We start from the raw sequence: 115,343 nt of genomic DNA, 5'->3' as shown, positions 1-115,343 counted from the left end.
GTATAAGGTCTGTGCAGGTCAACCTTATAGCTTTTTGCTGGAATCGGTAGAAGGTGGGGAAAAACTGGGACGTTATAGTTTATTGGGTTGTGACCCGCTGTGGATTTTAGAAGCACGGGGAAATCAAACTACCCAAACACACCGCGATGGTTCCCACGAAGTTTTTACAGGTGATCCTTTTACAGTTTTAGCTGATTGTTTAGCACCTTATCACCCAGTAAAATTACCACAATTACCTTCAGGAATTGGTGGTTTATTTGGGTTTTGGGGTTATGAATTAATTAACTGGATTGAACCTCGTGTACCTATTCATCCCCAAGATGAGCGTAATATCCCTGATGGATTGTGGATGCAGGTAGACCAACTATTGATTTTTGACCAAGTAAAGCGGAAAATTTGGGCGATCGCCTACGCTGATTTACGAGATAATGAAAACTTAGAAATTGCATATCAAAAAGCGTGCGATCGCATTCAGGAAATGGTAAGTAAATTATCCTTACCTTTATCACCAGAAAATACTAAATTACCTTGGACATCTCCCCAAAATAAACCCAAAGCTGGAATAGAAGAATATACTAGCAACTTTACCCGTCCCGATTTTTGCGCCAGCGTTGAAAAAGCCAAAGAATATATTAAAGCTGGTGATATTTTCCAAGTCGTAATTTCTCAAAGATTATCAACAGAATATAAAGGCGATCCTTTTGCTTTATATCGTTCCCTACGCCAAATCAACCCCTCACCTTACATGGCGTTTTTTAACTTTCAAGACTGGCAAATAATTGGTTCTAGTCCTGAAGTCATGGTTAAAGCAGAACGAGACGAAGAAGGGGGAATAATTGCCACAGTAAGACCAATTGCCGGAACTAGACCAAGGGGAAAAACTACTAAAGAAGATGAAGCTTATGCAACGGATTTATTACAAGATCCTAAAGAAGTTGCAGAACATATCATGTTAGTAGATTTAGGACGCAACGATTTAGGCAGAGTATGTAAAAACGGCACAGTTAAAGTTGATGAATTAATGGTAATTGAACGTTACTCTCATGTGATGCACATTGTTAGTAACGTAGTTGGTAAATTAGCAGATGATAAGACCGCATGGGATTTATTAAAAGCTTCTTTTCCCGCCGGTACTGTCAGTGGTGCGCCAAAAATTCGTGCAATGGAAATTATTAATGAATTAGAACCAACCCGCAGAGGAGTATATTCTGGGGTGTATGGATATTATGACTTTGAAGGACAATTAAATACTGCGATCGCTATTAGAACAATGGTATTAAATAATAATATTGTTACCGTTCAAGCTGGTGCAGGTTTAGTAGCAGATTCCGAACCAGAAAAAGAATACGAAGAAACCCTCAATAAAGCCAGAGGATTATTAGAAGCAATTCGTTGTTTGCGATGAATTTTACTTGCTACTAAAGGGTAAAATAAAAATTAAGATGGGAGCTAAACTGATGATACCAGCTATTAGTAGACCTTCAACATTACTGGGTAAAATTAAAGTTGAAAAAGTAGATAAATTCAACTTATTTAAATTTAGTGATGAACTCCAGAACCGAATGGAAGAACTTTTAGATAGAAAAAAAGCTGACTTGCTGACTTCAGAGGAAGTCATAGAACTGGAAGCTATTGGAGAGTTAGACAGAATTTTTACTCACATCAATGCGATTTTAGTAGCTCAAGTATGACTATTGATGATAGTACCAGGGAATTAGTGCGTAAACGGGCAAAATATTTGTGTGAGTATTGTCATTCTCCTGAGCGCATTTCTACAACTCGATTCACCCTAGATCATGTAATACCTAAATCTTTAGGTGGTGCTGATGATATTAATAATTTAGCTTTAGCTTGTCGTCGGTGCAATGAACGCCGCTATAACTTTTTAGCAGGAATTGACCCAGAAACACAAGCCATTACTCCTTTATTTAATCCTCGTCAACAAAAATGGTCGGATCATTTTATTTGGAGTGCTGACGGTAAGACTCTTTTAGGAACAACTCCCACAGGTAGAGCTACTTGTAAGCGACTTGATCTTAATGATGAGCGATATACAGAAGATGATTCTATTCGCAGTGCGCGAGGTTTTTGGGTAAAAGCTGGTTTACATCCACCTAATGAAGATCCGCTTCAGGTGTTAGTGTCGTAGAGACGTTTTTTATGTGAAGCAATTAGAAGTTTGCGGTAAATAAATTAATACTCCAGATCCCCGACTTCTTAAAGAAGTCGGGGATCTAAATCCTTACATATAAGCTTTCATCCAATGTAAAAACAAACCTAAACCCCAACCTAAAAGGGGAAAAATCGCCCAAAAATATCCAGGACTTGTGAACAGATTCAACAAAATCAAAAACCCATTAACAGCAATAAAAGTAAATAAATGTGCTAAGAACTCTTTGTGTTTTTGATTATTAGACATCTGATCTTTTTTCACTTCTACTTGTTTTTTTAACCATTCCTGTTCCGCAGCTTGTAGAGATTCTGAAGAAACACCTAATTCTGATGCGATTTCTATTATTTGTTCTCTTGTATATTCTCCTTGTTGCTTACGTCTAAAAGCCACTTCGAGAATTTGTTGCATTTCTTCTGAATTGTAAGTCATTATCAATACCTAAAATGGTATAAAATACTTGTGAGAATTACTTTTGAAGCGGTAGAAATACAACCATGAAAAATATATTGTTAACCACATTGTATAGCTGAAAAGATAATAGATGTAGTATTTAAAAAGACAAATTTAGTCAGAAATTTATATCCCTATTTCTTAAAGAATTCAGAAATCTTGTTTTATAAACTCCATCCTAAACCAACCTATGCTCCTTGTTAGTTTTCCCTATTGCTTACCTTTTCCAATATTAAGTTTTATTATGCCTTTACAATATTTGTTATACTAAGGGAAAATACAAGATAAAAAATACAAGATAAATATTTTTTTATTCATAACACAGTAAGCGATATGAACACAACACCTTCTAAAAGCGAAACTGATGAAATACTTAAGTGGTTAAACCGCAACCGCCAAATGTTATTAGATTTATATAAAAATCAATATGTTGCTTATAATGCTAACGGGATAATTGCACACAGCGAGAACTTACGCGAAGTTTTAGAATTAGCTAAAGCTGCAAAACAGACGTTTTTAATTTATTTAGTTCCTCATCACACAGCTTCTATAGAGATTTTACCAATTCGTTTCCGCACCGTTGCCCGTCATGATTGGCAACCAAATTATAGCGTTAAATTAAAGCACGGAAATATAGAATTTTCTACAACAATGTTAGTAGATTCCGGTGCTGAATTGAGTTTAATTTCATTAAAAGTAGGTCAAGATTTAGGTTATGCTTTAGCTGATGCAGAATCTATTTTATTAGCAGAAACCATAGGAGGCAAAGTTGAGTATGTTTTACGTAATGTAGAAATGACAATTGATGGACATAATTTTATTGCTTCTGTAGCATGGTTACAAACTAATACGGGTGGAGAACAATTATTATTAGGTCGAGAAGTTGTATTTGATAAGTTTAATATTGAATTTAGACAAGCTGAGGAGAAAATTATTTTTACATGGCGTGAAGATTTGCATTCATAATCATTGTCTGAATCAGGATATCCAGGATTTAAGGATTTACAGGATAATGATAAATTAAACATAGTTGATCCTCTTCTGACCATTGAATCACTATACTGTAGTAATAAATTATTCTTCACCTTCCTTATTTTCTGGTTTTTCTTGTTCTTCTAGTTTTTGTTGTATGATGTCTATAACTTTCTGTTTTAATACTTTATACTTTTCTAGATTTCTAAAAACTTGGTAAACTATTTTATTTGGATACTCAATATTAATTGCTTCTACGGTTTTTGCAAAGACTTGATCTATTATGGATTGTAATTCATCGTTAGAATATTTTTCAAATTCATTTTGAAATAAAAACAAATTCTGCATACCTACAAAGTGAAATACCATGTGAAGAATAAATCTATTTCCAAAAGTACAATTTGCTTTTAACTCATCGTTATTTATACTAATATGTGAGAGTTTATTGTCTACCATCCTGCTTATCTGAACCATTCTCCAAATTTTCTGTACTGAAACATTTGGATTAAAAATTTCTGTATAAGGAGGTTTACTAACATCCTCCCATAACTTACCAAGCTTATCTTTGGCTATATGTGCATAACGTATCTCTTCTAAGCCACAAGCTAGTGCTATGGTAGCCTCATCTAACGTGCAGTTTTTATCATCTGATGGGTATTTATGTTCATCTCTTTTATAGTGATAACTGATTCCCTCTAATGCAAATTCTTTTTTTAATTTTTCGTGTAAATTATCCAATGAAATAAAATCACGATTTTCAACTTTATTTTGAGTATTGGTTGATTTAGTGACTTTAAGCGCAAAATCTGGAGGACAGTTTTCTAAAGAAATTAACTTTAAAAAAACTTTTGCTTCTTTAACTTTTTCTGGATTACTTGCATAAGTAGTTCCTATCGTTCCTACAGTCTGAGCGCCATTAATAATGGATATTCCTTCACAATAAAAATCTCCAACAGATTTATCAGAATAGCCACCTTTAGCTGTTTTTTGAATTCGACGACATAAAACAGTAACTCCATTATTTAAATATAAAAATATTTCTGGATTATTTAAAAGAGTAGCTTGAATGCCATCATTTACGTCAGTTAAGCCAACAAAACTTCGGATATTATTTGAAAATAAACTTTCCTTATATTGAATCCATAATGCCGCTAATTCTTCAGCATTAATCTGTCCATACCACGTTTGATATGGCTCTTCATTTAAACCCCAATTTGTTAATCTTATTTCCTGATTAATAGATTTATCGAAACTTTTTGATAAAGCATTATGCGCTTCTGATAAAGAAAATATTTCTAAGAAAAATAATTCACCACTTGTATTTTCTTCATCTATCAATTCTGATAATAAATTTTGATTATGCTGTCCTAGCTTTGAACCAGAATAAGCAAGACATATTTTTATTTTAACAGTATAATTATTAAGACATTTCTCTATTTGAACTTGCTTATCTTTTATTTTTTGATTAAATTTGTTGAATTTAAACCCTATAACATCTTTTACTCCTTGTATAAACTTACTTACTTCACCTGTTTCAGGTTCTCCATTTCCAGACTCAATCCATTTTGATTGCACTAACCAAAGAATATTTTCTTGTTCCTCATAATAAATTGCATCAATTCCATTATCACGATAACCATCGACAATTGCTTTTGCCGCTTCTTCTTCCGTAGCAGAAGCAAGACTTACTAAAGTATAAGCAGCATAACTTCTTGATAAACAAGCTTTTTTCCGTTCTTCTTCAGATTTTTTAACATAATCTGACATATCAATTAAGTCTGTTAATTTTTCACTCAGTTTATTTTTAATATGCGTTAATTGAAGCTTTGCCATTTTTCTATTCCTATATTTTGATTAATTTGCTTTAGTCTTATGATTTTGCAAGAAACACCCACAAAAAAAGCGGGCTAACCGCTAATGCTTGGTTAACCCGTTCAGCTTTGGGAACGCGCAGAGAAATTCTTATTGCAATACCAACTTAACGTTAGCGTTTTGCAAGCCGCGCTGTTTTACTTCAGCCAAAGTCTTGTTAACGGCGTATTTTTGGTTAATAGAGTTGATCAACTCGGTTTGGTTGTGCTTCTTAGCAACGCCCCACAGGTCAGCGATAAGGTCAAAAGAACCATCGCTATTGCGAGACCAACCTAAATCGTACTCGCCTTCCAATACAGCAACGATGTCGGAACGTACACGCTGACCGTTATAACCACGAACATCAGCTTCAGTCTTTACGCTAATACCCAGGTCGCGCAAAGAAGATTTGAGGATTTCGGCATCGGTGATTTTGGTACGCAGAGTGCTAAAGTGAGACATTTGGGTTTCCTCCAATGAGAAGATTGATGAGAAAAACGACAACGGTTTCTTTTTCAGCCAAGCCGCATTAATTGGGAAGCGGCTTTTTCGTAACCTGTTAGCTTTGTAGCTAACCTTTCCCCCCTGACATTGCAGGAGAAAGCTTTTAGAACTCCATCCGCTGATATTCAGCGACAGAGGAAGCTGCTGGTCTAGCACGCTGTCTGGCCCAGTCTCTTAAAGCTGTGACCTGTTCTTGCATCGTTCGTGACAGCGGCAAAGTTGCCTTAAGTGCAGCAATAATATCTAATTGGGTGAACTCCCGATCTTGGGCGAAAGCTTCATACATCGCCGCCACTATCGCTTGTTCAATTTCTGCCCCAGAAAAACCGTCTGACATCTTTGCTAGTTGTTCTAGATCAAATCTAGCAATATCTTCCCGCCGTTTGGTCAGATGAATGTTGAAGATATCCTGACGTTCTTCAGGTGTAGGCAAATCCACAAAGAAAATTTCATCAAAGCGACCTTTTCTCAAAAACTCCCCAGGTAAGCGTTCTACCCGGTTAGCAGTCGCCATTACAAATACTGGAGATTTCTTTTCTTGCATCCAGGTCAAGAAAGAACCGAAAATTCTACTTGATGTCCCCCCATCGGAATCACCAGAACCGGAACTACCCGCAAATGATTTATCCAACTCGTCGATAAACAGAATCGTTGGGGAAATTGATTCTGCTGTTTTCAGGGCGTTCCGCAGATTTGCTTCACTCCGACCCACCATTGAGCCGTCGTATACCCGCCCCATATCTAACCGTAAGATTGGTAAACCCCACAGACGGGAAGTAGTTTTGGCAATCAGTGACTTACCGCAACCAGGAACACCCAGAATTAGCATCCCTTTGGGTTGAGGCAAACCATACTCTCTCGCTCTTTCTGTAAAGGCGTTAGAGCGTTGTTTAAGCCACCTTTTCAACTCTTCCAAACCGCCCACAGCTTCAATAGTTTCATCTTCTTCGATGTACTCTAAGATACCGTTACGGCGAATGAGTTGTTTCTTTTCAGATAAAACTATATCTACTTCATCTTCCGTCAATCGCCCCGTTGTTACCTGAGCCTTACGATATACTTTCTCAGCTTCATCTTTAGTTAGACCTAAAGCTGCTCTGAGAAGTTTTTCTCGTGCTTCAGTTGTCAACCTGCGACCACGATGCTGATCTTGATGCTGAGTTAAAACTTTATTTAACTCTGACATATCCGGCAGTTGGAAGTCGATAACAACAACTTCTTTTTCCAGTTCTATGGGTACTTGCTGCATGGGAGACATCAATATGATGTTCTTTTGCATTCCCTTAAAACTAGCGATCGCATCCCGAAGCGATCTAGTTGTTGCTGGAGCATCAATAAAAGGATGTAAATCTTTAAGAATAAATATACCGGGTTCTTTCTGCCGAATGATCCACTCAATCGCCGCCTCTGGCGAAACAGTATTGTGTTGAGTCACATTCCGGGGTTGACCATACTCGACAATGCCGTGAGTTACCGTCCAAACGTAAACTCGACGTTGAGGCTTTAACAATTGAGCGATTGTGTAGATTGCTTGCTCTGCCCGTTCTTCCTCGGAGGTCACAAGGTAGATTAAAGGGTATTGAGCTTGAATTAGGATATTGAGCTCTTCTTTCATACTATCGACCTACTTGAGACCATATAGAGAAATTACAATCATCGCCGTCGGTTAAGACTACCGAAACTATGAATTTATCCATTCATAATTCCTAACTAGCAAGGAACCAATTCTTCCTCACCCTTGGGATGGGTTTCATCTTCTTCCATCTCGCCAATCGACAGATGTTCCTGACCAATTAGTCCTGGCTGATTACCCAAAGCCACTAATTCCCCATTACGCAAAACTAGTGAACTTTCACAAGTGGGACAGGAATAAACCCTGTGTGTTTTGCCGTAAGAAGACTCTTCAACTTCTTCTACTAATTCTGAGTTGGTCAGGTAGAAATTGAGCGCCCGTTCTGCAAGGTCAGACATCGGTTCTGAGTCTACTGCGGAACGAATCTTTAGCCTTCTGTGTAATTCCGGCGATAAATACAATGTTACCTTTTGCTTAGTTTGCATATGACTATTTAACGGTCTTACCCGGGTATGTAATTAACGTTATCGGCTCTTTGATTTCTTGTCAAGCCAGTAAGACGGTTTAACAGCAATTTTGTAACATTTCTTCATATAAAGCCGGAAGAAAGGGAGGCAGGGGAGAATAAATTCTCAAATTCCTAACCCTACACCCCATTCCCTATTTCTTATAAATAGTGATTTATATTACAATATCTCTAGTTGATAAAACGGTGTTAAGAAAGAGTCGAACTCTCTGAAAATATGAGAATTAAAGCTGTTCAGACTCTAGCGAAAGTCAATTGGGGTAAAGGGTGTAATTATGTCTACTACTGCTATCAAAACCTGTAAATCGAGGCGAGTCATGGGTGTGCTAGTCTCCAGTATTGGCACAGCTATAATTTGTGCGGGTTGCAGTGCTAATGGTTTCCAGTCATCCGCACAGAAATGGGAGACTTACTACAATCCCCGTTATGGATTTGAGTTTCCCTATCCCAGCAACTGGACTTCTCTAGCACCACCAGACAACACAGATGGAGTAACCTTGGTTTCACAAAAAAATCAAAATACAGAAATCCGAGCTTGGGCTGGTAAAGAGTTACCAGAGTTACAAAATCCAGAAACGATAAAACAGATAGACCATAACTTTGAAACTGCTCAAGGAATCTCTGGGGTACTGATCGTAGAAGCTGGTCAACAAATCAGTTCTATGAAACTGACCATCACTCACAAACAAGTCAAATATCACTGGCAAGGACAAACCAGCAGTAAAGAATTTAAAGATCACTACCGATTGTTTTACTACATAGCCAAGCAGTACAAGATTAGGTAACTGGGAGCAGGGGACTGGGGACTGGGTAAAAACTAAATTCTTAACTTTTGCCTTTTGCTTTTTGGCTTTTGCCTTGTACCTATTCCCTATTCCCAGAATTAATGAGCGAGAAGGGACACAAACCTGGTAGATTTAGCTATCAGCGAGTAAAAACTGGTAAAGATGAAAGTCCTGGTTATTGGTGGCGATGGGTATTGCGGTTGGGCAACTGCACTTTACCTTTCTAATCGAGGTTATGAAGTTGGAATTTTAGACAGTTTGGTGCGTCGGCACTGGGATAATGAACTCGGTGTTGAGACTCTAACCCCAATTGCACCAATTCAGAAACGTCTCCAGCGATGGCAAGATTTGACTGGTAAATCTATCGACCTATTTATCGGCGATATTACCAATTACAGTTTTCTGCACAAAGCCTTGCACCAATTTCAACCAAATGCCATAGTGCATTTTGGTGAACAACGTTCAGCGCCATTTTCAATGATTGACCGCGAACACGCGGTTCTCACTCAGGTAAATAATGTAGTTGGTACATTGAACCTACTCTACATCATGCGGGAAGATTTCCCAGATTGTCATTTAGTCAAGTTGGGAACAATGGGTGAGTATGGGACACCCAATATTGATATTGAAGAAGGCTACATCACCATTGAACACAACGGCCGTAAGGATACTCTGCCCTATCCCAAACAGCCGGGTTCAATGTATCACTTAAGCAAAGTTCACGACAGCCATAATATTCACTTTGCTTGCCGAATTTGGGGTTTACGGGCAACTGATTTAAATCAAGGTATCGTTTATGGCGTTCTTACCGAAGAAACGGGAATGGACGAACTGTTGATCAATCGCCTTGATTATGATGGTGTGTTTGGTACTGCACTTAACCGTTTCTGTATTCAAGCTGCTGTAGGACATCCCCTCACCGTCTACGGTAAAGGTGGACAAACTCGTGGCTTTTTGGATATTCGGGATACAGTGCGATGTATTGAACTAGCGATCGCCAACCCTGCCCAGCCTGGAGAATTCCGCGTATTTAACCAATTTACCGAATTATTCAGTGTTGGCGACTTAGCATTGATGGTGAAAAAAGCGGGTAACGCAATGGGATTGAATATAGACATCAATCACATAGACAACCCCAGAGTGGAAAAAGAAGAACATTACTTCAACGCCAAAAACACCAAATTGCTAGATTTGGGTTTACAACCTCACCTCCTTTCGGATTCTCTACTTGATTCGCTATTAAACTTTGCTGTCAAGTATCAGCAGCGGGTTGATAATAACCAAATTTTACCTAAAGTGTCTTGGCACAGAAAGTAGGTGACAGGTGATAGGTGACAGGTGACAGGTAACAGGTGACAGATTATTCTCCCCTGCTCCCCTGCTCCCCTGCTCCCCTGCTCCCCTGCTCCCCTGCTCCCCTGCTCCCCTACTCCCCTGCTCCCCTGCTCCCCTGCTCCCCCTGCCTCCTGATTTCCAGTTATTTATGAGAATTGCCCTATTTACTGAAACTTTTTTACCCAAGGTTGATGGGATTGTCACCCGTCTACGTCACACTGTTGATCATCTGCAAAGGGATGGAAATCAAGTATTAGTATTTGCCCCAGAAGGTGGAATCACGGAACATAAAGGAGCGAAAGTTTACGGTGTTACTGGTTTTCCTCTGCCTCTATATCCAGAGTTGAAATTAGCACTTCCTCGTCCTGCCATTGGTCACGCTTTAGAAGAATTTAAGCCGGATATTATTCATGTGGTTAATCCCGCAGTTTTGGGATTATCAGGCATTTTTTATAGTAAAGTCTTAAAAGTTCCCTTGGTGGCTTCTTACCATACCCATCTACCTCAATATCTGCAACACTACGGCTTGGGAATGTTAGAAGGTTTACTTTGGGAATTACTTAAAGGCGCTCATAATCAAGCTGAGTTAAATTTGTGTACCTCGACAGCAATGATAGAGGAACTGTCAGGACATGGGATTGAAAGATTAGATTTGTGGCAACGGGGGGTAGATACAGAATTATTTCATCCTGATCTAGCTAGTGCGGAAATGCGATCGCGCTTATCCCAAAATTATCCAGAAAGCCCCTTACTACTTTATGTTGGTCGTCTTTCAGCTGAAAAAGAAATTGAGCGCATCAAACCGATTTTAGAGGCTATTCCTGATGCGCGTTTAGCCTTGGTTGGAGATGGACCAAATCGCCAAAATCTAGAAAAACACTTTGCTGGGACAAACACCCATTTTGTTGGTTATCTAATGGGTAAAGAGTTGGGTTCTGCCTTTGCTAGTGCTGATACCTTTATTTTTCCCTCTCGCACAGAAACACTGGGATTAGTGCTACTAGAAGCTATGGCCGCTGGGTGTCCAGTAGTCGCAGCCCGTTCTGGTGGGATTCCTGATATTGTTACAGATGGTGTAAATGGTTATCTTTTTGACCCTAAAGGGGATATTCAAGAAGCTATTGATGTTACTATAAAGTTGTTAAAACACAGACGTGAAATAACTATTATCCGTGAGAATGCCCGTAAGGAAGCAGAAAGATGGGGATGGAGTGCTGCTACACGACAGTTGCAAGATTACTATCAAAAAATAGTGTTAAAAAATTAAAAAGGGAATAGGGACTGGGGAGATTTATTAAGTCAAAAGTCAAAACTATAAAATTAATAAGTAATGACTATGACTAATGACTAATGACTAATGACTAATGACGATTTTAAATTTTTAAATTTTAATTATTTATGACACTTCCTAACGCTGGTAGCGTCTTGGCTACATTAACTGAACTAACTCAAGTTAATCGCACCCAGTCCCTACTCTGTCGCGTTCAAGAGCTTTCTGTTAACGAGTTTGTTTGCTTACTAGACTTTATTACGGCTGAGTTTCAGCAATTTCTCAGAGCTATTGATCTGATTAATAATGAAGCTCTAGAAGGTATGTTGGAGAAAGTGCTAGAAGCCATTACCCTGAAAATTGGTCAAATTCTCCAAGCCGAACATACAGCTATTTTTTTAGTTGACTATGATAAAGCTCAACTATGGTCAAAAGTTCCTCAAGATAATAATCAAAAATTCTTAGAAATCCGCACTCCATTAAATGTGGGTATTCCTGGTCATGTAGCTAGTACAGGTAAGTATCTTAATATCCCTGAAACCGCTACTCATCCTCTTTTTAGTCCAGAGTTGGAAAAACAAATGGGCTATAAAATTCACAATCTTTTATGTATGCCGGTTGTGAGTAGTAAAAAGCAAACTGTAGCGGTTGTACAACTGGCAAATAAAGCAGGAAATATTCCTTTTGATCAAGATGATGAAGAGTCTTTTCTAGACTTTGCTGCTTCGATTGGGATTATCTTGGAAAGTTGCCAATCTTTCTATGTAGCGGCTAGAAATCAACGAGGTGCAACAGCTTTGTTACGTGCGACCCAGACTTTAGGACAAAGTTTGGATTTGGAAGCAACTTTGCAAATAGTCATGGAACAAGCCCGGATTTTGATGCAAGCAGACCGCAGCACGCTGTTTTTGTATCGCAAGGAGATGGGGGAACTATGGACGAAAGTAGCAACAGCTAACGACAAAAACTTGATAGAAATCCGTATTCCGTCTAACCGTGGTATTGCTGGTTATGTAGCCTCTACAGGTCAAGCACTAAATATCCCCGATGCTTACCAAGACCCCCGCTTCGACCCGACTACAGATAATAAAACTGGGTATGTAACTCGCAATATTTTATGTTTACCAGTATTTAATTCGGCTAATGAGTTAATCGGTGTCACCCAATTAATTAATAAAGAACAAGGCAGTTTTACGGCTTCAGATGAAGAGTTTATGCGGGCTTTTAATATCCAAGCTGGGATAGCTTTGGAAAACGCCCGTTTATTTGAAAATGTTTTGTTAGAAAGACAGTATCAAAAAGATATCCTTCAGAGTTTATCTGATGCTGTGATTTCTACAGATATGCAAGGTCAAATAGTTACTATTAATGATGCGGCACTAGAGTTACTGGGTTGTCCTTTGAAGGAAGCTAACAGAATACCAAATAAGCTGTTATGGCAGGAAAATTTGCTGGGGCGTAAAGTGTGGGAGGTTGTACCCATTGAAACTCTGCAAATGCGTTTGGAAGATAGTTTAAAATATGCTGCTAAACATTATGTCCCAGAACAAAATCTGATGGTGGGCTTATATCAATTGGATAGTGATAAAACTGATCCTTCAGGATTGCATTCAGGATTGAAAAATCAGCAGTTAATTTTGGCGATGCGCGATCGCACTAATCCAGATATTTTTATTCCTTGGAATCAACCGCTCACTGCTCAATCTGAGTTCCTTAGTGCTGATGTGGTGAAAGAATTAGAACGTAGCATCAATCTTACCATCAATCCCTTAACTAACCCAGAAGGGGGAGTCAGGGGTGGTTTAGTGGTGTTGGAAGATATCAGCCGGGAAAAACGCCTTAAAAGCACCATGTACCGCTATCTGACACCTCATGTAGCCGAGCAGGTGATGGCTTTGGGAGACGATAGCTTGATGGTGGGTGAACGCAAGGAAGTCACTATTTTATTTTCTGATATTCGAGGTTATACAACTCTCACGGAAAACTTGGGAGCAGCTGAGGTGGTATCGCTGCTAAATCAATATTTTGAAACAATGGTGGAGTCAGTTTTTCACTATGAAGGAACTTTAGATAAGTTTATTGGTGATGCTTTAATGGCGGTTTTTGGTGCGCCTCTACCATTGACAGAGAATCATGCTTGGCGAGCAGTACAATCAGCTTTGGATATGCGTCGACGCTTGGAAGAATTTAATCAACGGCGGATTGTTCAGGCTCAACCCCAAATACATTTTGGCATTGGTATTAGTTCCGGGGAAGTGGTTTCGGGAAATATTGGTTCTCGGAAACGAATGGATTATACAGTGATTGGCGATGGGGTGAATTTGAGTTCTCGCTTGGAAGGGGTGACAAAAGAATATGGTTGTGACATTATTATCAGCGAATTTACTTATAATTTGTGCAGCGATCTCGTTTGGGTGCGTCAGCTAGATAAAATTCGTGTTAAGGGTAAACACCAAGCCGTAGAAATCTATGAGTTAATTGGCGATCGCTCTACTCCCCTAGATGCCAGCACACAAGATTTTTTATACCATTACGAGGCGGGACGTACTGCATACATATCACGAAATTTCACCCAAGCGATCGCCAGCTTTGAAATTGCCAAACGCATTTTACCCACAGACCAAACCGTAGCTATCCACTTAGAACGTGCTTATAATTACCAAAAAACTCCTCCGCCAAATTCCTGGGATGGTGTTTGGACAATGGCAACAAAGTAGTAATTGGCAGGCCGGAGGCCGGAGGTAGGACACAAGAGGCAAAAGGACGAAAGCAAGAGTAAGAATTTATTCTTCTCACCTACACCCCTACTTCTGGGTCTCCAGTCCCTACTCTAACCTTCAGACTCAGACTCATTGCTTTGAAAGGGTTCTTCACCTATCCTGAGTTGTTTTTTCGAGCGTTTTAATTGCTTCCACAGCGCCTTGATTTGTTCGTAAGCTTCATCTGGTGGAAGTTTACCACCAGTTTCTAAGTTGCAAATATAACTTACTCGCTGGGCAAATTCCTGTAAATTTGCATTGAAAACCAAGTTCTCAGGCTGTACATGACCGTAGTAGCGGCCACGAGGATAGAGAAAATCATCTTTGCTCACCATTTTTTTCTCCATATATTTGATTCTCCTCCTGATTTTCTTGTTTACAGCAGAACCACTAGCCACTCTTATCTCTATTTGATTAAGTCAGGAGAACGCTTCAGATTAAACCGTGATTATGGCAAAGTATTGGAGCGAGTGGTCAATTTAAAGTTTGACAAAATAATAAATTTGTAAGTTATTAAGCAGCTGATTGTCAAAAAAGTTTATACTAAAGCGACCAAAGCTATTCACGAGCGATTACCCGTTATATATCTTTACATATCTTTTGTAAAGATTTATCGCAATCTCCTGGATGAAGGTTTTACCACTTCTCGCATTTTTTTAATTTTAATTATTTCATCTTATTCCTTAATTTACAAAAAATTCCTTAATTTACAAAAAATGGATTTTAATTAGCTACAACTACAAAAAATCCGGCGATAAAGTATCAATGTATACGTCCGTAATTTATTCTTATTATAAAATTTTCTTTACCAAAAATTACCAAAGTTAACTAAAATCGTAAAATTTTTATGCAGAGTTTACCAGTTTCACTGCCAAGGCAGGGGAATAGGGGGGTAGGGAAAAAGAGTTAGGTAGGTCAGAGGACAATATTTGTCGGGTAAGGGGAAAAAGTTCAAGAGGCAGGAGATAGGAGGCAGGAGGCAGGAGGAACCCACGTTTTAGTGGGATTGAAGCAAGGACGCTATGCGTCTTGATACAATTCCTCTTTTAAACTGGGCTTGAGACCCAGAACTAAAGTTTTAATTCATACTTCTTCCCTCCTGTCTCCTGCCTTCTTTGTAAGGAGGAAGAGAAAGAAAAAACCTTAACCTTAAATGGACAAAGCCACAGGGCTTGCTTGTGGTGAATAAATCCAACCTTCTGCCTTGCCCGATAGCGCAGCGTGGCGTTAGCCATAGGGCTGATAAAATGGTTAAGCTGGAAAGCACCGCCCTGCAACTGTATCTACCACCATGTCTGTTAATACAAAGTTATACGAAGGCAAAGCGAAAATCATCTACACCACAGACGAACCTCAAGTCTTGCTGGCTGATTTTAAAGATGATGCAACTGCATTTAATGCTCAAAAGCGCGGCAGCATCCAGGGAAAAGGCAGCATAAACTGTACCATTTCCAGTAAGTTGTTTGAACATTTGGCAGCGCATGGCATCAAGACTCATTTTATTGATTGTCCAACGCCCAACCAAATGCGAGTCAGAGCAGTTAAAATTTTGCCATTAGAAGTAGTTGTCAGAAATATTGCTGCTGGTAGTCTTTGTCAACAAACAGGATTACCACTAGGTACAATTCTGCAACAGCCTTTGGTAGAGTTTTATTACAAAGACGATCAATTGGGAGATCCTCTACTAACACGCGAACGATTACTGCTGCTGAAACTAGCCACAGAGGAACAAGTTGACAGTATTACCCATCTGGCATTGCAAATCAACAACTTTCTTAAAGACTTTTGGCAACAGTGCGGTATTACCCTAGTAGACTTTAAACTCGAATTTGGTTTGGACTCACAACAGCAGCTGTTGTTGGCAGATGAAATTAGCCCTGATACCTGTCGTTTATGGGATATAGCAGAAAACGATCCTAACCGTCGGGTAATGGACAAAGATCGCTTTCGTCGGGATTTAGGCAATGTAGAGAACGCTTACCAGGAGGTTTTACAAAGGGTATTGCAAGTAGTAGAAAGCAAGAATTAACTGCGTGTACATAGTCCTTTGTCTTATATGACTGATGACTAATGACTAATGACTTAATTATGTGTGGTAGTGAAGAGGAATATGAGTAAAAAGCATTTATCTCCTGTATTTCTGGCAGTTGTGGCGATCGCTGTCCCTTTGGACAACTCACTAAGTGCGACTGCACAAACTCCTGATAACACCCAGCAAGTAACAGAGGTAGCCACAGTAGAATCAAACCATCTGCTACCACAGGAAACTGGTAACAATGGTGTTAGTAAAAATCAAGAGACTCCTGTCGCTGCAACAGCAGTGGTTTTAGAACCGCAATCTGACTCATCTACACCTGCTGTCAAAGTCTCAACAGCTAACTCAGCATCAATAGCGACACCAGAAATAATCATACCAACAGCGACGGCACCATCAACAACTGCACAACTTCTGAGAACAGCACTATCTGGCAACTCAGAACCGAGAGCAAAAGCAGAAGTAATCATCCCAACGGCGACGACACCATCAACAACTGCACAAGTCCTGAGAACAGCACTATCTGGCAACTCAGAACCGAGAGCAAAAGCAGAAGTAATCATCCCAACGGCGACGACACCATCAACAACTGCACAAGCACTAGAACCAGAAGCAACTCCTGAGACTAATTCTAGTCAGGAAAATGCCAATCCACCTACTGCACAACCAGTTTCCCCTAATAATGCAGAAACAGCCGAACCTCGTGTTCTGGTGTCAGAAGTAGCCGTGACATCGCCAACGGGTCCAATCTCACCAGAACTAGAAAACCAGGTTTACCAAGCGATTCGTACCCAACCAGGACAAACAACAACCCGTTCCCAATTGCAAGAAGATATTAATGCTATCTTTGCCACAGGGTTTTTCTCGAACGTGCGAGCCGTGCCAGAAGATACACCTTTGGGTGTGCGAGTGAGTTTCGTTGTTGATCCTAATCCCGTCCTGAGTAAAGTAGAAATAGAAGCTAATCCGGGTACTGGTGTTGCTTCTGTATTACCCGCTAACACTGTAGATAAAATCTTTAGTGAACAGTATGGTAAAATCTTAAATTTGCGAGCATTACAAGAAGGTATTAAGCAGTTAACTAAAGAGTATCAAGACAAAGGTTATGTACTGGCTAACCTAATTGGAGCGCCGAAAGTCTCAGAAAACGGAGTTGTTACCCTACAAGTAGCAGAAGGAGTAGTAGAAAATATCAAAGTCCGCTTCCGCAATAAAGAAGGACAGGAAGTAGACGATAAAGGCAACCCAATTCGGGGACGGACAAAAGATTATATTATTCAGCGGGAATTGGAATTAAAGCCCGGACAGGTATTCAACCGCAATATAGTACAAAAAGACCTACAACGGGTATTTGGTCTAGGATTGTTTGAAGATGTGAATGTCTCACTCGACCCTGGTACAGACCCCAGTAAAGTTGATGTCGTGGTGAATGTGGCCGAACGCAGCAGCGGTTCGATAGCTGCCGGGGCGGGGATTAGTTCCGCTAGTGGGTTATTTGGTACGATCAGCTATCAGCAGCAAAACCTGGGGGGTAGAAACCAAAAACTTGCGTCAGAAATCCAGATAGGTGAAAGAGAACTGCTGTTTGATCTGCGGTTTACAGATCCTTGGATTGCGGGTGATCCTTACCGGACTTCTTATACAGCTAATATTTTCCGTCGTCGCTCAATTTCCTTGATTTTTGAGGGGAAAGATGACACTATAGAAACCTTTGACCCCGGTAATATCACTAATAGAGATGAGCAGGATCGCCCCCGTGTTACCCGTTTAGGTGGTGGTGTTTCTTTTACTCGTCCTCTTTCCCCTAATCCCTATCAAAAACCAGATTGGGTTGCTTCAGCGGGCTTGCAGTATCAACGAGTGTCTAGCCGTGATGCTGATGGTGATCTGAGAAAAGAAGGAGCAATATTTAATGATAATGGTGTTCAAATTAGCCCTGCTATTCCCCTAACTGAATCGGGTACAGGTGAAGACGATTTGCTATTATTGCAGTTGGGCGCACAACGCGATCGCCGTAATAATCCCTTACAACCAACTAATGGTTCTTACTTTCGCGTCGGAGTTGATCAATCTGTACCCGTGGGACAAGGTAACATTTTACTGACCAGGTTAAGGGGTAACTACAGCCAATATTTACCGGTGAAATTTCTTGGCTTTGGCAAAGGCGCACAAACTCTAGCATTTAACCTCCAAGGAGGTACAATCCTGGGTGACTTACCCCCCTACGAAGCTTTTACCCTTGGTGGTAGCAACTCTGTCCGGGGTTACGATGAAGGCAGATTAGCAACTGGACGTAGTTATGTGCAGGCATCTGTTGAGTATCGCTTCCCTGTGTTCTCTGTAGTCAGTGGCGCACTATTTTTTGATTATGGTAGCGACTTGGGAAGCAGTACCAAAGCAGCGGAAATTTTGAATAAAAATGGTACTGGCTATGGCTATGGTCTAGGTGTACGTGTACAGTCACCGTTAGGACCAATCCGCATAGACTATGGCTTAAGTGATGATGGTGATAGCCGCATCAATTTTGGCATCGGGGAAAGGTTTTAATAGGTGACTGGAGGCAAAAGGTGATTTTTCCCAGTCCCCAATCCCCATGACTCAATAGGTTGCTAATTTTCCCGTTTGCCTTAATACTATTCCCCATACAGGGATAAACCAGGGTGTCTACTAACATAGAGCAGATGAGTAATACTAACCGAAATATATCGGCTTTTAGCCTATGCACCAACACACGTTAGCTGCGGAAATTACACAAACGGGTGTGGGGCTGCATAGCGGTGTAAGTACCAGTGTGCGGATATTACCCGCAGAACCGGGAAGCAATCGTTATTTTGTACGGGTGGATTTGTCAAATTCGCCTGTTATTCCCGCCGGAATTGCAGTAGTTAATCAGACAGTTCTCTCTACTCAGTTGGGTACAGATGAGGTCTATGTCCGCACGGTAGAGCATTTGTTGGCAGCTTTGGCCGCTATGGGTGTAGATAATGCCCGGATTGAAATCGACGGACCAGAAGTACCGCTGTTGGATGGTTCGGCTCAGGCCTGGACTGATAGCATTGCTGCGGTGGGCTTGGTATCACAACCAGCTGATGATGAACAAAAGCCTATAGTTATTCAAGAACCGATTTGCGTAAATCAAGCTGATGCTTTTGTTTGCGCCTTACCATCCTCAGAAACTCGTTTTAGCTATGGAATTGATTTTGAGTTACCTGCGATTGGTAATCAATGGCATAGTTGGTCATTATCTCGTAATCTAGAAAATACCTTTGTTACAGAAGTTGCTCCGGCTCGTACCTTTGGGTTATTGCACCAGATTGAATATCTGCAAAAATCAGGATTAATCAAAGGTGGTAGCTTGGATAATGCCCTAGTTTGTGGCCCTGATGGTTGGCTAAATCCACCGTTAAGATTTGCAAATGAGCCAGTACGTCATAAAATCTTGGATTTAGTGGGAGATTTGAGCTTGCTGGGCAAATTTCCTGTCGCGCACTTCTTGGCTTACAAAGCTAGTCATAATCTGCACATTCAATTGGCACAGAAAATTTTAGAATTATTTTAGAATTTGATTCTGTCGCATAGTTTTCACTCTAGTCACTAATTTAAGCAGGAATTAGTAACTAGGAATTACAAATTACGAATTACGAATTACGAACTACCCATGTCAATTCTCACCCAAGCTAATTCTACTGACGTGACTACAACTGAAGGAGATCATAAGGATACCAATACACCGGAAGTGAAAAAAACCTTGACGGTGGAAGAGATTCAGCAACTCTTACCTCACCGCTATCCGTTTCTACTGGTAGATAAAATTATTGACTATGTACCAGGAAAATTGGCTGTCGGGGTCAAAAATGTCACCTTTAATGAACCTCAATTTCAAGGACATTTTCCCGGACGTTCACTGATGCCTGGTGTACTTATTGTGGAAGCAATGGCACAAGTGGGAGGGGTGGTCATGACGCAAATGTCTGATAGCCCTGGAGGACTGTTTGTTTTTGCTGGTATTGATAAAGTCCGTTTTCGCCGTCAAGTAGTACCCGGTGATCAGCTAATTATGACAGTGGAACTGTTATGGGTTAAACAGCGTCGTTTCGGTAAAATGCAAGGTCGAGCCGAAGTTGACGGACAACTAGCTGCTGAAGGGGAACTTATGTTTTCTTTGGTTAGCTAAAATTTGGCTTTGTTGATTTGGGCATAGCCGTGAAATGCCCTCAGTCAATCATAAGCAAGGATAACAGTAATAACAAAAAACCTCAAGCGTATTTACTGATTTCTAGACTTTCGTCATCCTCACACATAGCTTATTTTGCCCGACACTTTTTTTCACTGAACTCAGTTCTGGAGAGTCACCCTTGAAGACACTTATTCATCCAACTGCTGTAATACATCCTAATTCGGAACTCCACTCAACGGTGCAAGTCGGTGCTTATGCTGTGATTGGAGCGAATGTCAAAGTCGGACCAGAAACTATTATTGGCGCTCATGCGGTGCTAGAAGGTCCTTGTGAAATTGGGGCGCGAAATCATATTTTTCCTGGTGCTGTGATTGGTATGGAACCCCAAGACCTCAAGTATGTGGGAGAACCTACTTGGGTGAAAATTGGGGACAATAATGCGATTCGTGAGTATGTGACTATTAACCGTGCCACTGGCCGGGGTGAAGCGACAGTGATTGGTAATGGTAATCTACTGATGGCTTATGTTCACGTTGGTCATAACTGCGTGATTGAGGATTCGGTGGTAATTGCTAATTCTGTGGCTTTAGCAGGTCATGTCCACATTGAGTCGCGTGCTAGATTAAGTGGGGTTTTGGGTGTCCATCAATTTGTGCATATCGGTGGTATGTCGATGGTGGGCGGTATGACCCGCATTGACCGGGATGTGCCTCCTTATATGTTGGTTGAGGGCAATCCTTCACGAGTGCGATCGCTCAATTTGGTGGGTCTAAAACGCTCAGGAATGCCAGCAGAAGACTTCCAACTTCTCAAAAAGGCTTTCCGCACTCTCTACCGTTCCAATTTACTGTTTAAAGATGCTTTGGCAGAGTTGGAAATGTTAGGAGATACGGAACAATTGGAACATCTGCGCCGTTTCTTGCTGCTCTCGCAAATGCCAGGAAGACGTGGTTTAATTCCCGGTAAGGGGAGAAAACACGCAAGTGATGATTGACGCTTTGCGAACGTCAGTCGCTTATGGAGGAAACCACGCCACTTGCTCTACTTGGGGAGACTCCAAGACCGCAGTGGCTCCCCAAGATGGCGATGACTGAAAACTGACAACTGACAACTAACAACTGAAAACTGACAAATGCGGATATTTATCAGCACTGGCGAGGTTTCTGGAGATTTGCAGGGGGCGCTGTTAATTGCGGCACTTCAGCGTCAAGCTGTGGCTACAGGGTATAAATTAGAGATTGTAGCTTTGGGTGGTGATCAGATGGCCGCCGCAGGGGCGAGAATTTTGGGCGATACTAGCGGTATCGGCTCAATGGGTATAATTGAGGCTTTACCGTATTTTATACCCACTATCCAGGTACAACGGCGAGCGATCGCTTATCTGAAGCAAAATCCTCCTGACTTGGTGGTGCTGATTGACTACATGACTCCTAATATCGGGATTGGTAGTTATATGTCTGAGCATTTTCCCGATGTACCTGTGATATATTATATTGCTCCCCAAGAGTGGGTGTGGTCAACAAGTTTTGAGAGAACAAAAAGAATAGTTAGCTTTACAGATAAGCTATTGGCAATTTTCCCTGAAGAAGCTCGTTATTATCAGGCCAAAGGGGCTAAAGTTAATTGGGTTGGTCATCCTTTAGTTGATAGAATGGCCAATGCACCGAGTCGGGAAACTGCACGGGAGATGTTGGGAATTAAAGAGGAAGAAATTGCGATCGCTCTTTTACCTGCTTCCCGTGGTCAAGAGTTAAAATATTTATTACCAGTAATTTTTCAAGCTGCTCAAAATATCCAATCTAAATTACCAGAAGTACATTTTTGGATTCCTTTATCTTTGGAAAAATTTAGAGATAAAATTGAAAAAGGCATTCAAGATTATCGTTTACAAGCAACCATAGTATCAGGTCAACAGCAGGAAATTTTTGCAGCATCTGATTTTGCTATTACAAAATCTGGAACTGTCAATTTAGAATTAGCTTTGTTAAATGTTCCGCAAGTAGTTGTTTATCGTCTTAGTCCTTTTACTGCTTGGGTAGCGCGTAAGATTCTGAAAGGTTCAATTCCCTTTGCTTCTCCTGTAAATTTAGTTGTGATGCGGGAAATTGTGCCAGAATTTTTGCAGGAAAAAGCTACATCTGAGAATATTACTCAAGCCGCAATGGAATTATTATTAAATCCTGAAAAGAAACAGCAAACTTTAGTAGATTATCAGCAAATGCGGCAATGTTTGGGAGAATTGGGAGTGTGCGATCGCGCTGCAAAGGAAATTTTGGAAATGAAAATTAGGTGACAGGGAAGATGGGAAGATAAATAATCCTATTCCCTAACCTCACAGATTTAATCACTATTAAAACATACTTAATATGACTCGGTTTATACATGACCAATTTGCTAAACAATATCTGACTGAACTATTAACACCTTATGGACAAGTAGAAACCAGTAAAGATATTACAGCAGAAGTCAGACAGATTGATGTATTATTTATCCCATCACCCCAAGCAGCAGCAAATCTAGAAACACTTGGACTGCTGGGAAGAATGGCAAAAAATTATGCTATATTTGAACCATTCCGCAATGCCGTCAGCAAAAGTGAAATTCGTAGTTGTATGGGTAAATTATTTGATATCCATGCAGACCTAGAGCGTCAATCTAACCGTAATAATACCACCATCAATGAAGCAGCATTACCCCGTTTGTGGATTTTTTCTCCCACAGCATCAACGGAACTTCTAGCAAGTTTCAATACTACTGTAGATGAAAAAAACTGGGGTAAAGGGATTTATTTTTTGGCAGAGAGCTTAAAAACTGTAATTATTGCTATTCATCAATTACCCAGTACACCAGAAACCCTGTTTCTCAGGATATTAGGTAAAGGGAAAGTACAAAGACAAGCAGTGGAAGAATTAGAAGCACTAGCTAACAACAGTCCGTTTCTTTCAGATATCATAAAATTAGTAAATGACCTGATTGCTGTTTTATCCGCACGTCAACGTCAACAACAAGATATTGATAAAGATGATCAGGAGTTGATTATGAAATTATCGGAAATTTATCAACAACAATTAGAAGAACTGAAAAAACTAGGACTTGAAGAAGGACGACAAGAAGGACTTGAAGAAGGACGACAAGAAGGACGACAAGAAGGACTTCAGGAAGGAGAAAAGCTAGGAATTGACAGAGGTGTAGAAAGAGAAAGACGCGCTATGATTGAAAGTATCATGCAAGTGCGTTTTGGTGAAGTTGATTCACAATTAGCAACAATTATAGACAAAATAATTGTAATGACCAGAGAAGAATTTACTCCCTTGCTTCTGCAATTATCTCGTGAAGAGTTATTGGCTAGATTTGCACAATAATTATTTTATGGAAAGATGGGAAAATTAGAGATAACTATCCTCTAATATCATCCAAATAAGCATAGGAGTTAATAGGGGTTTAGTAATAATTAAACCCTGCTTATTTTTTTGAATTTTTCGATTTAAGTAAAAATTATTTTTGTGTAGTCAAAAAAGATTTATTCGCTGTAAAAACTAAGCTATATTTCCATCAAATAAGTCAGGTTTATATATACTAATAATAACTAAATCTATGAAACAAGCACGGCCAATTGCAGTTGATTTATTTGCAGGTGCAGGAGGGATGACACTTGGTTTTGAACAAGCTGGTTTTGATGTCCTAGCTTCTGTAGAATTAGACCCTATTCATTGTGCAGTTCATCAATTTAACTTTCCTTTCTGGCAAGTATTATGTAAAAGTGTAGAAGATACGACAGGTTTAGAAATTAGAAATAGTTCAAAAATAGGTAATCAAGAAATTGATGTTGTTTTTGGTGGTCCACCATGTCAAGGTTTTTCTTTAATTGGTAAACGTTCTTTTGATGACCCTAGAAATTCTTTAGTTTTTCATTTTATTAGGTTAGTTATAGAATTACAGCCTAAGTTTTTTATGATGGAAAATGTCAAAGGAATGACTGTAGGTAAACACAAAGAATTTATTGCGGAAATAATTGATAAATTTGAGAACAACGGTTATAAAGTCAATCATAATTATCAAGTTTTAAATGCTGCTAATTATGGAGTTCCCCAAAATCGCGAAAGATTATTTTTACTTGGTTGTCGTCAAGATTTAGAATTACCAAATTATCCAGATGCTATCACCTATCCAGCTAAATCAAATACTAAATTCAATAAAAATGCAGAACTACCATCAACACCTACAGTTTTAGAAGCATTGCAAGATTTACCAGAAATAGAAAATTATCCAGAATTATATCAACAAGATTGGGTAGTAGCTGATTTTGATAAACCTAGTGATTACGGTATGAAAATGCGTAATCTGTGCGTAGAGGAAACCAATCTTTCATATCCGCGTAAATTTGATCATAGTATTTTAACATCTAGTTTAAGAACAAAACATAGTCCTGAATCTATCAAAAGATTTGAGTTAACACCTCATGGTAAAAATGAACTAATAAGCCGTTTTTATAAACTTGCTCCTGACGGTTTATGTAATACACTCAGAGCAGGTACAGCTAGTAATAAAGGTGCTTTTACTTCTCCTCGTCCCATACATCCTTCTGTTCCCAGATGTATTACTGTACGTGAAGCTGCGCGTTTACATTCTTATCCTGACTGGTTTAGATTTCATCCTACAAAATGGCATGGTTTTAGACAAATTGGTAATTCTGTTCCTCCACTTTTAGCGCAAGCTGTAGCAGCAGAAATTATTAAGGTTTTAAATGTGGAAATTGCTCAAACTGCAATTATTCAAAATCTAGGGGATGAGAAATTATTAATTTTGAATATGTCAAAAGCTGTGAAACATTTTAATGTGAGTGCAAATATGATTGAACCAAGGGTAAGGAAGAATCGCACTACTGACTCATGAATTATGACCTATGTTAAGATATAAGATTAACAGTGACGAGTTAAAAAAAGCAATATTTTTATCACAATTGAAAGATGCAAATTCAACAAACTCATGCTTGGCCATCGACAGTTGAAGAAGCCATAACTATTCAAGAAACACTGCGAAATCAAGTTATTACCACAGATCAACTCAACACACCAATTCAATATGTTGCTGGTGTAGATATGGGTTTTCTCGAAGATGGTAAAATGAGTCGTGCAGCAGTAGCAGTGCTGAGTTTTCCTGATTTACAAGTTGTAGAAACCAGTCTTGCGTACCGTCCTACATCGTTTCCTTATATACCTGGCTTTTTATCTTTTCGGGAAATACCCGCTATTCTTGATGCCTTAGAAAAGATTAAAACTATACCTGATATAATATTGTGTGATGGTCAAGGAATTGCCCATCCTCGAAGATTAGGGATAGCTTGCCATTTAGGTGTTCTAGTAGATATACCAACAATAGGTGTTGCGAAATCTTTACTTATTGGCAAACATGAAGAATTACCAGAAACCAAAGGTAGTTTGCAACCATTAATACATAAAAATGAAACCGTTGGCGCAGTTTTACGGAGTCGTACCGGAGTGAAGCCTTTATATATCTCCAGTGGTCATCGCATCAGCTTACCAACAGCAATTGACTATGTATTACGCTGCACGCCAAAATATCGCTTACCAGAAACTACGCGCATTGCTGATAAACTCGCATCTGACAGATAAAGTCTAGATTTTGGAGATAATATTATTTGTGGAGATTTAATTTTCAAGACTTGCTAAATAGTTACCAATCATGTTAGGAATTCCACAGAATAAAGTTGAATTAATTAAATATTAAAGTTATCTAAGAACAATGAACGCACTAATTTTACAGTGGCACGAAGCAGGTCAAAATAAAACGCAACAAATTTATGAAAAACAACACAGCAAAAATCCTGGTACTTGCCGCATTGGTCGTGATCCACTGCGGTGCGATATTGTTTTAACTCATCCGACAGTATCTGGGTTACACATTGAAATATTTTTTGATTATCAGCAGCAACGTTTTTATATTAGAAATTTACGTGAACCAAACCCCCCGCAAATAGATGGTAAACCACTAGTCAAAGGAGAAATGCCTTTAATTGAAGGAAGCATTATTTATCTAGGACAACAACAACTCCAAGTTACTGCTATTTCTATTGATAGTATTCCCGCTACAATCATAGTTCAACCACCAGCACAAGCCGTACATCATCACCATAAACAGTCACTTCCGACACAACCAAATTTGGTGTATGGTTTAGAGTGTCCCAAATGTCATAAAATTTCCCCACCAGAAAACCTGCAAATAGGTTGTCCTTGGTGTGGTACATCTCTAGCAGCATCTGTCAGCGTGCTATTAGCACCGAGTCATTAAATTCAAAACTCTTGCCTTTTGCCTTTTGCCTCTTGCCTTCTGCCAATGACTCATGACAACTGACAAATGACTAACTTACAAATTCAATTAAGTTGGGAAGAACCAGCTACCGGAGAACGACGAGAACCTAAGTTAAATGTCCCTATTGCTTTTGGTCGAGAATTTGCGAAGTTACCAGCAGAAATTAGGGGTCAGCGTGTTTCTCGGATACTGCTAAATAGTAATGAAGTTTCTCGCTATCATGCCCTGATTGACTGGGAACAAGATTGGGAACAAAATAATTTTGTGGTCATTGACCAAAACAGTGTTAATGGGATGTTTGTGAATGGTCAACGCCAAACACGCTGTCAATTAGCTAATGGGGATACTTTGCAAATTGGTCCTTATATAATAACTGTGCAGTTTGGTCTTAATACTAATACCCCAACTCCTAATCATCCTTCCACAATTCAATTTAATCCAAATACTAATCTTCCAGATCCTAATTTATCTCCAGTCCGTTCTGTTACACCTGTAGCCAGTAATTTTCCACCCCCAGTATTTCAGGATAACAAAGTTGATTTACAAGCTATTCATGCTACGGGTTTACCTGTTGATGAATGTGATTATCTAGCAGTTGGGGCTGGTTTGGGTAGTTTTATATGGGTTGATTTATTAAGACTTAGCGGTGTTAAAGCTGAAAAAATTATTGCTGTGGGACTAGAAGCAGAACCTTATGCACGTTATAAACGTCTGTGTCTAAATTCCCAAATTCCTTTACATGAAAGATTGCGTTCTAATTCGGATTCTTGTCCTGATAATATTTGGGGCTGGCCTAGTTATGCTTTAAGAGAATCTTGGCATGATTTAACTAAGGGTAAAATAAATTCAGCATTTAAATATTTATGGCAAGTTTTTAGTGAACCAACTTTTGCAGAAACTTATACTCCTCGTGCTGGTAATGTTTTTGATTCTATAGATAGGGAAACTAAGCGTATTGGTTGGAATCAAATTTATCGTTATGGACGTGTGAGGTCTATTCGCAAAACGGAAGATGGTAGATATTGTGTTGCTTATTCTCGGAGTCCGGGAAATTATGCTTTTTTAGTTTGTCGTTATTTACATTTAGCTACGGGATATCCAGCTATTCAGTTTCTACCAGATTTACAAGCTTATCGGGAAAAATATCAAGATTTTAAATCTGTGGTCAATGCCTATGAAGATCATGTTCATGTATATGAACAGTTAGAAAAGCAAGGTGGTACTGTTTTAATTCGGGGACGGGGTATTGTAGCTTCTCGTATTGTTCAGCGCATTTATGAAGCGAGAAAACAAAATCGTAATATTACAGTTTTACATTTAATGCGATCGCCCAAACCCCACGGCAACAAATTTCAAAAAGCACAGCGTAGCGTCAAAAATCACTACGAGTTTCAACCCTTTAACTGGCCTAAAGCCTGTTGGGGCGGTGAACTACGAGTAATGTTAGAAAAAGCTACCCCGGAAGAACGTCAGGGTTTATTAGCCGACTGGGGTGGAACTACTACCGCAGACCGTGGAGACTGGCAACGTATCACTGAAGAAGGTATTAAAGAAGGCTGGTATCAAATCACTTTTGGTCAGGTCGTCGGTGTAGAACGGGATGCCCAAAACCGCACTATTACCCATATCCAAGAAAAAGGTTTTGGGGAAATGAAACTAACTGCCGATTTTATTATTGATGCTACTGGACTTGATGCCAAAGTAAATGCTAATCCCTTACTAGAAGATTTGGTAACACATTACAATTTGCCTTTAAATCATTTAGGGCGGTTAGTAGTAGCAAACAATTTTGAATTAGTTGAAATGCGTAACACTAAAGGTCAAATGTATGCATCTGGGGCAATAACTTTAGGTGGTCCCTATGCAGCAGTTGATAGTTTTTTGGGTTTGCAATACGCGGCGTTAGTTGCTGTTGATGGGCTATATACTGCCCGTGCGCCTGGAATTGGAAGTTTAAATAATTTTACTTCTTTGAATCAGTGGATTAAATGGGTTTTCAATCAGTCACCTTAGTAGGGAATAGGCAAAAGGCAAAAGGTAAAAGGTAAAAGGCAAAAGGCAAGAGTTATTAATTTTGAATTTATTTTTCCTCAATAGGACTTACGCAAGATTGAACTCAAAACCTGATTCTTGCGTAGGGGTAATACCCTTCGGGAAGCAAGCTACATGAATTACCCCTACTTCCGTTCAGTTGTGCGTAAGTCCTGCTCAATTACCAATTACCAATTACCAATCTACTCTGCGGCTAATCGTAAAGCAGGATAGGGGAAAAGACTTTGAAATCCTGCAAGACGGTCTTTTAATGCCTCTGAAGAATTGTTCCAAAGAGTTTCATAATAAAAGAAAACTACACCTAATCCTCGCTGTTGTGCTGCTCGTACTTGAGATTTAATTTGTCGCATTGATACCGGGCTAGTTCTTAACCCTGCCATAATTCCCACTCCAGTCGGAATTTTTTGTTGTACTTCTTGCATTTCTGGACGGGAAATTTTAGCGGTAAAACTTCCTAGATTATTCCGATAAACTTGTACAATTAGTTCATCTACTATGTTGAGCCTTACCCAACTTAGCCAGTCTTGTAGTTGCAGCTTGTAAGCAAAATCGTAGTAATTTGGCGAAACTGAAAAAATTGCTTTTGGTTTTATTTGCTTAATTCTTTGGTTAAGTCTGACCATGAAATCTGTGATTTTATTTGCTCTCCAGCTTACCCATTCTGGGTCTTGAGAATCTGCTGGGGGATTTTTTTTGGTTTCTTGACGGTATAAGGCAACTGTATATTTATCGTATCCAAATTCATGAGGTAAGCTCATGTGATCGTCAAACTGGATGCCATCAATATCATAGTTGTTAGCAAGTTCAACAAGCAGATCAGTAATAAACTGTTGTACTTCTGGATGGAAAGGATTTAACCATGAAACTTCACCAGCAGCACTAATGGAAGTTTCGCTACCGTTGCGCTTTTGGGTGAACCATTCCGGTTTATTTAATGCCAGTTCCGAACTTGGAGGAGCCATAAAACCAAATTCAAACCAAGGAACTACAAGTAAATTTTGACGATGGGCTTGATTAATTACGTCGGCAAGAATATCATGTCCATCTGAACCACGAAACACAAATGGTTGAATATCTAGACGTTTGGCTATGTTGCTGGGATACATTACATAACCAGAATTCCACACGACAGGATAAATAGTATTGAAGTTGAGTTTTCGCATTTTGGTAACAGCATCGTTAACCTTGGCACGATCTTTGAAGATGTTAAGATCATTATTGGTTATCCACACACCGCGAATTTCTTGACGTGGGATTTGAGCGTTAACGGGTGTAAAGGTATTTGTTAATAAGACTGTGACAAAGGAAATTAAAAACAAGAAGAGAAACAGCTTTTTAAATAATTTCTGATGCCAATTCATTGTTTGTCTATGTTGCGAACCTAAAAACAAGAAATTTAATTTCATCCTTTTGAATGATGTATTATGTAACCATTTATGCTGCCGCATCATCTTCTACCAGTTATATTGTTTAAGGGCGTTAGGAATTGTGAATAGGTAGTTGTTCATGGAATGCGATGCATTGTATTTTTCTGAAAAACTAATCTCCTCTGATAGAGTCTAATTATAATTGTTGACGTAGCTATATAAAAGTAGTGCCTGGTTTGAATATCTTTTCTATCTTTTCTGTTTGAGAGGATGTTTGAAAAGTCTAATTTGGGCGATTAGAAATCACATCTACACAGACAAAACCTGCCTACGCAGGTTTGAAAGCCTTAATTTTTCGTTAGTGGACTTTGCTTGTGTAGTAGCAAATTATATTCGCTGAGAACTTTTAAGACAACCTCTGAGGTCAATACTGTTCGGTTAAGGATTTTAGTAGGTTGGGTTGAACAAAGTGAAACCCAACAAACCCTTGTAAATGTTGGGTTTCGTTCCTCAACCCAACCTACATAATTTCATTGTCTTGAGCTTAACCGACAAGTATTGCCTCTGAGGTGATGTCAAAGAAATTGCGATCAGGTTTTTGGAGAAAAATAATTCAAAATTCAAAAACTTCAGCCCCCAGGAAAACGGGTTTGTTGAATTTTTGTTGAATTTTGGCTTTAGTTACAGAAAGTCTTGACTTACAGCAAAAAAAGCTAAAAAATATACCATAGAATAGTGTAACAGTGTATAGAATATTGTAAAGATATAAATTACACTGCTGTTTAAGATGCAAACTGTGAAGCCTTCCTCCTCAATGTTGTCTGTAACGCCAAAAGTATGCCAGCCTTTAAAAATTGTCGCCCTGGGAGATAGTTTAGTATATGGTTACGGCGACCCAGAAAAAGGCGGTTGGGTGGAACAACTGCGGCGGTGGTGGATGTTACCGGATAGTGTAGGTCATGTGCTTTATAATTTGGGTGTAAGGGGCGATCGCACTCAGCAAGTTTCCCAACGGTTAGAAGTAGAATTTCGTCACCGGGGAGAAATCAGAAACCGTGTCCCTGACCTCATTATCCTCTCTGTTGGCGTTAACGACTCACCCCGGTTAGGTCGTCCTAATGGCAAAAATTATACAGATTTTGCCGAATTTGAAACAGCGATCGCTACATTATTAGACCAAGCACAACAATTATGTCCCGTCCTCTTTGTCGGTATGGTTCCCGTCGATGAAACCAAAATGCCCTTCCTAGATTGTTTATATTACAATCATGCCGATCAATATCGCTACAAAGAAGCTACTCGTCAAGCTTGTAACCAACGACAAATTCCTTATTTAGATATATTTGATCAATGGATGTCACATAGTGAAACTTGGAGAAGTGAACGCATCACCGCAGATGGACTTCACCCCAATACACTCGGTTATCAAGACTTGTTAGAAGCTGTCCTCAATTGGTCTGAACTAGCTAAATATCATTGTCAAGTAGATTATCAACTTCAACTATAGTGTGTAAGAATTCACGAGTAGAGACGTTCCGCAGGAACGTTTCTACAGGAGTCAGATAAATAATTCTTGTTACCTATTCCCTAGTTACAATTTTGTATTTTTAATTTTTATGACTCCAACTTTATTTGGTCGTTGGCAAACCCGATTATTACTATTAGCAACTGTTGGTGTATTAGTATCCATCCCTTTCTCTACAGGGTTAATAGGTTCTGGTGCTAATAGCGTTTATTTCTGGATACTTGCTTATGTTGCTATTTTTGGTTTAGGTTGGGATGTTGTTTATAACTATCTGCAAAAATCTCGTTGGGATAGAGACTGGCCAGCAGTCTATCAACTTATTGCTGGTATTTGGGAAATGGTATTTGTTTTTTGTGGAGTGAAGATTTTTGGTTTTTTACCTATACCTTTACCAAAAAATGAACTACCAATAGGGGCGTTTTTTTTACATTATTTTCTAGTTTGGTTGGCGGTTTTTATCAGTTCTCAAAGTTTCATGAGAATTATTTTTCCCCGGTGGCGTTTTCGCGGTGGACAGTGGTTATAAAAGGCAGAGATTTTTTTCTCACGTAAAGACACTCCAGACGCAAAGAGAATACATGAATCAATTATTTAAAGTCCCTTTTTTTTAAGAGAATATTTGTCAATTTCAATATCTTATTACTAATTCTCTATATTCCTGCCTTCCCAAAGCTTGAATTTCCTCTTGCAAATGTTGCCAGTCTACTTCTAGAACTAACTTTTCTTCCAAAGCTTTAGCTTGTTGTTGTGTCCAAGCATAGAAGTCTTGAACATACAAAGAAAATTTATCCATATTCAGATAATTTCATTTTCATTGTCAAAAATATTTTAATTATATAACTTACCGACAACTTAACAAAGAAACATCAGATATTTTGTGTTTATTCTGTTCTTGAGTATACATCAATAGACAATTAGCAACATATTCTGCTAATATAACAGGAACAGCGTTACCAATCATCTGTTCTAGATCTGTTTTTGAACCTGAAAAAACAAAATCTTCAGGAAAAGTTTGAATATAACTTCTTTCAATAGTAGTTAAGGGACGTAAATCTGGCGTTACTGGTGCAACATCTCCCGGATGTTGTTGATAATTTTTAGGGATAGGTCTATTTACACCTCTGATAGTAGGACTAGGTTCATTAATACTAAAAATACCCCTTCTTTGATAACTTCTAGGATGTCTATAATAATATTCAATCCCTAAACTATTTCCTAAATAATCTCGAATGGTTGTCGGTTTTTTAGCTAAATTTGCCTCTAAATAAGGTTGTAAATTATCATCTTTACCACCCAGTTCTCCTATACAGAAAAATCTTTTTCTCTTTTGTGGTACACCACATAAACTAGCATCTAACACTTTTTCACTTAAACCATAACCAGCAAATTTCAGAATTTGCCTAAATTCTTGATATTTATTGGATTTTCTAAATAAATCGACATTTTCAATTACAAACCATTGACTACCAACATTAGCTACTATTTCGGCAAATGTAATACTTAAATTTCCTCTACCTAAATCTTCATTACGCTTACCAGCACTAGAAAAATCTTGGCATGGTGGTCCACCAATAATTACATCTGGTAAGAATTGTTTAAATATTGAATAATTTGCAGAATGATTATTTATTTGACTAATATCATATTCAATAATTTGATGATTAAAGTTTTTTTGATAAACATTTATTGCTGGTTTCCAGTTCTCAAATGCAGCAACAATTTCAAATCCACAGTTTTGAAACCCTAATGATAAACCACCACACCCAGAAAATAAATCTATAACTTTTAGCATAAATTATTGTAGTTGCATATTCATTATATTTCCTATAATATATCATCAAAAATTTCAGGATTACTCAAGATTATGGCATCAAATCTTCGCTCAGGACTTAAAAAGTTTTGTCCTCCTCCTAAAATTATATTTTTGATTTCTTGTTTTGTAATTCGGGGTTGAATCAAATTATCACAAGTCATATATAGACGAGTATTTGAGCCACTTAAAGCAAAAGCTTTATCATTCTTGGTATTATAGGTTAATGTATCAATAACTAATTTATGATTTATTTTACCAACAAGAGCAAATTCGTATAACATCTTTGCCAACCATACAACAGAACGCATAGGTCTTTGTATAGTTTCTTCTGATTTAGCTAATCTTTTAGTAATATCAACAAAAAGTCTTGTAAATCCGAAGTTACTCCAAACAAAAATATCTAAGCAATTTTGATAAAGCTTGGAAGTTTTACCTAATGTTTTCCATACTGGTTGCATGACTAATGGAGATTGAATTTCAAGATTTTCACTTAATAAAGTATCTAAACAATCTACAATTTGAGGTATAAAAGGTAATACCTGACGTATATTTGACCAATCTTCAATTTGACTACATACAGGTTGAAGATAATTTAGTAGCTTATCTCTCGAATTTTCAAACTCATGAGCAATACTGAGAGCAAGATATATGATAGTATCTGGTCTGGTAACAATTTCACAACCATATTGATTATCTGGTAAACGATAAGTTGAGTTGTCAGGTAATGCTGTTAACTTGATTTCTATACTTCGTAAACAGGCATCATTTCTATTAATATCGTGAGTTACTAAATCAACTCGTGGCAGTTTGCCTGTAACTATTTTTCTATAGGGTACATAATCACTTTCAAAGGAGAAAAATAAATTAGGAGAAAGAGGGGCAATACCAAATATTTGATTAACATCTATTTCTTGATGCTGAATTTTTAAGTTTTTATCCAGGATTAAATAATTTAGCTTCATTCCTTTATGATACATATAACAAGCTAATGATGCAGGAAAGGAATTATTAAATTGATTTTTACCCCAGCTTTCTCTTTGAGAAAAATCTCGATTAGAATAAAGTAGTCCGAATAATCCCACCTGTATTTGATCAAAATTCATAATATTGAAATATGCTAAAATATGAATTATTTATCCAGAGTAATACTATATCATAAGTAATATTTTGATTTAGTTAACAATACTTATTGTACACTTACTATCTAAAAATTGCGTCTTTGCATGAGATATAAAAAATTTGTTTATTTATTTTTCTTACTTTGCGCGAAACCTTAACATGAGAAAACCGCCTATTGATATTAAAATTAACAGCAAAATAAGCGGTTTTTCAGGTTATTTAAGAATGAGTATTAGTTGTTAGCAGCAGCTAACTCTGCTAAACGCTCTTGTTGGTCTTGAGATATACAAGATTGGACTAAAGTTTCTAAATCGCCTTCCAAGACAGGGTTAAGGGTAAAATTTTGACCTAAACGGTGGTCAGTCACCCGGCTATCTTTATAATTGTAGGTGCGAATTTTTTCAGAACGGGAACCTGTACCTACTTGCGATCGCCTCATAGAAGTGACAGCTTCTTGTTGTTCCCGTAGCTTCATTTCATAGAGTTTCGCCCGCAAAATTTGCATCGCCCGTTCTTTGTTTTGTAACTGGCTGCGTTCTTCTGTACAGAAAATTCTGATTCCTGTTGGTTTGTGGAACAAGTCAGCGGCTGTTTCTACCTTGTTAACGTTTTGTCCACCAGCACCACCAGAACGGGCTGTACTCATTTCAATATCTTTCGGGTCAATATGAATTTCTACTTCATCCACTTCCGGCATAATTGCGATAGTGGCTGTAGAAGTGTGAACTCTTCCCCCAGCTTCCGTGGCGGGGACGCGCTGCACACGATGTACACCAGCTTCAAACTTCAGCTTACTGTAAACGCTGTCGCCTTGAATTTCTAAAATCACTTCTTTGAAGCCGCCCATATCACCGAGAGACTCGCTGACTAGCTTCACTCTCCAGCCTTGAGTATCAGCATAGCGGGAATACATCCGCAGCAAATCTCCAGCCCAAATACTAGCTTCATCGCCACCAGTCCCAGCGCGAATTTCCAACATGATGTTTTTATCATCATTGGGGTCACGGGGTAGCAGTAACACCTTCAAACGACTTTCCAGGTATTCCAGCTTTTCTACTAATTCATTGACTTCCAAAGCTGCCATTTCTTGCAACTCTGGATCACTATTTGCTTCTTTGAGTACCTGACGCGCCCCTATTAATTCTTCCTGGGCTGTTTTCCAAGTTTCGTAGGTATTAACTACTTCTTCCAAAGAAGAACGAGACTTGGCAATTTTTTGATACTCATCAGGGTTTTTAGTCGTATCAGGATCACCCAGACGACGAGTTAATTCATGAAAGGTTTGTTCAACAGATTTAAGTTTCTCCAGCAGGTATGATTCAGCCATGACGCGTGCGATTGCTCCTAAAAAATAACAAGTGTGGCTACTGCATTAAATGACAAGCGACCCTACATCAATGCAGGGTCGTCGTTAAAAGCTACAGCCAACCAGCTACTTTTTGTCTTTGCTGCTTTGCTCGCTAGACATACCATATTTACGGAGGAAGCGTTCAACTCTACCCTCAGCGTCAATAATTTTCTGAGTGCCTGTGTAAAATGGGTGGTTTCCAGACCAAACATCTACGTGTAATTCGGGTTTGGTAGAACCAATAGTCATCACAACTTGACCGTTGCAGTAGACTTTTGCCTCTGGATACCACTGGGGATGAATATCAGATTTAGCCATTGTTCCTTTTGTGGTGTTTTTCTATCAGAATTATAACTAGGATTGGGGACTAGGGACTGGGGAGTGGGGACTGGGGAAAATTTAGAATACCTTCTGCCTCCTGCCTCCTGCCTCCTGCCTCCTGCCTTACCGTTTGGAGTATTGAGGAGCTTTCCGGGCTTTGTGTAAACCGTATTTTTTGCGTTCTTTAGCTCGTGGGTCACGAGTTAGATAGCCTTCGGTTTTCAAAGGTGAGCGATTATCTGGGTCTAGCTGACATAAAGCACGAGCAACTCCCAAACGAATAGAATCTGCTTGTCCTGTCAAGCCACCACCTTCGGCTTTCACCAAAATGTCGTATTCGCTTTCTAGTCCCAAAGTCTCTAAGGGTGCTTTGATAGCTCCTAAGTAGTTGGCATTGAATTGGAAGTATAATTCTCCATCTTTGCCGTTGACTACAAATTTACCTTCGCCTGGAACTAGGCGTACCCGTGCTACTGCTGATTTACGACGGCCAGTACCCCAGTAAACGGCGCGACCGCTGTTAGCTTCTGCTACTTGCATTAGTTTTCTCCAGGAATTGTATTAATAATGAGTTCTTTTGGTTGTTGCGCTGCGTGGGGATGGGTAGGTCCAGCGTAGACTTTCAATTTTGTGAATAATTGCTTACCCAAGCTATTTTTAGGCAACATACCTTTAACGGCGTGTTCTAAAATCCTTTCTGGTAGGCGCTGTTGCAGTTTGGCAAAAGTTTCTGTCTTCATCCCACCAGGACGACCGGAATGGCGACGGTAAAGTTTTTGGGTACGTTTTTTACCTGTAACTGCTACTTTTTCGGCGTTAATGACAACAACGAAATCACCTGTGTCTAAGTGGGGAGTATATTCGACTTTTCTTTTGCCTCTTAGAACCATAGCAATTTCGCTGGCTAGTCGGCCGAGACGTTTATCGGTGGCATCTACTATGTACCACTCGCGCTCAAGGGATGCTTGAGGAGGAAGGTAAGTTTTACTACTCATTGTTATTTGTCCTTTGTTTTTTGTTGTTGGTCCGTTGCTGGTTGTCAGTTGTCAGTCGTTAGTTGTCAGTGGTTATTCTCCACTGTTACCTGTTCCCTGTCACCTGTCACCTTTCCATCATGACCAAACACTAAATATGGTAGGGTGTCATACCAAATTTCCGAGGGAAAAGGAAAATCTGGATACCCTACTCTTAACAAGCATAAGCCTTGGGGTGGTGCGGCATATTTCACTTTTTCCCGGCGTTGTTCTTTCCAAATGTCGGTGAAATCATCGAGCGATCGCTGTCCAGAACCTACTTCTACCAGCATCCCTACCAACAGCCGCACCATGCCATACAAAAATCCATTTGCCTGAATTTCAATATGGATAAAGGAACCGCTACGACGACACTCTACTGCTTGTACTTCTACCCAGGAATGCGATCGTGCTGATCCTGCACGATGAAAAGCCGCTAAATGATGTTTTCCCAGCAGAGGTTTAAGGGCAGCTTGAATTAAGGATTCATCCAAGGGAGCATAATAATAATGCCAACTGAAGGAGTTCACAAACAAGTTTGGTAGAGCTTCAGTATAGATTGTGTACCGATACCGTCGGAACATTGCACTAAAGCGAGCGTGCCAACGGTCGTTTACACCCGCCGAAGCTCTGATTAATATATCCGGGGGTAGGTAACTGTTCAGAACTGTTGCCCACTTGTGCGCGGGAATTAAACCTGTGGCATCAAAATGGGCTACTTGAGCAGATGCGTGAACTCCGGCATCGGTTCGCCCTGCGCCGTGGAGTGTCACATGATACCCCAGAACAGTAGCTATAGCTGTTTCTATCTCTTCTTGGACGGTTCGCTGCGCCTTTTGCCGTTGCCAGCCATGAAAACTAGTGCCTAGATACTGAATGACCAAGGCTACTCGGTAAGTTGGTGTCGGCTGGCGGCTTTCTAACATACTGGTTTTGTCAGTGGTCAGTGGTCAGTGAGCAGTTTTGATTCTTCACTGTTCCCTGTTCCCTGTTCCCTGTTCCCTTAAACTAATTCAATAATCGCCATTTCCGCATTATCACCACGACGGGGAATGGTATGCAGAATGCGAGTATAACCCCCTTGACGGTTAGCATACCGAGTGGGTGCTTGCTCAAATAAGGCATGAACTAGGGTTTTGTCGTAGATGTAGCCCAGTGCTTCCCGACGTGCTGCTAAAGAACCATCTTTAGCTAGGGTGATCATCTTCTCTGCTTCACTCCGCAGGACTTTAGCGCGGATTAAAGTAGTGGTAATCCGACCATGACGGATTAGCTCGGTGGTCAGCGATCGCAACAGAGCGCGACGCTGGTCAGCTGGTTTACCAAGTTTTTTGACTCGACAACGGTGACGCATAATAATGCACTATGACTTATTAGGGACTGAAATTAACTTTGTTTAGAACCTCTTTCCTGCGGTAAAGTAATGCCTAAGCGACGCTGTAAAGCTTCCACTACCTCTTCCGCTGACTTTTGACCAAAGTTTTTGATTTCTAGGAGGTCTTCTTGGGTATAATCCAACAAATCTGCCACAGAGTTAACTTGCGCTCGTTTGAGACAGTTATATGCCCGGACAGAAAGTTGCAATTCTTCAATGGGAATCTGAGCAGTTGGATCGTCTGGAATATCTGAACCAGTATCCGTTGGTTCCAGGGAGATATCTTTCAACGGGTTGAATAAATCTACCAAAATTCCCGCAGAGGAAGATAGTGCTTCTTGAGGGGAAAGACTGCCGTTAGTCCAAACTTCTAACAGCAGTCGATCTTTGAGGGTTCCATCCCCACGGGCTTCTTCAACGCTATAGTTGACTTTTCGCACCGGCATAAACACCGAGTCAATTTGCAGAAAGTCCAAAGATGTGGCTTCTTCCCTTCCGCGCTCTACAGTGCGATAACCTTTACCTCTCTCGATCCGAAATTCCATTTCCAGTTTGCCACCTTCGGCGATGGTAGCTACATACTGCGTTGGATCGATCACTTCTACTTCACTTGGCAAATCAAAATGTGCCGCTGTGATTGTTGCAGGACCATTAACTAGTAACCGACCAATTTGGGGTTGAGAGGAATAGCTTTTGAGGATAACTTCCTTCATTCGCATGAGAATTTCCAGCACATCTTCCCGCACGCCAGGAACTGTGGCAAACTCATGACTAACCCCAGCTATACGCACTGCTGTAACTGCTGTTCCCTCTAGATTGGAAAGCAAAACCCGCCGTAACGCGTTGCCTACAGTTGTTCCTTGACCACGTTCTAGCGGTTCGAGAACAAATTTACTGTAATGGCTCCGACTTTCCTCTGTATTAGACTCTACACATTCAATTTGAAACTGCGCCACGGAGTAGCCTCCCTTTTAAGGTGCTGCTAGCAGGCATTGATTTGCCTCTCGAATTCACTTTATGCTCTGATCTATGGCTGTGGTTGATCAAACTGCCAACATCTAAGGGCGTTAAAGTTTGATTTTCCAATTCAACCCGCAGGCACTGAAAATATTTTGGATTGTCGAAAGTTTAGCAGCCCTCCCTATAGGAAGAGCTGATGTGCTTCCTAGTCACCGCATGGATCTGAAGAGAACAAGTATTAACTTTGCTTAAGCAGTTAATACTCTATAAGCCCCAGATAGCCTTGTAGGTGATTTGCTTTAACATTAACTTCCCGCCTGATCGTGCTTAACAGTTGACAGTTAAACTCGACGGCGCTTGGGTGGACGGCAGCCATTGTGAGGAATCGGGGTAATATCCCGAATCAGCGTAATTTCCAGTCCTGCTCCTTGCAGCGCCCGGATAGCAGTTTCTCTACCTGCTCCAGGTCCGCTGACCATGACTTCAATTTGACGCATCCCTTGATCGATGGCTCGGCGGCCTGCACTTTCAGCAGCGGTTTGTGCTGCGAAGGGTGTTCCCTTTTTTGCCCCCTTAAATCCACTAGAACCAGCACTTGCCCAGGAGATGACATCTCCATTTTGGTCGGTAATGGTGACAATGCTATTGTTGAAAGTAGACTGAATGTAGGCCATGCCGTTGGGTACGTTCCGTTTCTGCTTCTTGCTCCCGGATTTTTTAGTTGGTTGTCTTGCCATGTTTGTTTAGTGAATTTAAGGTAAAACTTGCTTGGATGAGCAAGCCAAGAAAAATTATTTGCCAGGGGCTTTCTTCTTCCCAGCCACTGTCTGTCTTCTTCCGCGTCTGGTTCTGGCGTTGGTGCGGGTTCTTTGTCCTCTCACAGGTAAACCCATGCGATGACGACGACCTCGATAACAGCCAATATCAACTAGGCGTTTGATGTTCATCGCCTCTAAGCGCCGTAAGTCTCCTTCAACTTGATAGTTGCTTTCTATTTCGGCTCTCAGGGCTGCTACATCAGCATCACTTAAGTCTTTAACGCGGGTGTCTGGGTTCACACCGCTGGCTGCTAGGATTTCCTGCGACCTTGATAACCCAATTCCGTAAATGTAAGTCAGACCAATCTCTACGCGCTTATCGCGGGGAAGGTCTACTCCCGAAATCCGTGCCACAATGAATATCTCCCTCTTTTGTTCGTATTCGCAGTTGCCAAAACGTAATTAAGCAGGTCCTTTGGTTTTGATGGTGATTTGGGAATGCACCAGACTCTGGTAGTTCAGAGTTTTATCCTTGACGTTGCTTGTGTTTTGGGTTTTCACAAATCACCATGACGCGACCACGGCGTTTGATCACGCTGCACTTTTCACAGATTTTTTTGACTGAGGCTCTGACTTTCATGCCTTTTCTACTTGACTCCAAATGGTAAATTATAGCATTTCTAGAGAAATTATTTCAGTTAAGTAAATGGGTAAATCCCAAAAAAGCTGATTTATGGTAAGATTCTCTACATTATTTTTACTTTTTCCGTAGTCGATAGGTGATTCTGCCTTTTGTCAGGTCGTAGGGAGTTAACTCCACTTTGACGCGATCGCCAGGTAAAATTTTGATGTAATTACGGCGAATTTTGCCGGAAATGTGTGCTAAGACATTAAAACCGTTGTCCAAATCAACACGAAACATTGCATTAGGCAATGACTCGGTGACAGTCCCTTCCATTTCAATCAAATCTTGTTTAGACAAGTTTTTTCCTCAACTCAACAATTTTTTGTTCCGTTGCCACAGATGCAATCGGTAAGACAACACAACTTGCGAAATATATCAACAGTTTATTAATATATCTTAGCTAAAAGGGACTGGGGACGGGGGATGGGGAAAAGGCACTTATGCAAAAGTAAAGATAAATATTCCCTTTTGTTTGCCTGATCTTTTCTGCTCTCCTATGTTTCCCCGGACTGTCCCTTTAAGCAGCTATGACGTTTTTTAATTCGGTGGTGACTTCTTCTGGGGACTGATTACCGTTAACAGTCAAAAGTTTGTGGCGATCGCTGTAATAGTCAATCAAGGGTGCAGTTTCATCGCGGTATACTTCTAAACGACGACGAATCACTTCTTCGCTATCGTCTTTGCGTCCACGTCCCAGCAACCGAGAGATAACTATTTCATCTGGTGCATCTAAGTTGACTGCCTTTTCGCCACTCTGCCCTGTTTCTGCCAGTAATTCTGCCAAAAATACCGCCTGGGTTACTTTGCGGGGAAAGCCATCAAGAATCCAACCGTTTTCAGTATCTGGTTGAAAAAGGCGTTCCTTAACCAAATCTTCCACAAGTTGATCAGGAACTAACTCACCCTGATCCATATAGCTTTGGGCTTTGATACCCAAAGAAGTTTGGTCTTGAATGGCTTGCCGTAAAATGTCACCAGTAGAAATATGGGGAATATTCAAAAAATCAGCCAAAATTTTGGACTGAGTTCCTTTACCAGCACCTGGTGGTCCCAAGAAGATTAATCGCGTCACTATTGTTTCACCATTCCTTCATAGCGTTGAGAGATAACGTAGGTTTGAATTTGTCTTGCCGTATCAATTGCCACGCCCACTAAAATCAACAAAGAGGTAGCACCCAAACCTCTAAAAGTAGGGACATTTAAGGTACTTTCTATAGCTGTAGGGATAATTGCCACTAAACCTAAGAAAAGTGAGCCTAAAAAAGTCAGTCGGTTGCTAACACGCTCAATATACTCACTGGTAGCCTTACCGGGGCGAATACCGGGAATACTCGAACCCATTTTCTTCAAGTTTTGTGCCACATCTACTGGGTTAAGAATCAAGGAAGAATAGAAGTAGCTAAAGAAGATAATGGAAACCATGTATACCAAAGCATAAACCCAAGAACCAGAACCGCTAGGACTCAGATAGGTGTTAACGATATTTGCCAAATCAGCATTTTTTGTGAAGTTGGCAATTAGCAGTGGCAAACTGAGGATAGCCGCAGCAAAAATGATCGGCATCACACCACCTTGATTCAAACGTAAAGGCAAAAAGCTACGCTGTTCTGCTAATACTCTACGTCCTACTTGACGACGGGCGGAAATAATCGGGATGCGGCGCATTCCTTCCTGTACAAACACAATTCCTACAATTGTCATGAGGAAAACTAGTAACAGGACAATCACACGACCAACAACTTCTCTACCACCCACTTGTACCAAGTCAATGGTATTGCCTAAAGATTTTGGTAAAGAAGCCACAATATTGACAAAAATCAACAAAGATGCGCCATTACCAATACCCCGTTCTGTGATCAGTTCTGATGCCCACATCACGAACATTGAACCAGCAGTAAGAGCGATCGCCGTTTCCGCTACAAACAAAGGGCCTGGATTCAAAGCAAATTGTTGCAGGAATAATGCCGAAAAAGCTACACTTTGAACAATCGCCCAAACTACAGTTACATAGCGGGTAATTTGCGATATTTTCCGCCGACCTGCTTCCCCTTCATTTTTCTGTAAATTTTCTAAAGATGGAATAGCAGCAGTCAGCAATTGGATGATAATGGACGCATTAATAAAGGGCAAAATCCCCAAGGCGAATACGCCCAAAGTAGAGAGTCCCCGTCCCGAAAATATATCCAATAATCCGAAGATGGAATTATTGCCGGATATAGCTTCTGCAAATCTCTCGCGATTAATTCCTGGTACTGGTAAAAAGATGCCCAGGCGAACCAAAATTAAAATACCGACCGTAACAAGCAGCCTACCTCTCAGTCCAGCTGCTTGCGCCATCTGCATAAAAGTTTCTTGAGCCGTTGGGGCTTTGTCTCGACTGATCATAGAGTGCTACCTTTATAGTGAACCAGGCGCTGGAAGCGAGTTGACTAGCTGGGGATGCTCCGTCCTGGCTCAGTCTAAGACGTGACAACTCCCGCCAGCTGCCTCAATTTTGCTGCGAGCTTGGCCTGTGAAAGCTGCCGCTTGTACATTGAGCGGAACGCCCAATTCTCCATTGCCTAATATTTTCAATGGACCTTTAACAGATGTAACAATACCGGACTCTTTCAAAGAAGCTAAAGTTACTTCTGAATTAGCGGCTAGAGAGGCCAACTTCTCTACATTTATCGTAGTGTAAATTTTACGATTAACGACAGGAAAGCCTTTGAGCTTGGGTATACGGCGGTACAATGGCTGTTGACCCCCCTCAAATCCTGGTCTAGTGCTGCTACCAGAGCGGGATTTTTGACCCCGCATACCTAAACCTGCACTAGCGCCTTGTCCGGCAGAAATACCTCTACCTACACGCTTACGGCGTTTTTTTGAGCCTTTTTGGGGCTTAACATCGTTGAGTCTCATTTTGATTTGGGATTTTAGATTTGGGATTGATAATCTCGTTTTGCTTGTGGATTTTAGATAAAAAATCCAATATCAAAGCTTTACTAAATATAGAGATTCTCGATGGCAATGCCCCGATCTTCAGCGACTTCAGCAAATGTCCGCAGTGTAGATAGAGCATTAACGGCGGCTCTAGCATTATTCAGAGGATTATTAGAGCCGAGTTGTTTAGCGAGAACGTTACGTACTCCTGCCAACTCTAAGACAGTCCGAACTGCACCACCAGCGATTACCCCTGTACCTGGTGCTGCTGGGCGCATCATTACCTTAGCTCCTCCACCGATACCATCGATGGGATGGGGGATGGAGTTAGATTTGGTAATAGGAATATCAATCAGATGTTTTTTACCATCTGCGACACCTTTTTTGACTGCACCAATTACATCAGAGGCTTTGCCTACTCCCACACCAACTTGGCCGCGCTCGTTTCCAACGACTACAATTGCCCGGAAGCTGAGTTTTTTACCACCTTTGACGACTTTACTAACACGACGGATTTGAATCACCCTTTCTTGCCAGTTAGTTTCTTCTTTTTTTGCTTTGTTTGCTTTACGACGACCCGTTGCCATAATCAATGCTCTCTCAACGTCAGTTGTCAGTTGTCAGTTGTCAGTTGTCAGTTATCAGTTATCAGTTATTACTGTTCCCTGTTCCCTGACAGATGACTTTAGAAATCTAAACCAGCTTCGCGTGCTGCTTCAGCTAGTGCTTTGATGCGACCATGATAGAGGTTGCCACCGCGATCAAAAACGACTTTGGTGATGCCTTTTTCTAAGGAGCGCACTGCTATCAACTTACCAACTTGCGCTGAAGCATCACAGTTAGCTCCAGAAGCTAAATTAGACTTCAACTCTGGTTCTACGGTTGATGCAGCCACGATGGTTTGATGCTGTGTATCATCAATCAATTGAGCATAAATATGCTCATTGGAGCGAAATACAGCTAGGCGTGGGCGTTCTGGGGAACCGCTAACTTTACCACGCACGCGCCGATGGCGACGCTGTTTTGATTCTCTACGAGTAAGTTTCATGTTTACTTCTTACCACCCTTACCAGTCTTACCAGCTTTGCGTCTGACCACTTCACCGGCATAGCGAATGCCTTTACCTTTGTAGGGTTCTGGTGGACGAACGGCACGAATTTTAGCTGCTGTGTTACCTACTATTTCCTTGTCATAACCACTAACGATGACGTTAGTGTTATTTTCTACAGCAAACTGAATTCCCTCTGGTGGCTCAATTTGTACCTGATGGCTATAACCGATATTCAACACTAGGTTACGGCCTTGAACTTGGGCGCGATAACCGACCCCTTGAATTTCCAACCGCCGTTGAAAACCTTGGGAAACTCCTTCGACCATGTTGGCAACCAAGGTACGGCTTAAACCGTGCATTTGCCTTGAGGTACGGGTTTCATCCCGACGTGTCACCAAAAGTGTTTCGCCTTCTTGAGCAACCATGACATGAGCAGGTAGTTCACGAGAAAGTTCTCCTTTTGGACCTTTCACCACTACCTTTGTGCCATCAATCGCCACTTGTACTTTGGCGGGAACAGTAATTGGACGTTTACCAATACGAGACATGACTTAATTTTGTCCTTTGTCCTTTGTCAATTGTCATCTGTTAGTTGTCAGTTGTCAGTTGTCAGTTTTAGGTGGAACTGAACTATTGACGTTCGCGAATGCGTGCCGGAGGCATTTGACGACTACCAAACGTAGCAAAGCACTTCACCACCCAGGTTTTGACGACGCGCTTCGCGGTCAGTCATAATCCCACTGGATGTGGAAATAACGGCGATACCGATACCACCTAGTACTCTGGGTAATTCTTTTCTGTTGGAGTAAACGCGCAAACCTGGTTTACTCACGCGCTTCAAGGCTGTAATTAGGGGTTGACGATTCTTACCTTTGTATTTCAAGGAAATTACTAGGTTAAGCTTTATCCCTTCTCCAGATTCCGCAATTTCAGCAATAAAGCCTTCTTGCTGTAGTACTTTAGCAATACTACGAGTCATTTTTGTGGCTGGCACTAGTGTAGTTTGATGCCTTGCCAGGTTAGCATTGCGGATGCGCGTCAGCATATCTGCAATTGTGTCGTTAGCCGCCATCGTTCCCTCTTTAGATGAACTTATTGATCGCGAAAGGGCATTCCCATTTCTTTTAGTAAGGCACGTCCTTCTTCGTCGTTTTTCGCTGTGGTGATGATAGAAATATCTAGACCACGGATTTGATCGATGCTATCGTACTCGACTTCTGGAAAAATCAGCTGTTCTCGTACACCCAGAGTATAGTTACCCCGTCCGTCAAAGCTTTTGGGGCTAATACCGCGAAAGTCGCGGATTCTAGGTAATGATAGGCTAATCAGTCGGTCGAGAAAGGCATACATCCGTTCGCCTCTGAGAGTCACCATGATGCCCACAGGCATACCTTGACGAATTTTGAAGCCAGCGATCGCCTTTTTTGCCCTTGTCACTACTGGTTTTTGACCAGTGATCACTGCAATCTCGTTTAAAGATGCTTCTAATGCTTTAGCATTTTGAGCAGCTTCTCCCAAACCCCGGTTAATAGTTATTTTCACCACCTTCGGTACTTGATGAACGTTGGTGTATTGAAACTGTTGGGTTAGTTTGGGGACAATTGTCTCTTGGTATAAATTTTTGAGTCTTGTTGTCGCCATAGTTATTTGTCCTTATTATCCCTGGGCTTGGTCAGGGAAAGTTTTTTGTCAGTTGTCAGTTGTTCTTAACAAATGAGCAATGACCGATGAATGACTATTTATCGAGGATTTCACCTGTTTTCTTGAGCATTCTCACTTTCTTACCTTCGGCGGTGAAAGTGTAGCAGACTCGACTAGCGACGTTTTGCTTGGTGGAATAAAGCATAACGTTAGAGCTATGAATGGGATACTCCTGGGTGACTATCTGCCCAGATTCCCCTTCTTGCTGAGGTTTAACGTGCTTTGTTTTGATATTCACACCTTTGATCAGGACTTTGCTGAGTTGGGGTAGTGCTTTAATTACTTCCCCAACTTTACCCTTATCTTTACCAGCTATCACTTGTACAGTGTCGCCAGTTTTGACGTGCATTTTATGAAAAACTTTCGGTTGTGGCTTTGCCATTACAGCACCTCCGGCGCGAGAGAAACTATTTTGGTAAAGTTTTTATCGCGTAATTCCCGTGCCACTGGTCCGAAAACCCGTGTACCTCTAGGATTACCATCTTTGTTGATGATGACTGCGGCATTATCATCAAAACGAATGCTCATGCCACTGTCACGATTTATACTTTTTCTGGTGCGGACAATTACTGCTTCCACGACATCAGACTTTTTCACAGCCATGTTGGGTGAGGACTCTTTAACAACAGCGATAATTTTATCGCCCACGCCACCGTAGCGGCGGTTGCCTGCACCTAATACGCGGATACACATGAGTTTTTTGGCACCGCTATTATCTGCGACATTCAGATAAGTTTGGGGTTGAATCACAACTTAGTCTCCCGGATAGAGTTGTTAATTTGATAACAACTATTTATGTTGTAGCTTTAGCGTTGAGGATTTCTGTAACTTGCCAACGCTTAGTTTTGCTCAGGGGTCGAGTTTCCTGAATACGCACGCGATCGCCCACTTTGCAGTGATTATCTTCATCGTGAGCCTTATAGCGCCGGGTTCGAACTACGATTTTGCCGTACTTGGGGTGAGGAGCGCGGTTTTCCACAGCAACTACCACTGTTTTTTGCATTTTATCGCTCACTACCAAGCCAACTCGTTCCTTGACTGCCATAATCTCCTACTTTTATTCCTTAGTCGATTGACTTGCAGCCCGTTGGCGTTCTCCCTCTACTGTCAGCAGTTGGGCGAGGCGATGGCGGGCGTGTCTGAACTGGTGGGGTTTTTCTAGCTGTCTAGTGGCTTTTTGCAAGCGCAACTGAAATAGTTGTCTTTTGACAGCGACTATTTCCTCAGACAGTTTTTCGTCACTTAATTCTCTAGCTTCTGAAATCTTGGGAAGAGGCATAACCTACTCCTGCTCCTGTGGTTGAGAGCGCACAATAAACTTGGTTTTGATTGGCAGTTTATAAGCTGCTAATCGCATAGCTTCACGGGCTACTTCTTCGGAAACACCAGCGATTTCAAATAAAATCCGTCCTGGTTTGACGACAGCTACCCAAAATTCTGGATTACCTTTACCGGAACCCATCCGGGTCTCTGCGGGACGCATAGTTACAGGTTTATCAGGGAAAATCCTGATCCAGATTTGACCACCCCGGCGAATATAACGAGTCATTGCTCGACGGGAAGCCTCTATTTGCCGGGACGTAATCCACGATGGTTCTTGTGCCTGGAGGGCAAAATCCCCAAAGTTGAGGGTGCTACCACGGGTTGCCAGACCTTCCATGCGTCCGCGTTGTTGTTTGCGGAATTTTGTTCTTCTAGGGCTTAACATGATTTGCTATTTGTCAGTTGTCAGTTGTCAGTTGTCAGTTGTCAGTTGTCAGTTTTTCCCACTAACTCATGATCGCTGACTCATGACTATGCTTCATTGGAGCGGTCTTCAAATTGCTGGCGACGGCGTTGTTGTTGACGGCGGCGGGGTTCGCGATCCCTTGTTGTTGGTTGGGCTGGAGTTTCTTCCTGTCCAGGAATAATTTCTCCCTTAAATACCCAAACCTTGATGCCCAAAATGCCGTAAACTGTTTGCGCTGTGCAGCAAGAATAGTCAATATCAGCCCGCAGGGTATGTAAAGGTACTCTGCCTTCACGTGTCCACTCTGTCCGGGCAATTTCCGCACCGTTGAGCCGACCACCAACTTGAACCTTAATCCCTTGAACTCCTGCTCTTTGGGCGCGTTGAATAGCTTGGCGAACTACACGACGGAAGGAAACACGGCGTTCTAGTTGTTGAGCAATGTATTCTGCAATCAAGTAGGCATCAGCATCAACTCGTTGAACTTCAACTACGTTAATGCGAATTTGGCGGTTGCTGCCCAGCATTTCTTGGAGTCCGGTACGCAGTGATTCTATACCTTGTCCACCCCGACCTACTACCACACCTGGTCTAGCTGTCCTTACCTCTAGGTCGATTTGGTCAGCTTTGCGCTCAATACGTATTTCGGAAATCCCGGCGTTGTTTTGAGCGGATCTACCCAGTTTTTGTTCTATGTATTGACGGAGTTTGTGGTCTTCCTGTAGCAGTTCTGGATAACGATCAGGAACCGCAAACCAACGGGATTGATGCTCTTGTGTAATACCCAGACGAAAACCGACTGGATGAATTTTCTGTCCCACAAATGCTTCCTCTAAAATTTCTTACTGTACGCAATTACTTGTGTCTGTATTTTGCTTATTTAGCAGCAGTAGCACCTGCACCGACAGCGACAGTGATGTGACACGTCGGCTTGCGAATTTGGTAAGCTCGTCCCTGCGCTCTGGGCTGAAACCGTTTCAGGACTGGACCTTGGTCAGCATAAGCCTGAGTAATGACTAGTTCCGCCCGTTCTAGTCCTGCATTATGTTCAGCATTAGCTGCTGCACTTCTTAACACCTTTAATACTGGATCACAAGCTCGGTAGGGCATGAATTCCAGGATGATGAGTGCTTCTCGATATGACCGTCCCCGGATTTGGTCAAGTACACGACGCACTTTATAGGGAGAAATGCGGATGTAACGAGCGATCGCTTTAACTTCTGTAGTATCAGTTGCCATAATTTTCTCCATTTTGGTCATTTGTCATTGGTCATTTCTTCTTAGCTAATGACTAATGACTAATGACTATCTCCCCGATTTTTTGTCACTTTTACCATGACCTCTGTAGGTGCGGGTTGGGGCAAATTCACCCAACTTATGTCCTACCATCTGTTCATTTACAAACACTGGAACGTGTTGTTTTCCATTGTGAACAGCTATGGTATGACCTACCATCATCGGTAAAATTGTCGAGGCTCTTGACCAAGTTTTGATGACTTGCTTCTCGTTTTTAGCGTTCAGTTTTTCGAGCTTGCTGAGTAAGTGATCAGCAACGAAAGGACCTTTTTTTAGAGAACGACCCATAGTTCAATTTTTGATTTTTGATTTTTGATTTTTGATTTAGAATTTCGGATTATTAGGTTTCCCCAATTTTGGATGCCTACAAGTAGACCCGATCTAAAATCCAAAATTGAAAATCTAAAATTCTAAGACTGACGACCACCACGTCCACGTTTAGAAGACTTACGACGGCGACGTACAATTAATTTAGTGCTTGCTTTCTTGCGCTTGCGGGTTTTAGCACCTAAAGTTGGTTTACCCCAAGGTGTCACAGGTCCCGATCTACCGATGGGCGCTCTACCTTCACCACCACCATGTGGGTGATCAACAGGGTTCATGACGCTACCTCTGACCTTAGGACGACGACCCTTCCAGCGATTCCGTCCGGCTTTACCAGCACTCAGGTTTCTCGCGTCAGTGTTGCCTACTTGTCCAATGGTGGCGTAACATTCACGGCGAATCATGCGAACTTCACCAGAAGGTAACTTAAGAGTTACGTAATTACCTTCTTTAGCCACAACTTGGGCTGTCGCTCCAGCAGCACGGACAATTTGACCGCCTTTACCTGGAGTCATTTCCACGTTATGAACATTAGTACCCAAAGGAATCTTAGACAGAGGTAAGGCGTTACCATCTTCAAAAGGAGCTTCAACGCCAGCAATAATTGTTGCGCCTACTTTCAAGCCATTGGGATGTAAAATATAGCGTTTTTCGCCATCTTCATATACAACCAGGGCGATTCGCGCATTCCGGTTAGGATCGTATTCAATTGCTGTAACTGTAGCTGCAATATCCCGCTTATCTCTCTTAAAGTCGATAATCCGGTAAAGTTGCTTGTGTCCGCCTCCCCGACGACGGCTGGTTATCCGCCCTTGATTGTTCCGACCTTTGGGACGATGTACTGATTCAGTCAGTGATTTTTCTGGCTCAGTTTTAGTGATTTCCGCAAAGTCGGAGATTGTAACTTGGCGAGTACTGGGGGTATAAGGGCGATAAGAACGAGTACCCATAAGTAATTTTGAATTTCGGATTTTCGATTGGAGATTGAGAATTTTAGTGATTTTGATTGGCGATTTTTAATTGTTTCTTGGCAACTATTTACCAGCCCAATATAAAATCATCACTTCTAAAATCTAAAATTCTTAAACATCTGGGAAGAGAACTTGTCTGATTTTTTCTGCGTCCCCAGTTGCTATGGTTACAACAGCCCGCTTGTATTGGGGTTTAAAGCCGATAAACTTACCGACTCGGCGCTTTTTGCGTGGTGGTAAGGAGGTATTGACTTTTACAACCTTGACTTGAAACAAGTCTTCAATTGCTGCTCTAATTTCTGGTTTCGTCGATTTTGGAGTTACTTCAAATGTGTATTTGTTTTGCTCCATCATGATTGTCGCCTTTTCGGTAAGAATTGGACGACGTACTAAATCGGCAAGGTTACGGGGGTCAAAGTTAGGCACTGTAGACCTCCTGAATTTTTTCTAAAGCTGCTGATGTCACAACGATTTTGTCAGCGTGCAGCAAATCGTAAACATTTAATTGGTCAGCTGCAATTACCTTTAAATTCTCGATATTGCGGGCTGACAAAATTACGTTTTCTGCCATTTCAGCCAAAATTAACAAGGATTTATGTTCTGGTGCTGCTCCCCAACGGGCTAATGCTGCTACCATTTCCTTGGTTTTGGGGCGTTGTAGTTCGTTGCTAAATTCTTCTACAACAATCAAATCTTCGGTGCGACTAACAAAGGCTGTCCGCAATGCCAAGCGTCGTTCTTTACGGTTTAGCTTGATGTTAAAATCTCTGGGTTTTGGTCCAAAGATCACACCACCACCACGCCATAGGGGTGAACGAATAGAACCGGCACGAGCGCGACCTGTACCTTTTTGTCTCCAAGGCTTGCGACCTCCACCACGTACTTCAGAACGGGTTTTGGTGCTGACTGTACCTTGGCGAGAATTGGTCATTTGTCTGACGAGGGCGCGGTGTACTATATGCGCCGCTGTTTGTTCTTTGGCAACTCGCAACTCAAAGCTGGTCTGGCCAACTTGGTCTCCTTGCCAATTCTTAACTACACTCTCAACCATTTTTGTGTCCTTTGTCAGTGGTCAGTTGTCAGTTGACGCTGACAGCTAAACAACTAAAACTATTTATTACCAACTTTATTTGTAGGTACAACATTCACTAAAGCTCCTGGTTTACCAGGAATAGCGCCTTTAATGAGAATTAAGTTGCGTTCTGCATCTACTCGCACTACGATTAGTTTGCGAATTGTGACACGAGTACCACCCAAGCGCCCTGCCATCCGTTTACCGGGATAAACACGACCAGGAGTTGTACCAGCACCGATAGAACCGGGCGCTCTGTGGTTTTTGGAACCATGTGACATGGGACCGCGACCGAAGTTATTACGCTTTTGGTTCCCCGCAAAACCGCGACCGATACTTGTACCGATCACATCTACAATTTGACCTTCACTAAAAATATCTGCTTTAAGTTCTTGACCTAAAGCATAATCACCAGAGGCATCAGTGCGATACTCATTCAAGTGCCGCAATGCTGGGGCCGATGATTTAGCTAGGTGTCCTAGTAGTGGTCTATTTAATGCCTTGGGCTTCACTTCGCCATAACCAACTTGGATGGCAGAGTAACCGTCGGTCTGTTTTGTCTTAACTTGTGTAACAGTGCATGGCCCGGCTTGAATTACGGTGACAGGAATAGCTCTTCCTGCATCGTCAAATATTTGGGTCATGCCCAGCTTGGTGCCGAGAATACCTACAGACACAGTAACTGGTTCTCCTTTCTATTTGCTGACCGTGGAATCGGACTAGGACAAGCTTTGTCAGCGTCGTTTTCGGGGGGAATCTTCTCCCCAATTTGGACTGGCGTTAGACAGTGCAAATTCTTTATGACGCAACAAACTGTTTCCCTACTGTTTGGTGAATCTGTTTATTTTTCACTCACTTATCCACCAAAACAGTAATAATTACCTTCTTCATCGGAAGGCATTACTTCTGGAATCAATGCAAGACGTTATTGCTTTGCGCTTTGTGCAGCAATGCTTTCGTCCAAGCGATTGCTCTGGCACTCTCCGGTTGTAGTAGGACTTAAGTGGCTATTTTCCACTCAGTATCCGTTTCCTGAAAATTGCTATTCAGGCTCTACTTCTCTAAATACCTTAAACTACTGTTTGAGGATTTGCCTTTTTTTAGGGGCTGCGGGAGTGAACACGGACTGAAGCTTTTATTTGGCTGTGGGTTGATAGCCATGAGCTTCTGAGTTTGACCTGAAAGCTTTTTTAGTTTAGCAGTCTCTTGTGCATTTCCACCAGATTATCCCTGGGGAATTATCTAAGTCATCAAATTTTGATGCTCGTCCTGGCTGAGAGTGCTAAATAAGATAGCTACCTAATTTTACTGTTTGGTCACAATCTAATAATATAAATCATTGATTGATTTTTGTCTAGTAATTGGCGGGGCAGATTTTGCTTGGGGGATGAATACACGTGGGAAAAGAGAAAGTCCCCTGCGCTCAATGCCCATAATGCTAAAATTCTGTGACTTAATCTAACTTAATCTACCATCAAAAGGTGAATAATAGAAATATCTAAGTGGGATAAGACGAAAATTTATGGCACTAATTACCACTGGCAACGGTTTAATCCGGGATTTGGAGAAATTTGGCGCTCTGGGTGTATATGTTCCTTTGGAGGGAGGCTATGAAGGTCGGTATCGCCGTCGATTACGGGCTGCTGGCTATATTAACCTCCACATTACGGCCAGGGGACTAGGAGATGTTGCTGCCTATCTGACGAGAGTTCATGGAGTTAGACCTCCTCATCTGGGTAAAAAAAGCACTGGTAGCGGTGCAGCAGTGGGTGAGGTGTATTATCTACCACCAATGATCAGTTCTCATCTGGAACAGTTACCACCTAAGTCTAAGGGTCTATTGCTATGGATTATTGAGGGACATATTCTTTCTGATCAGGAAGTGGAATATTTGGCTAATTTGCCGAAGTTGGAACCACGGGTAAAAGTGGTGATTGAACGGGGTGGCGATCGCTATTTCCGCTGGACTCCGCTGGAAAAAACACTGTTAGCTAGTTAGTTACTAGTCAGTTGTCAGTTGTCAGTTGTTTTTTGACTGACTGCTGACTCTGATTATGGCAGCTTTAAAAGCTGATAGTGTAGATTAAATCAAATTCTCGATAGATAGCCAGACGGCAAGAGTGGGGAGGGTTTTCTAGCAGTTCGTAATCTAAACCACCTGTAATTTGTGTTACTGGTCGCTTCAATGGTTTCTCGAACTGATACCACTCACGGTTACTCCATTCAAAGATAGTTGCATCCAGGGAATTTTGTAATTCTGAAGCTAAAAGCAAGAGTTCTAATTTATCTTTGATGCTACCAGCGATATAGCATCTGAGGGAAACTGACTGAGTAATCAGAGGTCTGGGTTCGTTTGCTGCTATGGTGTTGCATTCTCCCAGTTCAATATCATAAGGCTCTAAACGCAGATTTTCTAGTTGCTGCCAGGAGTTGGCTATCTCATTGAGGCGGTTATCTAGATACGGTAGCAGTCCTAGTTTGGCATCAGTTAACAGTTGACGAATATTAGAAGGCTGGGTCATTACTGAATTTCTTCTCCACTATGCAGTCAGATTATCGTTTTGTTGACTAGGTGAGAGAGAAACTTTGGAAAACTTTGTTTATTTGCACTTGCTGTTGAATGCGTTTGTTTTTGTTTCGCGCAGAGGCGCAAAGGTGCAATGGAGCAAAGAGGAAGAGAAGAATAAGGGCGCACTTTCCCGGTAGACATCTGTGAAAAAGACTCTGTTCGTAAGTTAGCGATCGCACCTTCAGAGTGTTCATTTAATAAAGTAAGCGTTTATTTGGGTTTTTTAGAGTATTTACTTAGTATTAAATTATTTAGCGGGCAAGATGCCCACCTCACAAGAGTTATGGGAATTAGATTGAAAATAAGGGACAATTTTCCTTAATAATCGTCATACTGAAGTAGGGAGAGAATAGATAACTCCCTCTCAAGTTGGCATGAAGGTGAACAAGCAAAAATGAGACGTAAATCTACTGGTAGATCAGCTGCTACTACTCCTAAACCCTCTGTTTTCCAATCCCCTTTATTTAACTTCACTACTATTGCAATTTTGGGAGGGGTGTTGATTTTGGGAATTGGGATTGGTATTGCGTTTAGTTCTACAAGCACATTAAGCCCATCCAATGTGGCTTCCCGTGAATTCATTGATACCAAAGCACCAAACCCTGAAATTTGCGTGCAGTATGGAGCCAGCGCGATGGTCATGGATGCCAGACTGTTTGTAACTCTTAACCCCTTTAATGTCTATGTTGCCCAGCCTAATATTCGTCCTGGATGTGTGATCCGTCAAAATAACTGGGCAATTTTAGAAAACAAAAAACTTGTGACATCAGATCAGGTGAGGGAATGTAAAAATCGCCTTAATACTTTTGGCTTTACAGGTAATTTAGACAGTGAAAAGCCAGATATTAGGTGTATATATCAGAATGAATCTGCTCAAAACTTCTTCTTATCTCAACCGGGAGCAGTTGCACCAAATCAGGATACAGAAAGATTCTAAAAACCTTATAATTCAGGAGTCAGAAGTCAGGAGGCAAGAGGTAGAAGGGAGAAGAAAGATACATCTTCCCTATTTTCTATTTTGACTGTTGACTTTTGACTTTTTATTTAATAGTGGGTAGTGGTTGACCAAATTCAATTATAGGAATACTAAGAATTTCATCTGTAGAATTTTGGGAATTAGGAACATTGGGTAAAGAATTAGGTACTGTAATGATATTGGCATTCTCTGAAGAATTGGGAGAATTAGCTGGGATAATCATCAAGTTGGATAATGGAGCAGGGTTTTGAGAATTAAGAGGCGGTGCAATTACAAAAGGTTGTTGGTTTATGGGTAAATTGGTGGCTGGTGGTGGGAGAGTCATCAAAGGGGCTGGGGATGCCTGATTGATTGAAGAAGTGCTATTATGGGAGAATATAGGGCTTAAAACCCAGCGAGTTGGGTTTTTTGGGGAAATGGGTTGAAGTTTTACCTGGTTGGCATCGACAAAAGTTCCTGGTTTTAAATCGATGACAATGCGGGTGATGTTAGGGCTAAATTGGGAAACGCGAATTTTCTGGATTGTTCCAGAATAGTTTTTTTGGGTGTCTACATTGCCTAATTGGGTATTAGGTAAATCTACAACTAGACGCGGGGGTTGCTCAAGGTAGAAATACTCAGGTTTTGTAACTGCGGAAAGGGTAATTTCTAGTTGCTGCGATTTAGGGTTGAACTGCCATTTATTTAGTGTTGCTAATTTGGCAATTGCAAGACTAACGCAAGTATTGATAGCAATTGCGGAACATAAAGTAAATAAGCTGACTATTAAAAGATTTAAAAGGTAAAATTTCCTGGTTCTAAGTTGATTTTTCATGTTTTAATGGCTTTCTGATTTGGTAGTAGCTTTGGGTTCTGTTTGGGGTAAAGCGGTGAATTCTAAAGTGGTGGGAATGTTGTTGATTTTTAGTTGACCGGGAATATTATCGTTATTCAGTTGTGACATTTGAATTGTGATGGGTTGAATTTGACTATTTTGGACAGAGGGAGTTTGACAGAAAATTGAACTGTCAATTTTTCCCGATAATTCTAGTTGTTGATTTTTCAAAATACCTGTGAGAGGAAGCTGGGTTTTTGTATCTGTATTTGCGTTGACTGTTAATAAAGAGGCATTGAGGTAAATACCAGACTGTTGAATATTCAAAACTAGTGAGTTGACTTTTTCACAGTTTGGCAAGTTTTTAGCTAGGGTGAGATGATAACGGTTGTGAATGAGACTGGTAGCGCGAAGATGATTTTCACCATAAGCGGTGACAGTTTTGAATAAGATGAGAACTGATGTGATCGCTACTCCAGAAATTGCTAAAGATTTGAAGTTGAAGTTGTTCATGATTGGTAATTACGAATTATGAATTACATCAAAATCAGGTTGAGTGAGGTAGACAGCGGGCAAGATGCCCGCACCACAAGACTTTTATAATTCATATCCGTACCTCATTTACCTGCAATCTGCTGTATTTCTTGGTGGTTAACTTCTGGTAGCAGGGAACTGAGATGAGAGGTAACTTGACTGTAGCGACGAGTTATCAGTAGTGAAGAACGGCATTGAATAGCTAGTTCATCTGTGTATCGTCCTAGAGTTTGTCTTTCAATACCCCAAGCGCGACTAGTACCAGCAATGGTTAAATCAACATTTTCTGAGGCTGCAACTACGGCTTGCATGGGTTCTGGGTCGGCAATGTGTTTAATTTCTATGCGATCGCGCACACTAACTGGTAATTGCTCGATCATCCTATGCAGTTCATAACTCAATTCATCTTGGGCGTGATTTCCTGCTAAGACTTGTAAAATCTGCAACATACAAGTATCACGGTTGATGAGCAGTCGCAGGGCGAGGATCAGAGCTAAATCATCATGGATATTTGCGGAGTAGGGAACTAGCAAACTTTCTAAACGTTCCCCACCTCTATCTACAAATACAGCCACATCTACTGGTGCGGTGGTGAGAATTTGCCCGACTCTTCCACCTAAGCGATTATTACTAAAGGCTGGACGATGCCATCCAACGAGAATTAAATCTGGTTGTTCGATTCGGGCAATTTGGGCTGTTTCTCTAGCGACATTACTTGATATACGAACGACAGGATGTATATAAGAGCGAATGATTGGCGGTTCTAAGGTATCAATTAATTCTTCTAGTTGCTGGCGACGCTCGGCAATTAAGCGATTCGCTTCTGTTGGGGTACTTTCAAAACCGTAGTTTTCTTCTAATTCAATTAAGCTGAGAGGATTGATAACAGCAGGTTGTCGGTAGTTGAGAGCTATAGCTACTGCTAACTGTACTAAACCTTTTTGAGTGCTGGGGTTAGCTACGGGGACTAAAATGCGGTAGGAGGTAACGAAAGATTCCATACTTTCTCTCACCTCTGTATATGTATCTGTTTCCTGCTCTGGTTCTGGTTCTACTGTATCTAACTTGATTAACCGTTTCGGATATGTCCATTCTAGTAATGGTGATGTCATAAATGTTGTCACCAAGGCCATAACTACCAGCATCGTAAATAGCAAAGGTGAAATTACACCCAACTCTAAACCAATATTCAAAACAATTAATTCTGTTAAACCACGAGTATTCATTAACCAACCGAGGGCTGATGCTTCGCGTTTGTTGATGCCGCTGAGGCGGGCTGCTACATAAGTACCAAAATACTTACCTGCGATCGCTACTCCTAAAACTAATGCACACAGTAGCCATAATTCAGGACGGTTGAGTAAACCAATTTGCGTCCTTAAACCACTGTAGGCAAAAAACACAGGGAGCAGAAAAATTAAGACAAAATCTTCAGTTTTTACAGCTAATTCTCTAACTAATTCTGCATTTTTGGGCATGACTGCACCTAATAAAAATGCGCCAAAAATTAGGTGAATGCCAATAAATTCAGTAATGAGAGCAGAAGCAACAACTCCCATATAAATCAAGGCCAGAACAAATTGGCTTAACCGTCCAGCGCGGCGATAATGGGTCATGAGGCGTTTGAGAAACCAACGCCCAACGGTGAACATAAAACCAATGTAGATGAGGCTTTCAAAAATGGTGAGGATAGCTTTTTGATCGATGCTACCATTACGAGCAACTGCGATCGCTACTGCTAAAATGCACCATGCTGTCACATCATCAACGGCGGCGCAAGTTAAAGCTAATGTCCCTAAACGTGTTCCCTGTAAATTATTCTCAGTGATAATTCGTGCCAATACAGGAAAGGCTGTAATTGACATGGCCGCACCCAAAAATAAGGTAAAGGCTGTAAAGGAGACACTCGCATTGGAAACTAGGGGATAAAGCAGCAAAGATAAAATTGATGCCAGAGAAAAAGGAACAATAATGCTGATATTTGAAGTCAGAATTGCTGCTTGTAAGTTACCGCTGAGATATTTCGGATTTAGCTCCAAACCAATCAAAAACATGAAAAATATTAGTCCTACCTGAGATAAAAGATTCAGGAAAGGAACAGCTTCTGGTGGAAACAGGGTAGCTGCTGCATGGGGAGCAATTAGACCAAATAATGATGGTCCCAACATGATACCAGCTACAATCTCACCAATTACGAGTGGTTGCTTAATTGATTTAAATGCCAATCCTACTAGCCGTGACATTCCAATAACAATCAACACCTCAACCAGGACTAGAATAACTGTGTGCATAGTTTCCTCTCAACAGGCTATCCGGGTTCCCTAAGATAATTCTTTAAAGGATGGCAAAATGTCAACCTGGTTAGACACAATACAGGTGTATTCTATTCATTTCCAATGTTAATTATTGTTAATTAACAAAAAATATTCCGATTATCATTAAGTTACGTAAGTGGCAAAATGACTACCAGCACAACTAAGAAAAGGCGGAGGAGTATTAAATATAGCATCCTAAATCATTTATGAACAAAAATATCACTAACTTATTAAAGAATTTGGCAGTATTTTGTTAACCACAGTATCAATAAATAGAATATCAAAATATTAATCTCAAAATAGCTCAAAGCTTAGGTTTATTGTCAGAATTCAGGAGTTAAGGAGTATGGTTTACGCCACGCTATGCCTACGGCACACTACGTGTTCGCCGTCAGGCGTGCCGTAGGCATACCCTACCAAGAGTTCAGTAGTCAGAAGAATTGTAAAATCAGGAATTAACAGATTCGAGATTTTATAAAAAAATCAAGCATGATGATCAAAGTCTTATGTATTCTCTATCCTGAATCTTTACAGTTTATTTATGTTTATTAAAGTGAAAAATTTAAATTTATAATTTAATTTATAGTTAACCCTTTTTGAGATTTTATAGATTTTACTCAAACATACAAAATCCAAGTATAAGTAAGTTGGAGTTAAAAAATCAAATTATATGACGAAATGTAAATCTAACAAATACCTTACAAATAGGACATTTCCCGTTTTTACAAAACTAAACATAGAGAGGTTTTATCGTGCCGACTTACTTACCTATCGCCAACTATGAGGAATTTGGTTTGATTCCTGATAACTGGCGGGATGTAGCCATAATTACTCGTGTAACTAATACTTGTTGATGGGTGGGGGAAAAGAAAAACCTTGAACCTAACCCAATTGAAAATTCAGACTGCAAAACCCCCATGAAGATCTCCCCATGCCCTAAAACCTTCTTTTATGTAAATTTGTAGTTAAATTTTGTTAAGATTAGAGACGGCTTTAGCTTTTCCTCCCCAAATACCTATCCCCTACCTGAGACAGACTTCATGTTGCGACTAGAACATATCAGTAAAATTTATCCTACAGGCGAAGTTCTTAAAGATATCAACTGGGAAGTGAAACCAGGCGATCGCATCGGCTTAGTCGGCGTTAACGGTGCTGGAAAGTCCACCCAACTGAAAATCATCTCTGGGGAAATGGAACCCACTTCAGGGCAAATTATCCGCCCTAGTAGCCTGCACATAGCCTACCTTAACCAAGAGTTTGAAGTAGATCCGACACGCACAGTTAATGAAGAATTTTGGACAGTATTTAAGGAAGCAAACGAAGTACAGTTAGCTTTGGCGCAGGTGCATCGAGATATGGAAACTGCTACGCCAGAGGAACTAGATGAACTGATCCATCAGATGGATCGCTGGCAACGCAAATTTGAAGCTTTGGATGGTTACAGTTTAGACACTCGCATTGGTAAAATTTTACCGGAAATGGGGTTTCAGGTGGAGGATGGCGATCGCTTAGTTAGTGCTTTCTCTGGTGGTTGGCAAATGCGGATGAGTTTAGGTAAAATTCTCCTACAAAAGCCAGACTTGTTACTGCTGGATGAACCGACAAACCACTTAGACTTAGAAACCATCGAGTGGTTAGAAAATTACCTCAAAGGTTTAATCACTCCAATGGTCATAGTTTCCCATGACCGGGAATTTCTAGACAGACTCTGCACACAAATCGTAGAAACTGAACGTGGCGTTTCTAGTACATACCTTGGTAATTATTCATCCTACCTGCAACAAAAAGCGGAAAATCAATCAGCACAACTTAACGCCTTTGAACGCCAGCAGAAAGAATTAGAAAAGCAACAGGCGTTTGTAGATAAATTCCGTGCTAGTGCAACGCGTAGTACCCAAGCGAAAAGCAGAGAGAAGCAATTAGATAAAATTGAAAGAATCGAAGCACCAATTGCAGGAGTAAGAACACTGCATTTTCGTTTTCCTCCCGCACCTCGCAGTGGACGGGAAGTGGTGGAAATCAAAGAATTAACTCATGTTTATGGTGATAAAATTCTCTTTCTCGGTGCAAATCTGCTGATTGAAAGAGGGGATAGAATTGCATTTCTTGGTCCCAATGGTGCGGGTAAATCTACACTGTTAAAAATGATTATGGGTGCAGAACCACCCACAGAAGGTACTGTTAAGCTGGGTGATCATAACGTTATCCCTGGTTACTTTGAACAGAACCAAGCAGAAGCTTTGGACTTAAACAAAACCGTCATGGAAACAATTCATGATGAAGTTCCCGACTGGACAAACGAAGAAGTCCGCACATTGTTGGGAAGATTTTTATTTACTGGTGACACAGTATTTAAAAAAGTTGGGGCGTTAAGCGGTGGAGAAAAAGCTCGTTTAGCATTAGCGAAAATGCTTTTACGTCCTGCGAATTTACTCATTCTGGATGAGCCTACCAATCACTTAGATATTCCTGCTAAGGAAATGATGGAAGAAGCCTTGCAAAACTATGATGGTACAGCGATTGTAGTTTCCCATGACCGTTATTTTATCTCCCAGATAGCTAATAAAATCGTCGAAATTCGTGATGGTGAATTCCGAGTTTATTTGGGAGATTATCATTACTATCTCAACAAGATTGAGGAAGAAAAAGAGCAAGCTAAGTTAGCAGCTATAGAAGCAGAAAAAGCCGCGAAGAAAGCCGCTAAAGCTGCTAAATCTGGGGCTAAGAGAAAATAAAATACTGAGTTTCGATAACTCATATAGAAGTTCAGATCCCTAATTTCTTGAAAAAGTTAGGGATTTGTTCCGGCTATAGTTATAGAATTTTTATCTGATACTGAAGGTGGAGAATATTCTGTTAAACGAACATATCCACCAGGAACAGGTTATATTAATAAATTAAACTGTCCAAACCTTTTTGACGGACTAAGTGTAGTAATTTAAGAGCCGCGCCTGTAGGTCGTTTTTGCCCAATTTCCCATTTTTGAACAGTTGATAAACTGATGTTTAAAATAGCAGCAAACACAGATTGGCTTACATTAAATGATTCACGAAGTTGCTTAATTTGTTGAGGTTCTAGCGGTTCAATTGGAGGTAAACACAAGCTATCAAATTCGCGTAACGTAACTTGACTCATTACACCAGACTTGTATAGTCCTATAGCAAGCTAAACAAGTTCAAAATAGTGCTGGGTTCAAATCCGATGTTAGAGGATGTTTTAAAAGTTTTGAATGTATAAATAAACCCCTCTCCAAACCTCTCCCCGACGCGGGGAGAGGCTTTGAAACCCCCATTCCCTCGTAGGGAAGGGGGAAAGGGGGGTTAGGTTACTGAAGATTATTGGTTTCATCTAATACTTTTCAAACAACCTCTTATGCAAATCACTAAAGGCGTTGTGCAAGGGGCTGTTGCAGCCGCATCTGTAGAATTAATATTTTCAATTTTGGAAAATTCACTATTATATTTAGAGGGAAAAATTACTAAAGATGAGTTGATTAAAAAAGTTGCTTCTGATACTGCTCAAGCGGGGCTGGCTGTTGGCACAAATACAGTTGTATTGTTAACAATTAGTATGATTTATCCTCCTATTGCTGCTGTCTTAAGTGCGGTGGCTATACTTTTAACTGCTGCTGGTGTGGGTTTTATGAGTAAACGGGCTTGGGAAATCTGGCTTCGTTGGGTTAATGGTGGAAATGTATCATCAATTTCTGTAGAGTAAAAAAATAATTCTTAAAAATAATTACATTAGCATACTAATTTTATCTAAAGTGTGAACATCCTCAAATTCTAGACTTCCTAATCTTGGCTAATGATATTCAAACTATTAATGAATATTAATAATAATTCTCAATTTCTCTACCCTGACTCTTGCCTCCTGACTTCTAACAGCTATAACTCCTGCAAATACTATCTTCGTCAACTTCTTTCTTCAACTAGCGGTTAGTAATGATATCATTCGGATATTACAAAAAGTAAAGGGCAATTTTACTATGACCAAAGCACCTGTTGCTCCTGTGGTGCTAGTCATTTTAGATGGATGGGGCTACTGTGAGGATAAGCGAGGAAATGCGATCGCTGCTGCTAAAACACCAATCATGGATAGTTTATGGGCAGCCTATCCCCACACCCTCATTCGCACATCAGGAAAAGCCGTAGGGTTGCCAGAAGGTCAAATGGGCAACTCGGAAGTTGGTCATTTGAACATTGGCGCTGGGCGTGTGGTTCCCCAAGAACTGGTACGCATCTCTGATGCGGTTGAAGACGGTTCTCTAGCCGCTAACCCAGCACTTGTCAAAATTTGCCAGGAAGTTCGCTCATCTAATGGCAAGTTACATTTAGTAGGTCTTTGTTCTGATGGAGGAGTGCATTCGCATATTACCCATCTATTTGGACTGCTTGACATAGCCAAAGAACAGCGAATTTCACAAGTATGTATCCATGCCATTATGGATGGGCGTGATACTCCTCCCAGTGATGGCGCTAAATACATCCAAAGATTGCAAGACTACATAGACCAGGTGAACATAGGTCAGATAGTCACTGTGAGCGGTCGTTATTATGCGATGGATCGCGATCACCGTTGGGATCGAGTCCAACGTGCCTACAATGTGATGACTCAAGATGGCGCTGGTAATGGATTAACGGCATTAGAGGTCTTGCAAACATCCTACTCTGAAGGCGTAACCGACGAGTTTATTCTTCCCGTCAGAATTGCTCCTGGCGCAGTTGCACCTGGAGATGGGGTGATATTTTTCAATTTCCGCCCCGACCGCGCCAGACAATTAACTCAAGCTTTTGTTAGTCCTGTTTTTCAGGGTTTTGAAAGACAGCAAATTACACCGCTGTCATTTGTGACATTTACTCAATATGACCCAGATTTATCTGTGTCTGTTGCTTTTACACCACAGAACTTGACGAATATTCTGGGTGAAGTGATTGCTAATCATGGTCTCAAACAATTTCGGACTGCGGAAACCGAAAAATATGCTCACGTCACTTATTTCTTTAATGGGGGACTAGAAGAACCTTGTGATGGTGAAGACCGGGAACTAGTCAGTAGTCCGATGGTGGCCACCTATGACAAAGAACCAGCAATGTCAGCAAAAGCGGTAACGGATGTAGCGATCGCTGGAATTGAAAAGGGCATTTACTCCCTCGTGGTCATGAACTATGCTAACCCTGATATGGTAGGGCATACGGGACAAATAGAAGCTACAGTCACAGCAATTGAAACGGTGGATCGCTGTTTGGGTCGTCTGATAGATAGTATTGGCAAAGCTGGAGGGACAGCAATTATTACTGCTGACCACGGTAATGCTGAGTATATGCTAGACGATAACGGTAATCCTTGGACGGCGCATACTACTAACCCCGTTCCCCTCATCTTGGTAGAAGGCGAAAAAGTCAAAATACCTGGATATGGTACAGATGTGGATCTGCGAAATGATGGCAAGTTAGCGGATATTGCTCCGACTATTCTGGATATTTTACAGCTGCCCCAGCCTCCAGAAATGACAGGGCGATCGCTCCTGAAAGCAGCAGAATATGACTTGAAACCTACGCGCACTCCTGCACAAGTAGGGTTGTAAAACATATTCCAGTTAACAGTTAACTTTTCACAGTTAACTGTTTTCTAGAGGGAATAGGGAATAGGGAACAGGGAACAGGAAGATAAATAACCCAATGACCAATCACCAGAAGAACCAGCAAACAAATTTTTAATAGGGCGTGTTACGTTTAAATTATATCCAGTTTCATGTTTAGGAATTTTTAATTGCGTATGACAGTTACTAGCATCGTACAAGGAATTTGGGCTTTCTCTGCTTTAGGTTTAATTGTCCTAGTTTTACTACATAGCCCTAAAGGTGATGGTATCGGTGCGATCGGTGGACAAGCCCAACTATTTAGCAGCACCAAAAGCGCAGAAGACACTCTAAATCGTGTGACTTGGGCGCTAGTAGCAATTTTTCTCGGTTTAACAGTGGTTTTAAGTGCTAATTGGTTGCCTAAATAAGTAAAAATGGGTAAACTCACCCAAAATCTGATATACAAAGCCCGAAATAAATTATTTTGGCGGAGATTACTAGCAGTTCTGACTTTATTCATAAGTACAGGACTGTTAGCTATTTTTACTAACTTTCCCGTCAATGGTGTTGTCAGGCAACAGGGAATAGGGAACAGGGAACAGGAAAGAAACTTTCAATTATCGACTCCTCTCTTTAACTCCCAAAAACCTCATCCTTTACCATCTAGCTTGGAAAATTGGCAAGATAAAAGCAATAGTGGCGATTATTTTGACCAAATTCAACCTACTAAAGTTGGTTATTTAATTTGGTCAAGTTTTCCAGTGAAAGTGAAGATAGAAACACCCACAGGAATAAATGAAAAACAAGCGCAACTATGGGTTAATAAAGTTTTACAATCTGTGCAGGAATGGAATGTTTATTTACCTTTACAGGTAGTAGAACAGTCGGAAGTTGCTGATATTACAATTTTCTGCAAAGCACCACCTTTACAAATTGAACCTGGTAGTAAAATTCCTCGTGCGCGTTCTGCATTAACAACCTACGAGTTATACAATCAAAATCATAAAAACAATATCTTATCTCACCGTTTTACTATTCTGTTAAGTCCTAGTCAAACAGGGGGATATTTGCAAGCAGCAGCACGTCATGAACTCGGTCACGCTTTAGGAATTTGGGGTCATAGTTCATTACAAACTGACGCACTTTATTTTTCTCAAGTTCGTAAACCTGCATCTATTTCTGTACGAGATGTGAATACCTTAAAGAAGGTTTATGAACAGTCTACGAGTTTGGGATGGACAGTGGTGGAAAATTAAGGCAACCAGTTTTTATCTAAAACTTGAACTAAGGTATAAGGACATAATTCAGGTAAAGTGGTGAGATTTGTTTTAGTTTTGACATAATCTAAAGCATTGCTATAAATTAAGCTAAAATTCTCATCCAGATGATTGCGTAAATTAGCAGTTAAATCTTCATTTATTTGATTACGAAAACTAATAATAAAGTAATATCAATTTTCATTGAGCTTGCACAGAATTGAAAATCTTAAAATTCAGATATAGCAATAGTTTGAACCTGTCTTAATTATGTGCATCTTCAAAGTAAAATGATATAACTATATTATAGCGCAAACAACAATATCCCTAATTTTTGGAATAAGTCGGGATATGATAGCGTATTTGCGCTGTGTTCTGCATCTGGAAGGGAAAACAAAAAAAATATCAAATCGTGACCAAAAAAAATTAACATAATCTTAATAGGTCAAACATAGCGATAAATAGTGATAAATTTATGGGTTACTACATCTCCCCTCGGTTTCTTGATAAACTTGCTGTTCACATCACCAAAAACTTTTTAAATATTCCTGGTATCCGAGTTCCCTTAATTCTAGGTATTCATGGACGCAAAGGAGAGGGAAAATCCTTTCAATGTGAGTTAGCCTTTGAAAAAATGGGTATAGAGGCAACGCTGATATCTGGAGGAGAATTAGAAAGTCCAGATGCAGGAGACCCTGCGCGGTTAATTCGTCTGCGCTATCGAGAAACAGCAGAATTAGTTAAAGTACGCGGTAAAATGTGCGTCTTGATGATTAATGATTTAGATGCAGGTGCAGGACGCTTTGATGAAGGAACTCAATATACAGTTAATACCCAATTGGTAAATGCCACATTGATGAATATTGCTGATAATCCTACAGATGTGCAATTACCAGGAAGTTATGACTCAAATCCTATTCGTCGTGTACCAATAATTGTTACAGGTAATGATTTTTCTACTCTTTACGCACCATTAATTAGAGATGGAAGAATGGAAAAATTTTACTGGGACCCCAACCGCGATGATAAGGTAGGAATTGTGGGGGGAATTTTTGCTGAAGATGGACTTTCACAACGGGAAATTGAACAGTTCCTAGATACTTTTGCTCATCAATCGGTTGACTTTTTTAGTGCTGTGCGTTCCCGCATTTATGATGAACAAATCCGCGAATTTATTCATAAAGTAGGGTTTGAAAAAATCTCTATGCGGGTGGTAAATAGTGCAGAAGCACCACCAGAGTTTAAAAAGCCTGATTTCAGTTTATCCCATTTAATTGAAGCTGGTCATTTGATGGTAGGTGAGCAAAAGCGGGTGGAAACTTCTCATTTGGTTGACGAATATAATAGACTAAATCGAGGTAAAGGTTATCAATCTAAACCTACTGTTACAGAAACACCTGTTAGTCAACCTACAATTAATCAAACCACAAATAACAGTCATTTAACATTGGAGACACAAGCACAAGTTCGTCAGATTTTATCGCAAGGTTACATAATTAGCTTAGAACACGTTGATGAACGGCGTTTTCGGACAGGTTCATGGCAAAGTTGCGGTAATTTACCTATAGATGGTGAGTCTGATGCGATATCGACTTTGGAATTTTGTTTAGGTGAATATAGTGGTGAGTATGTGCGTTTAGTAGGAGTTGATCCGAAAGCAAAACGCCGTGTGGTGGAAACTATTATTCAGCGTCCAAATGGGAAATAAAAACAGATAAAAAGTAGGTTGGGTTAAGCGATAATGCAACCCAACAAATGTTTATTGTCTGAATCAGGATATCCAGGATTTAAGGATTTTCAGGATGTGATTTTTAAATTAAACTTGATACTTGTTGGCTTTCCTTGCATCAACCTAACCGATATTATTTAAGTTCTGGCATTTTCTTTCTCATACACTGAACTATCTCTAAATTACCACACTGAATAATATCTTTCACTTTCTGGGCATAAGCACTAGGTTTAATATCAAAAAACTTACCTACCTGCCCAAGCAACCCTTTATGATTAAATATTTTTAACACCTCATTATAATTTTGTTCAGAAATTACCGCTTCTGCATATTGTATATTTTCCTCATAAATTTTTCTAACATCTACTGTATTTTTCAAATTTTCTACACTCTTTTCCAGTTTCTCAAAAGATTGAGACTTACCATTAAAACTATTCAGAATAAGGTTTATGCGGTAAGAAGTAGCTTCTAAAGCATAGGTTTCTTTCAATCTATTAAATTCATTCATTACCCAATTTTTAACTTTACTAACTACATCCTCTGGCGAAGTTATACAAAGTTGTTCAGCAACGGCAAATAACACTTCTTCAATCAGAAATATATTTTCAACCTCCGCAAATTCAGGTGCATAAACTCTATGCTTTGCATAAGCTTTGATATGTTCTTCACTCTTATAATCTCTATCAATAATTCCGAATGACTGAACATTGTGTAAACTATTTAAAGAGTTAAAAGTTTTTACTGCTTCGATAACTTTTTCACATGAAGACAATGGCTTTATTGTGAAATCAGGGTATATATATTTATAAAGTTGTAAGTCGTGAGATGAGTTTTCTCCTTCTATAAAGAGAACAGGACTTCTACTACCAATCACTTCTAAATAAACGGATTCTGGAAAATCTTCTGTTTCTGGAACTTCATACCAATCAAATTGATTTCCATCAAAGCTATTCAGACAGATTTTTTTGCTCCCAAATCTTGTAGATGCAAATTCTAGATCATGTGTGAGATATATAAAAATACAATCTTTTCTCTCTTTTTCCACTGAGTCCCATAGCTTTCTTTGGATCGATTTATGTAAATGTATTTCCGGTTCATCAATTATAATAATTCCATTTTCAGGAGCAGTAAGACATTGACCTATCAAATAGAAAATAACTCTCTCTCCATCACTCATTTCTGAGGCATGGTAACTACTATAATCTTCTTTAATTTTTGCTTCTATACAACTACTTTTAATTATCAATTCACGATGAGGAAGCAAATATTCCCAAATATTTTTTACTTTATCTAGTTTTGTAACTGGTGGTTCAATTCTTTCAAAATGCTTATTCAATGTTTCTTTGAATTTAAGTATTGCTTCATAGTTATCTGAAAATAAATAGTTCAAAAGTTCGGGAAAATCATTTAATAAGAAAGTAGCAGGTTTAGAATCCCAACGTTCTTGTTTTTTAAGATCACGTAAAAATTCTTTCTTAGTTATATGGCTCAATTCTTGATTCTTTATATTGTCAAACCTAAATGTTAATTTTCTATAATCTATATCCTGATTTCTTATACCCAAGCGCAAATTATATTCTGCTGACTCTAATGATTTTGGACTAATATTTCTTGGTATTGATAAAGATTTTTGTGCTGATATACGGTGGATTTTATCCACATCTTCAGACTCAAACTCAAGCCATGTACCTAATCGAGTTTTACCACTACCATTTGCACCAACTACAACAATCACTTGTTCTGTTTCTAAAATATTGGTATTTTGTTGAGTATTTTTAGATTCAGGTAATTTTATTTGTTTAATCATGGGTTTAATAGAAACTTGAAGTTCAACAGTATCTTGTACAAATTTAGATATGCCAGAAGCACTAGCATTATTATTATCTTCATCAACTCCTTGAGATAAAGCTGTACGAGCATTTTCCCATAAAGATTGCAGTCTTGAAAAAAACAAGTTTGTATTCTCTGGCTTCATAAAAGTTTTATTACCCCAAAAAAGTTTACTAAATCAACATTATAGTACATAAATATTTACTAACGTAAATTCTCAATGCAAAAATTTTGAAAAAGTTGCCTAATTCACATTTTTTAAAACAAAGTGCAAGAACCACATTTTTTTTGCTTTTTAGCGTCACCCTAACTTAAATTTATGTTAATATCAAAAAATTCCAACTTGATGCCATATCAATTTTATGATCATTGCACAAGAATTAGAGTCTCAACAAAACATTTCCCAAGATGTGATTTTTCCCCCTGGTGATTTATATAGTGATGAACCTCCCTTGGAAACAGAACTGCATCTAGAGCAAATTATCCTCTTAATTAAATGTCTCAAATGGTTGTGGAAAGGTAGAAATGATTTCTATGCTGCTGGAAATCTGACTATTTACTATAGTCCCAATCAGAAAAAATCAGAATATTTCCGGGGTCCAGATTTTTTTGTTGTCTCAGGAACTGAACGCAAAACGCGTAAAAGTTGGGTAGTTTGGGAAGAAGATGGTAAATATCCTAATCTCATTTTAGAAATTCTCTCACCAACTACAGCAAATACAGATAGAGAATTTAAAAAAGAACTTTATCAAAATACTTTCCGTACACCGGATTATTTTTGGTTCGATCCTTATACATTAGAATTTGCAGGTTTTCATTTATTAGATGGAGAATATCAACCTCTAACAGCAAATGAAAAAGGACATCTTTGGAGTCATCAGTTAGGTTTATATTTAGGAATTCATGATGGTTTATTGCGGTATTTTACAGCAGAAGGAAATTTAGTTCCTACCCCTGAAGAAAGCGCGGAACAAGAAGCTCACAAAGCAGCACGTTTAGCTGCAAAATTGAGAGAATTAAATATTGATCCTGAGACAATTTAAAATGTACAGGACTTACGCAAAACAGAACGGAAGTAGGGGTAATTCATGTAGCTTGCTTCCCGAAGGGTATTACCCCTACGCAAGAATCAGGTTTTGAGTTCAATCTTGCGTAAGTCCTAATGTAGTGATGTAGGTTGGGTTAAGCGATAGTGTAACCCAACACAAATTTTAATAATTATGTTTAATACAGCAGATTGCAGATCAATGAGGCTTCCGTGAGCGTCAGCCGATAGCTTGCGTGGCGTAGCCATACGGTACAGAATCTAAATTCAAACCTATACACAAAGCCAGTTTTACTCCTGACTCCTGACTCCTGCTGTAATGTTGGGTTTCCTTGCATCAACCCAACCTACACCTATATTTTCTGTACTAACCACCCCAACTGAGTGTTAAAGGGCGCTGTGCTACAACCTTAGTATAAAGTTCTTCCAGCCGAGTAATATTATCATTTATAGTATAGCGTTCTAAGACCCGCTTTCTCGCTTTTTGTCCCAGCAATATTGTTAATTCTGGATGATCTTGGAACAGAGGCAAAAGGGTTTTGAGTTGCGATCGCACCGACCTGGTACTAATAACTACACCAGCGCCTTTTTCCAATACTTCCCCATCTGCACCGACATCAGTAGCTAAACAAGCCAAACCACAGGACATTGCTTCTAACAAAGACAGAGAAAGACCTTCTACTAAAGAAGGTAAAATAAATACATCTGCACCCCGTAAAATTTCTATGCGGCGTTCTTCACTGGCCACAAACCCTAGCCAGATAATCCCATATTCAGACCCATAAAATGGTTCTAAAGATGCTCTCAACGGACCATCACCAACTATCAGTAGCTTGCTATTAACATCCATATCTGACTGTTTCCAAGCCCGTAATAGAGATTCTACATTTTTTTCGGGAGCAATACGGCCTTGGTAAACAAACAAACGTTCTGCATTAAATTCTTTTTTGATATCAGAAACACCAGGAGAGTATTTAACAATATCAACACCGTTAGGAATAACAGCTATTTTTTCTTCCCTGACTCCCATTTTTGCTAATAATTCTCTTTGAATTTGGGAAAAGACAATTACCCGATCATAGTGATCTAAAAAAGGTGCGTATAACTGATAAGCCAAAAGTTGCGTACCAGAGATTAATTTTGCCCCTTTACCAGCAAAGGGAGTGTGGAAAGTCGCAATTAGGGGTAAATTTAATTCTTGACAAATTTCTGGTAAAACGAAATCCAGAGTTGATAGAGTCAAAGAAGCATGAACTATATCCGGTTTAATTTCCCGCAGCGATTCGGTTAAAACCTTAGTTGCTTTGAAAGTGGGAATAGTGTAAACCTGGGATTTATAAATAAAAGGTAAGGAAACTTCTTTAAAATTAGGCCAATTATTTGGTTCAGATTCCTCCTGAGCAAAGTGGAGAAAACTTACATCATGTCCCCTGTCTAATAATCCGTTTGTAATTTCTCGACTGTAGGTAACATTACCGCAAAATGGTGATTTTTTTCCAATCCAGGCTATACGCATTATTTAATTAACTGTGAAGAAAATCAGGTTTAAATTATTTGGTTTTTATAGTTAGCTGTTTTTATCCTGTTATACTTGCTGATTTTTGCTCATCATCCATAATTACCATATCCTCATCAAAGAGCCTAGTTATAACCCAAGCAAACTAGTAAATTTATGGCTTTATTTATGTTGCTTGTAAGTTGTTAATTAACTAAGTTAATCACAACTTAATCAAGTGTTTGCTTTATCGCCAGCAAGTATTCCCTGAATTTTGGCTGGCTTAAGTTTAGCACGAAAACCACTGGTTTTATTAACTTTTTGATGATTTTCAACCTGATAACTAGGCACGGGAATTATACCAGGTGAATATACCTCCCAAAAAGACCATAACAGCCAAGGACAAAAACACTGACTGTAAGCCAATAAAGGTTTCAGCTACACCTGCTAATGCCAGGGGTAGGGAAAGGGCGATATTAATCACATTATTTTGCAACCCAAACACTTTGCCGCGCATTTCTGGGGGTGTTTCGGTTTGGATAGCAGTTTGCATGGGGATACCCACCAAAGCGCCAAAGACACCTAATAAGGTTAAAAACAGCAGTACTGCCCATAGCTGGGTTGTGAAGATTGAAAGACCGACTAAAGATACTGCCATGCCCAGACAACCCCACAGACTAAGTTGCCTATAGGAAAAGCGTTGACCAAATTGACCGAGAATTGTCGCTCCACCTGCGATACCAACACCACCGGATGCAAGTAAAAAGCCAAATTGGGAAGCTTTCAAATTAGGGATAATTTCTGCCATGCGAACCGCGAGAACAGTTAAAGCAGCAAAGACAGAAAATAGGATAATTAGTTGTAACAGAGCATTGCGGACGCGATGATTTTCTTTGAGGTAAAGCAAACCGTCGCGCAGGTCAGAAAAAACGTGAGGAAATTCTGTTTCTGGGGGGTGTGGTTTTTCGTTAGTTTGGAGTAGGAATAAAATAATGCCGGCGATCGCATAACTACCTCCTACCAAAATTTCTTTACCCAGTCCCCCACTACCACCAAATTTTGCCCATATTGCATCTGCTAATACTAAAACTGGTTCTCCAACAGCAAAACCGACAATCACCGAGGCCATCATCGTAGTTGTGTACAGGGAATTAGCAGAAAGTAAATGTTTTTCTTCCACCACCAAAGGAATAGTCGCTTGTTCCGCTGGTGCAAAAAACTGTGTCAGTGTGGAAACCAAAAAAGTCACAGCCAAAATCATCAAAAAACCCACCGGCAAAACTCCCACAGGTTGCCAATCATGGGTTAACCAAAGTAAGAAAGGAATAGTCAAAACCAGAATACCGCGCCAGAGATTCGATGCCACCAGCACAACTTTTTTTGACCAGCGGTCTACAAAAACACCAGCAACAGAACCAAAAAGCACAGCCGGAATGGTAAAAATCATCATTAACGCCGACACCCAACCACTAATGCTTTGATCGCTCTGTTGAAACTCGCTGTTAATCAAAGCAATCATTAGCACAAGATATACTTTATCAGCCAGTTGACAAAAAACCTGACCAGCCCAAAGAGCTAGGAAATTCGGGTTTTTTAATACCGGAAAAAACCCTTGTTTTTCTACATCGCTGGATACATTTTCTCCACCTGAACCAGAGCCATTTAATGGAAACGTTTCTGTTGAAGGTGCTACTGGCAAAATATTTTGAGTGTTATGAGCTTTGCCATTTAGTTCTGTAGTTTTTACTGGGCTGCCAGAGGTTGCTTGTGATGGTTGAGGAATATCTGTTGCGGAAATTTTTTCCCTTATCCCTTTTTTATCATCAGAACCATCTTGGAGAGACATTTCTTGATGATTAATTTGAGCGGGCTTCAGATGGGAAACAGAATTTAAATGATTCTGTGTTTTAGTTTCTGATACCCTATTCTTGTTTTTAGTTTGGCTAGGTGATAAAGGCTGGTTTTTTCTATCCAAATCAGACGATTGCATCATGGTTGGGGGCAAAATAAGAATCAATCAACGTGGCAGAGCGAATCGGGCGACCAAGGTGGTACTGAGCGTACTGGCGCAAAATCTGCTCAACAGATAACCAGCCATAATCTGAGGCTGCATCTATTTGCATTATCTCTGGTTGGGACAAATGTTGGAGCATATCTAGTTCTTTTGCACCCAGACGACTGGAAATTTTTGGTATGTCTTGGTGATGGACAACTGTTTGATAGCGAAGATTGGGGACTGGGGACTGGGAACTGGGGACTGGGGAATTTTCTTCCTTTCTTCGTTTTTCCCTTTCTTTTATTAACTGTTCCCATGCTTGTAAGCAAATTGTTCCCCCAGCAGGAATGCTAAATCCTACTTGCCAGTTGGGGTTTTTCAAGTCTGGAGTTAGCGGACGCTCGGTTAGGCAACAAAATTGGACTTGAGGCGCTAGTCCTCCTAAAGCTAAGAGGTGAAAGACTCCATGTGCCAAATGTGCGACAACATCCAATCCCTGACTTTTAGGTAAGGCTTCTAGGCGCTGGAGATGTTCATTGATTACCTCATAAAGTTCTTCTTGGGGATGTTCGCTTAAAGCTTGACACAGGACTATTTCGGCTAAATATTGACTAGCAGCTAATTTTCCCAAATCTTTAGTTAGACCTGGGTAAGTTTTTATAGTTTCAGCTTGAGTAATTCTATCGAGGGTTGGTGTAGATGGCTGTGAGGATCTGCCTTGGGAAATGAGTAATTCATTAACTACGAACATCCCACTTCTACCACCCAAGCTGGAGTTATGTTTACGCGCCCCAGGAGCGATCGCCCGAATCAAACCGAATTCCTGAGTTAAAATTGTTACTATCTTGTCTGACTCTCCCAATGGTTGGGTTTTAAGATTAATGCCAGTTGCTTTGTAAGTTCTACTCATTAGTTATTCGTCATTAGTTATTAGTCATCAGTTATTTAGTCAATGGTCAGTGACAAAACAACTGACACAAAACAAATGACAAATGACTATTCAGGTTTTTCCGGGTTATTGCGTTGACGGAGCAATTCTATGCCGCGAGATGTTCCTAACCTAGTAGCACCAGCCATGATTAAATCTAAGGCTTCATTGTGGGTGCGTATCCCTCCTGATGCTTTAATTCCCACCCTTTCCCGTGCAATTTCCTTTAATAAGGACACATCCGCTACAGTAGCGCCACCATTCCAACCTGTGCTGGTTTTTAAGAATGCTGCACCTGCATCCATAGCTAGTTCCGCAGCTATTCTTTTCTCTGGGTCTGTCAGTAGGCTAGTTTCTAAAATCACCTTGACACATTGCCCAGCTACTTCACAAATTGTAGCAATTTCCCGGTGAACTTCCTCTGTTTTTCCAGCTTTTAACCACCCGACGTTAATCATCACATCTAACTCTGAAGCGCCATTTTCCAACGCTTCTTGAGCTTCATAAAACTTAACGGTTGAGGTCGTGCCACCAGTGGGAAAACCAATAACAGTACAGACTTTGGGGTTTTTGTTGTGGAGGAGTTCAACCGCTTGCTTGACATAACAGGGATGCACACAAACCGTTGCAAAATTAAACCTGTATGCTTCATCACACCATTTTTCAACCTGCTCTGGAGTAGTAGTTGGTAACAGCAGAGAGTGATCTATAAATGGCGCAATATCAATGTTTGGATAGTCTGCTGCCATCGTTTATTATACCAGTGATAGATTATTAATCTTTATGAAAAAGTAAGACGTTTCTTATATATTAAATCATATATGGGAGAATTTATAGATCCCCGACTTCTTCAAGAAGTCGGGGATCTAGTCTTTTGTTAGTCTTTTGTTGGTATCAAAAAAATCGAGTATAATTTGAGCTAATGCTTTTGCGGCTAAGTAGGGAACACCATTACCCACCGTTTTAAACATATGCGTAAGTGTCATATTTTCTGGAAGTGAAAAATTAGCGGGTAAAGATTGAATAGCTAAAGCTTCTGCGACAGAAATACGTCGAATTTTGTAGGGATGTAAATGTACTTCGTTATTTCCATAACAAGCGGTAGGAGAATAACGCCATCTGTGAAGACGTTTAAATGATTTTTTGGAATCATCTCCTTCATCAATAGTAGCAAATTTAATGATACCTGATCTGGGTTGAAAATAATGTTTTGCGTTGGGATGGTTTAGCACATCATTTTTTCTAAACCAATATTCAACAGTTAATTCTTGAGGAATGTTATCAGGACAAAGAATTATAGAATCTTCTTTAAATGTTTCGCATTTATTCCAAGGATAAGCAAATACTTTATTTTGAGGATGTTTAATATATTTTTCCCAAGGAAAGGTAAATTCATCTTTTATTCCTATATCTTTGAGGAAATTATTTCTAAAGCCAATTAAAATAATTCTATCTCTATCTTGAGGTACACCATATTCAATAGAATTAATTAACCGTTCCGTTAAAATATAACCTATTTGTTGTAGTTTAATTTTTAAAGATTCATAAAATAAACGATGTTTTTTAGTTCTCCATAAACCCTTCACATTTTCAAATAAAAAGAAATCAGGTAAGTTTTGACAAATCAATTCAATATAAGAAGCTGATAATTTACCATTATCGCCTAAATGTCCTTTGTTTTTGCCACCGATAGAAAAATCAGGACAAGGTGGACCACCAATAAAGCCAATTATATTATTTGATTTACGGGAATCTTTGACTAATTCATTTAGTCGTTGTGCTGGTGTCCCTGCTATTAATTTGCTTACGTCTGCGTCTTCTCCTTGATGATATCCATATTCAGGAGATGGGAGTTTGAGAAGTTCCCGTGAATAGCGATATGCGGACATGAATGGGGGGAAGATTTCGTTAACGTAAGCGATTTTATAGCCTGTGGTTTCAAAGCCTAAGTCAAGAAAACCTGAACCGGAGAAGAAGGAGAAGATGGAAATAGTGTCATTCATTAATAACCTAGTCTACTAATTATTCAGAAAAATCAGTTAATCCATATTGCAGTGATTCAAAACGTTTAATTATTTTATCAAAAGCTTCATCCCAGTCATCTGAATTTTTAGGAACGAATGGCGGAATATAGTTATTTTGGCGATTTAGAATTAGCGTTATAATTTCGTTAATCTTGTTAAGAGTTTCAGGTTTGAATTTATTTTTAATATTTCTGCCTATAAAAATAATAGCCGCTTCATCTACTTCAAATCTTCCTTCTATGATTTTGTCGATAAATTCATCATAAACACGCTGTGCATCCTCTTCATTAGCCGACTTTAGCAATACTGTTATGATATCTTCTAAATCTTTATTTTCTCTTCTCTCATTCCAAGCTAATATTTTCAAAGCGATAAAAGCATCAATATCAGCTACCCGAATTTCTACATTGTCAATTATTATAATCTCTGTATTTACAAAAGCTTCTTCTAATCCTAAAATGCTCATTTGATTACCATCAGGCCAGTTAATTTCCTGTTTTGGTTTACCGATATCCCCAAAAGGAATAATATCAACTTCTAGTTGAGTTTCGATATGTATAAATTTGTGAGGAATTCTGGTTGTTTTAAATAGAGGATTTTCTCCAGTCGTCATTGTGGTTATTAGTAGATAATATCTATCCCAATTATCCAATTTTACCGCCACATCCCAATCATTTGTGGCTCGTCCTTGAACTTTATATTGACTATCAAAGATTAACAGTCTTGCTTGAGCGCCTATCAAAAGCATAGGAACTTCTAATGAATCAATGATAGATTTAAAATCTCTGAGAAATTTTTTAGTTTCTGAGTCAAGTTGGGGATGTGATTTGCTCATATTATACGGTTTCGGCTATTTTTTGTCTGATGAGAATATATTTTTCATAGAGACGTTTAGCTGTTTCTTTTAGTCTTTCATCTGGATATAAACACAATTCTGCATGAATAAGTAACGGGTCTGCTACAGGTTCAGATGAGTCATATTTAGGTTGATTGTTATTCCCAAATTGCTTAAAAATGATAATATTACCCTTGGGATCTGGTTTGAGACGGAACATAGTTGTTATCACACGATAATTATATTCTTCAGGAATATGAATAGTCATGCTGATAGGTTTTAAATAACCTGTGAGAATTGCAGCGCCTAATTCTCCTCCAATTATAATTTCTTGATTTTGGGCTATTTCTAGTATTTGTTTCGATATATCGTTAAAATCTATATTTATATTTTCTCTATGGCTAAATGTCCCTATTAAAAGTTCTGGACGCAAATTTTCTATATACCCCATTTCCCATCTTTCTAAAAGTTTTGTGTAATTTTCAATTCTATATCTTCCATTTCGTTGACGCTGCAAATAATTCAGTTGATACAAAGTTTCGAGACTGCGTTTTACAGTTTGAAAGTCAACACCTGCAACGTTTGATAGTTTTACAGTCTGAGAGTCAACACCTGCAACGTGTGATATTACTTCAAAATTAGGATATTGTAAAATAATTGGATCTTGAAGTATAGCATAAGCAACTTTTAGGGTGCTGGTAGTAATTTTATGAGCAGATAGTGATTTTTTGTTTTGTGTTGAACTACCTCTAACTAAAATATATAGTGATGAATTGTTAAGGTAAATATTACCTGTAGTGTCAATAAATTCAATATTGTTTTCTAGCAAAAAATCCACAACTGCATCAGAAAGTGTGTCTGTAATTAGCAATGTTCTCTGATCATTATTAAGTTTTTGCTTCAAATGATTGATATAATTAATGTTTGAATCAACAGTGTTTAAAGTAATGGGAGCTTTAATTTCGACAATATATTTGACCTGGCTGTGAGGCGTATAAATAGTTAATAATCCATCTGCAAGAGTATTTTCTAAAAAAGGTTCTATAGTTGTTGTTGTCTCTATCTGGGGTAATTCTTCCAGCTTTTGTATACATTTTTGTAGCCAAGGATGCTTAGGTTGCATAGGACATTTAAAATATTGTTTAATTAGAGTATTTAATAATCTGAATCCTACAGCAATTTGAAAAAATGTTTAACTTACAACGAATATTTACTGGATTTGTCTTAAAATCGCTATATATAATATACCAAATTACTCATTTATTTGTCGAGATTAAATATTGTTTCCGCAAACGCGCAGCACTGACAAAATCTCAGGAAATTCTCGATTGGGTTAAAACTCAAAATATACCTTTAGACACCAGCGAAGCCTTGAAATTACCTGATCATTTACTTGGTATTACTCATGATGACTTAGTTCAAGTCCTCCATACATCAGAGGATAGATATTATATAGCAATCATGATAAATTATAGCTCAGGTATAACAGGTACGACACACAAAGTTAAAGGTATATTTGTTTGTGATGCACCTTTAGCACCCAGATATTTGACCAAAATTCCTAATGTTTGTCACCGGATAAATATATTAGGAGAATATCAAAAACCTTACAAAGTCGCCTGGGCTTTTACAAATCTTGAAGTTGAAAAACAATACAATGATTGTTTATTTGCAGTTTATCGTCAGTTAAACTAATTATTTTATAACTTTCTGAATAGATGCGCGAATTTATCCAAAAATATATTATTACTTGATAGGTATCTCTAAAGATAACCTATCGAGTATTGTCTTCATTAATTGCCTTCTTCAGCAAGTGCTTCTAAATGAAAAGCAAGGTTATTGAGTGCAAACTGAATTTCTGTACTGTGAGGAATACTTCTCCATTTGGGGGTTGTTGCATGGTCTAATGCGGTTGTATCTATATATCGCGCAAAAACGATCAATTTTTCTGAATCTGTTACCGCTGTAGCTAAATTGTCCAAAAATTCTTGAGGTGTCATGAGTGTGCAAATAGTGTAAACATCTGAGAAAATTAGAGATGTTATGATAATAACTGCTACAATTTTATTAATATGTTCAAAATTGCCTTAATTTTGTCAAATTTAAAAATAAAACCCGCTTTTTATTTAGGAATTACTCCAGTGAAAGCGGGTTGCAAATTTATGATTTGGTGCAAAACTATCCAACAACTCCAACTGGTTTTGCTTCCGGTAACAACCGTTTCACACCTTGCTTAACAAAAGCTTCCAAAACAGCCAATTTTTGATTTTGCTGGAATACTGTTTGTAGAACTTGGCGTAATTTTTCCAGGTTCAAACCATTTCCTGTTTCTAATGCTATTTCTTGCTGTTCAAAATACTCAACTAAACTTAAACCAGCAAGTCTGGTTAAATAAGCAGCACTCACTCCTTCCACCATTCCCCCAGCAACGAAGGTGACAGCGTTAGTTTTGAGAATACCAGTAACAGCCCGTGTAGATAATTCTACTAAACCTAATTTCAACATTAAGCTTCCCATTGTTCCGGCTACTTGTTGTGCCTGTTCTAAGGAAATTTTTTGTTGATAAATATTACCTAAATCCATTACCATTTGGGCATTAATGGCCGCAGTTGCTAAAATATCCAAAGCGGGAATTGGGTTAGCAAAAGCAGCAGCAGCAGCTATCCACTGATTTTGTTCTATGATGGGTGTAGAGCGATCGCGCCTGATGCTATTTAAACAATTTTTCGCTTCAGCTTTGAGTAACAGCACTTTTCGCATCGTTGTTGTACAAACTAGCTGCTGTCCTTGCTGTGCTAAAACTTCTTCTAACTGCTGTGTCAACTGTTGAACATCTGGTTTTGGTTGTTCCATCCATTCTTGCACAGTACCATCAGGTTCATGTTTTCTCACTTTCACCGGTAAGGGAGAAGCTGAAGTTGCGACTACATTACCTGAGATTCGCTGTTTTAAAGATTGTAAAATTGTCCCACGTTCATCTAGTTGATACTGGTCTTGTTTGTTGAAAACCAGCAATGTTGATTGTTTTTCTGCTTTTAGTTGTTGCAAAACTTGAAATTCTGAATCTGTCAAATCTCCATTGGTAAGAAATAAGACAAAATCAAATTTTTGCAGTTCTGATAATGCGACTGCATCAGAATTTTCACTCAGTCCTGCAAATAAAGGTGCTGTTTCTGTATATTGTAGAGACGTTGTAGATAAAGTTTCTACATTCTTGAGAATTTGAATAACCGTACTTTTACCTACCGATTTTCCACCAGTAACAGCAACTTGAATTTCTCGTCTATCTAACTCTAAGGTTAACTTAGCAAGTTGTTCTCGTAGGGTTGTTAAGTTTGGATGGTTGACTGCTTCTTGTGCCAGTTGGTTAATGACAACCTCAGTTTTATTTATTGCACTTTCTACAGATGCCCTATCTACAACTATATTATCTAGCTGTTCACCCCATTGGGGGCGATTTTTCTGCAATAACCAGAAACCCCCACCAACAGCTAAAGCACTCAACAGGGCAAACTCTCCTACCTGTACTATTGAATCATGCCAGCTGTCTAACATCCACAGGGAGAAGGACAAACCTAGTCCTCCCACCAATATTGGTTTATGTAACTTCACAATTTTCAGTCTCCGCGCTTGTGATGGCTTCATCTTCAGAATAGATCAAAACCTGCTTGTTTGAGTTAGACAAATGAACAGATTTAACTATAAAATACAATCATAGACTGGATAAATAAATATTCACTTGTTTATAGTTTGAGGTTAATACAGATGACACAGGAATTAATCGACCTCAGAAATAGCATTGTAGAAGGACGTTATACAGATGCTTTGGCAATTGTGGATGAACTAGAGGGAATGAGTAAAAAGGCTATTTTGCGACAGATTAAATCTTTTTTAAAGATTCTGCTCATACATTTAATTAAGAATCAAATAGAACAGCGATTAACAAATTCTTGGGCTGCTTCTATTCGTTATGCAATTTTAGAGATTCAAGATGTGAATCTCAAAGATAATAAAAAATTTTATTACGTCAATCAAGATGAATGGCAAATTTACCTAGAAGATGAAATGACACCAGCAATAGCAGATGCAAGTTTAGAGGTTTTGAATGGTAAATTAAAACGAAAAGAAATTTCGCAGATGTTAAATAAACCCCAATTAATATTAAATGTATCTGAATTATTAACGATGACCTATAACTATACAAATAGAGAATTGCCAGATGTTATAGATGATTATCTTACTCAATTACCAGGGGGTGAAGATTGGAGTAATAGCTAGAATTGTTGCCTAATTCCAAATTAGTAAAATCTGTAATTTTATCAACAATCAAATTAGCAATTGTCACTATATTTTGACCTTTATTGTTAACAAACATCACAAAATTGTGCTAAATTAGAACAGGTAAGATACCTGTTCTCCAACAAAATTAATCCGACTTTTTCCCTAGTTGACGTTGCAATTGTTTGAGCGATTGATATATATCTGGTAGACGGCTATAAACAGCAGATACTTTCAGGTATAATTTATGTGGTAAAGCTGGAGAGCCAGAAACTATTTCTCCGGGTGCAATATCACTGTGAATACCTGCTTGAGCAGATGCGATCGCACCATCTCCGATTTTGACCTGATTCGCTATTCCGCTTTGTCCGGCTAAAATGACTCGGTTTCCTAATTTCACACCTCCGGCCATTCCCGCTTGTCCAGCGATAGCACAACCTGCACCAATTTGACACCCATGTCCTATCTGCACTAAGTTGTCTATTTTCGTATTTTTGCCAATGCGGGTTTCTCCTACTGCGGGACGGTCTACTGCACTGTTACAACCTATTTCTACGCCGTCTTCTAAGACGGTATAACCAGACTGTTCCATTTTTAGCCAACCTGTCCGGGTAGGTACAAACCCAAAACCTTCTGCACCGATGACAGCACCGCTATGAATTACGCAATCTGCACCGATTTGGGTACGTTCATGGATGCTACAGTTAGCGTGTAAGATGGTGCGATCGCCTATTGTTGCATCTGGATAAATAACGACATTGGGATGAACAATTACACCATGACCAATTTCAGCACCTTGAGAAATGACAACATGAGCGCCCATATAAACATCATTACCGATTTTGGCGGTGGGGTGAATAACTGCGGTGGGATGAATTTCTGGGGTTGGTTGATATGGTTGGTAAAAAAGAGCGATCGCTTGAGCAAATAATAAGCGTGGTTCTGGGGTTGCTAACCAGGCTATACCCCTTTCTGTGGCTTGCTGATGCAATTTTTCATTTAGGGGTAAAATTAAAGCACTAGCGTCTGTAGAATTGATGAAAGAGGCAAATTTTCCTCCTTCTACATAGCTGATAGTACCGTTTGTAGCTTCATCTATAGCTGCAACTCCGGTAATTTCTGGGTTTAGTTCTGGGTTAGAGGTGAGACTGTGATCGTTAACTAAATCACTGAAATGATGAATAATTTTACTTAATAGCATTAAGATTTATCTCCAAACTACTTTATCCAATGTCCACTTTTTCAAAACTTAACTTTTATTGTATTCATAATCCTTAAAACTCATTTATCTTTCCCCATAAAATAGAAATAATGGCTTCTTCTTTAATGTTCCCTAAATTTGCATTTCTAAATCCATCCTGAGAATAAAATAATTTAAGAAATTAGTTATGAAAAGGGGATCTTCGGTACTTGTTATGCTAAATTACCAGTCGGTAAGAGGGAACAGGGAACTCTTAACAGGGAACAAGGGAAAGAGAGAATATTTTGCCATAATATTCAAAAATATGGCTTATTTCTTATACGTAGCAAGCTTTATAAGATTTTTTTTTCAGATTTTGCATATTATGTACTCAAGAGCCTGAAAAGGAAGTATCAAATATGGCTGATAGACTCCTGAAAACAGTAGTGGTCAGTAGTAAAATCATCTTGGTGCATAGGTTTTTCACTCTTTATTTTTACTGCTAGCAGCCTGGAATACGCTGTATAATCAAGACCTGTGCAAAATTGTTATCAAACTCTTGCAAACTATGTTTGATCATCAAGAGGAATGGGGTAAACGCATGGGTGCTTGGTCAAAAGCCCGTGCGATCGCATTCCAGACCAATTTGCGGTTGCCGTTAACATCTAAAGGCAGGGGTCTTAATGAGAATGGTAATGAGAGACGTTCTCCAGAGGAGTTGTCCTCTGCCAGCCAAGTATAGCGATCGCTCAGTCCCCAAGTGAGAACGCCAATTACTGCTTTTTCCTGCAATGCAGCTGAGAGATAATCTTCATAGGCTGCCGCTACGATGCGATCACGCTTACTGATATTTTTAGGTAAGTCTTTATCTAATACATCTAATTCTGTGATTATTATTTTGAGACCAAGTGATGCTACATCACGCAGAAAAGACCTGAATTTTCGGGGGTTGAATAAGAAGTTACCAGCACCATTTAAGTGACCTTGTATACCCAGAGCGTGTATGGGCGTACCTTTTGATTTTAAACCTTCTAATAGTTTCAAAACAGCACTTCTCTTGGCTTTGTCATCCCTAGAATCGTAATCTAAACCATATTCATTATATACCAACAAAGCTTTTGGATCGGCTGCTGCTGCTGCCCGAAAAGCGAAATCCAGATAATCAGGACCCATAAGTTGCAACCAGGGGGTTTGACGCAAACCGTCAGAACGTCCATCCTTAACATTAATTGCCTCGTTAACTACATCCCAGGAGTGTATTTTTCCAGCATAACGTCCAACTACTGTATTAATATGTTGCTGCAAAATTTGTTCAACATTGCTGCCATTGACCTCTTCCTGAAACCATGCTGGTAAGTTTTGGTGCCAAACTAAAGTATGGCCTCGTAACAACATATCGTGAGATTTTGCAAACTTAGCTAAACGATCAGCATAAGTAAAGTCAAATGTGGATATATTGGGGCGCAAACTTGTCCATTTTTGGTCCCATTCCGGGACTAATATGCCACACTCTTGAATAAAATTAGCTATAAACGTTTGATCAGACGATAGAGGATTATTTCTAGCTGCTGATCCATAAAATAAACCTTTATCTGCGGCGCGTTCTTTTAATGAAGCTGTACCAATAACTGTAAACTTTCTATTTGGATTATCCAGGGAGCTGATTTGTTTGCTCCAAGATTTAGCTCGACCTAATGCTAAAGTTCCTATTCCAGCTAAACTTCCTAGCCCTAATTGTAAAATTTGTCTTCGGTTGAGTAGTATTTTTTTTGTCATTTGCAATCTTCTGCCGCCATTTTTATTAGTAAAATTGCGTATATTTTAGTGTCATTCCAGACATTTATCTCATCAAATTTTCTTATGTACTTGATTGTTGAATATATCAGCTACCTGATCAGCCATTGACTGCCAAGAATACTGATTTTGAATTAATAAATAAGCTGTATCTGCTAGAGGCTGATATTTTGGTAAATTTGCAGATGCTTCTTGGACAGTGTGAGCGAATTCTTCCACAGCGTAACCCGTAACTATAAGATGTTCCTGGTGGCGAAATTCTTCTAAACCTCTCATCCCTTCGGGTGTTGATATAACTAATTTTTTTAGTGCTAAAAAATCTAGTGCTTTATTACGCGCACCACCAGCAACCGCAGTTTCAGGAAATGGCAATAAGCAAATATCGGCGTGAGCTAAATGAGCAATAAAATCGCTGCGACTTTGCAAAAAGCCAATAAAAGTAATATTTGCAGGTAAAGATGATTTTAAATCTTCTGCATTTCTGCCAATGACAACAAAATGAATCTCTTGCATCTCATCTTGCAGATGTCTAGCAACTTCTATTGTCATATCAACTGACATATCATTACTAGGAAATTGATATGTTTTGGGAGCAATTACAACGGCAATTTTTGCAGGACGCAAATGCTGATAGGGATCTGGGGTAGAAACAAATGGAGCTTGCAATAAATCTTCAGAAACTCCATTTCCCACACTATAAATCTTGCTTGATCTAGTGGGATACCATTGCGGAATCATTTGCACAGTTCCAGCACTCGCGGCAATGACAGAACAATTTGCGAATAACAGTATTCCTTGAGCAATGTAGGTTTTAATAAATTGCTTAAATTCTTGAAATTTATTAGTAGTAGAAGAAAGGCGAGTCCAGTATTCAAAAGCAGAAAGAGTATGAAAATCAAACACCAAATGGCATTTTTTGTATCTGCTCAGGGTGACAGCAATTAAAGCTGCTAATCCTGGTAATGTCTCTTGGGCGTAGATAATATCTGGACTAAATTCAGTGATGTATTTTTGTACTGCCCGTACATAAGCCAATAAACTTCTAGAACCGACAGACACAGATTTTGCGTAATCAACCCTGGCACAATTTAATCCCATCTGACATAAATCAAAGTGTTTAGCTAGATACTGTCCGAGATAAAAAGGTCTAGTGAATGCTCCAAATGGTTGGTCAGAATCGAGAGTAGAGACAATTAGTAACCGCATATTCAATAAATTATTGTTTGTCAGGTATGCAGTTAATTAGTTTTAAACTGCTTAATCAACATTTCCTGTAAGAATAGTTTGAGGATAAACCAAGGTTCGAGTAGATAGCGTTTCCACAGCCTTTTCGGTTCACTCAACAAGCGGTATAGCCACTCAAATCCCAACCGCCCCATCCAACGGGGAGGAGTAGGTATTGCACCGGCTACGTAGTCTATACAAGCACCGCTAGGAAGAATAACGTTGGCACAAATCTGTTCTAGGTTATCGAGAATCCAGTTTTCCTGCCGGGGCATACCCATACCTACCATCAATATGTGTGGTTGATAAGCCTTAATTTTTGCTAAAACTTCCTGGTTTTCTTGGCTATCTGCACTAGGATTGATGTAGCCATGAGTGGTCATTATTTCTAAACCAGGAAACTTATTTCGGAGGATAGTAGCTCCTGTTTCAGCTACTCCTGGTTTCGATCCTAAATAAAAAATCCGCCATCCTTGTTGGCTGGCATCTGCCATGAGAGGCCATACCCAGTCTGCATAGGTAACTCTGTGTTCACGTTGTAAAGGCAGTCCAAGACGCTGCCCTAGTAGTACCAAGGCCATACCATCTATATGTGTGTAATCTGCTTTGGCATAAAAGTCCTGCATTTTGGGCTGGTGATGATATAGATATAGACTGTGTAAATTATGATTGGCAATTATCCACTTTTCATCCTGTTTGACCGCTGTCCCGATGAGCGAATTAAGTTCGGTAATAGTCAACGCCTGGGCGTGAATGCCTAAAAAATTGTATGATGTTTGATTCATAAGGTGACTGGGTTAAGTGGGAAACTCAGCAGCTTGGTAAAATTAATCCTCGGCAAAGGTGGCTGAGACTTGTAAATTTTTGTAGCCAATGATTGCTCTGATATACGGTAGAAACCAATAAAGATACCAAAAAGGGCCTGAATGTCTGCGGGTAAATATAGTCCATGCACGCACTGGAAACCCTTTGATTTGAGTTACTTTTTGCAGACGTTTATGGATGGGAAGTTTGGTATCTGCCCAACTGTCGCGGACTGAATTCTTGGAACAACTACCTATATATCCAGGTGCCGTCCAGACAGTGCAGCCCAATTTTTTTGCCCTGAGTCCGTAGTCAAGATCACCGAAAGTATGAATGAAGGCAGGGTCTAAATTACCGACTTTTTGAGCGACTGAATTGGGAATAAGTACGCAATTACCATACATTGTGTCGCACTGCTGTGGTTCTTCACCTGGTGCAACAAACTCGAATTTGTTTGAATACCAATGCTTTGAGCGCACTGCACCACCATAGGTTGCTGATCCTGTAATTGGATCTTGTGTGGAGCCGACAATGATCGTATCCCTATGACCCTGCTGTGCTAGATGATTGTGAATTTGCAGTAATTTATTAATGGCATCAGGAGTGAGCATTGTATCGTCATTCAACCATATGTAAAATTCGTATTCCTGTTTAAGTGCCTCCCCAAATGCCAATCGCATTCCTCCCCCCCAAAAAAGGTTGCCATTTCCTTGCAGTATATTGACTTCAGGATATGAATCTCGGACACTATTTGATGTGCCATCAGAACTGCCATCATCTACTAGATAAACGTCAACTTTCACATTTTGTTGGTACAGTTCTTGCAGACAAGCTAATGTTATTTCTTTTCTGTTATGGCAAGTCATAATTATGGCTAAATTGGACCTATTCATTTACTTGATATACTCCTCTAGATTTGAATAATTTTTTCTGATTTATTTTAGCTACCTATATAGCTGGCTGATTGTGACATAGCCGCCTATACCAAACAGCAGATGAAAAAGCTATATAGACATAAAGAATCCAAAAAATGTTATTTGGTGAAAGAATAGTAATAACTTCTACTTGATTTAAAATCATTTTTATAACAATAATTTGTAGCATCCAAAAGCTTTCTAATGTTTTAGTAGCTATAATTATTTTAATTACTCTATAACATAAACTTATTAAGTTAATAATAAACAGTCCTAGTCCTACAAAACCTAATTGCATAAATATATCTAAAAGACCATTGTGAGCATGAAAGGCTCCTGTTTTAGCCATAATACTTCCACCCCAAGTGTTATTGAGTACGTAAAGAGCATCATCTGATTTCCAAAATCCAGCATAACCATATCCAAAAAAAGGCCGCTCTAAACCTTTTTCTATAGTTAAAGTCCATATTGGAGTTCGCCCATTAAATTCCATATCTTTACCTAATAAATCTACTACTATAAATTCAAGATTAGGTAAAATTATAGCCATCACACTAATGCAAGCTATGCCAAAAATAATAAAAAGAATTATCCGTATTTTGGTGGATTGGGTGAGTATTTTGTATACAGGCAATAGGAATATAGCGGTTATTAATAGTATTAAAGATGTTCTGCTTTGAGATAATAAAATTAGCATTATACTAGAGCTAAGTCCCAGGCATGAAAACAACCGATTATATTTTTTGTCCAAGCTTCTAATCAAAAAAACCACTGATGATATTGCCATAACTCGACCTAGAAATTGCTTGAATGAATAAATGCCCCTCCAAGTAAGAAGACCATTAACAATCTCAGTACCAATAGATGGCATAGCTATCCCCAGAGTTATACTCATAATTATTGATATACTCATGCTCGAAGACAGCAAGCGAATCATTTCTACAGGTGAGTAGCGGGCGGCTAAGTAAGTAGCAAATAAAGTGTTACGTAATAAAGCTCTACTCTGAAGAGAGGTGATATCAATGGATTGAGACCATATATTTGATAACAAAGCAAGCATGACTAAAAACACCAAAGATACATCTTTGCTCAAAATATAAATAATACGCTTGCTTTGACTAATAACCAAAATTAAAACAATTGGATAAGTGAGTGCATTTAAGGCGGTTCCTACATTGCTAGGTATGTTGAGATTATCAGCAAACAAAAGTAATAAGACACCTATACTTACCTCTAAGCCTCTGAATAAATTCTGTAAAACCTTATTAATCAATTGTTTAGGACTCCTAATTGACTAAGAGGATGCTTCAAAAGTATTAGGTGAATATTACAGAGGCTATGTCTACCGTAGATTAAGACGCTACTACACAAGCAAAGTACAGACTTGTAGACTAATGTAAAATTAGCCATTTGCTAACATACTGAGGATTGTATAGCCATAACTTGTAATCACCCATAAGAACCGTAAATTAGGATTGAAAAATATCCTATAACGGCTTAAAAGTTAAATATGATGCTGTTTCTGGGAAGACAAAATCTTACTAAAAAGAGATGCGTAGCGACTAGCTTGAATTTCTAGAGCATATTCCTGTTCTGCTTTCTCACGAGCTTGATACGATAATTTGTGATGTCGTTCCTCATCTTCTAATACCCACATAATCCCTTGCGCTAAGTCTTGGGTGTTATAAGCTTGGACTAAATAACCATTTTTCTCATGAGTAATCATGTCAGGTATACCACCCACATTAAAACCAACACAAGGTGTAGCACATGCCATAGCTTCCATAATCGTATTAGGCAAGTTATCCTCAGTGGAGGGTAAGACAAATACATCTGCGGCTGAATAAGCCATAGCTAGAGAAATATCATCATGGAATGTACCTAAATAATGAGTTTTGAAGCCAATATCAAGAGATTTTTCCGCATGAGAAGCACCAATAACTACTAACTCTAAATTATCTAGACTTTTTTTTGAACTTAAGCCTTGTAGGGCTTCTTTTAATAAGTGAAATCCTTTTCTTTTATCACTTGTGGCATTGAGAGAACCAAAAAGAATGAGTTGCTTATCTAGGGGTAATTGTAAAACTTCTCTAGCCCATTTTTGATTAATGGGTTTATAGACTTTCGTATCAAGTCCGGTGGGAATAACTTCAATTGGTAAATTTCTAAATAGGGAACTAGAACTTGCACATTTGCTCATCCATGAACTGGTTGTAACTATGGTTAGATCAAGATTTTTCCAGGCTTTGGCTTTGCGCTGCCATATCCAGCTAGATAGGTCGCAATTTTTATTGCTGTCTAGTTGCGGACAAGCTCCGCAGGATTCTGTGTAGCGATCGCACTCTTGACTGTAATGGCAACCACCTGTAAACGCCCACATATCTTGCAGAGTCCAGACTAAAGGTTGCTTTATTTGAGCAATTGTTTCTATGCGTATATATCCAGCATTAATCCAATGCAAATTAATAATATTAGGAGCAATTTTGGCAACATTACGATTTACTCTGTCCGGTAACCACTGTGGAGAAAATAGAGCTTTATTGCGACGAGGATACATTTTTAGGGGCGTAACATCGAGGGTAATTCTTGTTCCAGCTAGACTACGAACAAAATTGTTTTTAGGCGCTGATACTGCTTGGTCATCGGTCAATTTTTTTTGTACCAACATTTGAGATTTGATACCGATGCTCTGTAACCCTTGATGTAATCGATAAGTAGCACGAGCTGCACCACCTTCGATATCGGAAAAACTTAAAATTAGAGGTTGAATGTCCATGAATTGATATATAGATAGTAAATAAACTTTAGGCTTTAAAGATTTTTTTCAGTTTAGTTTTAATGCGTTTGGGAAAACTGTAAGGATTGTAAACATTTTTTTGGGTGAAAGCATCTGCAAGAGTATCGCGAATTAAAAATGGTGGATGTTCAATAGGAAAATTCATGGACTGAGTAGGAACATTAGCCCTGGTATCTTCACTATTGAATGTGTTAGTTCCACCCTCACCAAAACCAATATTAGAAACCAGATTAACATTAGGAATAATGTTTAGATAGCCTTGTATCCAGAGTGAAAACATAAATTGATAATCCCAAACATTTAAGTTATCATAATTAGAGTTAAAAATGTTTGTCCAAACTTTAACTGCATAATCATCCAGTAAGATATCACGCAGCCAATTATTGTCCCTAAATAGAGGCCATTGCTTCATATCTACATCGTAATTTTTCCAAACTCTTTTCCAAGTTGCCCATCCCCAACAGCGATTATAGATAGAAAAATAATAACTATCGTTAGTGCGTCTATATCCTAGCGGAGTATTGTCTCCACTGATAGACCCAATTCTCGTATCATGCCGATAGTAATCTAACATTTCCTGGCAAAACCGAAAAAATGTGGGATGTGGCAAACAGTCATCTTCTAAAATAATTGCTTCTTCCACTTGCTCAAATGCCCAATTTAAACCGCTAGGAATTCGCTTTCTGCACCCTAAATTTTGTTCTGAGTAGTTCTTTAGAACTTCACATTCCCAGTCCACTTGCTCGATAATTTCTCTGGTAGCAGTACATTGTTCTAGTTCTTCTGGTCTGTCTGGACGAGGGCCATCAGCAATCACTAAGAGTTTTGATGGCTTGGCTTGACGAATAGCTTCAAATACTTTTTGGGTAGTATCTGGACGCTTAAATATCATGAAAATGATAGGGGTTTGAAGTTGAAAATGCGACATATGTTTTTCCAATAAATATTCAGATAATAAAAATAATTATACATAATAACTTGTGCTTTATCTTCCAAAAATAAATTTTAATTAAATTTTTTCTGTATTACCTTTAAAAAAGGTAACAACAGCAATGATTTAGTTTGATAGATGAATATTTTTCTGGTAGGTGGGAAAAATAAATTACTGGCATAAGATGCGAAGAATTGAGCAATTACTGTAGCTATTGCTGCTCCTAAGCCGTGATAAGTTTTAATCAAAAAATAATTCAAGACAATATTTATAAATGCGCCGATTGTAGTGGAGGCTAAAGCAAATTTCATGAAGCCTTCCGTGGTCGTCCATAAGCTTCTCACTAAACCTGATGAGACAAATACACCAGTCCATATATGAGTTGTTAATATTAATCCTGCTTCTTCATAACCTTGACCATATAATAAAGTGACTATATCTTTAGATATGAGACAGATTGGTAGAGCTACTGCATAGGATAATAAAGCCATTAATCCTAGCAGTTTTTCTAGACGTTGATAATAAAGTTTTTCACTAGTTTTTTTTGCTTCTAAAATTGCCGGGAAGGCTGAGTTAGCAATAGAAATAGGAACAAAATACCACAGTTCTGATATTTTGACAGCAGCGGAATAAATTCCTACTTCTTGGTCGCCAATCATCTGTCCTAACATAATCTGGTCTATTCGCATATAGATCATGATGACAATGCTAGAAAAAATTAGCGTCCAACTATCTTGAAGTAAATTTTTGGCATAATTAAAGTTATATCGCCAATTTTTGATAATATGACCCTGTAAGTGATATGCAAATACTAGTCCAACTGCTCCAAAAGCAAGTTCGACTGACCAAATCCCCGCAAACATGATCAGAGGTGCTTGGATTTGAATTAGCACTATCTTACCAAGACTACTTAAAGCAAATGCTATCCCTCTAGCAAAAACTGTATATTTTGACTGCTGCTGGGATTGAAAGAAAAAATCAATTGTATCAAATGCTTGAAAAAGCGTGCCGATAGCGATAATTCCTACTAATGAACGAATAGAAATATCTCCAGGACGAAGTAGGCCAATTCCACAAATTGTCAATGTTAAAGTAACTAGACCACCAATAAATTTGAGAATAAATGCAGTACCAAGAACTTGATTTCTCTCCTGGGGATCACGAATAATATTACGGATAACAATTTGATCTAGTCCCAAGGTTGAGAGGGGAGTCAGCATTGAGACAAAGGCGATCGCATAGTTATAGATACCAAATTTTTCTGGACCTAAATAACGAGCTACCCAAAGTCCTACAAATAGTCCTACACCCATTCGCAACACTTTATCTGCCAATAACCAAGCGGTGTTACCAATGAATTTATATAAATTAGGACTTAATTTTGAGCTAATGTTAGATAGGTTTTTAAACATGAAGTTGCCAATAAAATTAGGGATGGTTAATCTTTAATTGGGGGATAATATTTTGATAATAATTAACTGGCTTTGTTGAAATATTTTTTTGCTACCATTCATAATTTTTTATTTTTTTAAATTGCTGAAAATATCATTTATAAAATTCACTTTTTGATCAGTCTTGCTATTTTTTCGATCATCTATTAGATATTGATTAATCTCCTTAGACTTTATCTGAACTGGAGCCGGACTAAAATAGTAGGAGTATTTGTCTGATTGAGATTCCCAAGTCGTCCCATTTATAACAAGACCTAAAACATTTGATTTTGATTTATCTAAAGATTCTTTAACAGTAGTAGCACTAGTAATATCTATTATTCCTGGTCTTGCTACTAACAAAAGCCCATCTGTCATTTTTCCTAAAGTCAAAGCTTCCACACCTACTACTAGTGGAGGGGCATCTATAATCACAAAATCATAATTTTGAGAAAAATCTTCAATTAAGGAAACCATCCGTTTAGAATCAAGCAGAGATAAAGGATTAAAAGGAATATCCCCGCTGGTCAGTACATCTAAATTATCTATTCCTCGTTGGATAGCAGCCTCAAATTCTATTTGATCAACAATCACATCGCTCAAACCAACTGTATTATTAATGTTCCATATCTGATGTTGCACTGGATGACGCATATTAGCATCTACTAATAAGACTTTACGACCTAACTGTGCGATCGCTACGGCTAAATTTGCCGAAACTGTAGATTTACCTTCTTTGAGAACGGCACTTGTGACTACAATTACTTTTAGGGCTTGCTCTGAACTGAGAAATTTGAGATTAACCTGGAGGAGGCGATATATCTCTGCTATTTGCTGATGCTGTTTGTCCAAAACTGGTAGCTCTGGAATCGGCCATTCCACATTTTTGTTACCCAAAACAATATTTTTCTTTTGTGACAAAGCAGGAATACTTGCCAGCAATGTATATTTGAATATTCCTTTGATTTCTTTGGGAGTTTTAATAGACTTATCTTGGATTTCCAGAATGATTATGATAGCAATACCGCAGATAAATCCTACTACAATTCCTAATGCTATCTTAATAATTTTTTTAGAATTAGAAGGGTTTTCAGGAACTATTGCTGGTTCTATAATACGAGCTTTACTGGTATTTTTATTTTCTGCAACTCGTGCTTCTTGTAAATTCTCTAAAAGAACTGCATAAGTAGACTGAGCAGCTTTCAATCTTCTTTCTAGCTCTCGCTGATCTTGCTCTAATTTCGGCAAATTGTCTAATTGTTTTTTATAACTAGCTTTGGATTTATATAAAGCATTTAATTCTTTAGCTATACCTAAGCGTTGTGTTTCTGTACCTATAAAATCATAAGTTATTTTTTGTTTGAGTTCTCCTATTTGTAAATTACTGATATCTACTGGCTGCTTATTACCAATAATCTGGCTAATCCGCTCTTGTAATACAGCCTTAATTGCGGCTTCTTTAGCTTTCAAACTAACAATTTCTGGAGTTGAGTCTAAATATCGGCTTTGTTCCAGAGCTAAGTTTTCTTCTAAATTTTGCAGTTCTTTCAGGACTTGCTGTACTCCAGAAGATTCGGTGAGTGCAATTAAACTCATCGCTTGTAAAGGATCTAAGCCTAACCTTTTTCTAAGTTCAATTGCTCTAGCATTTGCATTTGCCAATTCAGACTGAGCTATACTGATTTTTTGGTCTAACTCGGCAATCACCTCTACTGCTCTTTTTCCTTCTTCTTCTAAAGAGATAATCTGGTTCTTTTCTTTAAAATGGCGCAGAGCCATTTCTGCTTTCTGAACAGTAATTTCACTCGTAGGAAGTTGTTTAGCAATAAACTCCCTAGCTAAAGTTGCTTCTGCCCTATTTGTCAGAATATTTTCTCTGATATAAAGGCTCATGAGATTATTAACTAGTGCGGCTGCTTCCTGTGGATTACTGCTTTTGTAAGAAATTTGCAGTACATCAGTTCCAGGAATATTTTTCAGTTTTAGTTGCTTTTTTAATACTTCAGCTTTGATAGGAACTCCAGCTAGATCTGTGATTTTTAGTGCATCAATAGTCTTCTGCAAAAGCGGTTGAGAAGTAATTACTTCTATTTCTGTACTTATCGGGTCTTTCTTATCTAGCTGCATGGGAATATCCTGTGCATCTTTCCCAACTCCTATAAGTGAAGAAGTACGATCTACTTTGAAGAGTAGTTTACCTTGTACTTCATAACTTGACTTTTGAAAGTTAGCTAGTGATGCGAATAGGAGAACAACAACGCTAAATAATCCTACGGCTGGTGGGAAACGCCGTTTTAGAACCAGCCAGTACTGATGAAAGTCTATCTCTTCTGTGTAATTGTTAGAGTCCATAGTTTTAAATAAGCAGTTTTAGTATGCACCTTCTTTCTTCAATACTACCTGCACTGTCTTGAAGAGTATCTGAAAATCTAACCAAAGTGACCAGTTTTCAATGTATCTAAGGTCAAGTTTCATCACTTGGTCAAAGTCTAAAATATCTGAACGTCCTGAAACTTGCCACATTCCAGTTACTCCTGGTAATACTTCTTGTCGGATAAAATGACGTTCAGAAAACTTATCAACATCTCTTGTCGGTAAAGGACGTGGACCTACTAAACTCATTTCTCCCAAAACCACATTAAACAGTTGTGGTAATTCATCCAAGCTATAACGACGCAGAAATTTACCTACACGGGTGACGCGAGGATCATCTTTAATTTTAAAAAGAACGCCATCTTTTGTTTCATTTAGTGCTTCTAATTCTTTTTGCATTTTGTCCGCATCAGTTCTCATGGTACGGAATTTCCATACTTTAAATTCTTGGCTGCTTAAACCTATGCGGGTTTGTTTATAAAATATTGGTCCTGGTGAGTCTAATTTGATGGCTATGGCTATAGCTATATATATCGGAAAGGTAGACAGGAGGAATAATGATGAAAAACAAAAATCAAAAACCCGCTTCAACCAGAAATCTCTACCTGTTAGCACTGGAGAGACAAAACTTAAACAAGTCATGCCCCCAATGTTATGAAATACTGTATCTCTATAAATTGGTTTTAATTCCATTGGTACAATATGTACCATAATTCCAGATGCTTGAAATAGCCAGCATAAAAACATCCTATTTTTAATAGCATCCCAAGAAACTAAAACTTCTGTTGCACCCAATTGATTAATTTTTTCTAAGGTTTCCAGACGATTGGATTTGTCTAATGAATCAGAATTGCTAAACCCTAATATCTTGTAACGGTTTTCCTTTTGTATAAAGCCGATAATTTGTTCTCTTTCATCTTCAGAGCAAATAATAAAAATAGAATTTTTTCCTAATTTTTCTTTGCTTCGCAGATATTCAAGTAACAAATTAACACCGAATCTTCCACTACAAATCAAAGATGTACTCGTAAACCAAAACGCGATTAATGTGAAACGGGAAATGTCTTCAATTGGTTGATACAAAATACAGACTAGCAGAATTATACCATGAGCAAAAATCATGGTTTTAATCATATTCCCATAGTCATGACGCTTATTCCCTGGTTCATAAGTGCCTTGGACAGCTAACGCACCGATTTGGATAAAAATAGTGATTAACATCGAGGAATAAAAATTTTCTCCATGCCAGAAAGCCCTATATTCAGCTAATATCCAAGCAATTGTTAAAAGAGTAAAATCTACTGACACTAGTGTGAATATTCGCAGCCACCATCCTCCTTTTCTGATTTTGGAGGATAGGGGAGCGCGCAAATCCAATGCTGCTTCACTTAATTGAAAATTAGGTATGCTTTGCTGCAACATAGTTTTATATACCTTTGATGGGATAACTAGCTTTTGGATAAAACCGTATTTATGGTTTGAGAAAGTATTTCTAATCTGCTACTTAAGCGGATGGGTAAAACTAATTTCTAAGTATACTTAAGTGAAATTACAGCTATCATTAGGCTGGTATCTACTAGGAAGTAAACATCCATAAACTTTGTCATCAGTCTAAAGTAGCATTTTTATGATTTTATATTATCAGGGTATCAGTATCTTTAATAAAGATTTACATTAAGGCTATAACAGGGGTCTAATTTATTTTGATTGTGTGAAGTAAAACTATATTGAGCAGCTATCATTTTCATAATATACAGCTTTTTGCCATATATATTAAGACATATTTTTCACTTCCGCAAGTAATAAAAAATGTCTAATATTTAATGCTAGTATAAATACATACGAAATATGTTGATGATTAAATCAAACTTTCACTCTTCTTCGTTAGCCATTGCCTGTCCAGCTAAATAGGCTGTTGTCCAAGCACTTTGGAAGTTAAAGCCGCCGGTGATACCATCTATATCCAAGATTTCGCCAGCAAAGTATAAACCAGGAACTAGCTTACTTTCCATTGTCTTAAAGTTAACTTCCTTGAGGTTGATACCCCCACAGGTAACAAATTCTTCCTTAAATGCACCTTTGCCACTAATTAAGTATTCTCCCTGAGAAATTTCTTGAACTAGCTGATTTAAGGTCTTGTTAGGTATTTCAGCCCAACGGTCTTCAGTAGTAATACCAATACGGGCAATGAGATATTGCCAAAGCCTGTGGGGTAAGTCTACACCACGATGGAGAGCGATCGCTTTTTGTCCCCATTCCTGTTTTACACCCAAAAGCCTTTGTCTAACTTCGTCTTGTTGTAAGTTTGGCAACCAATTAATGATTAATTTGCATTGATAGCGGTTTTGATGGAGTATCCTTGCGCCCCAAGCCGAAAGTTTCAGCACTGCTGGGCCACTTACGCCCCAGTGGGTAATTAACAAAGGACCAGTTTGTTGTAATAGTTTGTTACCTGCAACGGATAAACGCAGGTTTACAGGATTAACGCTAATTCCTGCTAATGCTTGCAATTTAGGGTCAGCAATGTTGAAAGTAAATAAAGAGGGAACGGGGGATTCGATGTGATGGCCTAACTCTCTGGCGATTTTATGACCTATTAAGCTGCTACCTGTAGCTAAAAGTAGACGCTCGCAATATTTAGTTTCTCCCGACCTGAGAATAATTTCAAAACCTTCGTTTTGTCGCTGCACAGAAATGACAGGTGTACCAATACTCAGTTCTAGCCCAGCAGTAAAAGCAGCTTTAATCAGACATTCTGCAATAGTTTCGGAACGATCTGTAATGGGAAACATCCGCCCATCAGCTTCAGTTTTTAAATTTACACCATGAGCGGCAAACCAAGCTACGGTGTCTAGGGGTTGAAAACGAGTAAAAGCACCCCGTAACGCTTTACCACCTCTGGGGTAATTTAGAACTAACTCTTCAGGAGAAAAACAAGCATGAGTGACGTTACACCTTCCCCCACCGGAAATGAGAACTTTTGCTAGGGGTCGCTGACTGGCTTCGATTAAAGTAACTTGGGCTTGGGGGTTACTCTCAGCGGCAGTAATCGCGCCAAAAAATCCCGCTGCCCCACCACCAATAACTACAATTTGCAAAGGTAACAACTTTAAAAATGTCTCACTAGCACCTACTTAACTAGGTTAGCGGTTATTTTCACTCTTCCACCAGTTCAAAATCTTCTTTTGTTGCACCGCAGACTGGACACACCCAATCATCAGGGATATCTTCAAAAGCTGTTCCTGGTTCTATGCCACCATCAGCATCGCCTACTTCTGGGTCGTATATATAGCCACAGACGGTACATACATACTTTGTCATTTTTTTGCCCCTGAAAGATTTTTGTTTATAGGCATAAATATATACATTTATCATATCGGCTAGGAAATATATCTATCTCCTGAATGATTTAATAAATTTACATCTGGCTAAAAACGCCACAATCTTCTTTGAAAGTAACTGAAAATTCCTAGTGCGATCGCTCCCAACAACAATAGCAAAATCACACCACCGGGAATAAAAGTAAGAATCTCCAAGCCTCTAAGTATTAATAAGGCTATTCCAGTACCGAGAAGGATACCCAAAATTTGGGTTAACTTGCGATTTAAAAAAGATTGGTTCACCCGATTTTCCTCTCAATTTCAGCTAAATTTCCAGTTAAACTCAAAATTAGACATGAATATAAGGTAGAATGCCGAACTAAGATAAAACTTACAACCAAAGATTGCAACTTGGGATTTAGATGGCCTTGATGTCATTCTAGCCGTTATCCACTCAAATTTTCATCTCCAAGTCTGGAGCAAGAACAGTGATTTACGTAAATTTAGCTAACTCAGTAATTGTAAATACAGAATATGAGTGTTTTTAGGCAGAATAAACTTAAATTAAATCATGTCCAGAATAAGAACAAAGTGAACTGTAATTAGAATTGAGTGCGGTTCGTGAAATCTATCAAATCTAAAGCTTTACAATTTCCAGTCTTTATTTGGTAGATGATGTGAGGAGTGATCCTAATAAATATGTCTGCGTTTTATATCTCAGACTCAACTATTAAAGGTTCAGATATGTTGTGGAGTCAAGACAAGGAAAATTTGCTGATCCAAGGTGAAATTTTGCTGCAAACGCGATCGCATACTATGTGGGGTGGTAACGTCACAGCTTCGATGTATTTACCCTTGGTGCGTTCCCATGTCTGGCAGCAGATCACAGATTACCCCCGTTGGGTGCAATATTTCCCTGATATCACCAAAAGCGAGATAATATCCAAAGGCGAGGTAAAATTTCTGTATCAAACAGCACAGAAAGCTTTTTTGTTTTTTACAGCCCAAGTAGAAATTTACCTCAATGTTGTCGAAGTCTTGGGACAGCAAATACAATTTCGCATGGAAAAGGGGACTTTTCAAGATTTCCATGCCAACTTAGAACTCAAAGACATGGGAAATGGCACATTGTTAGCCTATACAGTCCAAGCAACACCGAATATTCCCATCCCCTCAATTTTTATTCAACAAGCAATGAACTTGGAGTTACCTGAAAATATGCGTAAAATGCGACAAGTGCTTTGTAATAGTCAATAACAGTAATGTCACAGGTAACAGCTATTTTGGAACTTTGGTTTGGTCATCCAGATGAACCAGGTTACGGTAAACCCCGACAAATATGGTTTAGTAAAGAACCAGACTTTGACCGGGAAATCCGCAGCAATTTTCTCGCAGATTACCAAAAAGCAGCAACAGGCTACTTAGACGATTGGATGAACGCACCACAAAGCTGTCTAGCTTTGATTTTGCTGCTAGATCAATTTCCCCGCAATATGTTTCGCAATACCCCAGAAGCCTTCGCAACTGACTGGGAAGCACTTTCAGTAGCGCAACACGCTGTCGCACAAGGCTATGATCAGGAACTATTGCCTGTACAACGCTGGTTTATTTACTTACCCTTTGAACACAGTGAAGACTTAGCTCATCAGCGTCAATGTGTGAAGCTATTTCAGCAACTTAGTCATGATCCTGACAGTGCTAGTGCAATTAAATATGCTTTTGAACATCTGCAAATTATTTCTCGTTTTGGGCGCTTTCCTCATCGTAATCAAATTTTAGGGCGAATTTCGACCCCAGAAGAAGAAGAGTTTGTACAACAAGAGGGCAATGAATTTTAGAGGTGAACTATCTACACCGACCTGACGGTAAGGTGTAGGCTTCCCAATTCATTGGGGATTGCCTCAGACAAGCGTGGATTTTTACGTCCAGAAGTCTTTAGTCTGACATCCCCTCCCAGGGCAGAAGAGCTAGTTCCTAACTCCAAAATTCGCCAGCCTTCATTTCTAATCTTAATTGCAGCATTGATATCTGTATCATGCTGCCAAAAGCAGCTTGGACTACACCTTTAAAAGTCCGTTTTTGGGCTACTTAAGACTTTCCCGGTAGCATCCCAATTTTGCAAAAATACAGAATAAGTATCTGAAAACTCTCTTCTTTCTTCTTACCTTCGTATTCTTCGCTACTATGCCTATAGCTTCTGCGTCGCCACGCAAGCTATCGGCACGCTTCGCGAACGTGCTTCGTTCATCTCAGGTCTTGTTTAAGTTAGAAGCTCAGAAAAAATAAACTTACATATTTGGGATGCTCCCAATTCCCCTACCTTTGGGTCGGGGAGTGTCAATATTACGACTAAATCTTATAGGTTCACTAGCAAACCATAATTCCTCTAATTCACCTTCAGTAAAGCTATAGCCAAGAGTAGCAGCAAAATTCACAATTTTTGTTTTATCCCAGTGATAACTGTCAAAAACTCCTCGTTGACAACATTGATTTAAGTATCCTTCATATATAGCTGGTTCTGAACTCAACATTTCATAAAAAATTTCAACTTGTTCTAAGGACATATATAGCACTCCTGTTGGATATTTACTCCTACTTATAACCCCCACTTATTCAAAAATTTGGGGATTTTATTATTCATGTGCGTTGACTGAATTTTCGCCTTTGAAAAACTTGAATTCCACCTAAATATCAAAAACCCGGCTAGTATAAAAAACCGGGTTGATAAGTTTAATTCAGCAGTTTAATTAACTGGTAAATACTTCTACAGGTAAACGACTAAAGGCCAGACGCTCATTTTGGACATCGACAAAGATTGTATCACCATCGTTAAATTCACCACGTAAAATAGATTTAGCAATTTGGGTTTCTAACTCCCTCTGAATTGCTCGTTTTAATGGTCTAGCACCAAACACAGGGTCATGACCTACTTCTGCTAAAAAGTCAAGAGCAGCACCAGAAAGTCGCAGAGACATTTTTCTGTCACTCAATCTTTGTCTGAGTCTATCTACTTGGAACTGCACGATTTGCCGTAATTCTGATTTCTGCAAACTGTGGAAAATGATAATTTCATCAACACGGTTTAAAAACTCAGGACGGAAACTATTTCGCATTGTTTCCATCACCCGATGACGCATTTCATCATACCGAGAATCATCACCAGCGACATCCAGAATATATTGAGAACCGATGTTACTGGTCATGATGATAATGGTATTTTTAAAATCCACGGTTCGACCTTGGGAATCGGTGACACGACCATCATCGAGAATTTGCAGGAAAATATTAAATACGTCGGGATGTGCCTTTTCAATTTCGTCGAATAAAATTACCGCATAAGGACGACGACGAATAGCTTCAGTTAATTGTCCCCCTTCTTCATAACCCACATATCCAGGAGGTGCGCCAATTAGTCGAGAAACGGTGTGTTTCTCCATATATTCTGACATATCAATCCGTACCAAAGATTCTTCCGTGTCAAACATATATGCGGCTAAAGCTTTGGCTAATTCGGTTTTACCTACACCTGTTGGTCCGAGGAAAATAAAACTAGCAATGGGACGATTTGGGTCAGCAAGTCCAGCGCGAGAACGTTGAATGGCATCGGCTACTGCTGTCACGGCTTCGGCTTGGCCGACGACACGGTTGTGCAGTTCATCTTCTAAATGCAGTAATTTTTCTTTTTCCGATTCCACCAGTTTGCTGATGGGAATTCCTGTCCATTTAGAAATTATTTCCGCAATATCGGCTTCGGTGACTTCTTCCCTCAATAAGGATTTACCCGTTCCTTGAGCGTTGGCAAGTTCGCTTTCTACGACTTCTAATTGCCGATGCAACTCTATTAATTTACCGTATTTCAGTTCAGCAGCACGGTTGAGATCGTAGTTTCTTTCTGCTTGCTGAATTTCTAAGTTGACTCGATCAATTTCTTCTTTGATAGATTGAATTTTGGTGATGATATCTTTTTCAGATTGCCATTGAATGCTAAGTGCGCGTTGTTCTTCTTTGAGATCAGCTAGTTCTTTTTCTAGTCTCTCTAAACGTTCGCGGGAAGCCAAATCACTTTCTTTTTGTAAAGAAAGTTTCTCCATTTCTAGTTGGAGAATTTTCCGATCAATTTCATCTAATTCTTCGGGTTTGGAGGTAATTTCCATTTTCAATCTGGCTGCGGCTTCATCTACTAAGTCAATAGCTTTATCTGGGAGAAAGCGATCGCTAATATAACGACTAGATAAAGTAGCAGCAGCAACTAAAGAACTATCAGAAATTTTCACCCCGTGATGAACTTCATAGCGTTCTTTCAATCCCCGTAAAATCGAAATCGTATCTTCAACATTGGGCTGGTCTACATACACTTGCTGGAAGCGTCTTTCTAAAGCAGCATCTTTTTCCAGATACTTCCGATATTCATCCAAAGTTGTCGCCCCAATACAACGCAACTCACCCCTGGCTAACATCGGTTTTAATAAATTCCCAGCATCCATAGCCCCTTGAGTTGCACCTGCACCGACAACGGTATGAATTTCATCAATAAATAATACAATATTCCCGCCAGATTCAGTGACTTCTTTTAATACTGCTTTCAGGCGTTCTTCAAATTCTCCCCGGAATTTTGCCCCAGCGATTAACGCCCCCATATCCAAAGAAATGAGTTTTCTATCTTTGAGAGACTGAGGAACGTCTCCGGCAACTATCCGCTGTGCTAAACCTTCAGCAATTGCGGTTTTACCAACTCCCGGTTCACCAATTAATACAGGATTATTTTTGGTACGGCGAGAAAGAATTTGTATTGTTCTCCTAATCTCATCATCCCGACCAATTACGGGATCTAATTGTCCTTGACGTGCTGCTTCTGTTAAATCACGTCCGTATTTTTCCAAGGATTGATATTTCCCTTCTGGACTTTGGTCTGTCACTTTTTGACTCCCGCGAATTTGTTTAATAATACTCTTTAATTTGCCTTCGTCTAAACCAAATTCTTGAAGTAGACTTTTACCAAAACGGTCATCTTTAGCGTATCCTAGCAATATGTGTTCAACTGAAATATATTCATCTTTAAATTCTTGCCGATACTTTTCCGTCCGATCTAATAATGTATCTAAGCTGCGTCCTAAATATACTGAACTGCTACTTCCTGATACTTTTGGCTGACGCAAGATAAATTGGTCAGTGTAATCCCTGAGTTTTTGTAGATTCGCACCTGCTTTAGTAAAAATAGCATTGCCTAATCCATCTTGTTCTAGCAGTGCTTTCATTAAATGTTCGCTTTCTAACTGCTGTTGCTGGTACTGTTTAGCGATATCTGGTGTATGAGCGATCGCTTCCCAGGCTTTTTCTGTAAATTGGTTAGGATTAGTCGGTTGCATAGGCTTTTTGATAAATCACTCTCATATCGTCATTGTAAAAATAGACCAGCCTTTACCTGGATCGGTCTTCACATCTTGATAAAGTAGTATTATCAGCAAAGCAGCGATAACTATAGATAAGTTTTTTAAATATTGTTTTTTGAAAAAAAGGCTATTTTGAGGTTTTTCGCAAAAAGCCTATGTCTATTCTCAATAATACTAAAAGTAATTCTCAATAATTAACGAATTTGCGTTGTTTCAGGATTGATATTGACATATACTTTTTTTTTGGTAAAATATATGTAAAATCCAAGGGTTTGTTTTAAGTTAAAAACTTAGGTAGACTTTATAAGTTTTCCGTTAGTAATATATTATAAGCTTTTAATGCCACCATCGACACCATGAGTAGCAAATATACTCAAAGCCCCTTGAGGGGCTTTATGTGGAGTGGGGGGAATGGGAGGTGATGGTGTGCGATTACTGGATATTTTCACGATCTTTGATCAAATCTCTTGCAAATTTGAAACTGTGGTGATTATCCCTGCATCCACCCTTATATCACCAATTGTCATTTCCGTTGGATAACCCAGTTTTCTGTCGTATTTTACACTCAACACTGATTCTCCACTGTTAATCGCATTCTGAATCAAATCAAAAAGTTTGGGAATTGTACTGTATTCTTGTAATGGTTGTGAATTGACTGGCTGGCCAGTTTCTGCATTTTTGATAGAAATTGTCACACCGTTACGTACTTCAATAATTACTGGACCTCTTACTTCTGAAGGACAAAAACAATGATTGCTCAATGTATATCTGTAGTTGTCAATTCTTTGTAGATCCCACTTTTGGCGATTCATTTCTAACCGTTTTAAGTTTGAGTTGTTATTCTCTGGTTTTTGTGCTACTTGTACAAGAGACTGAGACATTACTGGTGTATTCAAGCTGAGAAATGCTAATAAAATTGCACCAAGAGCAATAGGTAAGCGCATATTTATCCTTTAATAACATTAGTGTTCCAGAGGACTTACGCAAGATTTGACTAAAAACCTTATTCTGGCGTAGTGGTAATTCATGAATTACCGCTACTTTGTTCCTGTTTGCGTAAGTCCTGCTTTAATAACATTAGTGTTCCAGAGAACTTACGCAAGAGTCATCAATTTTTAGTTAAGGCTGTCAATAGTTAATGGTATAGCCTAAAACGCCTACAGAGTCGGTAGTGTAGCTTCGTAATGGATATAAATAAAGCCCTCCATCGGGCTTTTCTCAGTGATTGGTGATGGGTGGTGGAGGGAGGAGTGCGAGGACTATGATCGCTATGGGAGACGACAGGTAAGCATAGGAAAGGTAAGATTTATGACCATAGTATTCAACATCTATCTCTGAGCAGCTTGTCTCACTTCTGGGGGTACTGAGTTTTCTCCAAATACATCACATCCTTGCGCTCCTCGATACCAATCATAACCATTTAAATTTATTAAAAATCTATCTCGCGGACACCTAAAATAAACACCTGGGCCTTGTCCTCCACTAATTACTTCCGTAATTCAATTCTCTAATTCTGTGATTAGGTTCAAGTTCTCAAATTCCATTAATGAATCAGATCCCAAAATTTGAGATGACATAATTGTTAACCTCACCAACAAATTCATTTCCAAATGTGGCAATTGCTCACTTTAGTACCTAAATATAGTTATCGCTGATTAGGGATTCATACGTCCAAAGACATGATTTAAACCTATCAGTTGATATATTCTTTTTTTTGAAATCAAAACCCTACCCAGTGCTATGCTGGGACGGGTTCATTTTATTCGACTTCACTAAACAGAGATGTTCTCACAACCTCTAAATATTTCTCTGTATCGGTAAATAACCCAATTACCAATTACCAATTACCAATTACCAATAAATGCCTAAAAAACAAAAGTTTCCTTATTTACTGGGTTCCAAGTGGACAGCACAACAAAAAGTTGATGGTTGGCGACATTTTCAAGTAATTAACCGCAAAAATCAGGGTAAGTGGGTATACGCTGAAATGGTAGCTGCTTGTGATCCTAATGTGCGCTTTTGGCTGAATGCTAAATTATTACAAGATAATTCTCAGTGGCACGCTGGTTGGCAATCATTACAGGAAATTAACGCTCTTGAAGAAAATTAATAATTATATACGAAAGTTATCTATGTCAGGATTTAATTAACTTTAGTCAGATATTTGATAATTTAATAATAATTTACAACTATGATAGCTGACGCTCAGGCATCACCGAGCAGAGCAAATCACTTCATCTTTGCTAAAGTGCCAAAAACCTTAAATTTATATCCTCTCTAAAGTGTGATCACCATTCTCCTGGTATGCACTAACAACACTTCTAGTTCTAATTAATAGCACTCTATTTGCTGGCTAATAAGCTTTATTCAGCATAGGATAATTCTATGCAAACCATTATTAAAAGCCAATTTTATGATTTTGTCTTTTGTAACTATTTTTATTCAAAAAAGCTTAAAAATAGCTTAAATTATATTTTTAATCTTTTTTAGAGGTTTTTAGGATACTAATTGCTTAAAATATATATTTTACTGCCAAATAAATCATTTATAACCGTTTTACAGATTTACAGCCCCTTTATTTTCCAGCAACTTTGGACAATAATGGCACTCACATACCTCACACATCGCTGACTCAGGCTAGTTGAAAAGCCAATGTTTGAGCCGCGAGTTTGATAAAAAAACTATAAGAGGCAAACAACAGTGAAACTAGCAGTTTACGGAAAAGGCGGAATCGGCAAATCTACCACCAGCTGTAATATCTCCGTCGCATTAGCCAAACGCGGTAAAAAAGTCCTGCAAATTGGCTGTGACCCCAAACACGACAGTACCTTTACACTTACCGGGTTTCTGATTCCCACCATTATCGACACCCTGCAAGAAAAGGACTATCACTACGAAGATGTTTGGCCTGAAGATGTAATTTACAAAGGCTATGGTGGCGTTGACTGCGTTGAAGCCGGTGGACCCCCAGCAGGTGCAGGATGTGGTGGCTATGTAGTAGGTGAAACAGTCAAACTCTTAAAAGAACTTAACGCTTTTGATGAATACGATGTAATTTTATTTGACGTTCTGGGTGACGTTGTGTGTGGTGGTTTTGCAGCACCTCTTAACTATGCTGATTACTGCCTGATTGTCACCGATAACGGCTTTGATGCTCTATTTGCTGCCAACCGTATTGCGGCTTCCGTCCGCGAGAAAGCACGGACTCACCCATTGCGTCTAGCTGGGTTAATCGGTAATCGCACGGCTAAACGCGACTTGATTGAGAAATATATAGAAGCCGTACCGATGCCTGTTTTGGAAGTATTACCTTTAATCGAAGATATACGTGTTTCCCGTGTGAAAGGCAAAACTCTGTTTGAAATGGCAGAGTCAGATCCTTCCCTGGACTACGTTTGCGACTATTACCTCAGCATTGCTGATCAAATCTTATCTCGTCCTGAAGGTGTCGTTCCTAACGATGCCCCTGATCGTGAACTTTTTTCGTTGTTGTCAGATTTTTATTTAAATCCGAGTAAACCACAGGCCACTAATGCAGAAGAGGAATTAGACTTGATGATTGTATAAAACATTTTACCTCTTCAGGATGGGGGACATTATGGCCTTCTTTGATAGTTTTACGGATTCAATCAAACAAAAGTGGTTGCAGTTCTTTCAGGTGAATCGGGATTGGATTACCCTGCAAATGGCAATAGAATCGGTTTATACTCCCGATGGCGGGAAGCGTCCCTCTTCTTTCCTCATCCTGGGAGTAGTAAATGCCCTGGAACCCAAACTAGCCCAGTTGATGTTTCCATTTGCCAAATTAAATCCCGACGCTGATACTCTTATTGAAGTTCTTGGGTTGCACTTTGACCCAGATATTACCCTTGGTAATCGTTTGAGTCCTACACAAGAACCAGCAATGTACTCCCGTGTCTCCCAGGAGGTTACAGAAGACATTTCTGAATATCAACCATCAGCAAGGGCTGATTTCAGTGTTGTTGAGGAAGAAATCGTTGTTCAAGAGTTCACAATTGATGTAACTGAACAACAGTGGGAAGAAGAAGATTCGCTAGGAAGTGAAAATGCGTTTGATACGATTTCTTTATCTGAAGAATCTATCGCACATGAATTTCCACCTGCATGGGAAGAAGAAGATTCACTAGGAAGTGAAAATGCGTTTGATACGATTTCTTTATCTGAAGAATCTATCGCACACGAGTTTGAACCAGCTTCTGATTTAGAAACAGCGGATGAGTTGAGTGGGATGTCTTTTGAGTCCATCAGCTTGATAGAAGATAACGAAAATCTGGCTTTAGAAGATTTAAATTTATCTGATGAAAATGGATTTGATGATTTAAATCAACCAGATGAAAGTGAATTTCGTGACGTGATATCTGATGTCTGGGGAGATGACACATCTCTTTTGCAAGAGGGTGAAGAAAATAATAGCCTTTTAGGTGAAGAACTACCATCTGAGGTTTTTGATGAGTCAGAAATGGCTCGTCTCTTCCCCAACAATTAAATCAGTTATCAGGGAATAGGGGAAGATAATTTTAGATTTTAGATTTTAGATTTTAGATTGAAGTCAACCAAACACAATCCAAAATCCAAAATCCAAAATCCAAAATTAAGAACTCCTGACTCCTGATAACTGCCTTGTACACCTTAAAAATTAAGGGGAGAATATTAAAATGACTGTTGCTAAAGAACCATCAGCTTTAAATTTTGAATGTGAAACTGGTAATTATCATACTTTTTGCCCCATTAGTTGTGTAGCTTGGTTATATCAAAAAATTGAAGATAGTTTCTTTTTAGTTATTGGTACAAAAACCTGCGGTTACTTCCTACAAAATGCCATGGGGGTGATGATTTTTGCTGAACCCCGCTATGCAATGGCTGAGTTAGAAGAAGGGGATATTTCCGCACAGTTAAATGATTATGAAGAATTGAAAAGATTGTGTGAGCAAATTAAACGCGATCGCAATCCTAGTGTAATTGTTTGGATAGGTACTTGTACCACCGAAATTATTAAAACTGACTTGGAAGGTTTAGCACCTAAGTTAGAAGCTGATTTAGGTATTCCTATTGTTGTCGCTCGTGCTAACGGCCTCGACTACGCATTTACCCAAGGAGAGGATACTGTATTAGCTGCTATGGCTAACCGTTGTCCTGAAAAAGCTCCGGTATCGGAAACCGAAAAAGGCGAGCGTAACGCCATTCAGAAGCTGATGAATTTCGGTAAGAAAAAAGAAGACATCACTCAAGATGAATCTGAGTATGTAGACCATCCACCTTTGGTTTTATTCGGTTCTTTACCTGATCCAGTAGTTACACAATTAACCTTAGAATTGAAGAAACAAGGTGTTAAAGTTTCTGGTTGGCTACCTGCAAAACGGTTTACAGAATTACCTGTTTTAGAAGAAGGTTATTATGTTGCTGGTGTTAATCCTTTCCTCAGTCGCACCGCTACAACTTTAATGCGTCGGCGCAAATGTAAATTAATTGGCGCACCATTTCCTATTGGTCCCGATGGAACTCGCGCATGGGTGGAAAAAATCTGTTCTGTCTTTGGAATTACACCCAAAGGTTTAGATGAAAGAGAAGCACAAATTTGGGCTGGTGTGGAAGATTACGTGAAATTAATTCGCGGTAAATCTGTGTTTTTAATGGGTGATAACCTGTTAGAAATTTCTATGGCGCGGTTTTTGATTCGCTGCGGTATGACTGTTCACGAAATCGGTATTCCTTACATGGATAAACGCTATCAAGCTGCTGAGTTGGCTTTGTTAGAAAAGACTTGTCAGGAAATGGGTTCACCTCTACCAACGATTGTAGAAAAGCCGGATAATTACAATCAAGTCCAACGTATTTATGAGTTAAAACCAGATTTGGTAATTACTGGTATGGCTCATGCTAACCCATTGGAAGCACGGGGTATTAATACTAAGTGGTCTGTGGAGTTTACGTTTGCACAGATTCATGGTTTTGGTAATGTGCGTGATGTTTTGGAGTTGGTAACTCGTCCTTTAAGAAGAAATAATAATTTGAAGGATTTGGGTTGGGATAAGTTGGTACGGGAGGAAGCGCAGGTTTAAAGTTTTGCGTGTTCTTTGGCAATTTTGGGCGGATCTTTTGGGGTTCGTCCTTTTTTTTGTTTATGGAATAACGAACCGCAGAGGAGCAGAGGACGCAGAGAGGGATGTTATAATTAGTGTTATGGTTTTATTGTTTAGACATCATGGAAATTATAAAATTGTCTCCTCAAGGAGAGGTAGTTATTCCCCAATCTTTACGAGAAGCGCATCATTGGGATGCAGGTCAAGAATTTATTATTATTGATATGGGTAATGGGATTTTATTACAACCTAAAAAGCCTTTTGCAGTAACTAAGTTGGAGGATGTCGCAGGTTGTTTGAAATATGATGGTGAACCTGCAACGTTAGAAGATATGGAAGATGCTATTCGTCAAGGTGTTGAGGAAATGTGGAATGATTGCGATTGATACCAATATAATTGTGAGATTTTTAACTCAAGATGATGAATTACAGTTTCAAAAAAGTAGGGAAATATTGCAAAATTATGATGTTTTTATTGCAGATACAGTCATCCTGGAAACTGAATGGGTGTTAAGGTTTAGATATAAGTTTAAACCTCATGATATATGTAAGGCTTTGAGAAATTTGTTTGGTTTACCTAATGTTTACCTAAATAATCCTATTTTAATTGCTCAAGTAATTGAATGGCATGAAAACGGTTTAGATTTTGCTGATGCTTTTCATTTAGCTAATAGTCAAAATTGTTCTCAGTTTTATACATTTGATGAAAAGTTTGTTAAAAGAGCAAAAAGGCTAACTCAGTGTGATGTTAAAAATCCTTTTGATTAGTTTGTTTAATGATTTTTGTTTGTTATCTCACGCAAAGACGCAAAGGAAGAGAATAGGAAGGTCTTTGTAATTTATCCTTGCAGCAGTTTTTGAAACCGTTCATCATTGCGGATGCTATCAAAATCAGGATTATATTTGGCTTCATGTCGGCATACTGAAGACTTGATATTAATTGCTTTTTGCAGGTTTTCAAGGGCTAAATCAATATCTTCTTGCAAGGCATAACAGCAAGATTTAGCATAATAACCACTTTCATCTTCAGGATTTATTTCCAAGGATTTTTCGCAATTATCCATAGCTTCTTGATAGCGTTTTGCGCGAGCCAATACAATAGCTTTATTAGCCCATCTTACTGGTTCTCCTGGTTCAAGATTTAAAGCTTCATTGAGATTTATTAGTGCTTCATTATAGTCACCTAATAAACTTAGAATTAAGCCTTTAGAACTCAAAAAGCTGGGTTGATTAGGTACAATATTTAAAGCTTTATCAATACTAATTAATGCCTCTTCATAGCGATGTAAATCTTGCAGAACCACACTGTAGAAGTAATACAAATCAGGGTCATCATCTTTAATAGACAAGGCTATATCGAAACTATTGAGTGCTTCTTCATAACGATCCAAAAGTGTCAATGCACCACCATGTTTTAACCAAATATCAGGATCGTCATTTTTAATAGCTAAGGCTTTATCAAAACTCTGAAGTGCCTCTTCATATCTTTGTAAATTCGCTAGTGCCACACCTTGGTTATTCCAAATATCGGGATCATTATTTTTGATAGACAAAGCTTTATCGAAACTAATGAGTGCCTCTTCGTGACGGTCTAAGTTTCCTAATCCTTTGCCGATATTAAAAAACAGGCTGCTACTGAATTCAGGATAACTATCAGAGGAAATTATATCAGCTTGTATTTTAGCTTTTTGCAGCAAATCTATTCGCTGACTTGGGCGATCGCGTAGGGTTTTGTATAAAAGTCCTGCATATTTACCCAATCCATCTTCTAACAACTCCACCTGATCCAAACATGGTTTGATAGCTGATTCTATCTCTTCCTTAGATGATCCAGTTCCATTCTCATATTTAATTTCATACTTAGCTGGGTCTTCTGCCAACATTAACCAACCAAATATAAAACCCAATTTTATTTTTTTCAAAAATTTTTCAGTTTGATCTGGCAAAAGCTGGTAACTTTCAACAGATGCTTCTGCGAAAATTGCCGCAAAAGGAATTATGACAACTTCCAGTTGCTTAAGATAGCGCGAAGCAAACAAATGAGAAATAAATTGACGCTGACCTTCATCTCTTCTTACAAACAGAGCGTGATAGAGAAATTCAGCCGTGTATTTACGCCAGTCAGCATTCTCATATTTTTCTGGTGGAGGACTATCAGCAGAAACTTCTTGATTTGCTAGTAGCTCAAAATATTTTGCTAGTAGTTCATGAGTTTCACGAAATTGATTTCTATCTTCTTGATAAAGAGATAAACGAAATACATCTCGCGCTACATCATCCAGCCGATAGTGACCTTGAACAAACTCAACAAAATCACATTGGTTTAACCAATCAAAACAGTTGAGACTATCATTAGCACCAGTTTCAAAGTCTATACCTTGCCTTTGCATCAAGTATTGAATTAATGGACGATCAAACCAACGACAACAAGCCGCCAGTTGCACTATCTCTTTTTGCTTTTTACTCAGCCCTTGTAGTAATAGTTCAACAATTGCTTGATTCCCACGAGAAAAATCAGGTTCTCTACCTGCTTCTTTCTCTCTTCTAATCCAATTGAGATAATATGGTAAGCCTTTCGTTGCTTTATATATTTTTTGAATATCTCCAGGTTTGGTAATGCCAATTTGCTTGAGATATTCCTGAGTCTGCTTTTTATCAAATTCATCTAAACGCTGTTCATAGATCAAATTTCGATCTTGTTGTAACTTCCGCCAACTTTCCTTTTCTAGTAAAGAACGTCGTCCTGCTACCATAATTCGGACAGGATAAGATTTCAAAGGAGTATCCTCTAACAAATACTGCCATAACCAAGTGTCAATATCTGCCGGAGCTTTTTCATAGGTATCGAGAAGCAAGACAATAGAACGTCTTTGCCTTTGAGTTTTTTGAATCAAACCTTGAGCAAATGCCTGAGTTAACTTGGGTATAGGTTCGAGCATTAACTCTTGAAGTTCTATATCATTTTTTGTTGCTGGATGCTGTTGCAGTAGTTTCTGTATTTTCTCTTTTGTCGGCTTGAGTGACTGTGAGGCATTTGATAACATTCCCATAGCTTTTGGAATGCCTTTAAGGGCTATACTTGGTGCGGTTGCCGGTGCTACAAAACTTGTACTTACTGCCAAAGTTGTGATTGTTCCCAGTTCAAACCAATCCTTGACTGTGTTTTGCTGCTCTGGCTCAACTTGTTTTCCTTCAACAGGTTGAGTTGTTAGCTTGTATATAGTCTGCTGATACTGCTTATAAAGCAATATAAAAGGGTCAGGTTTTGTTACAAAATCAAATGGTCGTATATCGAGAACATCCTTTCGCAACAAGCTGGTGGATTGTGGTAATGACTCATACAGCTTTTCCATCAGCTTTATCGGTGTTTCAATACCTGCTGTCAGACCAAATGATACCTCTGCAAAGTCAGCCTCTGAATTAAGTTTTTCTTTAAGCTTTTGAGTGAGGGTAGTTTTGCCAACTCCCCCAAACCCGTAAATCTGAAACAGTAGTGGGCTAGAATCTGGATATGACAGAGCGTTGCCAAATTTAGCTAGAAAGTCCTGGGCTTGCTTGCGAGAGATATATGGTACAGAATTCATTTAAAAATAAGACTACTCGTTTAATAACCTAGATTGTAACAGTTATTATTCTGACTCATGATTTCAAGTTTTAGAGCAGTTTCTATCGGTTCTATAATTAAAATTAATACGTAATATTATTTATACTTGTGATAACTTGCCGCTAATGCAATCACTCAAAAAAACATTCTTGCTTAAAAATGATCTTCAAAAATACTTTCACGACTAACAGCGTAATCAGACAAAATAGGTGCATTTGCACCAACACACGCTGCAAAATCATCAGCTAATTCATCTAAAGTAGATTCAATTTCTTCCTCACTTATCAGCAACCTCTCTAAACTTCCTTTACTTTTCCGTCTTGCTTCTTGAATAATTAAATGTTGTAAATATTCACTCGCTGAATTATAACCACCTTCAGCAATTTGTTGTTCAATAAAACCTTGCAGTGATTCAGGTAGAGTAATATTAATATTAGTCATGATGTTTAACTGAGGCTTAACTAGGTTACTTGTATATTAACATTTTGCGGTTATAATAAAATGTAAGAGTTTCATTATATCAAAATGTCTGAGACTGTCACTCTCCAACTACCAGAAACACTGGCACAAAAAGCCAAAGAAATAGCCGCTTTCACCCACCGTCGAATGGAAGATGTATTACTAGAATGGATAGACCGCGCTAGTAGTGAATTACCTGTAGAATCATTACCAGATGAGCAGGTTTTAACCTTGTGTGATTTGCAAATGGAAACTCAACAACAAGAAGTTTTTAGTGACCTCTTAGCGCGTCAGCGAGAAGAACAGCTAAATGATACAGAAAATAGTCAACTAGAGGAACTAATGCAAGTTTACCGCCGTGGTTTAGTACGTAAAGCGAAAGCCTTAAAAGTGGCTGTTGAACGTGGTTTAATACCAGCAATTAATTAACAGTCATGACTCGATTTTACATTCCTGTCGAAATAGAACGCCGCGTTAGAAAAGATGCTCAAAATCGTTGTGGTTATTGTTTGAGTCCTCAACGTTTAGTAATGGCACGTTTGGAAATTGAACATATTATTCCTATAGCCTAATACCAAGTTAATATGAAGCTGCATAGAAAAGAGCTTCGAGAATAAAGTTATAAGATGAGATAGATATCACCTCGTCAAAAGTAAGTTGCTCGAATAATTG

120 protein-coding genes (1 of these 120 running past the window's edge) are annotated in these 115,343 nt (G+C 39.2%); 42 read left to right on the top strand and 78 right to left on the bottom strand.

What is annotated here, in order from left to right:
* The 3 genes in view from trpE to H6G06_RS21715 are tightly spaced (at most 52 nt apart) and all read left to right on the top strand, a layout consistent with a single transcriptional unit that may run on beyond the window.
* Positions 1-1,405, top strand: the 3' portion of a protein-coding gene (gene trpE, locus H6G06_RS21725; protein ID WP_190563935.1) for an anthranilate synthase component I. Its footprint begins 107 nt before the window's first position; only the last 1,405 of its 1,512 coding nucleotides appear in the window; its start codon lies beyond the left edge, outside the window; the stop codon is at positions 1,403-1,405.
* 52 nt (positions 1,406-1,457) lie between these two features.
* Positions 1,458-1,691, top strand: coding sequence for a hypothetical protein (locus H6G06_RS21720; protein WP_190563933.1), 234 nt, complete (start codon positions 1,458-1,460; stop codon positions 1,689-1,691).
* Positions 1,688-2,149 carry an HNH endonuclease gene (locus H6G06_RS21715; RefSeq protein ID WP_190563931.1) on the top strand — a complete coding sequence of 154 codons (462 nt, stop codon included), beginning with the start codon at positions 1,688-1,690 and terminating at the stop codon, positions 2,147-2,149. The genes H6G06_RS21720 and H6G06_RS21715 overlap by 4 nt, the downstream gene beginning before the upstream one ends.
* Positions 2,150-2,242: 93 nt before the next feature.
* Here H6G06_RS21715 and H6G06_RS21710 read toward each other — a convergent pair whose 3' ends face one another.
* Positions 2,243-2,602 (bottom strand): 2TM domain-containing protein, encoded by a 360-nt coding sequence (locus tag H6G06_RS21710; protein ID WP_190563928.1) that lies wholly within the window; start codon positions 2,600-2,602, stop codon positions 2,243-2,245.
* A 354-nt stretch (positions 2,603-2,956) separates the two neighbouring features.
* On the opposite strand from H6G06_RS21710, the gene H6G06_RS21705 reads away from it, so the two are divergent.
* Entirely contained in the window at positions 2,957-3,589 is a 633-nt protein-coding gene (locus tag H6G06_RS21705) for a retropepsin-like domain-containing protein (protein ID WP_190563925.1), read from the top strand.
* Positions 3,590-3,697: 108 nt separating this feature from the next.
* Here H6G06_RS21705 and H6G06_RS21700 read toward each other — a convergent pair whose 3' ends face one another.
* The 4 genes from H6G06_RS21700 to H6G06_RS21685 all read right to left on the bottom strand — a co-directional run bounded on the left by H6G06_RS21700 (position 3,698) and on the right by H6G06_RS21685 (position 8,008).
* On the bottom strand, positions 3,698-5,428 hold the full coding sequence (locus H6G06_RS21700) for an AIPR family protein (protein ID WP_190563923.1): 1,731 nt from the start codon (positions 5,426-5,428) through the stop codon (positions 3,698-3,700).
* A gap of 129 nt (positions 5,429-5,557) precedes the next feature.
* Positions 5,558-5,908: a DUF1257 domain-containing protein gene (locus H6G06_RS21695; protein ID WP_048868763.1), complete on the bottom strand. Its 351-nt coding sequence runs from the start codon at positions 5,906-5,908 to the stop codon at positions 5,558-5,560.
* 145 nt (positions 5,909-6,053) lie between these two features.
* Entirely contained in the window at positions 6,054-7,565 is a 1,512-nt protein-coding gene (ycf46, locus tag H6G06_RS21690) for a stress-responsive protein Ycf46 (RefSeq protein WP_190563921.1), read from the bottom strand.
* A 95-nt stretch (positions 7,566-7,660) separates the two neighbouring features.
* Complete coding sequence (locus H6G06_RS21685) at positions 7,661-8,008, bottom strand: slr0373 family blue light stress response protein (RefSeq protein ID WP_190563919.1); 348 nt, start codon at positions 8,006-8,008, stop codon at positions 7,661-7,663.
* Between the two features lie 316 nt (positions 8,009-8,324).
* Here H6G06_RS21685 and H6G06_RS21680 point away from each other — a divergent pair, with 316 nt between their 5' ends.
* The 4 genes from H6G06_RS21680 to H6G06_RS21665 all read left to right on the top strand — a co-directional run bounded on the left by H6G06_RS21680 (position 8,325) and on the right by H6G06_RS21665 (position 14,156).
* Positions 8,325-8,834 carry a hypothetical protein gene (locus H6G06_RS21680; protein WP_190563917.1) on the top strand — a complete coding sequence of 170 codons (510 nt, stop codon included), beginning with the start codon at positions 8,325-8,327 and terminating at the stop codon, positions 8,832-8,834.
* A gap of 162 nt (positions 8,835-8,996) precedes the next feature.
* Positions 8,997-10,151: an NAD-dependent epimerase/dehydratase family protein gene (locus H6G06_RS21675; RefSeq protein WP_190563915.1), complete on the top strand. Its 1,155-nt coding sequence runs from the start codon at positions 8,997-8,999 to the stop codon at positions 10,149-10,151.
* A 166-nt stretch (positions 10,152-10,317) separates the two neighbouring features.
* Positions 10,318-11,436, top strand: coding sequence for a glycosyltransferase family 4 protein (locus tag H6G06_RS21670; RefSeq protein WP_190563913.1), 1,119 nt, complete (start codon positions 10,318-10,320; stop codon positions 11,434-11,436).
* 131 nt (positions 11,437-11,567) lie between these two features.
* Positions 11,568-14,156, top strand: coding sequence for a GAF domain-containing protein (locus H6G06_RS21665; RefSeq protein WP_190563911.1), 2,589 nt, complete (start codon positions 11,568-11,570; stop codon positions 14,154-14,156).
* 113 nt (positions 14,157-14,269) lie between these two features.
* On the opposite strand, the gene H6G06_RS21660 is transcribed toward H6G06_RS21665, so the two are convergent.
* Both H6G06_RS21660 and H6G06_RS21655 read right to left on the bottom strand, forming a co-directional pair.
* On the bottom strand, positions 14,270-14,545 hold the full coding sequence (locus tag H6G06_RS21660) for a DUF7219 family protein (protein WP_190563909.1): 276 nt from the start codon (positions 14,543-14,545) through the stop codon (positions 14,270-14,272).
* Positions 14,546-15,268: 723 nt separating this feature from the next.
* Positions 15,269-15,433: a hypothetical protein gene (locus H6G06_RS21655; RefSeq protein ID WP_190563907.1), complete on the bottom strand. Its 165-nt coding sequence runs from the start codon at positions 15,431-15,433 to the stop codon at positions 15,269-15,271.
* A gap of 56 nt (positions 15,434-15,489) precedes the next feature.
* On the opposite strand from H6G06_RS21655, the gene purC reads away from it, so the two are divergent.
* The 11 genes from purC (at position 15,490) to H6G06_RS21600 (ending at position 28,753) form a co-directional block, all read left to right on the top strand.
* Entirely contained in the window at positions 15,490-16,227 is a 738-nt protein-coding gene (gene purC, locus H6G06_RS21650) for a phosphoribosylaminoimidazolesuccinocarboxamide synthase (RefSeq protein WP_190563905.1), read from the top strand.
* 81 nt (positions 16,228-16,308) lie between these two features.
* Positions 16,309-18,780, top strand: a complete 2,472-nt coding sequence (locus H6G06_RS21645; RefSeq protein WP_190563903.1) for a BamA/TamA family outer membrane protein — start codon at positions 16,309-16,311, stop codon at positions 18,778-18,780.
* Positions 18,781-18,952: 172 nt separating this feature from the next.
* Complete coding sequence (gene lpxC / locus H6G06_RS21640) at positions 18,953-19,792, top strand: UDP-3-O-acyl-N-acetylglucosamine deacetylase (protein WP_190563901.1); 840 nt, start codon at positions 18,953-18,955, stop codon at positions 19,790-19,792.
* Positions 19,793-19,891: 99 nt separating this feature from the next.
* Positions 19,892-20,407, top strand: coding sequence for a 3-hydroxyacyl-ACP dehydratase FabZ (fabZ, locus tag H6G06_RS21635; protein WP_190563899.1), 516 nt, complete (start codon positions 19,892-19,894; stop codon positions 20,405-20,407).
* Positions 20,408-20,588: 181 nt separating this feature from the next.
* Positions 20,589-21,404, top strand: a complete 816-nt coding sequence (gene lpxA, locus H6G06_RS21630; protein WP_190563897.1) for an acyl-ACP--UDP-N-acetylglucosamine O-acyltransferase — start codon at positions 20,589-20,591, stop codon at positions 21,402-21,404.
* Positions 21,405-21,542: 138 nt separating this feature from the next.
* Positions 21,543-22,703, top strand: coding sequence for a lipid-A-disaccharide synthase (lpxB, locus tag H6G06_RS21625; protein ID WP_190563895.1), 1,161 nt, complete (start codon positions 21,543-21,545; stop codon positions 22,701-22,703).
* 73 nt (positions 22,704-22,776) lie between these two features.
* On the top strand, positions 22,777-23,772 hold the full coding sequence (locus H6G06_RS21620; protein WP_190563893.1) for a FliH/SctL family protein: 996 nt from the start codon (positions 22,777-22,779) through the stop codon (positions 23,770-23,772).
* A 232-nt stretch (positions 23,773-24,004) separates the two neighbouring features.
* Entirely contained in the window at positions 24,005-25,303 is a 1,299-nt protein-coding gene (locus H6G06_RS21615) for a DNA cytosine methyltransferase (RefSeq protein ID WP_190563892.1), read from the top strand.
* A gap of 74 nt (positions 25,304-25,377) precedes the next feature.
* Positions 25,378-26,043, top strand: coding sequence for a deoxyribonuclease V (gene nfi, locus H6G06_RS21610; protein ID WP_190563890.1), 666 nt, complete (start codon positions 25,378-25,380; stop codon positions 26,041-26,043).
* Positions 26,044-26,173: 130 nt separating this feature from the next.
* Entirely contained in the window at positions 26,174-26,719 is a 546-nt protein-coding gene (locus H6G06_RS21605) for an FHA domain-containing protein (RefSeq protein WP_190563887.1), read from the top strand.
* Positions 26,720-26,785: 66 nt separating this feature from the next.
* Positions 26,786-28,753 carry an FHA domain-containing protein gene (locus H6G06_RS21600; RefSeq protein WP_190563885.1) on the top strand — a complete coding sequence of 656 codons (1,968 nt, stop codon included), beginning with the start codon at positions 26,786-26,788 and terminating at the stop codon, positions 28,751-28,753.
* Between the two features lie 221 nt (positions 28,754-28,974).
* Here the strand turns inward: H6G06_RS21600 and H6G06_RS21595 are convergent, their stop codons facing one another.
* Positions 28,975-30,153 (bottom strand): glycoside hydrolase family 10-like protein, encoded by a 1,179-nt coding sequence (locus tag H6G06_RS21595; protein WP_242039811.1) that lies wholly within the window; start codon positions 30,151-30,153, stop codon positions 28,975-28,977.
* A gap of 793 nt (positions 30,154-30,946) precedes the next feature.
* Here H6G06_RS21595 and H6G06_RS21590 point away from each other — a divergent pair.
* Positions 30,947-31,666, top strand: a complete 720-nt coding sequence (locus tag H6G06_RS21590; RefSeq protein WP_190563883.1) for a GDSL-type esterase/lipase family protein — start codon at positions 30,947-30,949, stop codon at positions 31,664-31,666.
* Between the two features lie 109 nt (positions 31,667-31,775).
* Complete coding sequence (locus H6G06_RS21585; RefSeq protein WP_190563881.1) at positions 31,776-32,210, top strand: hypothetical protein; 435 nt, start codon at positions 31,776-31,778, stop codon at positions 32,208-32,210.
* Positions 32,211-32,312: 102 nt separating this feature from the next.
* Here H6G06_RS21585 and H6G06_RS21580 read toward each other — a convergent pair whose 3' ends face one another.
* From H6G06_RS21580 to rplC, 34 genes are all read right to left on the bottom strand, one after another.
* On the bottom strand, positions 32,313-32,477 hold the full coding sequence (locus tag H6G06_RS21580; protein ID WP_242039810.1) for a DUF29 family protein: 165 nt from the start codon (positions 32,475-32,477) through the stop codon (positions 32,313-32,315).
* A 48-nt stretch (positions 32,478-32,525) separates the two neighbouring features.
* Positions 32,526-33,476: a DNA cytosine methyltransferase gene (locus tag H6G06_RS21575; protein ID WP_190563879.1), complete on the bottom strand. Its 951-nt coding sequence runs from the start codon at positions 33,474-33,476 to the stop codon at positions 32,526-32,528.
* A 32-nt stretch (positions 33,477-33,508) separates the two neighbouring features.
* Positions 33,509-34,600, bottom strand: a complete 1,092-nt coding sequence (locus H6G06_RS21570) for a HindVP family restriction endonuclease (protein ID WP_190563877.1) — start codon at positions 34,598-34,600, stop codon at positions 33,509-33,511.
* Positions 34,601-34,848: 248 nt separating this feature from the next.
* Positions 34,849-35,943, bottom strand: a complete 1,095-nt coding sequence (gene prfA, locus H6G06_RS21565) for a peptide chain release factor 1 (protein ID WP_190563875.1) — start codon at positions 35,941-35,943, stop codon at positions 34,849-34,851.
* Positions 35,944-36,048: 105 nt separating this feature from the next.
* The gene (gene rpmE / locus H6G06_RS21560) at positions 36,049-36,282 is read right to left on the bottom strand and encodes a 50S ribosomal protein L31 (protein WP_190563873.1); all 234 of its coding nucleotides are present in this window, start codon (positions 36,280-36,282) and stop codon (positions 36,049-36,051) included.
* A 126-nt stretch (positions 36,283-36,408) separates the two neighbouring features.
* Positions 36,409-36,825, bottom strand: a complete 417-nt coding sequence (gene rpsI / locus H6G06_RS21555; protein WP_190563871.1) for a 30S ribosomal protein S9 — start codon at positions 36,823-36,825, stop codon at positions 36,409-36,411.
* The gene (gene rplM / locus H6G06_RS21550) at positions 36,825-37,280 is read right to left on the bottom strand and encodes a 50S ribosomal protein L13 (RefSeq protein ID WP_190563869.1); all 456 of its coding nucleotides are present in this window, start codon (positions 37,278-37,280) and stop codon (positions 36,825-36,827) included. Before rplM ends, rpsI begins: the two co-directional genes overlap by 1 nt.
* Before the next feature lie 65 nt (positions 37,281-37,345).
* Positions 37,346-38,224: a tRNA pseudouridine(38-40) synthase TruA gene (gene truA, locus H6G06_RS21545; RefSeq protein ID WP_190563867.1), complete on the bottom strand. Its 879-nt coding sequence runs from the start codon at positions 38,222-38,224 to the stop codon at positions 37,346-37,348.
* Positions 38,225-38,301: 77 nt separating this feature from the next.
* Positions 38,302-38,652 (bottom strand): 50S ribosomal protein L17, encoded by a 351-nt coding sequence (gene rplQ, locus H6G06_RS21540; RefSeq protein WP_190563865.1) that lies wholly within the window; start codon positions 38,650-38,652, stop codon positions 38,302-38,304.
* Between the two features lie 32 nt (positions 38,653-38,684).
* Positions 38,685-39,629 carry a DNA-directed RNA polymerase subunit alpha gene (locus H6G06_RS21535; protein ID WP_190563863.1) on the bottom strand — a complete coding sequence of 315 codons (945 nt, stop codon included), beginning with the start codon at positions 39,627-39,629 and terminating at the stop codon, positions 38,685-38,687.
* Positions 39,630-39,974: 345 nt separating this feature from the next.
* Positions 39,975-40,370, bottom strand: coding sequence for a 30S ribosomal protein S11 (gene rpsK, locus H6G06_RS21530; protein ID WP_015215932.1), 396 nt, complete (start codon positions 40,368-40,370; stop codon positions 39,975-39,977).
* A 54-nt stretch (positions 40,371-40,424) separates the two neighbouring features.
* Positions 40,425-40,805 (bottom strand): 30S ribosomal protein S13, encoded by a 381-nt coding sequence (rpsM, locus tag H6G06_RS21525; protein ID WP_190563861.1) that lies wholly within the window; start codon positions 40,803-40,805, stop codon positions 40,425-40,427.
* Between the two features lie 112 nt (positions 40,806-40,917).
* The gene (gene rpmJ / locus H6G06_RS21520) at positions 40,918-41,031 is read right to left on the bottom strand and encodes a 50S ribosomal protein L36 (RefSeq protein ID WP_015079193.1); all 114 of its coding nucleotides are present in this window, start codon (positions 41,029-41,031) and stop codon (positions 40,918-40,920) included.
* A gap of 117 nt (positions 41,032-41,148) precedes the next feature.
* Positions 41,149-41,373 (bottom strand): translation initiation factor IF-1, encoded by a 225-nt coding sequence (gene infA, locus H6G06_RS21515; protein WP_006276978.1) that lies wholly within the window; start codon positions 41,371-41,373, stop codon positions 41,149-41,151.
* A 220-nt stretch (positions 41,374-41,593) separates the two neighbouring features.
* Positions 41,594-42,148: an adenylate kinase gene (locus tag H6G06_RS21510; RefSeq protein WP_190563859.1), complete on the bottom strand. Its 555-nt coding sequence runs from the start codon at positions 42,146-42,148 to the stop codon at positions 41,594-41,596.
* Positions 42,148-43,461: a preprotein translocase subunit SecY gene (gene secY / locus H6G06_RS21505; protein WP_190563857.1), complete on the bottom strand. Its 1,314-nt coding sequence runs from the start codon at positions 43,459-43,461 to the stop codon at positions 42,148-42,150. The genes H6G06_RS21510 and secY overlap by 1 nt, the downstream gene beginning before the upstream one ends.
* A 69-nt stretch (positions 43,462-43,530) precedes the next feature.
* The gene (gene rplO / locus H6G06_RS21500; RefSeq protein ID WP_190563855.1) at positions 43,531-43,977 is read right to left on the bottom strand and encodes a 50S ribosomal protein L15; all 447 of its coding nucleotides are present in this window, start codon (positions 43,975-43,977) and stop codon (positions 43,531-43,533) included.
* Positions 43,978-44,060: 83 nt separating this feature from the next.
* Complete coding sequence (gene rpsE / locus H6G06_RS21495; protein ID WP_190563853.1) at positions 44,061-44,585, bottom strand: 30S ribosomal protein S5; 525 nt, start codon at positions 44,583-44,585, stop codon at positions 44,061-44,063.
* A gap of 98 nt (positions 44,586-44,683) precedes the next feature.
* On the bottom strand, positions 44,684-45,046 hold the full coding sequence (gene rplR / locus H6G06_RS21490) for a 50S ribosomal protein L18 (RefSeq protein WP_190563851.1): 363 nt from the start codon (positions 45,044-45,046) through the stop codon (positions 44,684-44,686).
* Positions 45,047-45,048: 2 nt separating this feature from the next.
* On the bottom strand, positions 45,049-45,597 hold the full coding sequence (gene rplF, locus H6G06_RS21485) for a 50S ribosomal protein L6 (RefSeq protein ID WP_190563849.1): 549 nt from the start codon (positions 45,595-45,597) through the stop codon (positions 45,049-45,051).
* 122 nt (positions 45,598-45,719) lie between these two features.
* Positions 45,720-46,121, bottom strand: a complete 402-nt coding sequence (gene rpsH, locus H6G06_RS21480; protein WP_190563847.1) for a 30S ribosomal protein S8 — start codon at positions 46,119-46,121, stop codon at positions 45,720-45,722.
* A gap of 20 nt (positions 46,122-46,141) precedes the next feature.
* Complete coding sequence (gene rplE / locus H6G06_RS21475; protein ID WP_190563845.1) at positions 46,142-46,690, bottom strand: 50S ribosomal protein L5; 549 nt, start codon at positions 46,688-46,690, stop codon at positions 46,142-46,144.
* A gap of 94 nt (positions 46,691-46,784) precedes the next feature.
* The gene (gene rplX, locus H6G06_RS21470; RefSeq protein WP_242039809.1) at positions 46,785-47,132 is read right to left on the bottom strand and encodes a 50S ribosomal protein L24; all 348 of its coding nucleotides are present in this window, start codon (positions 47,130-47,132) and stop codon (positions 46,785-46,787) included.
* Complete coding sequence (rplN, locus tag H6G06_RS21465; RefSeq protein WP_190563843.1) at positions 47,132-47,500, bottom strand: 50S ribosomal protein L14; 369 nt, start codon at positions 47,498-47,500, stop codon at positions 47,132-47,134. The genes rplX and rplN overlap by 1 nt, the downstream gene beginning before the upstream one ends.
* Positions 47,501-47,543: 43 nt before the next feature.
* A complete protein-coding gene (gene rpsQ, locus H6G06_RS21460) occupies positions 47,544-47,795 on the bottom strand; it encodes a 30S ribosomal protein S17 (protein WP_190563841.1) in 252 nt (83 codons plus the stop codon).
* Between the two features lie 12 nt (positions 47,796-47,807).
* Positions 47,808-48,029: a 50S ribosomal protein L29 gene (gene rpmC, locus H6G06_RS21455; RefSeq protein WP_190563839.1), complete on the bottom strand. Its 222-nt coding sequence runs from the start codon at positions 48,027-48,029 to the stop codon at positions 47,808-47,810.
* A 3-nt stretch (positions 48,030-48,032) separates the two neighbouring features.
* The gene (rplP, locus tag H6G06_RS21450) at positions 48,033-48,458 is read right to left on the bottom strand and encodes a 50S ribosomal protein L16 (RefSeq protein WP_190563837.1); all 426 of its coding nucleotides are present in this window, start codon (positions 48,456-48,458) and stop codon (positions 48,033-48,035) included.
* Between the two features lie 86 nt (positions 48,459-48,544).
* Complete coding sequence (gene rpsC / locus H6G06_RS21445; RefSeq protein WP_190563835.1) at positions 48,545-49,300, bottom strand: 30S ribosomal protein S3; 756 nt, start codon at positions 49,298-49,300, stop codon at positions 48,545-48,547.
* A gap of 55 nt (positions 49,301-49,355) precedes the next feature.
* On the bottom strand, positions 49,356-49,718 hold the full coding sequence (rplV, locus tag H6G06_RS21440; RefSeq protein ID WP_190563833.1) for a 50S ribosomal protein L22: 363 nt from the start codon (positions 49,716-49,718) through the stop codon (positions 49,356-49,358).
* Between the two features lie 66 nt (positions 49,719-49,784).
* Complete coding sequence (rpsS, locus tag H6G06_RS21435; protein ID WP_190563831.1) at positions 49,785-50,063, bottom strand: 30S ribosomal protein S19; 279 nt, start codon at positions 50,061-50,063, stop codon at positions 49,785-49,787.
* A 122-nt stretch (positions 50,064-50,185) separates the two neighbouring features.
* Positions 50,186-51,049 carry a 50S ribosomal protein L2 gene (gene rplB / locus H6G06_RS21430; RefSeq protein WP_190563829.1) on the bottom strand — a complete coding sequence of 288 codons (864 nt, stop codon included), beginning with the start codon at positions 51,047-51,049 and terminating at the stop codon, positions 50,186-50,188.
* Positions 51,050-51,181: 132 nt separating this feature from the next.
* Positions 51,182-51,496: a 50S ribosomal protein L23 gene (locus H6G06_RS21425; protein ID WP_190563827.1), complete on the bottom strand. Its 315-nt coding sequence runs from the start codon at positions 51,494-51,496 to the stop codon at positions 51,182-51,184.
* Complete coding sequence (gene rplD, locus H6G06_RS21420) at positions 51,489-52,121, bottom strand: 50S ribosomal protein L4 (RefSeq protein ID WP_190563825.1); 633 nt, start codon at positions 52,119-52,121, stop codon at positions 51,489-51,491. Before rplD ends, H6G06_RS21425 begins: the two co-directional genes overlap by 8 nt.
* A gap of 59 nt (positions 52,122-52,180) precedes the next feature.
* On the bottom strand, positions 52,181-52,819 hold the full coding sequence (rplC, locus tag H6G06_RS21415) for a 50S ribosomal protein L3 (RefSeq protein WP_190563823.1): 639 nt from the start codon (positions 52,817-52,819) through the stop codon (positions 52,181-52,183).
* Between the two features lie 845 nt (positions 52,820-53,664).
* Between rplC and ndhN the strand changes: the two genes are divergently transcribed.
* On the top strand, positions 53,665-54,141 hold the full coding sequence (gene ndhN, locus H6G06_RS21410; protein ID WP_190563821.1) for an NAD(P)H-quinone oxidoreductase subunit N: 477 nt from the start codon (positions 53,665-53,667) through the stop codon (positions 54,139-54,141).
* A gap of 64 nt (positions 54,142-54,205) precedes the next feature.
* On the opposite strand, the gene H6G06_RS21405 is transcribed toward ndhN, so the two are convergent.
* Entirely contained in the window at positions 54,206-54,664 is a 459-nt protein-coding gene (locus H6G06_RS21405; RefSeq protein ID WP_190563820.1) for a hypothetical protein, read from the bottom strand.
* Positions 54,665-55,105: 441 nt separating this feature from the next.
* Between H6G06_RS21405 and H6G06_RS21400 the strand changes: the two genes are divergently transcribed.
* On the top strand, positions 55,106-55,648 hold the full coding sequence (locus H6G06_RS21400) for a DUF3172 domain-containing protein (RefSeq protein ID WP_190563818.1): 543 nt from the start codon (positions 55,106-55,108) through the stop codon (positions 55,646-55,648).
* Between the two features lie 103 nt (positions 55,649-55,751).
* Here the strand turns inward: H6G06_RS21400 and H6G06_RS21395 are convergent, their stop codons facing one another.
* From H6G06_RS21395 to H6G06_RS21385, 3 genes are all read right to left on the bottom strand, one after another.
* Positions 55,752-56,501, bottom strand: coding sequence for an AMIN domain-containing protein (locus H6G06_RS21395; RefSeq protein WP_190563816.1), 750 nt, complete (start codon positions 56,499-56,501; stop codon positions 55,752-55,754).
* A 3-nt stretch (positions 56,502-56,504) separates the two neighbouring features.
* Positions 56,505-57,014 (bottom strand): hypothetical protein, encoded by a 510-nt coding sequence (locus H6G06_RS21390; protein WP_190563814.1) that lies wholly within the window; start codon positions 57,012-57,014, stop codon positions 56,505-56,507.
* Positions 57,015-57,118: 104 nt separating this feature from the next.
* Positions 57,119-59,326 (bottom strand): cation:proton antiporter, encoded by a 2,208-nt coding sequence (locus H6G06_RS21385; RefSeq protein ID WP_190563812.1) that lies wholly within the window; start codon positions 59,324-59,326, stop codon positions 57,119-57,121.
* Positions 59,327-60,390: 1,064 nt separating this feature from the next.
* Here H6G06_RS21385 and H6G06_RS21380 point away from each other — a divergent pair.
* Entirely contained in the window at positions 60,391-62,085 is a 1,695-nt protein-coding gene (locus H6G06_RS21380) for an ABC-F family ATP-binding cassette domain-containing protein (protein WP_190563810.1), read from the top strand.
* 154 nt (positions 62,086-62,239) lie between these two features.
* Here the strand turns inward: H6G06_RS21380 and H6G06_RS21375 are convergent, their stop codons facing one another.
* Positions 62,240-62,485, bottom strand: coding sequence for a helix-turn-helix domain-containing protein (locus H6G06_RS21375; RefSeq protein ID WP_242039808.1), 246 nt, complete (start codon positions 62,483-62,485; stop codon positions 62,240-62,242).
* 237 nt (positions 62,486-62,722) lie between these two features.
* Between H6G06_RS21375 and H6G06_RS21370 the strand changes: the two genes are divergently transcribed.
* The 4 genes from H6G06_RS21370 (at position 62,723) to H6G06_RS21355 (ending at position 66,190) form a co-directional block, all read left to right on the top strand.
* Entirely contained in the window at positions 62,723-63,067 is a 345-nt protein-coding gene (locus H6G06_RS21370; RefSeq protein WP_190563808.1) for a hypothetical protein, read from the top strand.
* Between the two features lie 271 nt (positions 63,068-63,338).
* On the top strand, positions 63,339-64,937 hold the full coding sequence (gene gpmI, locus H6G06_RS21365) for a 2,3-bisphosphoglycerate-independent phosphoglycerate mutase (RefSeq protein WP_190563806.1): 1,599 nt from the start codon (positions 63,339-63,341) through the stop codon (positions 64,935-64,937).
* Between the two features lie 191 nt (positions 64,938-65,128).
* On the top strand, positions 65,129-65,362 hold the full coding sequence (secG, locus tag H6G06_RS21360) for a preprotein translocase subunit SecG (protein WP_190563804.1): 234 nt from the start codon (positions 65,129-65,131) through the stop codon (positions 65,360-65,362).
* A gap of 6 nt (positions 65,363-65,368) precedes the next feature.
* Entirely contained in the window at positions 65,369-66,190 is an 822-nt protein-coding gene (locus H6G06_RS21355) for a peptidase (protein ID WP_190563803.1), read from the top strand.
* On the opposite strand, the gene H6G06_RS21350 is transcribed toward H6G06_RS21355, so the two are convergent.
* On the bottom strand, positions 66,187-66,372 hold the full coding sequence (locus H6G06_RS21350; protein WP_338422973.1) for a DUF29 family protein: 186 nt from the start codon (positions 66,370-66,372) through the stop codon (positions 66,187-66,189). The genes H6G06_RS21355 and H6G06_RS21350 overlap by 4 nt on opposite strands.
* A 293-nt stretch (positions 66,373-66,665) precedes the next feature.
* Here H6G06_RS21350 and H6G06_RS21345 point away from each other — a divergent pair, with 293 nt between their 5' ends.
* Positions 66,666-67,898, top strand: a complete 1,233-nt coding sequence (locus H6G06_RS21345; RefSeq protein WP_190563801.1) for a RuBisCO small subunit-like domain-containing protein — start codon at positions 66,666-66,668, stop codon at positions 67,896-67,898.
* A gap of 154 nt (positions 67,899-68,052) precedes the next feature.
* Here the strand turns inward: H6G06_RS21345 and H6G06_RS21340 are convergent, their stop codons facing one another.
* Positions 68,053-69,894: an AAA family ATPase gene (locus H6G06_RS21340; RefSeq protein ID WP_190563799.1), complete on the bottom strand. Its 1,842-nt coding sequence runs from the start codon at positions 69,892-69,894 to the stop codon at positions 68,053-68,055.
* Positions 69,895-70,111: 217 nt separating this feature from the next.
* Here H6G06_RS21340 and H6G06_RS21335 point away from each other — a divergent pair, with 217 nt between their 5' ends.
* The gene (locus H6G06_RS21335; RefSeq protein WP_190563797.1) at positions 70,112-70,792 is read left to right on the top strand and encodes a Uma2 family endonuclease; all 681 of its coding nucleotides are present in this window, start codon (positions 70,112-70,114) and stop codon (positions 70,790-70,792) included.
* Positions 70,793-71,161: 369 nt separating this feature from the next.
* Here the strand turns inward: H6G06_RS21335 and H6G06_RS21330 are convergent, their stop codons facing one another.
* The 7 genes from H6G06_RS21330 to H6G06_RS21300 all read right to left on the bottom strand — a co-directional run bounded on the left by H6G06_RS21330 (position 71,162) and on the right by H6G06_RS21300 (position 79,195).
* On the bottom strand, positions 71,162-72,310 hold the full coding sequence (locus tag H6G06_RS21330; protein WP_190563795.1) for a glycosyltransferase family 4 protein: 1,149 nt from the start codon (positions 72,308-72,310) through the stop codon (positions 71,162-71,164).
* A 322-nt stretch (positions 72,311-72,632) separates the two neighbouring features.
* Positions 72,633-74,279, bottom strand: a complete 1,647-nt coding sequence (locus tag H6G06_RS21325) for an MFS transporter (RefSeq protein WP_190563954.1) — start codon at positions 74,277-74,279, stop codon at positions 72,633-72,635.
* Positions 74,266-75,195 carry a DNA repair protein RecO gene (gene recO / locus H6G06_RS21320; RefSeq protein ID WP_190563793.1) on the bottom strand — a complete coding sequence of 310 codons (930 nt, stop codon included), beginning with the start codon at positions 75,193-75,195 and terminating at the stop codon, positions 74,266-74,268. The genes H6G06_RS21325 and recO overlap by 14 nt, the downstream gene beginning before the upstream one ends.
* Before the next feature lie 86 nt (positions 75,196-75,281).
* Entirely contained in the window at positions 75,282-75,962 is a 681-nt protein-coding gene (gene deoC, locus H6G06_RS21315) for a deoxyribose-phosphate aldolase (RefSeq protein ID WP_190563791.1), read from the bottom strand.
* Positions 75,963-76,079: 117 nt separating this feature from the next.
* The gene (locus H6G06_RS21310) at positions 76,080-77,216 is read right to left on the bottom strand and encodes a DNA cytosine methyltransferase (RefSeq protein ID WP_190563789.1); all 1,137 of its coding nucleotides are present in this window, start codon (positions 77,214-77,216) and stop codon (positions 76,080-76,082) included.
* A 19-nt stretch (positions 77,217-77,235) separates the two neighbouring features.
* Entirely contained in the window at positions 77,236-78,072 is an 837-nt protein-coding gene (locus H6G06_RS21305) for a hypothetical protein (protein WP_190563786.1), read from the bottom strand.
* A gap of 1 nt (position 78,073) precedes the next feature.
* On the bottom strand, positions 78,074-79,195 hold the full coding sequence (locus tag H6G06_RS21300; RefSeq protein WP_190563784.1) for a type IV toxin-antitoxin system AbiEi family antitoxin: 1,122 nt from the start codon (positions 79,193-79,195) through the stop codon (positions 78,074-78,076).
* Between the two features lie 65 nt (positions 79,196-79,260).
* On the opposite strand from H6G06_RS21300, the gene H6G06_RS21295 reads away from it, so the two are divergent.
* Positions 79,261-79,767 carry a hypothetical protein gene (locus H6G06_RS21295; RefSeq protein ID WP_190563782.1) on the top strand — a complete coding sequence of 169 codons (507 nt, stop codon included), beginning with the start codon at positions 79,261-79,263 and terminating at the stop codon, positions 79,765-79,767.
* 98 nt (positions 79,768-79,865) lie between these two features.
* On the opposite strand, the gene H6G06_RS21290 is transcribed toward H6G06_RS21295, so the two are convergent.
* Entirely contained in the window at positions 79,866-80,072 is a 207-nt protein-coding gene (locus H6G06_RS21290) for a hypothetical protein (RefSeq protein ID WP_190563780.1), read from the bottom strand.
* A gap of 178 nt (positions 80,073-80,250) precedes the next feature.
* Positions 80,251-81,717, bottom strand: coding sequence for a YcjF family protein (locus H6G06_RS21285; protein ID WP_242039806.1), 1,467 nt, complete (start codon positions 81,715-81,717; stop codon positions 80,251-80,253).
* Positions 81,718-81,837: 120 nt separating this feature from the next.
* On the opposite strand from H6G06_RS21285, the gene H6G06_RS21280 reads away from it, so the two are divergent.
* A complete protein-coding gene (locus tag H6G06_RS21280) occupies positions 81,838-82,350 on the top strand; it encodes a DUF29 family protein (protein ID WP_190563778.1) in 513 nt (170 codons plus the stop codon).
* A 148-nt stretch (positions 82,351-82,498) separates the two neighbouring features.
* Here H6G06_RS21280 and lpxD read toward each other — a convergent pair whose 3' ends face one another.
* From lpxD to H6G06_RS21210, 14 genes are all read right to left on the bottom strand, one after another.
* Entirely contained in the window at positions 82,499-83,551 is a 1,053-nt protein-coding gene (gene lpxD / locus H6G06_RS21275; RefSeq protein ID WP_190563776.1) for a UDP-3-O-(3-hydroxymyristoyl)glucosamine N-acyltransferase, read from the bottom strand.
* Between the two features lie 558 nt (positions 83,552-84,109).
* Complete coding sequence (locus H6G06_RS21270; RefSeq protein ID WP_190563774.1) at positions 84,110-85,306, bottom strand: endo-1,4-beta-xylanase; 1,197 nt, start codon at positions 85,304-85,306, stop codon at positions 84,110-84,112.
* A 72-nt stretch (positions 85,307-85,378) separates the two neighbouring features.
* The gene (locus H6G06_RS21265) at positions 85,379-86,536 is read right to left on the bottom strand and encodes a glycosyltransferase family 4 protein (RefSeq protein WP_190563772.1); all 1,158 of its coding nucleotides are present in this window, start codon (positions 86,534-86,536) and stop codon (positions 85,379-85,381) included.
* Between the two features lie 26 nt (positions 86,537-86,562).
* The gene (locus H6G06_RS21260; RefSeq protein WP_190563770.1) at positions 86,563-87,333 is read right to left on the bottom strand and encodes a WecB/TagA/CpsF family glycosyltransferase; all 771 of its coding nucleotides are present in this window, start codon (positions 87,331-87,333) and stop codon (positions 86,563-86,565) included.
* Positions 87,334-87,375: 42 nt separating this feature from the next.
* A complete protein-coding gene (locus tag H6G06_RS21255; RefSeq protein ID WP_190563768.1) occupies positions 87,376-88,245 on the bottom strand; it encodes a glycosyltransferase family 2 protein in 870 nt (289 codons plus the stop codon).
* A gap of 55 nt (positions 88,246-88,300) precedes the next feature.
* Positions 88,301-89,539, bottom strand: coding sequence for an O-antigen ligase family protein (locus H6G06_RS21250; RefSeq protein ID WP_190563767.1), 1,239 nt, complete (start codon positions 89,537-89,539; stop codon positions 88,301-88,303).
* Positions 89,540-89,770: 231 nt separating this feature from the next.
* The gene (locus H6G06_RS21245) at positions 89,771-91,036 is read right to left on the bottom strand and encodes a glycosyltransferase (protein ID WP_190563950.1); all 1,266 of its coding nucleotides are present in this window, start codon (positions 91,034-91,036) and stop codon (positions 89,771-89,773) included.
* 34 nt (positions 91,037-91,070) lie between these two features.
* Complete coding sequence (locus tag H6G06_RS21240; RefSeq protein WP_190563765.1) at positions 91,071-91,991, bottom strand: glycosyltransferase family 2 protein; 921 nt, start codon at positions 91,989-91,991, stop codon at positions 91,071-91,073.
* A 77-nt stretch (positions 91,992-92,068) separates the two neighbouring features.
* Complete coding sequence (locus tag H6G06_RS21235; protein WP_190563763.1) at positions 92,069-93,406, bottom strand: flippase; 1,338 nt, start codon at positions 93,404-93,406, stop codon at positions 92,069-92,071.
* 108 nt (positions 93,407-93,514) lie between these two features.
* Positions 93,515-95,776 (bottom strand): GumC family protein, encoded by a 2,262-nt coding sequence (locus tag H6G06_RS21230; RefSeq protein ID WP_190563761.1) that lies wholly within the window; start codon positions 95,774-95,776, stop codon positions 93,515-93,517.
* Positions 95,777-95,794: 18 nt separating this feature from the next.
* Complete coding sequence (locus H6G06_RS21225; protein ID WP_190563759.1) at positions 95,795-97,219, bottom strand: sugar transferase; 1,425 nt, start codon at positions 97,217-97,219, stop codon at positions 95,795-95,797.
* A gap of 449 nt (positions 97,220-97,668) precedes the next feature.
* Entirely contained in the window at positions 97,669-98,904 is a 1,236-nt protein-coding gene (locus tag H6G06_RS21220; protein WP_190563757.1) for a BaiN/RdsA family NAD(P)/FAD-dependent oxidoreductase, read from the bottom strand.
* A gap of 49 nt (positions 98,905-98,953) precedes the next feature.
* Entirely contained in the window at positions 98,954-99,118 is a 165-nt protein-coding gene (rd, locus tag H6G06_RS21215; protein ID WP_190563755.1) for a rubredoxin, read from the bottom strand.
* A 107-nt stretch (positions 99,119-99,225) separates the two neighbouring features.
* Entirely contained in the window at positions 99,226-99,420 is a 195-nt protein-coding gene (locus H6G06_RS21210) for a hypothetical protein (RefSeq protein WP_190563753.1), read from the bottom strand.
* 396 nt (positions 99,421-99,816) lie between these two features.
* On the opposite strand from H6G06_RS21210, the gene H6G06_RS21205 reads away from it, so the two are divergent.
* Together H6G06_RS21205 and H6G06_RS21200 are read left to right on the top strand one after the other, a co-directional pair.
* Positions 99,817-100,374, top strand: coding sequence for an SRPBCC family protein (locus H6G06_RS21205; protein WP_190563751.1), 558 nt, complete (start codon positions 99,817-99,819; stop codon positions 100,372-100,374).
* A gap of 5 nt (positions 100,375-100,379) precedes the next feature.
* Positions 100,380-100,955, top strand: coding sequence for a DUF924 family protein (locus H6G06_RS21200; protein WP_190563749.1), 576 nt, complete (start codon positions 100,380-100,382; stop codon positions 100,953-100,955).
* Positions 100,956-101,405: 450 nt separating this feature from the next.
* Here H6G06_RS21200 and H6G06_RS21195 read toward each other — a convergent pair whose 3' ends face one another.
* The 4 genes from H6G06_RS21195 to H6G06_RS21185 form a co-directional block, all read right to left on the bottom strand.
* The gene (locus H6G06_RS21195; RefSeq protein WP_190563747.1) at positions 101,406-101,681 is read right to left on the bottom strand and encodes a Nif11-like leader peptide family natural product precursor; all 276 of its coding nucleotides are present in this window, start codon (positions 101,679-101,681) and stop codon (positions 101,406-101,408) included.
* Positions 101,682-101,864: 183 nt separating this feature from the next.
* Positions 101,865-104,483, bottom strand: a complete 2,619-nt coding sequence (clpB, locus tag H6G06_RS21190) for an ATP-dependent chaperone ClpB (RefSeq protein ID WP_190563745.1) — start codon at positions 104,481-104,483, stop codon at positions 101,865-101,867.
* A 350-nt stretch (positions 104,484-104,833) separates the two neighbouring features.
* Positions 104,834-104,956 carry a hypothetical protein gene (locus H6G06_RS27890; protein WP_277875215.1) on the bottom strand — a complete coding sequence of 41 codons (123 nt, stop codon included), beginning with the start codon at positions 104,954-104,956 and terminating at the stop codon, positions 104,834-104,836.
* A 9-nt stretch (positions 104,957-104,965) separates the two neighbouring features.
* The gene (locus H6G06_RS21185; RefSeq protein WP_190563743.1) at positions 104,966-105,451 is read right to left on the bottom strand and encodes a DUF6174 domain-containing protein; all 486 of its coding nucleotides are present in this window, start codon (positions 105,449-105,451) and stop codon (positions 104,966-104,968) included.
* A 917-nt stretch (positions 105,452-106,368) separates the two neighbouring features.
* Between H6G06_RS21185 and H6G06_RS21180 the strand changes: the two genes are divergently transcribed.
* From H6G06_RS21180 to H6G06_RS21155, 6 genes are all read left to right on the top strand, one after another.
* Positions 106,369-106,617, top strand: coding sequence for a TIGR02450 family Trp-rich protein (locus H6G06_RS21180; RefSeq protein ID WP_190563741.1), 249 nt, complete (start codon positions 106,369-106,371; stop codon positions 106,615-106,617).
* A gap of 590 nt (positions 106,618-107,207) precedes the next feature.
* Complete coding sequence (gene bchL, locus H6G06_RS21175) at positions 107,208-108,074, top strand: ferredoxin:protochlorophyllide reductase (ATP-dependent) iron-sulfur ATP-binding protein (protein WP_190563739.1); 867 nt, start codon at positions 107,208-107,210, stop codon at positions 108,072-108,074.
* Positions 108,075-108,105: 31 nt separating this feature from the next.
* Positions 108,106-109,014 carry a DUF5331 domain-containing protein gene (locus H6G06_RS21170; protein ID WP_190563736.1) on the top strand — a complete coding sequence of 303 codons (909 nt, stop codon included), beginning with the start codon at positions 108,106-108,108 and terminating at the stop codon, positions 109,012-109,014.
* A 169-nt stretch (positions 109,015-109,183) separates the two neighbouring features.
* Complete coding sequence (locus H6G06_RS21165; RefSeq protein ID WP_190563734.1) at positions 109,184-110,587, top strand: ferredoxin:protochlorophyllide reductase (ATP-dependent) subunit N; 1,404 nt, start codon at positions 109,184-109,186, stop codon at positions 110,585-110,587.
* A 143-nt stretch (positions 110,588-110,730) separates the two neighbouring features.
* Entirely contained in the window at positions 110,731-110,994 is a 264-nt protein-coding gene (locus H6G06_RS21160) for an AbrB/MazE/SpoVT family DNA-binding domain-containing protein (RefSeq protein ID WP_190563732.1), read from the top strand.
* Positions 110,981-111,376, top strand: coding sequence for a type II toxin-antitoxin system VapC family toxin (locus H6G06_RS21155; protein ID WP_190563730.1), 396 nt, complete (start codon positions 110,981-110,983; stop codon positions 111,374-111,376). The genes H6G06_RS21160 and H6G06_RS21155 overlap by 14 nt, the downstream gene beginning before the upstream one ends.
* Positions 111,377-111,447: 71 nt before the next feature.
* Here H6G06_RS21155 and H6G06_RS21150 read toward each other — a convergent pair whose 3' ends face one another.
* A complete protein-coding gene (locus H6G06_RS21150; RefSeq protein ID WP_190563728.1) occupies positions 111,448-114,192 on the bottom strand; it encodes a tetratricopeptide repeat protein in 2,745 nt (914 codons plus the stop codon).
* A gap of 173 nt (positions 114,193-114,365) precedes the next feature.
* Positions 114,366-114,653 carry a ribbon-helix-helix domain-containing protein gene (locus H6G06_RS21145; protein WP_190563726.1) on the bottom strand — a complete coding sequence of 96 codons (288 nt, stop codon included), beginning with the start codon at positions 114,651-114,653 and terminating at the stop codon, positions 114,366-114,368.
* 84 nt (positions 114,654-114,737) lie between these two features.
* Here H6G06_RS21145 and H6G06_RS21140 point away from each other — a divergent pair, with 84 nt between their 5' ends.
* On the top strand, positions 114,738-115,100 hold the full coding sequence (locus tag H6G06_RS21140) for a hypothetical protein (protein WP_190563724.1): 363 nt from the start codon (positions 114,738-114,740) through the stop codon (positions 115,098-115,100).
* A gap of 5 nt (positions 115,101-115,105) precedes the next feature.
* Positions 115,106-115,243, top strand: a complete 138-nt coding sequence (locus tag H6G06_RS21135) for an HNH endonuclease family protein (RefSeq protein WP_199306828.1) — start codon at positions 115,106-115,108, stop codon at positions 115,241-115,243.
* The last annotated feature ends 100 nt before the right edge of the window (positions 115,244-115,343 follow it).

It is taken from the genome of Anabaena sphaerica FACHB-251 (assembly GCF_014696825.1).
Lineage (GTDB): Bacteria > Cyanobacteriota > Cyanobacteriia > Cyanobacteriales > Nostocaceae > RDYJ01.
Note: the sequence above shows the minus strand (reverse complement) of the source record. Positions and strands in the feature narration are given on the sequence as shown.

Bases quoted from the DNA above. Each gene is read 5' to 3' on its own strand.
- H6G06_RS21720 (WP_190563933.1), top strand. From the start codon at position 1,458: ATGATACCAGCTATTAGTAGACCTTCAACATTACTGGGTAAAATTAAA.
- H6G06_RS21715 (WP_190563931.1), top strand. From the start codon at position 1,688: ATGACTATTGATGATAGTACCAGGGAATTAGTGCGTAAACGGGCAAAA.
- H6G06_RS21710 (WP_190563928.1), bottom strand. From the start codon at position 2,602: ATGACTTACAATTCAGAAGAAATGCAACAAATTCTCGAAGTGGCTTTT.
- H6G06_RS21705 (WP_190563925.1), top strand. From the start codon at position 2,957: ATGAACACAACACCTTCTAAAAGCGAAACTGATGAAATACTTAAGTGG.
- H6G06_RS21700 (WP_190563923.1), bottom strand. From the start codon at position 5,428: ATGGCAAAGCTTCAATTAACGCATATTAAAAATAAACTGAGTGAAAAA.
- H6G06_RS21695 (WP_048868763.1), bottom strand. From the start codon at position 5,908: ATGTCTCACTTTAGCACTCTGCGTACCAAAATCACCGATGCCGAAATC.
- ycf46 (WP_190563921.1), bottom strand. From the start codon at position 7,565: ATGAAAGAAGAGCTCAATATCCTAATTCAAGCTCAATACCCTTTAATC.
- H6G06_RS21685 (WP_190563919.1), bottom strand. From the start codon at position 8,008: ATGCAAACTAAGCAAAAGGTAACATTGTATTTATCGCCGGAATTACAC.
- H6G06_RS21680 (WP_190563917.1), top strand. From the start codon at position 8,325: ATGTCTACTACTGCTATCAAAACCTGTAAATCGAGGCGAGTCATGGGT.
- H6G06_RS21675 (WP_190563915.1), top strand. From the start codon at position 8,997: ATGAAAGTCCTGGTTATTGGTGGCGATGGGTATTGCGGTTGGGCAACT.
- H6G06_RS21670 (WP_190563913.1), top strand. From the start codon at position 10,318: ATGAGAATTGCCCTATTTACTGAAACTTTTTTACCCAAGGTTGATGGG.
- H6G06_RS21665 (WP_190563911.1), top strand. From the start codon at position 11,568: ATGACACTTCCTAACGCTGGTAGCGTCTTGGCTACATTAACTGAACTA.
- H6G06_RS21660 (WP_190563909.1), bottom strand. From the start codon at position 14,545: ATGGAGAAAAAAATGGTGAGCAAAGATGATTTTCTCTATCCTCGTGGC.
- H6G06_RS21655 (WP_190563907.1), bottom strand. From the start codon at position 15,433: ATGGCTAACGCCACGCTGCGCTATCGGGCAAGGCAGAAGGTTGGATTT.
- purC (WP_190563905.1), top strand. From the start codon at position 15,490: ATGTCTGTTAATACAAAGTTATACGAAGGCAAAGCGAAAATCATCTAC.
- H6G06_RS21645 (WP_190563903.1), top strand. From the start codon at position 16,309: ATGAGTAAAAAGCATTTATCTCCTGTATTTCTGGCAGTTGTGGCGATC.
- lpxC (WP_190563901.1), top strand. From the start codon at position 18,953: ATGCACCAACACACGTTAGCTGCGGAAATTACACAAACGGGTGTGGGG.
- fabZ (WP_190563899.1), top strand. From the start codon at position 19,892: ATGTCAATTCTCACCCAAGCTAATTCTACTGACGTGACTACAACTGAA.
- lpxB (WP_190563895.1), top strand. From the start codon at position 21,543: ATGCGGATATTTATCAGCACTGGCGAGGTTTCTGGAGATTTGCAGGGG.
- H6G06_RS21620 (WP_190563893.1), top strand. From the start codon at position 22,777: ATGACTCGGTTTATACATGACCAATTTGCTAAACAATATCTGACTGAA.
- H6G06_RS21615 (WP_190563892.1), top strand. From the start codon at position 24,005: ATGAAACAAGCACGGCCAATTGCAGTTGATTTATTTGCAGGTGCAGGA.
- nfi (WP_190563890.1), top strand. From the start codon at position 25,378: ATGCAAATTCAACAAACTCATGCTTGGCCATCGACAGTTGAAGAAGCC.
- H6G06_RS21605 (WP_190563887.1), top strand. From the start codon at position 26,174: ATGAACGCACTAATTTTACAGTGGCACGAAGCAGGTCAAAATAAAACG.
- H6G06_RS21600 (WP_190563885.1), top strand. From the start codon at position 26,786: ATGACTAACTTACAAATTCAATTAAGTTGGGAAGAACCAGCTACCGGA.
- H6G06_RS21595 (WP_242039811.1), bottom strand. From the start codon at position 30,153: ATGAATTGGCATCAGAAATTATTTAAAAAGCTGTTTCTCTTCTTGTTT.
- H6G06_RS21590 (WP_190563883.1), top strand. From the start codon at position 30,947: ATGCAAACTGTGAAGCCTTCCTCCTCAATGTTGTCTGTAACGCCAAAA.
- H6G06_RS21585 (WP_190563881.1), top strand. From the start codon at position 31,776: ATGACTCCAACTTTATTTGGTCGTTGGCAAACCCGATTATTACTATTA.
- H6G06_RS21580 (WP_242039810.1), bottom strand. From the start codon at position 32,477: ATGGATAAATTTTCTTTGTATGTTCAAGACTTCTATGCTTGGACACAA.
- H6G06_RS21575 (WP_190563879.1), bottom strand. From the start codon at position 33,476: ATGCTAAAAGTTATAGATTTATTTTCTGGGTGTGGTGGTTTATCATTA.
- H6G06_RS21570 (WP_190563877.1), bottom strand. From the start codon at position 34,600: ATGAATTTTGATCAAATACAGGTGGGATTATTCGGACTACTTTATTCT.
- prfA (WP_190563875.1), bottom strand. From the start codon at position 35,943: ATGGCTGAATCATACCTGCTGGAGAAACTTAAATCTGTTGAACAAACC.
- rpmE (WP_190563873.1), bottom strand. From the start codon at position 36,282: ATGGCTAAATCTGATATTCATCCCCAGTGGTATCCAGAGGCAAAAGTC.
- rpsI (WP_190563871.1), bottom strand. From the start codon at position 36,825: ATGCAAGTAGCAGAAGCTAACAGCGGTCGCGCCGTTTACTGGGGTACT.
- rplM (WP_190563869.1), bottom strand. From the start codon at position 37,280: ATGAGTAGTAAAACTTACCTTCCTCCTCAAGCATCCCTTGAGCGCGAG.
- truA (WP_190563867.1), bottom strand. From the start codon at position 38,224: ATGTTAGAAAGCCGCCAGCCGACACCAACTTACCGAGTAGCCTTGGTC.
- rplQ (WP_190563865.1), bottom strand. From the start codon at position 38,652: ATGCGTCACCGTTGTCGAGTCAAAAAACTTGGTAAACCAGCTGACCAG.
- rpsK (WP_015215932.1), bottom strand. From the start codon at position 40,370: ATGGCAAGACAACCAACTAAAAAATCCGGGAGCAAGAAGCAGAAACGG.
- rpmJ (WP_015079193.1), bottom strand. From the start codon at position 41,031: ATGAAAGTCAGAGCCTCAGTCAAAAAAATCTGTGAAAAGTGCAGCGTG.
- secY (WP_190563857.1), bottom strand. From the start codon at position 43,461: ATGATCAGTCGAGACAAAGCCCCAACGGCTCAAGAAACTTTTATGCAG.
- rplO (WP_190563855.1), bottom strand. From the start codon at position 43,977: ATGAGACTCAACGATGTTAAGCCCCAAAAAGGCTCAAAAAAACGCCGT.
- rpsE (WP_190563853.1), bottom strand. From the start codon at position 44,585: ATGGCAACGGGTCGTCGTAAAGCAAACAAAGCAAAAAAAGAAGAAACT.
- rplR (WP_190563851.1), bottom strand. From the start codon at position 45,046: ATGAAACTTACTCGTAGAGAATCAAAACAGCGTCGCCATCGGCGCGTG.
- rplF (WP_190563849.1), bottom strand. From the start codon at position 45,597: ATGTCTCGTATTGGTAAACGTCCAATTACTGTTCCCGCCAAAGTACAA.
- rpsH (WP_190563847.1), bottom strand. From the start codon at position 46,121: ATGGCGGCTAACGACACAATTGCAGATATGCTGACGCGCATCCGCAAT.
- rplE (WP_190563845.1), bottom strand. From the start codon at position 46,690: ATGGCGACAACAAGACTCAAAAATTTATACCAAGAGACAATTGTCCCC.
- rplX (WP_242039809.1), bottom strand. From the start codon at position 47,132: ATGGCAAAGCCACAACCGAAAGTTTTTCATAAAATGCACGTCAAAACT.
- rpsQ (WP_190563841.1), bottom strand. From the start codon at position 47,795: ATGGCAGTCAAGGAACGAGTTGGCTTGGTAGTGAGCGATAAAATGCAA.
- rpmC (WP_190563839.1), bottom strand. From the start codon at position 48,029: ATGCCTCTTCCCAAGATTTCAGAAGCTAGAGAATTAAGTGACGAAAAA.
- rplP (WP_190563837.1), bottom strand. From the start codon at position 48,458: ATGTTAAGCCCTAGAAGAACAAAATTCCGCAAACAACAACGCGGACGC.
- rplV (WP_190563833.1), bottom strand. From the start codon at position 49,718: ATGGCAACTGATACTACAGAAGTTAAAGCGATCGCTCGTTACATCCGC.
- rpsS (WP_190563831.1), bottom strand. From the start codon at position 50,063: ATGGGTCGTTCTCTAAAAAAAGGTCCTTTCGTTGCTGATCACTTACTC.
- rplB (WP_190563829.1), bottom strand. From the start codon at position 51,049: ATGGGTACTCGTTCTTATCGCCCTTATACCCCCAGTACTCGCCAAGTT.
- rplD (WP_190563825.1), bottom strand. From the start codon at position 52,121: ATGGTTGAGAGTGTAGTTAAGAATTGGCAAGGAGACCAAGTTGGCCAG.
- ndhN (WP_190563821.1), top strand. From the start codon at position 53,665: ATGGCACTAATTACCACTGGCAACGGTTTAATCCGGGATTTGGAGAAA.
- H6G06_RS21405 (WP_190563820.1), bottom strand. From the start codon at position 54,664: ATGACCCAGCCTTCTAATATTCGTCAACTGTTAACTGATGCCAAACTA.
- H6G06_RS21400 (WP_190563818.1), top strand. From the start codon at position 55,106: ATGAGACGTAAATCTACTGGTAGATCAGCTGCTACTACTCCTAAACCC.
- H6G06_RS21395 (WP_190563816.1), bottom strand. From the start codon at position 56,501: ATGAAAAATCAACTTAGAACCAGGAAATTTTACCTTTTAAATCTTTTA.
- H6G06_RS21390 (WP_190563814.1), bottom strand. From the start codon at position 57,014: ATGAACAACTTCAACTTCAAATCTTTAGCAATTTCTGGAGTAGCGATC.
- H6G06_RS21385 (WP_190563812.1), bottom strand. From the start codon at position 59,326: ATGCACACAGTTATTCTAGTCCTGGTTGAGGTGTTGATTGTTATTGGA.
- H6G06_RS21380 (WP_190563810.1), top strand. From the start codon at position 60,391: ATGTTGCGACTAGAACATATCAGTAAAATTTATCCTACAGGCGAAGTT.
- H6G06_RS21375 (WP_242039808.1), bottom strand. From the start codon at position 62,485: ATGAGTCAAGTTACGTTACGCGAATTTGATAGCTTGTGTTTACCTCCA.
- H6G06_RS21370 (WP_190563808.1), top strand. From the start codon at position 62,723: ATGCAAATCACTAAAGGCGTTGTGCAAGGGGCTGTTGCAGCCGCATCT.
- gpmI (WP_190563806.1), top strand. From the start codon at position 63,339: ATGACCAAAGCACCTGTTGCTCCTGTGGTGCTAGTCATTTTAGATGGA.
- secG (WP_190563804.1), top strand. From the start codon at position 65,129: ATGACAGTTACTAGCATCGTACAAGGAATTTGGGCTTTCTCTGCTTTA.
- H6G06_RS21355 (WP_190563803.1), top strand. From the start codon at position 65,369: ATGGGTAAACTCACCCAAAATCTGATATACAAAGCCCGAAATAAATTA.
- H6G06_RS21345 (WP_190563801.1), top strand. From the start codon at position 66,666: ATGGGTTACTACATCTCCCCTCGGTTTCTTGATAAACTTGCTGTTCAC.
- H6G06_RS21340 (WP_190563799.1), bottom strand. From the start codon at position 69,894: ATGAAGCCAGAGAATACAAACTTGTTTTTTTCAAGACTGCAATCTTTA.
- H6G06_RS21335 (WP_190563797.1), top strand. From the start codon at position 70,112: ATGATCATTGCACAAGAATTAGAGTCTCAACAAAACATTTCCCAAGAT.
- H6G06_RS21330 (WP_190563795.1), bottom strand. From the start codon at position 72,310: ATGCGTATAGCCTGGATTGGAAAAAAATCACCATTTTGCGGTAATGTT.
- H6G06_RS21325 (WP_190563954.1), bottom strand. From the start codon at position 74,279: ATGCAATCGTCTGATTTGGATAGAAAAAACCAGCCTTTATCACCTAGC.
- recO (WP_190563793.1), bottom strand. From the start codon at position 75,195: ATGAGTAGAACTTACAAAGCAACTGGCATTAATCTTAAAACCCAACCA.
- deoC (WP_190563791.1), bottom strand. From the start codon at position 75,962: ATGGCAGCAGACTATCCAAACATTGATATTGCGCCATTTATAGATCAC.
- H6G06_RS21310 (WP_190563789.1), bottom strand. From the start codon at position 77,216: ATGAATGACACTATTTCCATCTTCTCCTTCTTCTCCGGTTCAGGTTTT.
- H6G06_RS21305 (WP_190563786.1), bottom strand. From the start codon at position 78,072: ATGAGCAAATCACATCCCCAACTTGACTCAGAAACTAAAAAATTTCTC.
- H6G06_RS21300 (WP_190563784.1), bottom strand. From the start codon at position 79,195: ATGCAACCTAAGCATCCTTGGCTACAAAAATGTATACAAAAGCTGGAA.
- H6G06_RS21295 (WP_190563782.1), top strand. From the start codon at position 79,261: ATGTTTAACTTACAACGAATATTTACTGGATTTGTCTTAAAATCGCTA.
- H6G06_RS21290 (WP_190563780.1), bottom strand. From the start codon at position 80,072: ATGACACCTCAAGAATTTTTGGACAATTTAGCTACAGCGGTAACAGAT.
- H6G06_RS21285 (WP_242039806.1), bottom strand. From the start codon at position 81,717: ATGAAGCCATCACAAGCGCGGAGACTGAAAATTGTGAAGTTACATAAA.
- H6G06_RS21280 (WP_190563778.1), top strand. From the start codon at position 81,838: ATGACACAGGAATTAATCGACCTCAGAAATAGCATTGTAGAAGGACGT.
- lpxD (WP_190563776.1), bottom strand. From the start codon at position 83,551: ATGCTATTAAGTAAAATTATTCATCATTTCAGTGATTTAGTTAACGAT.
- H6G06_RS21270 (WP_190563774.1), bottom strand. From the start codon at position 85,306: ATGACAAAAAAAATACTACTCAACCGAAGACAAATTTTACAATTAGGG.
- H6G06_RS21260 (WP_190563770.1), bottom strand. From the start codon at position 87,333: ATGAATCAAACATCATACAATTTTTTAGGCATTCACGCCCAGGCGTTG.
- H6G06_RS21255 (WP_190563768.1), bottom strand. From the start codon at position 88,245: ATGAATAGGTCCAATTTAGCCATAATTATGACTTGCCATAACAGAAAA.
- H6G06_RS21240 (WP_190563765.1), bottom strand. From the start codon at position 91,991: ATGTCGCATTTTCAACTTCAAACCCCTATCATTTTCATGATATTTAAG.
- H6G06_RS21235 (WP_190563763.1), bottom strand. From the start codon at position 93,406: ATGTTTAAAAACCTATCTAACATTAGCTCAAAATTAAGTCCTAATTTA.
- H6G06_RS21230 (WP_190563761.1), bottom strand. From the start codon at position 95,776: ATGGACTCTAACAATTACACAGAAGAGATAGACTTTCATCAGTACTGG.
- H6G06_RS21225 (WP_190563759.1), bottom strand. From the start codon at position 97,219: ATGTTGCAGCAAAGCATACCTAATTTTCAATTAAGTGAAGCAGCATTG.
- rd (WP_190563755.1), bottom strand. From the start codon at position 99,118: ATGACAAAGTATGTATGTACCGTCTGTGGCTATATATACGACCCAGAA.
- H6G06_RS21205 (WP_190563751.1), top strand. From the start codon at position 99,817: ATGTCTGCGTTTTATATCTCAGACTCAACTATTAAAGGTTCAGATATG.
- H6G06_RS21200 (WP_190563749.1), top strand. From the start codon at position 100,380: ATGTCACAGGTAACAGCTATTTTGGAACTTTGGTTTGGTCATCCAGAT.
- H6G06_RS21195 (WP_190563747.1), bottom strand. From the start codon at position 101,681: ATGTCCTTAGAACAAGTTGAAATTTTTTATGAAATGTTGAGTTCAGAA.
- clpB (WP_190563745.1), bottom strand. From the start codon at position 104,483: ATGCAACCGACTAATCCTAACCAATTTACAGAAAAAGCCTGGGAAGCG.
- H6G06_RS21185 (WP_190563743.1), bottom strand. From the start codon at position 105,451: ATGCGCTTACCTATTGCTCTTGGTGCAATTTTATTAGCATTTCTCAGC.
- H6G06_RS21180 (WP_190563741.1), top strand. From the start codon at position 106,369: ATGCCTAAAAAACAAAAGTTTCCTTATTTACTGGGTTCCAAGTGGACA.
- H6G06_RS21170 (WP_190563736.1), top strand. From the start codon at position 108,106: ATGGCCTTCTTTGATAGTTTTACGGATTCAATCAAACAAAAGTGGTTG.
- H6G06_RS21165 (WP_190563734.1), top strand. From the start codon at position 109,184: ATGACTGTTGCTAAAGAACCATCAGCTTTAAATTTTGAATGTGAAACT.
- H6G06_RS21160 (WP_190563732.1), top strand. From the start codon at position 110,731: ATGGAAATTATAAAATTGTCTCCTCAAGGAGAGGTAGTTATTCCCCAA.
- H6G06_RS21155 (WP_190563730.1), top strand. From the start codon at position 110,981: ATGATTGCGATTGATACCAATATAATTGTGAGATTTTTAACTCAAGAT.
- H6G06_RS21150 (WP_190563728.1), bottom strand. From the start codon at position 114,192: ATGAATTCTGTACCATATATCTCTCGCAAGCAAGCCCAGGACTTTCTA.
- H6G06_RS21145 (WP_190563726.1), bottom strand. From the start codon at position 114,653: ATGACTAATATTAATATTACTCTACCTGAATCACTGCAAGGTTTTATT.
- H6G06_RS21140 (WP_190563724.1), top strand. From the start codon at position 114,738: ATGTCTGAGACTGTCACTCTCCAACTACCAGAAACACTGGCACAAAAA.
- H6G06_RS21135 (WP_199306828.1), top strand. From the start codon at position 115,106: ATGACTCGATTTTACATTCCTGTCGAAATAGAACGCCGCGTTAGAAAA.